The sequence below is a fragment of the Providencia xihuensis genome (genome assembly GCF_041953405.1).
In the GTDB taxonomy this organism is placed as follows: Bacteria; Pseudomonadota; Gammaproteobacteria; order Enterobacterales; family Enterobacteriaceae; genus Providencia; species Providencia vermicola.
The window spans coordinates 3,459,181-3,574,523 of sequence record NZ_CP169565.1 but is presented as its reverse complement, the minus strand read 5'-3'; the positions used below and the strand labels follow the sequence as shown (position 1 = coordinate 3,574,523).

Below are 115,343 nucleotides of genomic sequence, written 5' to 3'. Positions count from 1 at the left end.
TTTTGGTGGTGAATGAATGTGGTATTCATTGAATACTAATAAGTAAAGTGGCAGGGTGCAAACCCTAAACACCGATGTCTTGGTTCTCTAAAGGATAATGAGAACTATCCTAACTGCCTAAATTACCCTTATTTTTACCCTTTTTTCAAGATAACTCTCTAAAAGAAATCTGACAGAGAGAATTTTTGATTTCAATACAGATTCTTTTCTCAGCATCGCTTGATTGGGGTAATATGAGCACAGTGAAATTATCAAATAAGGATATGTATGAGCCACGTCGAGGTTGAACTCAAATTAGCCGCCAAAAGTGAGGCCATAGAGGCTGTTCGTCAGAGTATATCGACATTGCCCCATCAATATAGTGAGCCAACAAAGCTAACGAATATTTATTTTGACACGCCGCATAGGCAATTGAGGCAATGGGATATGGGGCTGCGTATTCGTGGCTGTGATGGTCACTATGAAATGACGATGAAAACGGCGGGGCAGGCAATTAGTGGTTTACATCAGCGGCCTGAATACAATGTTAACATTGATTCTCCCGAACTGAACCTTGCCGCTTTTCCTGAAGACATTTGGCCAGAAGGCACTGATATTACGGCATTGCAATCTGAATTGAGTGTATTGTTTAGCACCAATTTTACCCGCGAAAAATGGTTAGTGACTTTCGAAGACAGCGAAATTGAAGTGGTGCTTGACCAAGGTGAAATTTCCGCAGGTGCAAAAGATTTACCTATTCAAGAGTTTGAATTAGAACTGAAAAAAGGCTTTATTGCGGATGTTCTTAATTTAGCGAAAAAGTTTGCTGATATTGATGGACTGTACCTGTCTTCTCTAAGTAAAGCTGCTCGGGGTTATTCCTTACTTTCACCAACTAAAGCACCATTAACCCGCCCTGATTCGCTATTTGATTACGAAGAGCAACCGATTGAAAAATCGCTGACGCATATGCAGTTGCTGTGCCAACAACATGAAACCTATTGGTTAGCAGGGGCAAATGATGCGCGCCAAGGTTTTGTCGAGTTCCTGCGTTTTGTTCAAGCCTTTTTGGTGCACTATCAAAACTCTGCCCCACATTTTATCCATGATACGCCGTTAGACCAATTACAGTTAGATATTGCTAATGAAAACATGAGTGCGGATGATTTTTGCTATAGCAGTCAGTGGTTAAAATGTAAGCTGGCCTTTATTCAATGGTTAAGTGCGTTAACCTACCAAGAAGATCACTAGGATTTGAACAATATGCATCCACTGCCTGATTTACTGCAAGCCCAAAAAGAACGTGTTTTAAATCAGTTAGCTAGCCAAGCGCCTGGTTTATTGCCTTTGAGTGAAGATGAAGCACAAATACTCTCTTTTAGTGATTTTGCACTTAAACAGGTTCTTGCCCATTCACGGTTTTTATTGGATATCCGCACGAATCCACCAAAGGCCGATGAGTGGCAATATTATGCAACTTGGCTTGCGGACAGTGTTTCATCTGTTTCAAGCGAAGATCATTTAATGCAGGTGCTGCGCACGTTTCGTCACCAAATGTTAGTGCGCTGTACGTGGATGCAAGTATTGGCAGTGTGTTCGCAACAAGACACCATTTACCAACTGAGTGTGTTAGCAGAAACCTTGATTGTTGCTGCAAGGGACTGGCTGTATCAGGAATATAGTCAGCAGTGGGGAACCCCTTGTAATCACGAAGGAAAACCACAGCCGCTATTGGTGCTAGGGATGGGAAAACTGGGAGGAAGAGAGCTGAATTTTTCTTCCGATATTGACCTGATTTTTGCTTACCCTGAAAACGGTGTCACACAAGGCGGCCGTAAAGAATTGGATAACGCTCAATTCTTTACTCGTTTAGGGCAAAAACTGATTCGCATGCTCGATCAAGTCACTGTCCATGGCTTTGTTTATCGGGTGGACATGCGTTTACGGCCTTTTGGCGACAGTGGTCCGCTAGTATTTAGTTTTTCCGCGTTGGAAGATTATTACCAAGAGCAAGGGCGCGATTGGGAACGTTATGCGATGGTTAAAGCGAGGATTATGGGGCCCGATAGCCTGCATTACGCTGAAGACCTACGCAAATTACTGCGCCCGTTTGTCTATCGCCGCTATATTGATTTTAGTGTGATTCAGTCTCTGCGCAATATGAAAAATATGATTGAGCGAGAGGTTCGCCGCCGTGGTTTGGTGAATAACATCAAACTGGGGGCTGGAGGGATCCGTGAGATAGAATTTATATCCCAAGTTTTTCAGCTGATCCGTGGTGGACGAGAACCCGTTTTACAATCACAATCGCTGTTTAGCACGTTTCAGGGGATCCGCGAACTCGCTTTATTACCCGATAATCAGCTCGATATCCTACAAGATAGCTACATTTTCCTGCGTAGAATAGAAAATTTACTGCAGAGTATCGACGATCAACAAACTCAGACTCTACCTGATGATGCGCTCAACCAAACGCGTTTAGCGTGGGGGATGAATTTTGCCTGCTGGGCGGACTTTTACGCGTCTTTAAGCCAAAAAATGGCAGCTGTCCACCAAATATTTGCTGAGCAAATTGGGCAAGATGATGATGACGAAGATGCAGATAACTTTGATGAAATTTACATCACGTTATGGCAAAGCGACCTGTCCAAAGAAGAACTTGCTGCCTATTTACCCTCTCAGGATGAAGACATTGCACAGCGGATTATTCATGGTATTTTAATGTTCCGCCATGACCTGAACAAGCGAACCATCGGGCCAAGAGGGCGCGATGTGCTTGATGAACTCATGCCGAAATTATTGGCGAAAATTGGTGAGCGAGATGATGCAGGGCAAGTTATTGAGCGTATTACACCGCTATTGCTAAGCATCGTGAGTAGAACGACTTACCTTGAGTTGATGCTTGAATTTGATGAGGTACTGACCCACGTTATCCGTTTGTGTGCTGCCTCTCCAATGATTGCCGAGCAGCTATCTCGTCACCCATTACTTCTTGATGAACTTCTTGACCCGAAATCCCTTTATCAACCCCTTCCATTAACGGCTTACCGCGACGAATTACGCCAATATTTGATGCGTGTACCTGAAGAAGATGAAGAGCAACAATTGGAAGCGTTGCGTCAATTTAAACAGGCGCAGCTTTTACGTATTGCGGCAGAAGATATTTCAGGTGTACTGCCTGTCATGAAAGTGAGCGATCACCTAACCTACCTTGCAGAAGCCATTATTGATGCCGTTGTTCATCAGGCCTGGCAAAAAATGGTGAAACGCTACGGTGAACCTGCCCATTTAGCGCAGGATGATAGCAAGCAATATGGGTTTGCTGTATTAGGCTACGGCAAGTTAGGTGGCTGGGAGCTAGGCTATAGCTCTGATTTAGATTTGGTTTTTCTGTTTGATTGCCCATTAAATGTGGTCACTAATGGTGAACGCGCTATTGATGCAAGGCAGTTTTATTTGCGTGTTGCGCAGCGAATTATTCACTTATTCAGTACGCGCACGGCATCAGGGATTTTGTATGAAGTGGATGCTCGCTTAAGGCCATCGGGGGAGTCAGGGATGTTGGTCAGTACCATTCAATCTTTTGATGATTACCAAAAAAATGATGCATGGACGTGGGAACACCAAGCACTTATTCGTGCTCGGATGGTGTTTGGCGACGCTGAATTACAACAGCAATTTACCCGAATTCGCCATGAAACCTTGTGCTTGCCGAGAGATGCACACACACTGCAACAGCAAGTGCGGGATATGCGAGTGAAAATGCACCAACATTTAGGTAGCCACCAAGCTAATGAGTTTGATTTAAAGGCTGACCCTGGTGGGATCACGGATATTGAGTTTATTGCGCAATATTTAGTATTACGTTTTGCTTCGCAAAACAAGGCGTTAACACGCTGGTCAGACAACGTGCGGATTTTTGAACTGATGGCACAGTACGATTTTATGTCGGAAGAAGAAGCCAACGCATTAACCCAAGCATACGTCGCCATGCGCAATGAACTTCATCACTTAGCTTTGCAATCATTACCAAGTCGCGTGGATATGCGCCAATTTGCACCGCAACGTGAGCAAGTGTTAGCTAGCTGGAAAAAATGGCTTGGTGAATGAGTTAAAACGTATTTTATTTAGCTAATTAGTGCAATATGCTAATATTTCGCTAATTATGATCAAATTTCCTTTTTAAAACTGGAGTGCAGGATGAAAGTAACTCTTCCGGATTACAAAAAAGCCGGTGTGCTGGTGGTTGGCGACGTGATGTTAGACCGTTATTGGCATGGTCCCGCAAACCGTATTTCTCCTGAAGCCCCTGTACCAGTGGTTAAAGTAACGATGGTTGAAGAGCGTCCAGGCGGAGCAGCTAACGTTGCGATGAATATTGCATCGCTAGGTGCAAATTCCCGCCTTGTCGGCTTAACAGGGATTGATGATGCGGCGAAAGCATTGACAGAAAACTTAAATGCTGTACAAGTCCGCTGCGATTTTGTTGCTATTCCAACGCATCCAACGATTACAAAATTACGCGTTTTGTCTCGTAACCAGCAACTGATCCGTCTTGATTTTGAAGAAGGTTTCGACAATGTCGATGTGGCACCCGTTTTAGAGCGTATCGAGCAAGCGTTGCCGCACATCGGTGCATTAGTGCTATCTGACTATGCGAAAGGGGCATTAACTCACGTTGAAAAAATGATCGCGCTAGCGAATAAAGCGGGGGTACCTGTATTGATTGACCCGAAAGGGAACAATTTTGAACGCTACCGTGGTGCAACATTATTGACGCCAAACATGTCTGAATTTGAGGCCATCGTTGGGCCTTGCAAGACAAATCAAGATGTTGAAGAAAAAGGGATGGCGTTACTTAATACCTTGGAATTAAAAGCATTATTGATTACGCGCTCAGAGCAAGGCATGAGCCTTATTCGCCGTGATGAAGCGCCATTACATTTACCGACACAGGCACAAGAAGTGTTTGATGTGACAGGTGCAGGTGATACGGTGATTGGTGTATTAGCGGCATCAATTGCTTCTGGTCGTCCGCTACATGAAGCGTGCGCATTAGCGAATGCCGCCGCTGGCGTTGTTGTCGGCAAATTAGGAACATCCACTGTTTCTCCAATCGAATTGGAAAACGCGATCCGTGGCCGTGCGGATACGGGGTTTGGTGTCATGACTGAAAGCGAACTCAAACAAGCGGTTGCCAATGCAAGGCAACGTGGGGAGCGTGTAGTGATGACGAACGGATGTTTTGATATTCTGCACGCAGGCCATGTTTCCTATTTAGCCAATGCACGTAAATTGGGTGATAGACTGATTGTTGCGGTAAATAGCGATGCATCAACTCGTCGACTTAAAGGTGAAACACGCCCTGTAAACCCATTAGAGCAGCGCATGACGGTTTTAGGTGCACTAGGTGCGGTGGATTGGGTTGTCGCTTTCGAAGAGGACACACCGCAACGTTTAATTGCTGAAGTTCTCCCTGACATTCTGGTTAAAGGTGGTGATTATCGCCCAGAAGACATTGCAGGCAGTGCTGAGGTTTGGGCTGCGGGTGGTGAAGTTAAAGTGCTTAATTTCGAAGATGGCATTTCAACGACGAACATTATTAAAAATATTATGAAAACCAGCTAATCACTGATTAGTTCGTTAATTATTGATAACCCAGCTTTGGTGATATTGCTAAAGCTGGGTTTTTTATTATTCAACGTTTAAAAAACAATGACGTCACATGTTGACGTCATTGTTTTTTTATTTTAATTTGATATTAGTTAAGGGCGTCATGGAATAGACGATGATCAAAATCAGGGAATTGAGTGCTAAGCACCGGAAAACCATGGTTGATATACTGACTATCCCACCTAAATCAGCCATTAGATGGGATGAGGTGATCAGTTTAATCAATCATCTAGGCGGTAAAATTAAAAATGGCAATGGATCACGGCGCAAGTTTATTTTATTTGGTTCACTGTTTCTGACACATCAACCTCATCCGGGCAATACGATGGATAAGGGCGCTGTTAATGGGTTACGTGAATGGTTAGAAAATATAATAGGGGTAGAATATGATTAAAAGCAGTAATGTCATGACAATTAATGGGCATCCTGCTTCTGTCACCTATGAAGCGGACATTAAAGCCTTTCGCGGCCAGTTTTTGGATGTGGGCGGTTATTGCGATTTTGTTTCCGATAGTATTGAAGGGCTGAAAAAAGAAGGGCAAATCTCATTAAGTGATTATATTGAAAGCTGTCGTGAGGAAGGAATACCGCCATTTAAAGATGAAGGCACGGTGAAGTCATTTACGTTACGTTACCCTAGCCGTTTGGAAGCTTATTTAAATGCTGCGACAGCCGCGCATAATATCTCTAAAAACCAGTATATCGTACAGTTATTAGAACGCGAGTTAGTGTCTAATAAATAAAAATGTGACGCCAATTAGGGCGTCACTGTTCGGTTTACTCAGCTGTTTTTTCTTCAGTACTTAGGCTGGCTTCAAGGGCGCTAATGCGTTGTTCCATTTTGGCTAATTTTTCGCGAGTGCGTAACAACACTTGAGTTTGAATATCAAACTCTTCGCGACTGACTAAGTCTAATTTGCCAAGTTGTGACTGTAACAGTGAGCGCAGTTTTTTATCAAAATCTTCACCTAAATCACGTACGCCTTGGGGTAAAGCACCTTGAATTTGGCGAGCAACTTGTTCAAGTTTTTTCGGATCGAGCATTCGCGGGTCCTTAAATTTTTTGAGAAATGAGTTGGGGGTAGTGTAATACCTCTTGTCGCGGTAATAAACTCTTTTCCTGTTTCCTTATGATACTTGGAGCACAAGGAGGCAAGGGGGATGAGACTGAAGGAGAAATGACCACCTTGAAGGCGGAATTACCCAAGATGGTCAGTTTAACGTTATTTCAATTCAGGTAAAAAACGGATGTCCATATAGTATTTATTGGCATTACTTCTATCGAGATAGATAGTCACATTTTCCCTATCAATATAAGGGGATGGGTCAAAATAAATATTCTCACTTTTATAACGCTTAATTGTATTTGTATTTTTATCATGGACATCTGCAATAATTTGATAAGGAGAACGTCTATTCACTTGGATCATAGTATTTTCTTCAACACCTGTGATTTTTACTTGAATTGGCGTACCTTCGCGCAATAAACGGGTACTTTTTTTCTTATTGATGATACCGAACATAACAGGAATGCCACCAATTAACGTAAATACACCGCCAAAAATACCTAAAATGATACTCAGTCCATATACACCAAAGAGTGAATCAATGATGGCATCTTGCGGATTTGTTGGATTATAAAGTACATCAATGGATTGACCGATGCTGTTTCGATAACCGCTACTCCCCATTGATGAACGAAACTCAATTTGTTGATTTTCTAGGGTCGTAAACTCGATAATGGGGAAATAGGTTTTTGATTTATCTTCCGAAACACTAATGTCGAGATCGGTGACTATTCCTGTTGTTTTAATACCATTTTTTGCCATATCCATACCAGAATAAAGCGCAAAAGCAGTTCCGACCAAAAATAAGAGACCGATGACTAAAAAGATGGGAAAGATAAAACGGTACTTTTTCACCCTAGTATTCCTTTAATGATATTTTTATTGCTGGTTATTATTATACAAGTCAATAAATTATTTTAGTTAAGTGTGATGTTTAGACTGATATTTAGGACAATTTACGTCTTATTGCGATTTTTTATGCCTTGGTGGTAACAGGTGATGCCTGTATTTTAATTACCCCTGATAACTATAGGTTTTTATTCATATTTTTTGGCCAAAAGTGTGAGAGGCTCGCCAGTTTTGAAAGACACCGTTGCGTAGTTGAATTATTGGCGTTATATTAATTGCGTTTATCTCAGGGCGGGGTGAAAGTCCCCACCGGCGGTAACATGCAACGCGCATGAAGCCCGCGAGCGCTTTATCATTTTAGTGATAAAGGTCAGCAGATCCAGTGTGAATCTGGAGCCGACGGTTATAGTCCGGATGGGAGAGAATTAACTGTATCTGCATATTTGTGCCGTAATGCACAATCATGTTCTGCATACCTGAATGGGTAGATTGCCACTTATGGGCGATTTATTTATTCATCATTTCTCGTAATCCTAAGACTGCCTTGATTCTGGTAACTAGTTAATAACTATTTAAGAGGTTTTTACCATGGATCATACGCTACTTTCCGAATTCGGTAATCCAATCGAACGTGTTGAAAAAGCTATCGAAGCTTTACGCCAAGGCCAAGGTGTTCTTGTTCTGGACGATGAAGATCGTGAGAACGAAGGCGATTTAGTTTTTGCAGCAGAAACCATGACTGCAGAGCAAATGGCATTCACCATTCGCTACAGCAGCGGTATTGTGTGCCTGTGTATCACTGAAGAGTGTCGCAAAAAACTGGAACTGCCAATGATGGTAGAAAATAACACCAGCCAAAATCAAACGGGCTTTACTGTGACGATTGAAGCGGCAAACGGTGTTACTACTGGCGTTTCAGCTGCAGACCGTATTACTACCATTCGTGCAGCGATTGCGGATAACGCAGTGCCAGCAGACCTGAACCACCCAGGCCACGTTTTCCCATTACGGGGTCGTGAAGGTGGTGTATTAGCACGCCGTGGCCATACAGAAGCGTCTATCGATTTAGCCTCATTAGCAGGGTTCAAGCCAGCGGGTGTGCTATGTGAATTGACCAACGATGATGGCTCAATGGCGCGTACGCCAGAAGTGGCGGCTTTTGGTAAGCAACATGGCTTGACGGTAGTGACTATCGAGGATTTAGTACAATATCGTTTGCAGCATGAAAAGAAAGCGAGCTGATCCTCGTCATATTTCGAGCTGTGGCGTTGTTGGCTTCTCTTAGTCATCTTAGTCACATACTAATGTATGCTCCTAAGAATGACTTCGTTTGCCGCCTAGCCACAACTCGAACTATTTAGAGGAATGTCTTCGTCGTATTTTGAGGAAGAGTTCGTTTTTTAAACTTAAATATAAATGGGCTAATTTTAGCTAATTTATTGATAGTACGTTCAGCATATAGAATCTTATGAAGGCCACTGAGTTGCACACCTCGTGGCCTTTTCAATTTTTTTGATGATCATACTCATAATTAGGCCACTGTGTTTTTTGCACAAAAGCGTATGCTGTAAGCAGAAATTAATTGAGTTGGAGTTGAAATCATCATGTCGGTAAATACTTCAGTCGTGAATAGCAAGATCCCCGCGATTTTTATAGGCCACGGTAGCCCAATGAATGCGATAGAGGATAATCCTTATACCAAAGCATGGGAGCAGCTCGGCAAAACCTTACCTCGTCCAAACGCGATATTGGTGATTTCAGCGCACTGGTATACGCGCGGCACGGCAGTGACCTCGATGTTAAAGCCTAAAACTATCCATGATTTTGGCGGGTTTCCAGAGGCGTTATACCAAATTGAATACCCAGCGCCAGGTTCACCAGAACTTGCCCAGCAAGTTGCAGATTTACTCGCACCAGAACCTATTTTCCTCGATAAGGAAGAGTGGGGGCTTGACCACGGGACATGGGAAATTTTAGTACGCATGTACCCAGAGGCAGATATTCCCGTGATCCAGCTAAGCATTGATGGCACAAAACCTGCAACTTGGCACCATGAATTAGGCAAGAAGTTAGCGATACTCAGAGAGCAAGGTGTATTGATTATGGGCAGTGGCAATGTGGTGCACAATCTTCGTGCTATGAACTGGCAAAATGACCAAGCAGAGCCTTATCCATGGGCTTTGTCTTTTGAACAGTTTGTCTACGATAACTTGCAAAGTAAAGCGATCCCGCATCCACTAACTAAAGGGTTAGAAAGGGAAGATGGCAAATTATCAAACCCATCGGCGGAACACTACTTGCCTATTTTACCAATTTTAGGCACTTGGGATGGTGAAGAAGAGGTAAGCACTCCGATTGAAGGAATTGTATCGGCATCGTTGAGTATGTTGTCGGTCATCGTCGGCTCTTCCTCGTCATATTTCGAGTGATCACTACGTTGGCTTCACGCAGCTACCCTAGTCACATACTTATGTATGCTCCTAGGGATAGCTTTGTTTTGCCGCCTTGCGCTAACTCGAACTATTTAGAGGAATGCCTTCGTTGTGTTTATAGGAATATTGTCGTCATATTTCGAGTGATCACTACGTTGGCTTCACGCAGCTACCCTAGTTACATACTTATGTATGCTCCTAGGGATAGCTTTGTTTTGCCGCCTTGCGCTAACTCGAACTATTTAGAGGAATGCCTTCGTTGTGTTTATAGGAATATTGTCGTCATATTTCGAGCCAACCGTACGGATATTTTAGGTTGTCATATTTTTTAAGACATAAAAAAGCCCAAACAAAATCAATTGCTTGGGCTTTTGTGATCTAGCTATTGATCAGTCTATGATCGTATGTGGATAAAAGCGGGACAGATCTTGGGTGATCAGCTCTTTATCTTCACGAATACAAATTCCAGCAGGTTGATCATTTACCAACCAACTCCCGACTAAGGTATAGCTACCTTCAAATTTCGGTAGTGGGTGGAATTGTTGAATAATCATCCCTTCTTCACCATATGGGCCATCCGCAGCGGCAATTTCTTTGCCATTTTCAATAATACGGATATTAGCACCTTCACGGGAAAATAGTGGTTTAATCACGTACTTATCGAGCTCTGGCTGCGTTTTACCATCCGCAAAATAGGCTGGGAGTAGGTTAGGATGATCTGGGAACATTTCCCATAACATCGGCAGCAATGCTTTGTTTGAAATAATGCTCTTCCATGCAGGCTCTAACCAGCGAACACCAGCATCTTGCAGTTTGGTAGAAAAAATTTCACGCAGCATAAATTCCCATGGATACAGCTTAAACAGATTACTGATAACCTGATCTTGCGTATCAGTGAATTCGCCTCTTTCACCTAAACCGATTTCATCGATATATAAGAACTCGGTAGCAACACCCGCTTCGTTGGCACAGTCTTGTAAATATTGTACTGTGCCACGGTCTTCTTCTGTATCACGACAGCAAGACATATGCAGCAAACGGAAACCATGTTGATCTTTAAGCTGAGTAAAACGCTCGATCAACTGTTCTTGAATGCTGTTAAATTGATCCGCATTTTCAGGCAGCTTACCAGCTTCAATTTGATCTTCTAACCAGATCCATTGGAAGAATGCAGATTCATATAAAGACGTTGGCGTGTCTGCGTTATTTTCCAGTAACTTAGGAGGATTAACTCCGTCGTAGGCAAGATCAAGCCTTGAATACAGTGAAGGCTGCTCACTTTTCCAAGAACTACGAACAAATTCCCAGCAGTGCTTAGGAATTTGAAAACGTGCTAGTAATTCATCACTTTCAATAACACGCTCAACCACTTTTAGGCACATTTGATGCAGTTCAGCGGTTGCATCTTCAATCTCTTCGATCTGTGCCATAGTGAATTGATAATATGCATCTTCAGACCAGTACGGCTCGCCGTACATGGTGTGAAATTCAAAACCAAACTCGGAGGCTTTTTCGCGCCAATTTGGGCGCTCAACAATGGGAACTCGTTTCATTACTGATCAACCACCCATTGAGCGGGAAGAAGAAGTTGATTTTGCAGATGAAGACGAACGTTGTGCCATCGCTTGTTTATTAACAGTGTCACCAAAACCACCACGAGTGACGGTTGATGTGGTCGGTGGCTTTGGTGCCATTGCGGTTTTTGGTACGCTCATTGAACGACCACCTGCAACCGCAGGGCCATAGCTTTTACCTGATGCATCGACAAATTTGCCGTTTGCAGGACTTGCTGGGTTTTTCGAGCTAAACAACGGCTGAGATGCTGCGCTACCGCCCATCATACGACCCATCATATAACCCATCATTAATGGCATCCACATGCTGCCGCCGCTGCTTTGTGCTTGTGCAGTTTGCTCGCCATTGGTTGAACTTGTACCTGCAAGACCTGCTTGGGCAGGGGCTTGAGTACACATAGACTCACCAAATTCAGCAATACAGTCAGCTTGTGTTGCATATTTAGGTGCAGTTTTTGCCGCTTCTTGTAATGCATTGTTATAAGCCAATGTGCACTGTTCTGCTTGAGATGGGTTCGCTTGGCTACAATCTTGTGCATTGGTATACAGAGATACCGTTTCATCGCTTTCTTCACAGGCAGAAAGCATAAATACGGCACTGACAGCAACAGCAACAGGCGCTAAACGGTATGAACGCCAAGACTTGCGGAAGGCGTTTTGATTAATATCTTTAGTACGCTTCATGGTCATGGTAATTACCCTGAATAAAATTTAAGTAAGATGTTTTATAAGTTACCTCTAGGATAGGGGATAAACGCTGAAAATTAAAGCAGAAATATAGAGGAAATAGATTGAAATTATCATTTTTGTAACTTTCTTCTCTTTTTTGAGGAAAGGTTGATTAAAACTGAAAAAGAAATGGAGTATTTCCATTGAATATCAATGAATTAATTTAAGCTTGTTTTTTGAGCTATTTAATAATAACTAAAGTGAGAATTAACTGAATTTTATAAGTGAGGGAAGGGAAAACTGTTTTAACTGATTCAATTGAAGTAAAACGAGTGATTTAGAGGGTTTTCTTTATGCTTTGATAAAAAATAACCCGCCAAAACAGCGGGTCATTCTATTTATCTAAAACTAAACGATCAAATTATTTAATTTTAGGGGCATTGGTATTACGGATAATGCTGCTTGGCTCAGTGGAAATTTCTTTACCTAAGTTAGCATTTAAGCGTGCAATGTCATCTTCGTTTAATGTGCCGCGAGCAAATTCAATATTCAGTTGGTTAATCATATAGTCATAACGTGCGTTAGACAGATTTTGCTTCGCTTGGTACAGCGCAGTTGTTGATGTTAATACGTCAACAATTGTACGTGTACCCACTTGGTAACCTGCTTCCATCGCATCTAATGAGCTTTGTGCAGACACAACCACTTGTTTGTATGCATTGATGCTACTGATAGATGAAGAGACGTTATTAAATGATGAACGAACTAACTGAACCACGTTACGGTAAACACTTTCCAGTTGCTCACTCGCACCTTGGAAACCGTATTGTGCTTGTTCAACTTGTGAACTCGTTGCACCACCCGTGTATAAAGGAATGCTTAAGTTTAAGCCAATGCTGTTTTGCCCATTATAACTGTTGCTTGCACCTTTACCTGTTAAGCTATTGTTGTAACCACTACCATGGTTATAGGTATTGGTTACTGCGGTTGATGCATCAAGACTCACCGTTGGCATATGGCCTGTTTCTGCTAAACGGATATTTTCACGAGAAACGTCTTGAGCCAAACGTGCACTTAATAAGCTAAGGTTGCGCTCTTCTGCTTCTTTTAAGATAGCGTTGATGTCGCCCAACTCAGTGGTTTTAAAGCGCTCAATATTTAAAGATGCCAGTTGGTTATAGTATACACCGCTGACTTGACGCAGTTTTTCAATCGCATTTTCTAAGTCGTTACGACCTGCAACTTCTTGTGCGATAACGCTATCGTAGTTTGCACGGGCGTTTTGCACGTCAGTAATCGCCACAAGGCCAACGTTAAAACGTTGAGTAACTTGGTCTAATTGGCGGTAAACCGCTTCTTTATTGGCTTCAATATAAGATAGCGCGTCAATTGCTTTTAAAACGTTAAAGTAAGCAGTTGCGGTATCTAAAATTAATTGTTGCTGGCTAGTCTGGTAAGTGACATCAGAAATCCCAGCCGTTTTTTCTTGAATCGTCAGTTGACGCCATTTCGACATGTCAAAAACAGTTTGCGTTAATTTCAGTGATGCATTTAAACCAGTACTTTCGGTGTTATTCGCATCGCGGTAACCACTACCGTAACTTGCCCCTGCGCCTAAACCTAATTGAGGTAATAATGGGCTGCGAGCTTCATTAATTTTTTCAAAAGCTTGATTACGTTCAGCTAATGATTTTCTTAACTCAGGGTTACTTTCTTTCGATTTTTGGTAAACCTGCAGTAAATCGTCTGCGTAGCTATTGGTACTGAGACCCACAAAACTCATCGCAATTAAAAGGGGAAGCAGTTTCTTCATTTTGATTCCTTGATTAAACAGCAAATTAAGTTGAGCCTGTTGCCTAAAACGTACCATGCCTAATTGAGGCCTTTGATATAAAAATATGCGTTTTAGAGACAATCATAAAAAAACAGACCCTATGTTGCTCTTAGATTTGAATAATGGCGCTTATTGTAGCAGAGGTTCGTTTGAATTCACGGTAGCCTTTTGTGCCATTTTGTCTCAATTTTATTAAACATTACCTCATCTGAGGTTAAAAAACCTTAAAAACAGTTTTAATCCACAATTATTTCCTTAAGATGGAAATCAGTGTGTTTGGAGAATGCAATGACAAATAAAATAGAACAGCCAATTAAATATGGCAAAAATGATGTTGAAATTATATCCAAGCGTAAATTATTTAACGGTTTTTTTCAAATGATGGAATACCGATTTCGCCACAAATTGTTTGCTGGTGGATGGAGTAACGAAATTTGCCGTGAAGTTTTTGAACGTGGTCACGCGGGTGTTGTTTTACCCTATGATCCGCAAACCGATAATGTTGTGCTAATTGAACAAATTCGCTTTCCAGCAATAGAAACCAGCGAAACGCCGTGGTTGCTCGAAGCCGTAGCAGGGATGATTGAAGAAAATGAATCCCCAGAAGAGGTCATTCGCCGTGAAGCAATAGAAGAAGCGGGCCTTGAGATCCGCCATGCGGAAAAAGCGCTCAGCTACCTTTCAAGCCCTGGCGGGACAACAGAGCGCATGCACGTATTTGTTGGCGAAGTCGATAGCACTCAAGCTGAAGGTATCCACGGTTTAGCCTCAGAAAACGAAGATATCAAAGTTCACGTTATTAGCAGAGAAAAGGCATACCAGTGGGTAGAAAATGGCACAATTGATAATGCAGCAACAGTCATTGCCATTCAGTGGCTACAGCTCAACTATCAAAAACTTAATGAAAAATGGATGAAACTATCTTAAAGAACAATTAATCTAGTGAAGTGTGTGCTGATTAGCAGATATTTAACTAATTACTCGTCATACTTCAATTACTCGTCATACTTCAAGCTGCAAGTGTGTTGGCTACACTGCGCAACCCAAGTCACATACTTATGTATGCTCCTTGGGCTTGCTTAGCTTGCCGCCTTCTTGCAACTCGAATTATTTAGAGTAATTCAGTGCATTGATAGGGCGCGTAGTTGTTCAATACGTGTAATAAGTTAGGTTTTACAGCAAGTTGCAAGTGTGTTGGCTGCACTGCGCAACCCAAGTCACATACTTATGTATGCTCCTTGGGCTTGCTTAGCTTGCCGCCTTCTTGCAACTCGAATTATTTAGAGTAATTCAGTGCATTGCTAGGGCGCGTAGTTGTTCAATACGTGTAATAAGTTAGGTTTTACAGCAAGCTGCAAGTGTGTTGGCTACACTGCGCAACCCAAGTCACATACTTATGTATGCTCCTTGGGCTTGCTTAGCTTGCCGCCTTCTTGCAACTCGAATTATTTAGCGTAATTCAGCGTGTTGTTTTAGGGTGTTATGAAAAGAATTCATAAGTTAGATAGGTGAACTGCAAGTGTGTTGAGTTTTTGTATAGTTGTAATGAATAGAATAGATTAGGCATAAACAATATTTATGGAAAAGGAAGACTTTTGGATAGCCAGCTTGAAGTGACTGCAAAGCACTCTAATGTAGTGAGAATTTTACAGGTTACTGATACGCATCTGTTTGCTGATACAGAAAATACCCTTTTAGGTGTAAATACGTATCGAAGCTATCAGGCGGTACTTGATGCTATCGCAGCACAAAATCTCCCAATTGACTTGATCGTTGCGACAGGGGATTTGGTTCAAGACCAATCACCAAAAGCTTATCAACACTTTGCAAAAGGCATCGAACGTATTCCTGCACCTTGTGTTTGGCTCCCTGGAAATCACGATTATCCTCCTGCAATGGTCGAAAGCCTGCGAGTGGCTGGGATTTCGAGTGCGAAGCAAATCTTGATTGGTGACGAGTGGCAAATTCTTATGCTGGACAGCCAATTGCAAGACGTCCCTCACGGAGAGCTTTCTGAGCAGCAGTTGGAATGGATGAAAGTGAGTTTAGATGCGGAACCACAACGCACTACATTAGTGATGCTGCATCATCACCCTCTGCCATCGGGCTGTACATGGCTTGATCAGCACAGTTTAAGAAACTCACATATCTTAGCGGATTATTTAAAAAATTATCCGAACGTGAAAGCGATGCTTTGCGGGCACATTCATCAGGAAATGGATGAAAATTGGCATGGAATTCGTTTATTAGCGACCCCATCGACTTGCGTGCAATTTAAGCCGCACTGTACGAACTTTGCATTAGATACTGTTGCGCCTGGTTGGCGATACCTTGAATTAAGCGTGAACGAAAAAGGGCAAAGGCATATTACGACAACGGTGCATCGCTTAGAGACACGTGAGTTTAGCCCTGATCTAGACTCAGACGGTTATTAATTCACTATGGCCACGTTACTTTACATTCATGGCTTTAATAGCTCGCCTTTATCGGCAAAAGCGACTCACTTAAAACAATGGATTGAGGTCAATTATCCACACATTGATATGATTGTGCCTCAATTACCCAATTTCCCTGCGCAAGCCGAAGCGATGTTGGATGAGATTATTCAACAGCATCGTCATGAGCGCATTGGTTTAGTTGGCTCATCGCTTGGCGGTTATTTTTCGATTTGGTTTTCAGAGCGTTATCACCTTCCCGCAGTGGTAGTCAACCCTGCTGTACGCCCGTTTGACTTGCTGAAAGACTATTTGGGTGTCAATATTAATCCCTATACTCATGAACAATATGTTCTGGAACCAAAACATATTGGCGAGCTAAAATCACTGCATATTGAACAGCTTTCTGCATCTCATCGAATTTGGCTGTTACAACAAATGGGTGACGAAGTACTTGATTATCACGAAGCTGTTACCTATCTTTCAAAGTGTAAACAGACTGTGGAACCTGACGGTAATCATGCCTTTACTGGTTTTGACGCTTACTTTTCTCAAATTGTCCATTTTCTTCAATTAGTAGAGAAATAGTGCTAAAACGCATGAACACTGTTATTATCACCAGTAACTCACTGATTGAATAGTTCAATTAACCACCAATTACCGCAGAATGACAACATGACTCAATCTAGTTATAACGCAGAGGCTATTGAAGTCCTCAGTGGTTTGGAGCCTGTTCGCCGTCGTCCGGGGATGTATACCGATACCTCGCGGCCGAACCATTTGGCTCAAGAAGTAATTGATAATAGTGTCGACGAAGCGCTTGCTGGGCACGCGGGGCACATTGAAGTTATTTTATACGCAGATCAATCCCTTGAAGTGATTGATGACGGGCGCGGAATGCCAGTCGACATTCACCCAGAAATGAAAGTCTCCGCAGTTGAATTGATTTTAGGTCAGTTGCACGCAGGAGGAAAATTCTCTAATAAAAACTACCAATTTTCAGGTGGTTTGCATGGTGTGGGTATTTCCGTCGTCAATGCGTTATCAAAACGTATTGAAGTGACTGTGCGCCGTGATAGCCAAGTTTACCAAATCGCCTTTGAAAATGGTGATAAAGTCGAAGATTTGCATGTAATTGGTACTTGTGGGAAGCGTAATACAGGTACCAGCGTGCATTTTTGGCCTGATGGAAGCTATTTTGATAGCCCGAAATTTTCAGTTTCTCGTCTAACTCATAACTTAAAAGCCAAAGCGGTTTTATGCCCTGGCGTGAAAATCACGTTTAAGGATCAGCTCAATAATACAGAGCAAAGCTGGTGCTACAGTGATGGGTTAACGGATTATTTGATGGAATCCGTTGATGGCTTAGAAACCTTGCCAGAAAAACCCTTTACTGGCGAGTTTTCCAGTGAAACGGAAGCGGCGCAATGGGCACTATTATGGCTACCAGAAGGTGGTGAGCTACTCACTGAAAGCTACGTGAACTTGATTCCAACAGCACAAGGCGGTACTCACGTAAATGGGTTGCGCCAAGGCTTGCTTGATGCGATGCGTGAATTCTGTGAATTCCGTAATATCCTGCCTCGTGGTATAAAATTATCTGCGGATGATATCTGGGAGCGCTGTACTTATGTGCTTTCAGTTAAGATGCAAGACCCACAATTTGCGGGGCAAACCAAAGAGCGTTTGTCTTCACGCCAATGTGCTGCTTTTGTTTCTGGGGTGGTCAAAGACGCCTTTAGTCTGTGGTTAAACCAAAATGTGCAAATTGCCGAGCAACTTGCAGAAATGGCGATTTCAAGCGCTCAACGTCGGATGCGTGCTGCGAAAAAAGTGGTGCGTAAAAAGCTGACAAGCGGCCCTGCATTACCAGGTAAGCTGGCGGATTGTAGCTCGCAAGATTTAAGTATGACAGAGTTGTTCCTTGTTGAGGGGGATTCGGCAGGGGGCTCAGCGAAGCAAGCCCGTGATCGTGAATATCAAGCGATTATGCCACTTCGCGGTAAGATACTGAATACATGGGAAGTCTCTTCTGATGAAGTACTAGCTTCACAGGAAGTTCATGATATTTCGGTGGCGATTGGTATCGACCCTGACAGTGAAGATTTAAGCCAGCTACGCTATGGCAAAGTGTGTATCCTTGCGGATGCGGACTCGGATGGTTTGCATATCGCCACATTATTGTGTGCGTTATTTGTACGCCATTTCCCAACGTTAGTGAAAGCGGGGCATGTGTATATGGCAATGCCGCCGTTGTATCGTATCGATTTAGGCAAAGAAACCTTTTACGCATTAGACGAAAGCGAAAAAAATGCGGTTCTCGACAGGTTAAGCCGTAAACGTGGGAAACCAAACGTTCAGCGCTTTAAAGGGCTGGGGGAAATGAACCCACTGCAATTGCGTGAAACCACGTTGGATCCCAATACTCGTCGCCTTGTTCAGTTGATCATCGATGATGAAAACTACCAAGAAACCCTTGCAGTGATGGACATGCTTTTGGCGAAGAAACGTTCAGAAGATCGCCGTAATTGGCTGCAAGAAAAAGGCGATATGGCTGAAATTGATGTCTAACATCCTGCGATAAAAAGAGTAAGGAACGAATTGAATGAGTGAAATTACTCATGATGGTGTGGAGCGTTTACCGCTTCATGCTTTTACTGAAAGTGCCTACCTAAACTATTCGATGTACGTCATTATGGATAGGGCGTTGCCATTTATTGGTGATGGGTTAAAACCTGTTCAGCGTCGTATTGTGTATGCGATGTCGGAACTTGGCCTCAGTAATAGTGCAAAATACAAAAAATCGGCGAGAACCGTCGGTGATGTGTTAGGTAAATATCACCCACATGGTGATAGTGCGTGTTATGAAGCAATGGTGTTGATGGCGCAGCCGTTTTCTTATCGCTATCCATTAGTGGATGGGCAAGGAAACTGGGGGGCTCCAGATGATCCAAAATCATTCGCCGCGATGCGTTATACGGAATCACGTTTATCTAAATACGCAGAAGTATTACTTAGCGAGTTAGGTCAAGGTACTGTTGACTGGGTACCCAACTTTGACGGCACGATGAACGAGCCGAAAATGTTGCCTGCACGTTTACCCAATATTTTGTTAAATGGGACAACGGGTATTGCGGTCGGGATGGCAACGGATATTCCACCACACAATGCCCGTGAAGTGGCGGAAGCTTTGGTCGCCTTACTGGAAAAACCGACCCTGAATCTTGATGAGATCATGGGGTATATACCAGGCCCAGATTTCCCAACAGAAGCCGAAATTATCTCTTCCCGTGAAGATATTCGTAAAATCTATCAAAACGGCCGTGGCTCAGTACGTATGCGTGCAGTGTGGGAAAAAGAAGATGGCAATGCGGTCATTACAGCATTACCTCATCAGGTTTCGGGAGCCAAAGTTCTTGAGCAAATCGCTAGCCAAATGCGTGCGAAGAAATTGCCGATGGTGGAAGATTTACGTGATGAATCTGATCATGAAAATCCAACTCGTTTAGTGATTGTTCCACGCAGTAATCGGGTTGACCTTGAACAAGTGATGACCCACTTATTTGCGACAACGGATTTAGAAAGAAGCTACCGCGTTAACCTCAACATGATTGGTTTAGATAACCGCCCTGCGGTGAAAGGCTTGGTTGAGATACTAACGGAGTGGATTACTTATCGTCGTCAAACTGTACGTAACCGCTTGAACCATCGTTTAGACAAAGTCTTAAGACGCCTACATATTTTAGACGGTTTATTAATTGCTTATCTAAACATTGATGAAGTTATTGAAATCATTCGTACTGAAGATGAGCCCAAACCTGTGTTGATGTCTCGCTTTAATATTTCGGACACACAAGCAGAGGCTATCTTAGAGCTAAAATTACGTCATTTAGCCAAACTGGAAGAGATGAAAATCCGTGGTGAACAAGACGAATTAGCGAAAGAGCGTGATGAGTTACAAGCGATTTTAGGTTCAGAGCGTCGTTTGAATACGTTAATTAGAAAAGAAATTCAGGCTGATGCGAAAGCTTATGGTGATGACCGTCGCTCTCCACTCCAAGAGCGTGAAGAAGCGAAAGCGATGAGCGAACATGAAATCCTGCCATCAGAGCCGATTACAGTTGTGCTGTCTGATATGGGTTGGGTGCGCAGTGCGAAAGGCCATGATATTGAGCCAACCAACCTGAACTATAAAGCGGGTGATGGTTTTAAAGGTGCTGCCCGCGGTAAATCAAACCAAGCTGCAGTATTCCTTGATACCACTGGGCGTAGCTATTCGGTTGATCCTCTGGAATTGCCATCTGCGCGTAGCCAAGGTGAGCCTCTTACGGGTAAATTAACGTTGCCACCAGGCGCAACGATTGAGCACGTCTTAATGGCGCCAGAAGAGCAAAAATACTTGATGGCATCAGATGCGGGTTATGGATTTATTTGCACATTTAATGATTTAGTGACAAAAAATAAATCCGGTAAGGCACTGATTTCATTACCTGAAAATGCCAAAGTATTGGCACCGATTGAGCTAAATAACGAGCAAGAAGACTTGTTATTGGCAATCACGAAAGCAGGGCGTATGTTAATATTCCCTGTGGCAGATTTGCCTCAGCTTTCAAAAGGTAAAGGGAATAAAATTATCAATATTGCGGGCGCACAAGCGGCAAGTGGTGAAGATGTATTAACATGGTTGATGCTTTTACCTGTTGGTGCTTCAATGACGCTGCATTTTGGTAAACGAAAACTGAAATTTAAAGCCGAAGATCTACAGAAATACCGTTCGGAGCGTGGCCGTAAAGGAACATCCTTGCCTCGTGGAATGCACAATATCGAGCGTATCGATATCGAACCTGTAGATAAGGTATAACAATAAGTTTGATGGGTGCCCTATCAAGGCATTGTATTTGGCACCGAAGGTTAAAATTCATCGCGGGGCGCTGAGGCTCCGCTAATTTGGGGTTAGTATGTTAGCGCTTATTAGAGCGATTATTGTTATTATCTACACCATCCTCGTTTGTGTGGGCGGTGGCATTTATTGCTTATTCAGCCCACGTAACCCAAAACACGTGATGACATTCGGTCATATGTTTGGGCGCTTATCCGTTGTTTTTGGTATAAAAGTTATCAACCGCGTGCCTAAAAAGGCGAAAGGCTATGGTCCAAGTATTTATATTGGTAACCACCAAAACAACTACGATATGGTCACGATGTCGAATGGTGTGTTGCCTAGAACAGTCACAGTTGGTAAAAAGAGCTTGGTGTTCATCCCTTTCTTTGGTTTTTTATATTGGATCACGGGGAATATTTTGATTGATCGTGCGAATCGTTCGAAAGCGCATAACACAATCTCTCAAGTGGCAAACCAAATCAAAAAACGTAAGATTTCAGTGTGGATGTTCCCCGAAGGAACACGCAGCCGTGGCCGCGGTTTACTCCCATTCAAAACGGGGGCTTTCCATGCCGCTATAGCAGCGGGAGTGCCGATTGTTCCCGTGTGTGTATCTAGTACACAGGGCAAAATTAAGCTAAATCGCTGGAACAATGGCAATGTTATTATTGAGATGCTAGAGCCTATCGATACCTCAGCCTATAGCCGTGATCAAGTTAGGGAGTTATCGGAGTATTGTCATTCATTGATGGAAGCTAAAATCAAAGAGCTTGATTTAGAAGTGGAAGAAATGAATAAGCAAGCTAAAAAACCGTAATAAATTAATTGGATGCTATAAAAAGGGCGATGGAAATCATTGCCCTTAGTTTTATCTGTGTATACCAACTAACATCAAGCCAATAACCATTTCTTTGCCATATATTCATCCCTAATTAATAAACCACACAATTTATAATTCTATTAATTAAATTTTTATATATTAGAAAGATATTTTTAGAATTTAATCTTTTTTCGCGATATCATGGCTCACAAAATTAGCGAAGTAACAAATTGTTGTCTCTAAGTCGTATTATTACTAGCGCCAATCTAAAATTAGCCAATTCATAGGCTGAAAATCTCGAATATTAAAAAATAAAATGCGCTGGAATGTTTGTTTAGCGGAGAATTTATGTCATTCAATCGATGCCAAACCCTAGTAGCGGTAGGGGTGGCTCTGTGTGTGTTTTATGCGCCAATTAATGCGAGTGCCGAAGGTGAAACGGCATTGCCTGTTCCTCCACTGTTAGAATCTCGGTCTGGACAGCCGCTTTTTTTAACACTACAAAAAGTCCATTGGTCTTTTGATGGAAAATATTCTGCGGATGTATGGGGGATAAATGGTTCTTCCCCAGGCCCGACGGTGAAAGTCAAAAATGGCGATGATATCAAGTTAATATACAGCAATCGTTTACCCGAAGCGGTTTCAATGACCGTCAGTGGGCTGCAGATACCTGGCACACAAATTGGTGGTGCAGCAAGGTTAATCTCCCCTAATGCGGATTGGTCTCCAGTGATCCCAATTCGCCAAAATGCGGCGACGCTTTGGTACCATGCAAATACGCAAGGAAAAATGGGGCAGCAAATCCATAATGGGTTGTTGGGTATGTGGATTATCGAAGATGATGTTACAAAAAACCTTCGTTTACCTAACCATTATGGCGTAGATGATTTTCCAGTGATCATTCAAGACAAACGGTTGGATAACTTTGGTGTTCCTGAATATAAAGCCAATGAAAATGGTTTCCTCGGGGATACATTATTAGTCAATGGTGTACAAAACCCCTATATTGAAGTGTCTCGCGGCTGGGTACGCTTAAGGTTATTAAATGCATCAAATTCACGTAATTATGTAATGAAAATCAGTGATGGTCGCCCATTTGCGATGATTGCCTCGGATCAAGGGTTATTAACGGTTCCAGTGAATGTTCAAGAGTTACCTCTTGCACCAGGTGAAAGGCGTGAAGTATTAATTGATATGGCTAAAACGCAGGAACTGAGTATTACTGCTGGCGAATCTGCTACGTTTATGGATAGATTAAAAGGATTGTTTGAGCCTTCGAATAGCTTAATTTCGACGAATGTGTTGACCATTAAAGCGACAGGTTTGATGTCATTGGTAACCGATGGTTTGCCAACGCAATTGACGGAAGATAAGACGCAAGTTACCTCCAGTATTACACAAAGAGACATTCACCTTAATGATGGTTTTGGTATTAATAATGCAGCCATTGATACCCGTCGTGTGGATATTACCAGCCGCCAAGGAAATTGGGAGCGTTGGATTGTCACCACAAATGAACCTCAAGCATTTCATATTGAGGGTGTACGCTTTAAAATTATTAATCGGAATGGGCAACCTACGCCACCTGAAGATTACGGTTGGAAAGATACCGTTTGGGTGAATGGCCGTACTGAATTATTAGTACAAATGATGCAACCATCCTACAACCATTTTCCATTTTTATTTTATAGCCAAAACTTGGAAAAAGCGGATCTAGGCTCAGTTGGTCAGATGGTAGTTGCACCACAAGAAGCGATGCAATACTAATTATTAATAGGCAAAACAAAAAGCAGGTACTGTATTCAGAACCTGCTTTTTTATGTATTAAGCTAACTAGCTCAGTGCAACACGAATTCCGAAGGCAATTAAAATCACGCCAAGTACTCTATCGACATATTTTTGCACTTTCGCCAACCCTTTTCTGACAGGAGCACTTTGGATAAGAAACACCAGAATGGGCCAGTAAATAACGGCTAATCCCCAGATAATAAAAGCAAACCACAGTTTTTCACCAAACGTTGAATTGATATCCAACACTTGGGTAAATACGGCAAGAAAGAATAGCGTCGCTTTTGGGTTCAATACATTACATAGAAACCCCTGCATAAATGCTTTTTTAAATGAAACAATTTCGTGTTTAGTGGTACTCAAATCGGCCAAATTGCTAGACTGAGGCAATAAGCTTTTAACGCCTATCCATACCAAATAAGCAGCACCTGCATATTTTAAAATATTAAATAGCCATGGTGTGGTGGTAATTAATACCGCAAGTCCAGCAACGCAATAAGACATATGTAAAGCAATGGCTGCAATCACACCAAAGGCGGTCATGAGTGCTGCAGAGCGTTGGTAACGGGCGGCATTTTTGACAATAAGAAAGAAGTCGGGCCCTGGTGAGAGCATCCCTAATGCGGCGATTGTCGCCACCATAATGCTGGTTTCGTACATGATACATATCTCTTTGTTTAGCCCTGTTTTGGTCTTTTTTGGCGCTTAACAATTATCTACTGAATGTCTGGCTCTTCAGAGAGGAAAACAGGCTCTTTTTTGATTTTTAATGTTATTTTTAGTCTTAATTTTAGCAATTCGAGTATAAGTGATTCAAAGCTGTTTAAGGAAGTTTAAATTTAGTCGACGAAGCAAATCTCTTTACGTATAGTGTGCTCAATTTTTATATTTTGCTTCTAAGGTGAGTAAATGAATATTAGCTTAATCGCAGCAATGGCGATCGATCAGGTTATCGGCATGGAAAAAGCGATGCCTTGGAATTTGCCTGGGGATCTCGCGTGGTTCAAACGAAATACGTTAAATAAACCTGTGATTATGGGGCGTGTGACCTATGAATCTATTGGGCGTCCTTTACCGCAGCGAGTCAACATTGTACTGAGCAGCCATCCAGCAGGTGCGGACAATACGGTTATTTGGGTTACTTCTATTGAAGAGGCACTTGCCGCCGCGCAAGCGATAGAGGGTGTTGAAGAAGTAATGGTGATTGGTGGTGGTAAGGTTTACCAACAATTTCTACCATTAGCCAATAAGCTTTATTTGACGCATGTTGATGCTGAAGTGATTGGCGATACACATTTCCCTGCATATGAACCCGATGAGTGGGATTCTATCTTTACGGAATATCACGAAGCGGATGAAAATAATACTCACGGGTATTGCTTCGAAATTCTGACGAAAAGAGATTAATTTTCAATCGATTACAAATACAAAAATGGCGCTTAATGGCGCCATTTTGCATTTTATTCAATTAAGATTCTTTGCGACTCTTTTGGTAAGACTTTTGGTGATGGTATTGCTTAGTTTCCCAGTGGAGCAGCGTTAAATCCCCCCCCCAGCAACAACCTGTATCCATTGCATATACGTTATCTGGTGTGCATTTCCCTTCCAATGACGCCCAATGACCAAAAAATACCGAATAGTCTTCAGGAAGTTGGCTAGGCAAATCGAACCAAGGTTTTAAAGGCGCAGGGGCTTTTTTCGGATTTTCTTTGCAGATCATATCTAACTGGCCGTTAGGGAAACAGTAGCGTAAGCGCGTCAGTGCATTAGTGCTAAAGCGTAATCGCGCGAGCCCCATCAAGCTATCAGACCAATTATTTGGCATGTCACCATACATTGAGTCAATGAATAAAGGGTAAGCATCACTAGAGAGAACAGCTTCCACTTCCCTTGCACACATTTTGGCTGTTTCAATGTCCCATTGTGGTGTTATCCCTGCATGGGTCATCACCATTTTCCGCTCTTCATCGATTTGCAGCAATGGTTGGCGGCGTAACCAGTTGATTAGTTCATCCAAATCAGGTGCATGCAATAATTCATCAAGATGATCTTTAGGCTTATTGCGGCTAATTTTGCAATAGATCCCAAGTAAATGGAGATCGTGATTGCCTAAGACTAAACGAGCAGAATCACCTAGACTTTTGACATAACGTAAAACTTGCAGCGACTCTGCACCTCGAGCGACTAAGTCACCTGTTAACCATAGTGTGTCTCGTTGCGGGTCAAAATTGACACTGTCCATCAATTCACGTAATTCACGATAGCAGCCGTGAATATCACCTACTATATATGTCGACATAATTAATTAATCAGTGTTGGAATTGCCAGACGAAAAGCAGGGATATCCACATGAAAATTATCCCCTTGCGTGCTAATCATCACGTAATAGCCCTCCATCGTACCCATTGGCGTTTCAAGAACCGCACCACTGGTATAACGATACTCAGTTCCAGGCTGAATAATTGGCTGTTCACCAACAACCCCTTCACCTTGAACTTCTGTTTTATGGCCATCGCTGTTAGTAATGAGCCAATAGCGGCTCATTAATTGGATAGGATCACGCCCTAAATTGCGAATGCAAATCGTATAAGCAAACACATATCTGGCAATATCGGGCTGAGATTGGCTCTCTATATAGACACTCTGAACTTGGATGCTTACATTCGGTTCATTAAGCATAGTGCCTCCTTCAACATTCTATTCTGATCGGTTAGAAAGATAGTTTGCCATTTTGCAGTACTGTTCAACAGAAATATTTTCGGCACGGGTGCTTAAGTCGATGCCTAATTCAGTTAATTCTTCAGCGCTAAATAAATCACCAAGGCTGTTACGGATGGTTTTTCGGCGTTGATTAAAGGCCTGCGTGGTGATCCGGCTTAAGAACTTAATATCTTTAACAGGATATGGATTCTCACGGTGTGGGATCAAGCGGACAATGGCTGAATCTACTTTTGGAGCGGGAGTAAACGCTGTTGGTGGCACTTCAAGTACAGGTACGACGTGACAATAATATTGAGCCATTACACTCAAGCGACCAAAGGCTTTACTGCCAGGGCCTGCTACCAGACGGTTTACCACTTCTTTTTGCAGCATGAAATTCATGTCAGCTATGGAGTTGGTGAATGTGAATAGGTGAAACATTAATGGTGTTGAAATATTGTAAGGTAGGTTACCAAACACACGCAGTGGCTGACCTGCTTGTTTCGCCAATTCACCAAAATCAACGGTCATGGCATCTTGCTGAATGATCGTTAATTTATCTTTGAGTTGCGGATGGACGTGTAAACGCGCCGCGAGGTCACGGTCAAGTTCGACTACCGTCATTTTTTCAATACGGCTACCGACTGGCTCAGTGAGTGCGCCTAAACCGGGGCCGATTTCAACGATGGATTGACCTGGCAGAGGGTTCATCGCATCAACGATGCTGTCGATAATAAACTGGTCAGTTAAAAAGTTCTGCCCGAAACGTTTGCGGGCAAAGTGCCCCTGATGGACTCGATTATTCATGTATTCTTAGATGTCATTTGGATAGCTAATGTCAATGCGGTGATAAAACTTCCCGCATCTGCATGACCCGTACCTGCGAGCTCAAGGGCTGTGCCATGGTCGACGGAGGTGCGGATAAATGGTAGGCCGAGGGTAATATTTACCGCTCTACCAAAACCTTGGTATTTTAGCACAGGAAGACCTTGATCGTGATACATTGCTAAAACTGCATCAGCGTGGTCTAAATATTTGGCTTGGAAAAGTGTATCCGCTGGCAGTGGCCCAACTAAATGGATGCCTTGTGCTTGTAAACTTTCCAATGCAGGTTCAATGGTATCAATCTCTTCTGTACCCATGTGACCGCCTTCTCCTGCATGAGGATTCAGCCCACAGACATAGATAACCGGTTTTTCAATGCCAAACTTAGTTTGCAAGTCATGATGTAAAATGGTGATGACTTCATGGAGGCTTTGTTGTGTAATCGCGGCTGAAACGTCTTTTAGCGGGAGATGTGTGGTTGCAAGGGCAACGCGTAATTCTTCTGTTGCCAGCATCATAACTACACGATCACAGCCACTACGATCGGCAAAAAACTCGGTGTGCCCACTAAAAGAAACACCAGCATCGTTAATAATGCCTTTATGCACAGGCCCCGTCACAATGGCGGAAAATTCACCTGTTAAGCAACCATCACAGGCTCTAGCAAGTGTTTCAACCACATAGTTGCCATTGTTGACATTAAGCTCTCCTGCTTTCACCGAGGCATTTAATGGCACAGAAACGATGGATAGATGGCCTGCAGTGTGTGCTTTAGGTACGTCATTTGGCTCGTATTTACCCAACGTGAGCGGCAAACTTAATGTTTTAGCGCGCTCAAGTAATAAGTTGGGATCTGCGCAAGCAACAAGCTCAACAGGCCATGCCTGTTGAGCGAGCTGGATAAGCAAGTCTGGGCCAATCCCTGCAGGTTCACCAGGGGTAATCACAATCGGCTTAGTTAGATTTTTCATCTTGAGCTTGGTTATCGCGGCCATCAACAATTTTCACATAAGCGGAAGCACGTTGTTCTTGCATCCAGCTTTGCGCTTCTTCGTTAAATTTACGGTTGAACAGTAAACGGTAAGCTTGGTCTTTTTGCGCAGCGTCTGTTTTATCTACACTGCGTGTGTCTTCTAACTGAATTAAGTGCCAGCCAAAACTTGACGGAACAGGTTGGCTTAATTCGCCTTTATTCAGTTTCATCAATGCATCGCGGAATGCTGGGTCGTAAATATCAGGCATATTCCAGCCAAGTTCACCCCCTTTTAATGCACTGCCTGGGTCTTCTGAGTTTTCTTTCGCTGCATCTTCAAATGACACGGCACCAGAACGGATGTCTTGGGCAATTTTATTCAGTTTTTGTCTTGCTTGTGCATCATCCATAATTGGAGATGATTTAATCAAGATATGGCGTGCTTTTACCTCAGTGACAGAGATAGGTTGGCTACCACCACTGACATCATTCACGCGTAAAATGTGGTAACCGACACCTGAACGGATTGGTCCTGCGATATCCCCTTTTTTCGCATTCTTTAGCTGTTCAGCAAATACGACAGGAAGCTCTTGCAGACGCGACCAACCCATATTTCCGCCTTTGAGTGCTTGAGGGTCGGCAGAGTAAGCAATGGCTAATTTACCGAAGTCACCGCCTTTTTTCAGGTCAGCTAAAATTTTGTCCACTAACGCTTCCGCGGTTTTTAACTGTTCTGGTGTTGGATTCTCTGGTAGTGGAATTAAAATGTGGCTCAGATTTACGCCCATTTCATAGTTAGCTTGTGAACTCATCTGCTCAGCAAGGGAGTCAACTTCTTGTGGCAAAATGGTTACGCGACGGCGAACTTCGTTATTACGAACTTCTGCAATCAGCATTTCTTTGCGAATTTCACTGCGGTACTGGTTCATGTTGATGCCATCAGCGGTTAAACGCTGTTGCATTTGTTCCAGTGTTAATCCATTTTGACGGGCAATATCGGCGATGGTTGCGGTAACTGCTTCATCAGGGATATTGATCTGCATTTGGCTCGCCATTTGCAGCATGATGTTATCCATCACCAAACGATCAAGGATTTGATGGCGCAGAGTTTGATCATCAGGGATCTGCTGACGTGCGTTTTGTGCATTCAGCTTAACGGTGTTGATCATATTCTGGATGTCACTTTCTAGCACAACTCCGTTATTGACAACCGCAGCCACTTTATCCATTTGCTGTGGCGCAGCCAACGTAGCAGAGCTTGCGAACATCAGTCCCAGAATAAGCGTTCTCCAATTCTTCATAATGGTCCTATAATATTGACTTTGATTCCGCAAAATGCGGGCTAATACGTTGTTTTACTCGTCATACTTCGAGTTGCAGTGTTGTTGACTGCACTCACTCGCGCAAGTCACATACTAATGTATGCTCCTAGCGACTCATTCACTTGTCGCCTAACTGCACCTCGAATTATTTAGATTAAATACATCTCAAATTATTCAGAGTAAATACAGTCATACTTCGAGTTGCAGTGTTGTTGACTGCACTCACTCGCGCAAGTCACATACTAATGTATGCTCCTAGCGACTCATTCACTTGTCGCCTAACTGCACCTCGAATTATTCAGAGTAAGTCACATGTTATTCAGAATAAACGATGTTATTTGTCATCAGAAAGCACGTTGGTAAGGCATGATGCCCGCCTCTAACATTTTCTGACTACCTAAACTATGATTGTTATTTAGGCCTCTAAGTTCCACATTGACTGACCATTTATTGTCATATTCGCTGCTGAACTTCTCTTTTTGCCAACCGACAATCTTGCGTTCATAACCAAGGTTGACTGCCCAACAGCAAGTATTGTATTGCAATCCAACCAATTGGCTTGCAGATTGCTGTTGTTTTGTATCGTAATAATAGGAACCGACAAAGCCCCATTGTTCACTTAACGGCCAACTTACAACTGTACCGACTTGAGAGATACCGCGTTGATATTCTGGTAATTCCTGATTTTTACCGATTTTATCTAAATCACGGAAAGTGGCTTGAATATAATCACGGTCAACAAAACGGTAGTTCAATTGAACTAAACGGTCGGCATCTAAACGGTATTCTGCAACGGCATTACCCATTGTGACGTTACCAAGGCGGCGGTCGTATTGTAACCCACCACGAATGCCCCAGTTTTCATCAATGCGCCACATAGAATCTGTCGCCCACAGTAAAGAACCCGTGTTGCTCTTATCATCAATAGGGCGGTTTGAGTTCCCTGCACGTGGGCGTTCAAAGTAATAGATTTGCCCAACAGAGAAATTAAAACGTTCTGCGAGTGCATCATCATAGACACGCGTGGTTAAACCCGTAGTAAATTGATTTGCAGAAGCGATACGGTCAAGGCCACTGTAAATACGTTCACGGAATAAACCACTGTAATCCGATTGCAATAAAGATGAGTCAAAGTTATTGATATTGTCCTGATCTTTATACGGAATATACAGATATTGAACACGAGGCTCTAATGTTTGTACATAATCGCTGCCTTGGAAAAGGTCGCGCTCGAAAACGACTTTCGCATCACTCTTAAACATTGGGAGCACGCGGCTAACGTTTTTCTCTAAGCTAGTATCCGTATTTGATGTTGGAATATCTTGGTCATAATGGGTGGCATACAGTTTGATGCTGTTATTCATGTTTGCCCAGCCATTAGATAATGGCAGGTTCACTTCTGGCTCAATGTGTAAACGCGTTGCATCAGGGTTATTTTTGCCCACGCTGGTAAAGCGAGCGGCTTGTGCATAGGTGTGCACATCAAAAGCACCTAAATTATTTTTATAATAATTGAAGTCAACTTGAGGCTCTGCTTTATAAGCGCGTTTGTTCGGGTTATCTGCAAAGATTTGGAATTGTTTGTGAGTTACCTTTGCATTCCAGTTGGTATCTGAATAGCCTGCGCTGAATTTTTGCGTAGCGTAACCATCAGTTGTACTACCATATTGAGAGCTGAAATCGGTAAAGTATTGTGGATCGCTGACTTTGGTGTAATCAGATGCAAAATTCCAGTGCCCCGCGTAGGTGCCTGAATGACGCCAATAGAATAACCAGCGGTCATCGCTATCACGAGCAGCACGCTTTTCACGGTCTTTATCTTTGATATAAGCACGGTCGCGATTGATATAATCAAAGGCAACAGTCCCTGTACCTGGTGTAATGAGATAACGGAATTCGTTGTTTAACTTCACACCTCTATGAGTCATAAACTGAGGCGTGATGGTCGCATCGTAGTTAGGGGCAATATTCCAATAATACGGTAAAGAAAATTCTAAGCCATCATTATTCGAGTAGCTGCCTGTTGGGATCAAGAAACCAGAGCGGCGTTTATTACCAATCGGTAATTGCATGTATGGGCTGTAGAAAATCGGTACATCGCCGACTTTAAAGCGCGCATGCCAAATCTCAGCCACTTCCTCTTCGCGGTCGATAATGACTTCAGAGCCCGCAACGCTCCAGCTATTATTGCCAGGTAAACACGTGGTGAATGTCCCGTTTTCCATGATGGAATAACGGTTTTCGCCACGCATTTTCATTTTCGTCGCATCACCACGGCCTTGGCGACCGACCATCATGTAGTTACCGTCGTTTACGTCGGTATTTTTATTATCTAAATTTGACCAAGCAGAAGGGCCTTTTAAGATAATTTGAGGGTCATCATAGTGAACGTTGCCCGTGGCAGTAACTTCACGAACGGGTGGTTGCCCCGCAGTTTCAGTCTGCGTTAATTTAACTTTATCAGCCGTCAGTGTTTGGTTCCCTTGTTGGATATCGACATTGCCGTCATATTCAACAAAATTAGGGTATTCACCACGAACATCTTCAGCCGTAATATTAATAGGCAGGTTGTTAGGGTCGCCTTTTACAATCGGTTTTGTATAAACAGGGACACCCAGCATACACTGCTGCGCAAGGTCAGCATGCGCTTGCTGACTGTAAATAGCCGCCCATACAAGGGTGGCAACTAGTGTTGGATAGCTTTTTTTCATCATCAAATATGCGGTTCCGTCATCATTGGCACAGCCAGCAAACGCTCAAAGACTAACTTAGCCAACCACTTTGCGCCAGTATAATGTAAGAAACTTTACGCGCGGGTAGTTATGCATAGAGCAGAATGAATAGTATGATAATGCAAAATTGCATTTTGAGCATTGAAGAATTGAGGGATATATGCACTATTGGGGTAAAATTATTGGCGTAATACTCGCAATCGTCTCTGGATTAGGCTTTTGGGGGGCGTTAGCGGGGTTAATTATTGGCCACGGCTTTGATAAAGCATCAATACAACGTAAATTTGCCGGGTCGATGAATAAACGTGATCGCCAAATTATTTTCTTTGCGAGCACCTTCCAGATTTTAGGGCATTTAACCAAGTCCAAAGGCCGTGTAACCGAGACGGACATTCAGCTCGCATCAAATTTGATGGATAGAATGCAGCTGCACGGAGAAACTAGAAAAGCCGCTCAACAAGCCTTTCGTGAAGGGAAGTCGCCTAACTTTCCATTACGTGATGTTTTAAAACAATTACGCATGGCGTGCTATGGTCGTTTCGACCTCATTCAGATGTTTCTGGAAATTCAATTACAGGCTGCTTTTGCCGATGGTTCCCTCCATCCAAACGAAAGGAAAGTGCTGTTTATCATCGCAGAAGAGCTGGGTATATCAAAAGTTCAGTTCGAGCAATTCTTAGATATGATTCAAAGTGGTCGTCAATTTGGCCAAGGATACTCCCAGCAGCAATCAGGGGGGTATTATCAGCAATCTAATGGCCCAACCTTAGAAGATGCTTGTAAAGTCCTTGGTGTATCTCCTAACGACGAACCGACAAAAATTAAACGTGCTTACCGTAAGTTAATGAGTGAACACCATCCAGATAAACTGGTGGCGAAAGGTTTACCACCAGAAATGATGGAGATTGCGAAGCAGAAAGCGCAATCAATCCAAGCGGCTTATGACTTAGTCAAGAAGGAGCTCGGCTTCAAATAAATTTCCCCGTCATATTTCGCACTACCACTTTGTTGTCTTCATTCACGAACCCTAGTCACGTAGTTATCTACGCTCCTAGGGATTCGCTCAATCGACGCCGTGTGGTAGCACGAACTATTTAGGGGAAATCAGGGGAATAATTGAAAACAAAAAATTCACTCATCCAAATAAAATGAGAATTTGCTCTAGCAGGCAATGTGCATTTTTCTGCATGTAGCGCTCGTTGTATCACGAACCCTAGTCACATACTTTTGTATGCTCCTAGGGATTTGCTCTCTTGCCACCTAGCTGCAACACGAACTATTTAGGGTATGGTAGGGGGCGGGAAAATTAATCAAACGATCAAATAAATCTAGCGTTAAAAATCCGGTGGGCAGGTAAAATGCATTGGCGTGCCATATTCAGGATGGGTGATATATAACTCCTGAGCATGTAACTGTAAGCGTGGAGCTAAGGCTTTTGCTTCATCGTGAGCATAGAAACGGTCGCCTAATATTGGGTGGCCTAAAGCTAACATATGGACTCTCAGTTGGTGAGAACGTCCCGTAATGGGTGAAAGCTTCACGCGAGTAGCTTGTTCTTCGCGCGCCAATACTTGGTACTCCGTTTGTGCCGACTTACCTGTTTCAAAGCACACTTTTTGCTTAGGGCGGTTTGGCCAATCACAAATTAGCGGTAAATCAATCAAGCCTTCTTCTTTTTCTAAATGTCCCCAGACACGAGCAATATAGAATTTCTTGGGCTCACGTTCCCTAAATTGGCGCTTTAGCTCACGCTCAGCCTTTTTGTGTAATGCCACAACCATGACGCCACTGGTCGCCATATCTAAGCGATGTACGGATTCAGCGGCAGGAAAATCACGTTGAATACGGCTCATAATGCTATCGTGGTGCTCAGGTGCTTTTCCAGGTACAGAAAGTAGTTCGCTTGGCTTATTCACCGCAATAATATGGTCATCTTGGTATAGGACATGCAGCCAAGGTTCAAGTGGTGGATTGTAAGGTATCATTCAATTACCCGTTATACTTCAAGTTGTAGGGGTGTTGGTGTCGCTCAGCTACTCGGGGCATATGCTCCCCGAGATATCTTTGCTTGCCGCCTACCTACAACTCGAATTATTTAGGGTAATCCTATTGTTATTACGTAAAAACACGACGTAATGATTTAGCTGACTCGAGTTGTAGATTTTAAATTCACAATCGAACCATAACGTGTTCTATGGTTCGATTGTTATAGCTTACTGATGCGTCACGACAACTAAGCGGATGGCATCAAGGCGCCATGTGGCTTGGTCGATATTGGTCATCAGTTGCTGGCGTTCTTCTTCAATAATATCCAGCTCTTCATCACGGATATTTGGGTTGACCGCTTTTAGCGCTTCTAAACGAGAAAGTTCTAAGGTTAACGCTTTATCAGCGGCATCTTTTGCGCTCTCAATCAGTAATTTCGCTTCTTTTTCCACCATCGGTTCAGACAAACGCAGGACTGAGTGCACTTCGTTTTGCACTGCATTCACCAGTTTGCTCGCCATATGACGGTTAATGGCATTTAATTGGCGGTTAAAACTTTCAAATTCCACTTGAGAAGATAAGTTATTGCCTTTTAAATCAATTAACAAACGTACTGGTGTGGCGGGTAAGAAACGACTGATTTGTAGGTTTTTTGGCGCTTGTGCTTCGACCACGTAAATTAATTCAGTCAATAACGTACCGACAGGTAATGCTTTATTTTTCAGTAAAGAAACTGCGCAGCTGCCAGTATCACTCGATAACACTAAATCTAATCCATTACGGATGATTGGGTGTTCCCAGCTGATAAATTGTGTATCTTCACGGGAAAGGGCTTGTTCCCTATCAAATGTGATGGTGCAACCATCTTGTGGAAGACCTGGGAAATCAGGGACTAGCATATGGTCGGATGGTGTTAAGATGATTAAGTTATCGCTCTTATCTTCCTGATTAATACCAACAATATCAAACAAGTTTAGTGCGAAGTTAACCAGCTCAGTGTCGTTATCACCTTCACCAATCTCTTCTGCTAGCTGGTTGCCTGCGTCTCCGCCGTTTGAATGCATCTCCAGCAAGCGGTCACGGCCTTGTTCTAATTGCAGTTTTAAGCTGTCGTGTTCATCGCGGCATGTTTTGATGAACTCATCAAACCCTTCGGTGACAGTTGGTTCAGCCATAAATTGCAGCAGTGGTTGGTAGTATTTATCGTAAATGGCGCGACCTGTCGGGCAGGTGTGCTCAAAAGCATCTAAGCCTTCGTGGTACCAGCGGATTAGCACTGCTTGTGCGGTATTTTCTAAGAAAGGCACATGAATGCTGATGTCTCGACTTTGACCAATACGGTCTAAACGACCAATACGCTGCTCTAGCAAATCAGGGTTAAATGGTAGATCGAACATCACTAATTGGTTAGCAAACTGGAAGTTACGGCCTTCTGAACCAATTTCAGAGCACAGTAATACCTGCGCCCCTTCTTCTTGGGAAGCAAAGTAGGCTGCAGCACGGTCGCGCTCCAACAGTGATAGCCCTTCATGGAAGACGGCGGCACGAATTGCTTCACGTTCACGTAATACTTGTTCTAATTGCAGTGCAGTTGCCGCTTTTGCGCAGATAACCAGGACTTTCTCATTGCGATTCGCGGTTAAAAAGCCCATCAACCATTCAACGCGTGGATCGAAGTTCCACCATGTCGCATTTTCCCCTTCAAACTCTTGGTAAATTTGCTCAGGGTATAGCATCTCTTTCGCGCGGGTTTCCGTGTCTTTTTTGGTGCCCATAATACCTGCGACTTTAATTGCAGTCTGGTATTGGGTCGGTAGTGGCATTTTTAACGAATGTAGCTCACGACGAGGGAAGCCTTTAACACCATTACGGGTATTTCTGAATAACAGACGGCTCGTGCCATGCCTGTCCATTAACATGTTAATCAGTTCTTGGCGTGCTGCAGTGCCATCTTCCGTTTCAAGATTAGCGGCTTTCAGTAATGGCTCAATATCTTGCTCTTTGATCAAATCATTGAGTAAGTTTTGTTGATCATTAGTCAGTTTATCGCCAGATAACAATAATGAAACGGCATCAGCAACAGGGCGGTAGTTCTCCTGCTCTGCAACAAATTCCGCATATTCATGGAAACGACTTGGGTCGAGAAGGCGCAAACGAGCAAAGTGACTTTCTTGGCCAAGTTGTTCAGGTGTTGCGGTTAACAGAAGGACTGATGAAATATTTTCTGCTAATGTTTCAATGACTTGGTATTCACGACTTGGCGCTGCTTCACTCCATTGTAAATGGTGGGCTTCATCGACAACCATCATATCCCAGCCCGCTTCAACTAGTTGGTCGAAACGCTGCTTATTGCGACGGACAAAATCCAGTGAACACAGGACTAATTGCTCGGTTTCAAATGGGTTATCGCTATCGTGTTGTGCTTCGCTATAACGGCTATCATCAAACAGCGAGAAACGCAGGTTAAAACGGCGGAGCATTTCCACTAGCCATTGGTGCTGTAAGCTATCTGGAACAATGATAAGGACGCGCTCAGCACGGCCTGCAATGAGTTGCTGGTGGATGATCATCCCAGCTTCAATAGTTTTTCCTAAACCGACTTCATCTGCGAGTAAAACACGTGGGTGATGGCGTTTGCCAACTTCGTTGGCAATGTGTAATTGGTGTGGAATTAAACTGGCGCGTATGCCACGTAGGCCTGTGGCTTGATGTTTAACCTGTTCGCTTTGAAATTTACGCGCGCGAAAGCGCAGTGCAAAGCGATCCATTCGGTCAATCTGTCCTGCAAATAAACGGTCTTGTGGTTTATTAAAGGTCAATTTACTATCGAGAAACACTTCTCTGAGGCTTACATCAGTTTCTTGCGTGTCTAAACGCGTACCAATGTAAGTTAATAATCCTTTATCTTCTTCAATGCTTTCAACTTGAAGTTGCCAGCCATCGTGGCTGGTGATGGTATCACCTTCATTAAACATCACCCGGGTAATGGGCGCATCACTGCGTGAGTATAGGCGGTTTTCACCACTTGCAGGGAAAAGTAACGTTACCATGCGGGTATCAATAGCCACAACGGCGCCTAATCCAAGTTCGCTTTCTGTATCGCTGATCCAGCGTTGACCAAGAGTAAATGGCATAGATTTAACTTAATTCCATAAATTTGTGAGTTATTCTTAGATTTTTTAAGACAATTTTTATCAGAGTCTTCGCCCAGTGTTGGTGCAACTCATTATCTGTTGCACAAGGAAGAATTCGATTTTTGTAAAAACAGTCATTACCTGATGATTAATTATACACATTAATAAATTCAAATTGCAGTGGCTCCCATCATTGCTTGTTCTTCTTAGCGAAAATCGCGTTAAAGATAAGGTAAGAAATGCTGATTGAATTATAACGAGTATTGCTGATTATCGCGCATTATTTGTGCAGTCTAGCTGTGCGGATATCAAAGGGGCGTTATATTAATTCAACCGAGGCTTATCGTCACCTGTTAAAAAAGCATCAGTGGAATAATAAATTTTAAAACAACAGGGTGATTTGGCCTGTTAATAGGGTATCAAAGTCATCCTGTAGAAAAGGTAAAATTGCATCGGCTATTGGCTTGATTTGCTTGGAAATATAGTGTTCATAATCTGGCCTTGCTGTCACGATTTCGAGGGGTTCAGGCCCAGCCTGTGTGATGATATAGCTTATCCAGCCCCCATTTTGGTACTGTAATGGGCGTTGCAATTTTACATTATAGTCATCTGCGGCACGTGCAGCGCGGACATGAGGTGGAACATTACGTTGATAATCAGTGAGTTTTCGACGCAAGCGCTTACGATAGATTAAGCGGTCGTCAAATTTACCCTCACGAATATTTTGGATATATTCACGAATATATTCACGATACGCTTGCCGATGAAAAATTCGGGTGTAGAGCTCTTTTTGAAAAATTTGTGCTAGCGGAGTCCAATCTGAACGGATCGTTTCTAGCCCTTTGAATATCATTTTATCTTGGCTTAAACCCGCATAACGTTTTTTACTGCCCATTTCCGCACCACGCACGGTTGGCATGAGAAAACGGCGGTAATGCGTTTCGTACTCAAGTTCAAGAACGCCTTCGAGCTGCCATTCATCTTTTAAGTGTTGTTTCCACCAAGTGTTAACGTAATCACGCAGTGCATAGCCAATTTTTTGCGCTTGTTCCTCGCTGTGTTGATCGCGTAGCCAGACGAATGTGGAGTCCGTGTCCCCATAAATGACTTGGTAACCTTGGGATTCAATCAATCGCTTAGTTGTACGCATGATTTCATGGCCGCGCATCGTAATCGAAGCGGTTAATCGCGGGTCAAAAAAACGACAACCTTCTGCGCCAAGCACTCCTGCAAAGGCATTCATAATGATTTTTAGGGCTTGAGAAAGTGGTGCGTTATGTTCTTTCTTGGCTTTATCGCGCTCTTGCCAAATATGGCTAACAATATCAGGTAAACAATGGGTTGTACGCGAAAACCATGCTTGGCGAAAACCTTGAACAGAATGTTGTGGGTCAGGGTGAGCAAGCCCTTCAATCATGCCCGCAGGGTCAATTAAAAAGGTGCGAATAATTGAGGGGTATAGGCTTTTGTAGTCTAGCACTAACACGGAGTCATACAACCCTGGTTGTGAGTCCATTACAAATCCCCCTGGATTTAACTGCATTTTGTGCTCAGTCAAATTTGGCGCAACGAAGCCAAGGCGATGTAAGCGTGGAATATAAAGATGGGAGAATGCAGCAACAGAACCCCCCATTTTATCTGGCACTAAACCTGTAACGGATGAACGCTCTTGTAAGAAAGCCATTAGGTCTGTTTTTTCGAAAATGCGGTGGACTAGAATACAGTCTTGAATGTTGTAGTGCGCTAAAGAGGGTTTATCGTGAGCAAAGCGACGGTTGATTTCGTCCATCCGATCGTAGGGGGTATCAATCGCTTTACCTTCCCCTAAAAGTTCTTGTGCGACGAATTCCAAACTAAATGAAGCAAAATGCCATGTCGCATTTTTAAGTGCATCGATGCCGTCGATAATTAGCCGCCCTTGAGCTGAGGCGAAGAAAACACCTTGTTTGAAGCCATGTTCCCGCCACTCAAGTTTTGTTCCTTGCCGGCCAAATAACAACGGAATGCCGTAGCGTTCTGCGTGTTTTTGCAAAACCTGTAAGTCGAACTGGATTAAATTCCAACCGATTATGGCATCAGGGTCATATTGTTGTAGCCACTCATTGAGTTTATCAAGCAATTGAGGTCGGCTATTTACATACACAAGGCGGTGATCTGAATTTAATGCGGGGCCTTGCTCAGGGCCTAGCATAAACACCACATTATCATCACAGCCAGATAGCCCGATGGAATACAGCTCGCCATGTTGACTGGTTTCGATATCAAGAGAAACAGCTTTAATGTTCGGGCGATAACCTTCACAAGGTTTGAGCTGGTATTCACCACGGGAATTACGGGAAAACCACACAGGCGCTGTAATGAAACGCTCCATTAAATAGCGTTCACAAGGGCGAATATCCGTTTCAAATAGCTCAACACCTAATTCTTTACAGCTTTTTTCGATATTTTGTAATTGGCGATATTGATGACAATAGATGGCGTAGACTTTTTCCCTTTTAAAGTCAGAGAGTTCGAGTAATCGGTAGCTGACATTTAGTTGCTCATCTAAAAGATGCTGAACAATCGGCAGTTTTGAGGCGGATAAAAAGCCAATTGCTTTTTGATTAGGAATGGTCACTTTTTGTGGGTGTGTGTCTGTAAGAAGCCAATACGTGACCTCGACGCCGTGGCGGGTGTCTTTCCAGTGCCGGCTCAAGATAAAGCCTTGTTGTGCAGGGGTCATTGGTTGGGGCATTGGGCAACTCGGTTTGCTAGTATCCCCAATAATATACGACAATGGTGTGAATTTATACAGTATTAATTGGTATTGGTGACACGAAGAAGCGCAGAGGCTGCGCTTTGCCCTTGCAATAAAACCTGTGTATCGCCGTCATAGGCAATTTCACCCGCAGCTACCACTAAGGTTCTTGGTGCGATTTGCAGGGCATCGTCCACATTATGAGATACCATTAATAGTGTGATGGATTTTTCCATACAGACTGTTTTTAACAACGTAAGCATTTCATGGCGAAGCGCAGGGTCGAGGGCTGAAAAAGGTTCATCAAGTAATAAGATCGGTTGATTGCGAACCAAGCAGCGAGCCAGTGCAGCACGTTGGCGCTGTCCTCCTGAAAGCTGTGCGGGCAAGCGGTCTAAGTACTCAGTTAGGCTGACATGGGCTGCAATTTGCTCGACGACCTGCATTTGCTTTGTGCTTAAACACAGGCTTGGCTGCAAACCGAGGCCGATATTTTGCCGTATCGTTAAGTGTGCGAATAAATTGTTTTCTTGAAATAGCATGGAAACAGGGCGTTGTGCTGGCGGGGTAAAGGTATGATCTTGCCCATTAAGTTCTATCGTGCCTGTTTTGGGAAACTGAAAACCGCTGATTAAGCTTAGTAACGTACTTTTTCCCGCCCCACTTGGCCCCATAATCGCGACACATTCCCCTGATGTTACTGAAAAATCAAATGACATCGTTAAGTTATCATATTGGTAGTCTAAATTTGTCAGTTTAATCATGGTGTTTTCCTGAAATACGTTCGAGCAGGCTAAATAAACAAAAACACAGTAATAACAGTAGCATCGCTGTTACTGCACCATCGTTGGTGCGATACGCCCCAATTTGTTGGTACAAATAATAGGGAAGTGTGCGGAAATTTTCATTGCCAAACAGGGCGACGATGCCAAAATCCCCCACCGAAATCACACAGGCGAATGCGAGTGCTTGGGCAATAGGTTTGCGTAACGCTTTGAGTTCGATAATTTTAAAACGGTTAAACCCTGTTATTGCCAAGGATTGGCATAAAGGATTATATCGCTCCGCGGTGTCTCTCATTGGGTTTTCTAGGACTTTTAAGGCATACGGGATAGCCAACAAGGCATTGGTCATGATCACTAAGGGATAGGGTGACTCGGGTAGTCCAATGGTTTCATTGAAAAAGATAAAAAATCCCGTTGCAAGTACAATCCCAGGCATGGCTAAAATAATTAAACCACTTAATTCAATCGCTTGTCCAAGTCGCATTGCGTGGCGTAAACGCAGCTCACGGCTACTCCAAAGCAACATCAAAGTGAGAATCACACAGACTACACCTGCGCATAGTGCAATAAAAAGGGATGTTCCTGTGGCTTGCCATAATGCAGGTTGCTGTAAAACAGAGAATAACTGCCCGTTTAAACCATCAAAAAACACTGCAAGCAGCGGGGGAAGTAGCAATAGCATCGCCGTCACAATTAATAAACAGTCACGAATACGGCGAAAAAGGGTATCTGCGGGGTCTACCCACCGCGTTTGTTGGCTAAAACCAACAGAAAATAAGTTATTGATTTTTTGGCAGATAAACATCAATCCAATACAGAAAAACAATTGGATGAGCGCCAAAATTGTGGCTCTACCAAGGTCAAAATCATAATTAAGCGCTTGATAGATTGCGAGCTCAATCGTTGTTGCCGCAGGGCCACCACCTAAAGCGAGTACGGTGGCAAAACTGGCAAAGCACAACATAAAGATCAGTGCGGCAGTTGGTAGAATTTGCCTACGTAAATAAGGCCATTCTAAGATCTTAAACTGCTGCCACTCATTAAAACCTAATTGTGCGGTCAATTGCCGTTGTTCAATGGCGATGTTTTCTAAAGATTGCAGCAACATCCTTGTGGCGAGCGGCATATTAAAGAAAATATGCGCAAGTAAAATCCCCTTTAAGCCGTACGGGGAAAAGTGATATTCCACGCCTAGCCAGTGGCAAACTTTTGCCAGCCAACCTGTTTGTCCATATACCGATAAAATACCAAAAACAGCGACTAAAACGGGGAGGACAAGTGTCATCGCACAGAGGCGTATAAATAATGACCGCCCCCAAAAACGGCGGCGGTAAAGCGCTCTCGCAAGGAAAATGGCGGGAAGCACAGAAAAAACAGCTGATAAAAATGCCTGCCAAAAGGTAAAGCCAATGACATGCCATAGATAACTATCGCTGATGATGTCATCAATGGCTATTTCAGGCGCAAAAAACCAGAGCGCCCCAAAGCTGAGGAGCGCTATCGCAATTAATAAACCAGAAGCGAGAACTCCTGGCAATAAAGACAGATTAATTAACGACTGACGGCGGTTTGCCATAAACGTGTCCAATTTTGACGTTCTTTAGCCACTTCTTGTGAACTAAATTGTAAGGCTTTTTCTGGTAGAGGAAGTTGGTTGTAAACGTCTGGGAGAGGGATATCAATGACAGGGTACATCCAGTTAGTGGTCGGTAAGGTATTTTGGAAATCAGGTGTTAAAACAAATTGCAAGAATTGCTTAGCAAGTTCAGGCTGTGGGCTGTTTTTTAACCTTGCAGCAACTTCCACTTGCATGTAATGACCTTCATTAAATAATGCCGCGGCATAATTATCTTTTTTATCATTTAGCATCTGGTAGCCTGGCGATGAGGTATAACTCAGAACAAAATCCCCTTCACCTTTTAAGAATAAACCGTATGCTTCGCTCCAACCTTTGGTGACTGTTAGGGTTTTTCCTGCCATTTTTTTCCATGCATCAGCGGATTTATCACCATACAGTTTTTCAATCCATAACATCAGCCCAAGTCCTGGTGTACTGGTGCGTGGGTCTTGGTAGATGATTTTCCAGTTATTTTTGCTGTTTAATAGCGCATCCATGCTTGCGGGAGGTTGCTGGATTTTATTTTTGTCATAAATGAATGCAAAATATCCATAGTCATAAGGAATGAAAACAGAGCTATCCCATGCAATGGGTAATTTTAGTGCGGTTGTGTCAATTTCAGCAGGGGCAAAAAGGCCTGTTTTCTCAGCTGAATCTAATAGGTTGTTATCTAGGCCTAAAATAACATCAGCTTTACTTTTCTTGCCTTCCATTCTCAAACGGTTTAACAGGGCAACACCATCACCTAACGCAACAACTTTTAATTCACAGTCACACTGAGCTTCAAAATTCTTTTTAATTTGCGGGCCTGGTCCCCACTCTGCAGCAAAGGAGTCATAGGTATAGACAGTTAGGGTTGGTTTCTCTGCCCATGCGAATTGACTCAAACTGAGTGCACTGAGGGTAAAAATCGATGCTATAATTTTGTTTTTAAACATGCTTTTTCCTGCGCTAAAAAGAGAGTGACACAGGATTTGAGAGTGAACCGATGCAGGTTTGCAGGCGGTGGCTCAAATCCCTACGCCGGTATTAACCGGATCAGGTTCTACGGGTTATTTCTCAGCCAAAATAATTTTGGCACCCCGTTGAGGCACTCACTATTGTAGAGACTTCGGACATATCTGCAAACTGTATTGATATAGGTTTACCAGTTAGGGTATGTGTGAAACAATTAGGTATCTTTCAAATTTGGTTATTGGGGTAGTCGAGTGATTGATGATGATGGCTACCGCCCGAATGTAGGAATTGTAATTTGTAATCGGCAAGGGCAGGTTCTATGGGCTCGCCGCTATGGTCAGCACTCATGGCAGTTTCCTCAAGGGGGCATCAACCCAGGGGAATCACCTGAGCAAGCGATGTATCGTGAGTTATACGAAGAAGTTGGGCTACAGCGTAAGGATGTCAGGTTACTGGCATCTACCCGTAATTGGTTACGTTACAAATTACCCAAGCGTTTGGTGCGTTGGGATACAAAACCAGTTTGTATTGGGCAGAAACAGCGTTGGTTTTTACTCCAACTGCAATGTAATGATGCCGATATAAACGTGCAGCGCAGTAAATCGCCAGAATTTGATGGCTGGCGATGGGTCAGTTATTGGTATCCTGTCAGGCAGGTGGTTTCTTTTAAACGGGAAGTCTATCGCCGTGTAATGAAAGAATTCGCTCCAGTTGTTATGCCTTTACAGGAACAAAAATTACCACAACGACCCGCTTTTAATAACCGTAGGCGCGGAGCAAAGTAAGCCTATGTTGATGCGTTTACGTGAAATTGTCGAAAAAGTTGCGATGGCGACAAGTTTGACTGATGCGCTAGAAGTGTTGGTGGATGAAACCTGCAAAGCAATGCGAACCGATGTGTGTTCGATTTACTTGGCTGATCACCCTCGCCAATGCTATTACTTAATGGCAACCCGCGGGTTAAAAAAACCTAGCGGGATTGCTATTCGCCTTGGCTTTGATGAAGGTGTTGTTGGCGCTGTTGGGCGTCAATCTGAAATGCTAAACCTCGCTGATGCTCGTGAACACCCTCAATATAAATACCTTCCTCAATTAAAAGAAGAGCAGCTTAAAGCCTTTCTGGGTGTCCCTATTGTTTATCGACGTCAATTATTAGGCGTGCTTGTCGTTCAGCAAAGAGAAAAACGACTGTTTAATGAGACAGAAGAGTCTTTCATGGTGACGTTGTCGATGCAGCTTGCCGTGATTTTATCACAAGCACAAGCCAAAGGGATTTTTGGGCAGTATCGACAAAATAGAATTAAAGCTATTCCTGTTTCTCAGGGAATATCAATGGCCTATGGTTGGCAAGACAATTCACAGCCCTCTTTTGATAGCATCAGCCAAACCAGCGCCATTGATATCGATAGTGAAAAGCAACGTTTAATTGCCGCCTTAGAAAGTGCAACGGCAGAATGCCGGAGGATCAGCAAACGCTTTATGGCGAGTTCTGCAAAAGAAAGCGCAGCAATTTTTGACCTTTATAATCATTTGCTTAGTGATCCTCAGCTTAAAAAACATCTATTTACAGCCATTGATGGCGGAGCCGCTGCTGAATGGGCGGTGAAAACGGTTATTGAAAACTATGTTGAGCAATTCTCTCGTTTACGAGATCTCTATTTAAGAGAAAGGGGCGCAGATCTCAAGGCGTTAGGTCAGCGTTTATTATTTCATCTTGATGATTCGTTAACGGCGAATGAACAGTGGCCCGATCGCTTTATTTTAGTGGCTGATGAACTCAGTGCCAGTGTGCTTGCTGAGTTGCCGATGGAGCAGCTCGCGGGTGTTATTGTCCGTGATGGCGCAACGCACTCGCATTCAGCAATTTTAATCCGAGCAATGGGTATTCCCGCCATAATGGGAGCGGATATTGAACCGTCTCTACTACATAATCGCCATTTGATTTTAGATGGTTACCGTGGTGAGGTTTTCATTGAGCCCGAAAACCTAATTATTCAGGAATATCAGCAGATTATTGAAGAAGAGAATGTGATTAGTCGTTTGGCTGAGGGAACTTTAGAGCAAGATGCAACCTTAATAGGTGGTGAACAAATACAGATCCACCTAAACGCAGGGTTAAGTCCGCGCTATGAGCAGCAAATTAATACAGGGGTTGATGGTGTTGGGCTATACCGTACAGAATTACCGTTTATGCTGCACAATGGTTTTCCTTCAGAAGATGAACAAAAACAGCTATATAAAGAAGTTTTACAGTTATTTCCAACAAAGCCTGTCGTGCTACGTACCCTTGATATTGGGGCAGATAAGCAGCTTCCTTATATGCCTATTAGTGAAGAAAATCCAAGTCTAGGTTGGCGAGGGATCCGCATAATGCTTGATCAGCCTGAGATTTTTTTAATTCAATTAAGGGCGATGCTACGGGCTAATGCATTATCTGGAAATTTACGCATTCTGTTGCCTATGGTGACCAGTATTAATGAAATAGATGAAGCTATTTCATTAATAAAAAGAGCGAAAGGAGAGGTCAGCCAATTGCTTGGACAGCCAGTAAAAATGCCACAAATTGGTGTAATGCTTGAAGTACCTTCGTTGTTATTTTTGTTGCCAGAGATAAAAAAACGCGTAGATTTTATTTCTATTGGTACCAATGACTTTACACAATATTTACTTGCTGTTGACCGCAATAATACACATGTTGCTGCGCTATATGATAATCTTCATCCTGCTGTTATTCGCTTTCTGGCGAAGGTCAGTGAAGAGTGTCAGCGTTTGGCGCTTCCTGTCAGTGTGTGTGGTGAGATGGCAGGCCAGCCACTCAGTGCTATGATATTAATTGCCCTTGGTTACCGCTCTTTAAGTATGAGTGGGCGAAGTGTTCCGAGGATGAAGTACCTTATTCGTCAACTTGATCCTGAGCTAATGACTGATTTGGTAGATAAATTATTAATGGCAGAAACATGTGAAAATGTTCGAAAAGAAGCGAGCCACTTTATGGAAATTCATCGCTTAGGTGGGTTTGTTCGTGGTGGAATTTAGCTTCCTTATTTTTGCGTGTTTGCGGTTAAATTATTATATTCGAGTATAAGTTACCATACCTTTTGTTGTATGCTTTTGCGCGCATTCAAATGCGTTGACGTGTATTGGATATTTTATAGCCAGCCAACTATTGGCTTAATCATTAAAAGTGGGGAACGATGAGTAACAGCTACTTAGCATTTCCGGAAATTGATCCTGTTATGTTCTCAATTGGGCCAGTATCGTTGCACTGGTATGGTTTTATGTACCTTGTTGGTTTTGTTTTCGCATTATGGTTAGCAGGGCGCCGTGCTGCAAAACCAAATAGCGGCTGGACTAAAAACGAAGTTGAAAACCTACTATATATTGGTTTTGTGGGCGTATTTGTTGGTGGTCGTCTTGGCTACGTATTTTTCTATAACCTCCCTGTTTTCCTTGATGATCCGCTTTATCTCTTTAAGGTTTGGGATGGCGGGATGTCCTTTCATGGCGGCTTAATTGGGGTGATTTGTGCCATGATGTGGTTTGCACATCGTACTCGTCGCCGTTTTCTTCAAGTTTCTGACTTTGTTGCTCCGTTAATCCCGTTTGGTTTAGGAATGGGGCGTATCGGTAATTTTATTAATGGTGAATTATGGGGACGTGTAACCCTTGATACGCCTTGGGCTTTCCTATTCCCGCATTCACGCAGCGAAGATATTCAATTGGCTGCGCAGGACCCTTCTTTATTACCGATTTTAGAGCAATATGGTGTATTACCAAGGCACCCTTCACAGCTGTATGAAATGTTCTTAGAGGGTATTGTCTTATTCCTTATCCTGAATTTATTTGTTCGTAAACCAAGGCCAATGGGGAGCGTTTCAGGGTTATTTTTAATTGGTTATGGTGCGTTTAGGATTATTGTTGAATTCTTCAGGCAACCAGATGCCCAGCTTGGGTTATTTGGCGGTATTAGTATGGGGCAAATTTTATCTATCCCAATGATAATTATTGGAATTTTAATGATTGTATGGGCATATAAATATGGTCAAAATGTCCCTGCGCATAAACCAGAAAAAGAGCCTAAAGGTAGTTAAATCACCTTGTTGTTGAGGCTAGCTTAGTATTTTAAATACAATAATTTAATTGAAAATAAGGTATTTAGTTCTAAGCTTGCCAGTTAAGTTATTTCGAATAAGAGAGCCACTATGAAGCCGTATTTAGAGTTATGCCAACGTATTATTGATGAAGGGCAATGGGTTGAAAACAAACGCACGGGCGTTCGTTGTTTAACTGTAATTAATGCCGATCTTGAATATGATGTTGGTAATAATCAGTTCCCTTTGATTACGACTCGTAAAAGCTTTTATAAAGCGGCGATTGCTGAGCTACTGGGTTATTTGCGTGGTTATGATAACGCAGCACAATTTCGTGAAATTGGTTGCAACACATGGAATGCAAATGCGAATGAAAACCAAGCTTGGCTGAATAATCCTCATCGAAAGGGGGAGGATGATATGGGCCGTGTTTATGGTGTTCAAGGTCGCTCATGGCAACGCCCAGATGGCACCCATCTTGATCAACTTCAAAAAGTGGTTAATAACTTAAAAAATGGCATTGATGACCGTGCGGAAATTATCACTTTCTATAACCCAGGTGAATTTGAAATGGGGTGCCTACGTCCTTGTATGCACACTCATACATTTTCGCTGTTAGGCGATACGCTGCATCTAACATCATATCAGCGTAGCTGTGATGTCCCGCTCGGCTTGAATTTCAATCAAGTACAATGCTTTGTTTTACTTGCATTAATGGCACGGATTACGGGTCATAAAGCAGGTAAGGCCTATCATAAAATTGTAAATGCACATATTTATGAAAATCAGTTACCGTTGATGAGAGATATGCAATTAAAGCGTGAACCATTTCCTTCTCCTTCATTAACAATTAACCCAAAAATTAAAACGTTAGAAGATATTGAAACATGGGTAACAACAGATGACTTCACACTTGATGGGTATCAGTGTCATGAAGCTATCAAGTATCCATTTACTGTTTAATTATTCTCTTTCATAACTATGGTGGCTTGAGATGATGAGCCACCACCTGCCCTATTCTTGAATACATATTTCTCCTCCTTAAGCTGCTTACACTTTACTGGTGTGTTTTATTTTGTTTTTCCTTGAGTAAAAAAACTCCACTTTTTTGGATGCTATCTATGATTTTGCGAAGCGTTTCGCAAATTGATTTAAACTCAAGTCAAGAGCATTCATTTTTTTGGGAAGAACTATGTAAACAGAAAAACATTTACTCGTTATGTTCGCTTTTTTTAGCGAGATTCCTTCTCTATATGCATGGAGGGGGTTTATGAAAATCAAACTGGATCAAACTCAGCTAGGTTTTACATTAATAGAGATATTAGTTGTGCTATTTATTTGTTCTTTGACTGCTTTTTCGGGGCTGCATTCTTGGCAACAACACATTGAGCAACAACGGCTCATTGATACTGCGAGGCAACTGACTGAGTTTATTTATCAGCATGTAAAAGAAGGAATTTACATGAATCGACAGCAAACTCTTTTTGTAAGATCAGGAAAAGCTGACTGGTGTATGTCCATCAAAGATTCAAACACACACCAAGAGGTAGGGAATATTACATCTGATAAATTTCAGGGAATTGAACTGGCTAGCTCAACTCGTACTTCAGTCGAGTTATATGGGAAGCAAGGCACCAGCCGCGCATTTAGTTTTCAGTTAAAGAATAAAGATAAGGTTATTTCTATTTATATGTCTGCTTTAGGGAGAGTTAGAGCCTGTTCACACTTTGGTATGGCAGGGATACCTAAATGTTGACGCTGGTAAATTGCTTAAATAAGACAAGGCAAAAAGGATTCACATTAATTGAAATGTTGGTTGCAATGGTAATAAGTAGCCTTATTTGTCTCGCTGTTATGAATAGTATCCCTTCAATCTTTAAGCAAACTTACCGCGCTTATTTTCAATATCAAATAAATAGGGACGTCAGGCAGGTTTTACTGAATATGGAAAAGGACTTTAGGCGCATTGGTTATTGCCGCAATTCTAGTTGTCTGGGAGAACCAATAATGATTAGCGCTAAATCGTTAAGTGAGGGAAAAAATACGTGTATCATTTTTGCCTATGACCAAGACTTATCAGGTGAATGGGCGGCTGTTAAGTCAAAAAAAAGAGAGACAGACTATTTTGGCTATCGGCTAAATAATGGAAAGCTAGAGTCAAACCGAAATGTTAGGGATTGTAGCGGAACAAGTTGGCAGTCATTATTAGATGCAAAATTGGTTACAGTAAAAAAATTAGCTTTTAATTGGATTGAAGGTACTCAACTACTTGAAGTTATTATGAGTGTTGAAACAAGGTTATTAGCTGGACAGCTTTTTGATTACAGAATCTCAGTAAAGCTTAGGAATTTATAATGGCAAAAATGGACAGCCAAAGAGGTAATATTGCTTTAGTGATGACAGTTATTTTAATGACTATGAGTTTGTTATTAATGAGTTCTCTTCATTTTTTTCAAAGTCGAGCTTTAGATGAGTGGCACAAAGAAACTAAATATTATCATACGTTTAACCGAGCGGAATCCGCGTTAGCGTGGGGTTTAACGCTACCTTGGGAAATAAATACAAAGAAAAAATGGGTTTGTCAGCAAAACGTAACACAAAATTGGAAAAGCTGCTTAAAGCCTTATGGTCGCTCAACTTCTATTTTATCAGGTCAAAGTTCTTATAAAGATGGTTTAGATATTAAAGTGTACCAATGGGTTGAATGGGATCCTCTGAAGCAGAGAGTTACTCCCCGTAAGAATGGCTGGTTAGATTACTGTCCTGTTCAACAAAAAGGATTTTGTTTGTGAAAATACAACAACAAGGGTTTGCATTAATAGAATCAATGATAGCTATGGTGGTTTTTGCTATCCTGCTTATCGCTTTGCTAAACTATACACAATATATCGTATTGAATTTTAATCAATTATATAAGAGTTCAATGGCTGTCAGGGAATTGCATAGTGCATTAGAAAAACAACGAATACTGGTCGATGAAATTTCGAAGACGGAAAGGTCTTTCATTGATACAGATTTACGATACTCTGTTGGAAAGATTGAGCAAAGTTACCGCTACCCAGCGGAGTTTTGCACTGAGTTGATGGTTTCATTACTTATTCCTAGGCAGCGGCTTTCGCTTAGCCGTTGGTATTGCTCAATAGGAGAGCGTCATGTTTCAAGTCTATCATTCTAACCAATTAGATTTGTTAAAAGAGCTCATTGCTCATTTAATGAAAAATGAGCCTTTATCTCACCCCTTTGAACAAGAAATCATCTTAGTGCAAAGCCCTGGAATGTCTCAGTGGTTACAGATTGAACTCGCAAAGCAATTCGGGATTGCCGCAAATATTAACTACCCGTTACCAGCGACGTTTATATGGGACATGTTCAGGCGTGTGTTGCCTGAGATACCGAAAGAAAGTGCGTATACCAAACAAGCAATGACATGGAAATTGATGACAATTTTACCCAAGGTTATTGATGATGAAGAATTTGAACCATTAAGACATTATCTACAACATGATACCGATAAACGAAAACTTCATCAGCTTGCGGGAAGGGTTGCAGACCTATTTGACCAATATCTAGTCTATCGGCCACAATGGATTGAAAAATGGCAACAAAATGAGCTAATAGAAGGGCTTAGTACTAATCAGCTATGGCAGAAAAGGTTGTGGCTATGTCTTGTTGAATACTCAAATGAATTAAATCAATCACCTTGGCATCGAGCTAACTTATACGAAAATTTTATTGATAAGCTGAGAAGTACACCTTCTTTAGGGAAAATGCTTCCTAAGCGTATTTTTATTTGCGGAATTTCATCACTCCCACCTGTTTATCTTCAAGCGTTGAATGCCATTGCGGAGCATACCGACATCCATTTAATGTTTACAAACCCTTGCCGTTATTATTGGGGGGATATTCAGAGCGCTTCTTTTTTAGCAAAATTACAACAAAGAAAATTACGTCATTATCTTGATAAACATGAGATATCGCGTTTTAAAATTGAAGAGCATGTACCTCATCTATTTAATGATGAGGGGGAGCAGGATATTGCGAATCCGCTACTGGCCTCGTGGGGGAAGCTTGGTCGAGATAATTTATATTTTATTTCTCAAATTGATACAGCAAATGAAATTTCTGCTTATGTTGATACAAATAGAGCGAGCCTGCTAGAAAATATTCAGCAAGATATTTTAGATCTTGAGGATCACGCACAACTTGGTACGACAATAGAAAACTATAAAACAAGTCAAGGAAAAGGGCTAATACATAAAGGGGATAATTCTATTTCGTTCCATTTGTGTCATAGCGCCCAACGTGAAGTTGAGGTGTTGCAAGATCATCTGCTGTCTATTTTTGAAGAAGACCCATCATTAACGCCAAGAGATGTCATTGTTATGGTGGCAGATATAGACAGTTACGCACCGTATATTCAAGCTGTTTTTGGTAATACAACATCTTCACACTATATCCCTTTTTCTATTTCTGACAGGAAAGCATTACAAGCTCACCCAATTTTGCAGGCGTTTATCACATTGTTAGATTTGCCACAAAGTCGGTTTTCTACGGAACAAGTACTTAGTTTACTTGAGGTTAAGGCTTTTTCTCAGCGTTTTGGGATTGATGAAAGTGAATTAAGTTTGCTACGACGTTGGGTGAACGAGTCAGGGATCCGCTGGGGGCTTGACGACGATAATGTACGTTCATTTGCTTTACCCGTTATAGGGCAAAATACGTGGCAATTTGGTTTAAGTCGAATGCTATTGGGGTATGCCATGGATAGTCGAAATGGCCCATGGAATGGTATTTTGCCTTACGATGAGTGTAGTGGGTTAGCTGCTCAACTAGCAGGGAAATTGGCTTTATTAATTAATACATTAAGAGAATGGCGTGCCATATTAGCGTTAGAAAAAACGCTTAATGAATGGAAAGATCTTTGTCAGCAACTTATTGATAGTTGTTTTATAGTTGATAGTGAAACTGAGCTCGTCTTAGCCCTTTTAACCAGCCAATGGCATCAAATTATTGAAAATGCGATGGTGTCAGGTTATGAAGAATCAATTTCACTTCGTTTGATTAGGGACGAGCTTTCAGTACGCTTTGATGATGAAAAAATTAGTCAGCGCTTCTTAGCAGGAGCCGTTAACTTTTGTACATTGATGCCAATGCGTTCTGTTCCATTTAAAGTCGTGTGTTTGCTGGGGATGAACGATGGAGCCTATCCACGAAGTATTCCACCATTGGGTTTTGATTTAATGGCAGAGAAGCCTGCAAGAGGGGATAGAAAGCGTCGGGATGATGACCGTTACCTCTTTTTAGAAGCGCTAAATTCAGCAAGTAACCAGCTGTATATTAGCTATATCGGGCTTTCAATTCGAGATAATCAACCATGCAATCCATCTGTCTTAGTGACGGAGCTACTCGATTATATTTGTCAAAGTTTCTGCTTAGAAGGTGATGAGCTACTCAATATCGATGATAGTTCTAAGCGTCTAAGATCCCATCTGGTTATTCAACACAATCGGGTTCCTTTTGCGAAAGAAAACTATCTTCCTCAAGACCCTTATCAAAGTTTTGCTAAAGAGTGGTTACCTGCAGCGAAGATGACAGAGAGTGTAGACACCTCTTTTTGCTCAGTTCTTCAAGATCCAGAAGAAAAAATTACGCATATTTCTTTAGAGCAGCTTTTACGTTTTTATCGTCATCCTATTCGTGCATTTTTCCAGCAACGTCTGAAAGTCCATTTCTCAATTGAAGATACCGAGCTCCCAGAGGAAGAACCTTTTATCCTTGGGCGGCTACAACGCTATAAAATTAACGACCAAATTTTAGATTTGCTCGTCAAAGAGGAAAGCCCTGATCCTTTTTATCATGCACTTAAAGCATCAGGGCAGTTGCCAGCGAAACAATTTGGTCAGCTTGTTTGGGAACAACAACTTAACGAGATTATTCCATTAGCTGAAAAAATAAAAGATTATAAAGTTCAACCGTTTGATTATCCGATAGATTGTGAAATTGAAGGGATCAAATTGACAGGGCAACTTCAGAATGTGCACGAAGCAGGTATATTACGTTATCGTCCAGCTTATCTAACTGCGAATGATGGAATGCAGTTATGGATTGAGCATCTTCTTTTTAATGCTCAAGTTGGCGAGGGAGAGAGCATTGCATTGGGGCGCGATAACAGTATTTGGCAGTTTTCATCCATCGAAAAAGACGATGCGTTAGGTTACTTAAAAAGCTTAGTAAAAGGTTATTGTGAAGGGTTAAACTCCCCATTAATTCTTTTAAACCAAAGTGGTTGGAGTTGGTTAAATGCATGTTTTGATAAAAAAACGAAGCAATATGATTTCGTTTCAGAGGATAACCAACAAAAAGCACTATCAGCCTTAATTCAAAGTCTCCAAGGGAGTTCGATGAAAAAAGGCGAGATAGAAGATGATTACGTGTTGAGGGCTTGTAGAAACTTGAATAGTACAATGATTCAATCGCTGTTACAGAATACTCAGCGTTTTTTACAGCCAATGACTAAATATTTAAAATAACGGGAGTGCATTATAGGATGCAATATTTATCCAAAAAAATCGCCCAACTATTCTTATTATTCATAGTATTAGGGTGTGGTAGTGCTATTGCCGCTCAACCATTATGGCAATTGTTACCTGAGACGATTAATAAGAGTGAGAGCGACCCTCGCGAGTATAAGGCAATAAAACTGAATAACGATATGACGGTTTTATTGGTGTCTGATGCTAAAGCAACAAAATCATTAGCGGCTGTTTCTATACCTGTAGGAAGTATTGAAAATCCAGATAGCCAGCTAGGGTTAGCTCACTATTTAGAACATATGGTATTGATGGGCTCTAAAAAATACCCAGAACCAAGTAGCTTTTCTGAATTCTTACAAAAACACGGCGGTAGCCATAATGCCAGTACTGCACCACACCGAACAGCATACTATTTTGAAGTGGAGAACGGCGCATTAAAAGAAGCGACTGATAGATTAGCTGATGCATTAGCAGAGCCGTTATTAGATCCTACTAATGCAGATAGAGAGCGTAATGCAGTTAATGCAGAATTAACGATGGCGCGTTCTCGCGATGGAATGCGTATATGGCAAGTACGTTCTGAAACACTAAACCCACAACATCCTAACTCTCGTTTTTCTGGCGGAAATTTAGATACATTAAAAGATAAGCCTAACAGTAAATTACAGGATGAACTTGTTGGTTTTTATAAACATTATTATTCAGCGAATTTGATGAATGGTGTTCTTTATGGTGATCAATCAATTGAATCTCTTGCCAATATAGCGCAAGAAACGTTTGGTCGTATTCCTAATTTTAATGCCAGTGTTCCTGCCATTAATACTCAAGCGGTTACGGATAAAGAAAAAGGCATTATTATTCATTACGTGCCAGCGCAGCCACAAAAGGCGATTCAAATTGAATTTAGTATTAAAAACAATATGGCGGATTTTCGCAGTAAAAGTGATAGCTATATTAGTTACCTACTTGGGAATCGTAGCCCTGGAACATTAGCTGATTGGTTAATTTCGCAGGGTTTAGCTGAAGGAATAAGCGCATCAGCATCACCAAACGCGGATAGAAATTATGGTTCTTTCTCGATTTATGTCACTTTAACGGATAAGGGGTTACAGGAACGAGACCAGATTATTGCCGCTATTTTCTCCTATATAGAGCTAATCAAAAATGATGGTATAAGCAAAAGCTATTTTGATGAAATTGCAAAAGTGCTTAACTTATCTTTTCGCTATGGTTCGGTTGTTAGGGATATGAACTACATCGAGTGGTTGTCTGACCAAATGATCGATGTTCCTGTTAATCATGTGCTTGATTCTGATTATATTGCAGATAAATATGATCCCGCAGCCATTAAGCAACGTCTATCTGAGTTGACCGCAAAAAATGCAAGAATCTGGTTTATTAGCCCTGATGAACCAAGCAATAAAAAAGCGTATTTTGTTGAAGCGCCCTATCAAGTGGATCAGGTCACGCAAAAACAGTTTGAAAATTGGGATAGTTTAGAGTCTAAAATGCACTTTAAACTGCCAGCATTAAACCCTTACATTGCGGATAAACTACCCTTAATTAAACCTGAAAAAGCTTATAAACACCCTGAGTTTATTTATCAAAATGGAAATACTCGTGTGTTATATATGCCAAGCCAATATTTTGCTGATGAACCTAAAGCAAGTATCACATTGTCTTTACGTACAAAGCTAGGTAATCAGAGTGCGAAAGATCAAGTAACAGGGGCATTACTGCAATATATTTCGTCATTAAAAATGGATGAGCTGCAATATCAAGCATCCGTTGCGGGTATGTCTGTTTCTGTTTCACAAGATATTGGTTTACAGCTCAATGCGAGTGGTTATACGCAACATTTACCAGAACTCTTTTTATCAATGACTAAGCTGTATTTAAGCTTTGAGCCAACAGAGCAAGAGTTAGCACAGGCAAAATCTTGGTATAAGGAACAAATAGCCGTTGCAAATAATGCTAAAGCTTATGAATTGGCAATGCAGCCTCTTCAGCGCATTAATAGCGTACCTTACTTTGAACAAGAGCAACGTCTTGCTGAGTTGGGCAAAATATCGTTAGGTGATTTGACTCATTATCGTCAACTATTGGTGAAAAGCGCAGCATTACAAGCACTCGTTTTCGGTAACATGAGTGAGTCGCAAAGTATCAAAACAATTCAGGATGCTCAAAAGTTATTACACAGTGAGGGTACTGAATGGTGGCGTGGTGATGTGGTTGTTATTGATAAAAACTATTTAGCTGACTTCCATAAACAAGGGAATAGTACCGATAACGCACTTGCTGAAATCTTTGTCCCAGATGGCTATAGTCGCATAGATGGCGCAGTGCTGTCAGGTATTTTAGCGAAGGTTATTCAGCCTTGGTTTTATGATCAATTAAGGACTAATGAACAGCTAGGTTATGCGGTATTTGCATTTAAATCTGGCTTAGGTGACCAGTGGGGAATGGGCTTTTTATTACAAAGTAATGCCAAGACACCCGATTACCTTAACATGCGCTATCAAGCGTTTTATGCTCAGGCATTAGATAAACTTAAAAAGCTGCCAGTTGAGGAGTTTAGTCAGTATAAACAATCAATTATTACTGAAATGAACCAGCCACCACAGACATTTTATGAAGAGCTTGGGCGTTATTCATCAGACTTCTCACGTAATATTTTTAGTTTTGACACCCGTGAGAAAGTTTTGTTGGCTTTAGGGGTTGCAACGAAAGAGCAAGTCATTGAATTTTACGAAAATGCAGTCATTAGGCGAAAAGGGCTAGCATTAACATCTCAAGTCATTGGTCAAGGCGTGGATGCGAAGTCTGGTTTTGCTCAACTGAAAGATTGGGTGTTTTACCCAACAGCTTCAGAGTTACAAAAGATTTTGCCAATAAAGGAAGAAGCTGAGTGAATAAAGTGCAGGTAGAGTCCCAACTATTAAATGTATTTTCTTTACCATTAAGTGGACAAAGATTAATAGAAGCTTCTGCGGGAACAGGGAAGACATATACTATTGGTATACTCTATCTGCGGCTTTTATTAGGTCTAGGGGGGGGAAATGCGTTCCCTAGACCGCTTAGCGTTGAAGAAATATTAGTGGTGACATTCACTGAGGCTGCAACAAATGAATTACGTGGACGAATACGTCAGCGAATTCATGAAATGCGTTTGGTTTGCTTAAGGAATGGCGTTGGGTTTGAATCTCAACCTGAATATTTGGAGTTGCTTGGTGAGCTTTCAGGTGAAGAACAATTAAAATTTGCACAAGAGTGGTTATTGGCGGCTGAACGGCAAATGGATGAGGCTGCTATTTATACTATCCATGGGTTTTGCCAAAGGATGCTAGTGCATAATGCATTTGAATCTGGTGTACTCTTTGAGCAAACAATGATCCAAGATGAATTTCCAATTCAAAAGCAAGCCTGTGCAGACTTTTGGCGACGCCACTTTTATCCGCTTGATTACTCAATGGCTAAAGTCGTGCAGTCCGAATGGAATGGCCCTGAGTCTCTTTTAGCTGAAATAAGGCCTTTCTTACAAGGGGATATGCCGCTTATTATTAATCAGCCTAGGGTTCAAGAGTCTTTGGAGGAACGGCATCAGCGCATAATTTCCCTTATTGAATCGGTGAAACTATCTTGGCGAGAAAATGCAGGGGATTTTGAAAAACTCATTACAGGCTCTGACGTTGATAAACGAAGCTACAGTTCTCGTTTTTTACCAGGTTGGTTAACCAAAATAGGCCTGTGGGCGGAAGAAATCACCCAAGATTATGATCTTCCAAAAGATCTTGTTCGTTTTTCTCAAACGGTATTACATGAAAAATCAAAAAGTGGGCAGGGCCCTGAGCATGCGGTTTTTCAGCAAATTGAGGTGTTACTCACTCAATCACTCACGTTGAAAGATATTGTGATCCCATTAGCGATTTCAGAAGTTAGGCAAACTATTGCTGATGAAAAACATCGTCGCGGGGAAATGGGGTTCGATGATCTTTTAACGCGTTTAGACCGTGCGCTGAGTCATGATGGTGGTAAGTTCTTAGCACAGACGATTAGCCAGCGTTTTCCTGTTGCAATGATTGATGAGTTTCAAGATACAGATGCACAGCAATACCGTATTTTTCAGCGAATTTATCAAGGTGTTGATAATACAGCTCTTTTATTTATTGGTGATCCGAAACAAGCCATCTATGCCTTTCGTGGCGCAGATATTTTTACCTATATTGAAGCGAAAAAAGAAGTTAGCGCTCACTACACATTAGAAACCAACTATCGCTCATCACAAAGTATGGTTGAAGCCATAAATCGTGTGTTTAGCCATTGCCAATCGCCTTTTATTTTTGAACAAATTCCATTTCAGCCCGTTAACTTTGCACAACAAAATGTAGGGAAAAAACTGGTCAACAGAGGTAATGAGGTAAAAGCTCTCACTTTTTGGCAGTTAGATGCAGAAGCTGTCTCTGTTTCTGAATATGAATATGGAATGGCGAAACAATGTGCAGCGCAAATTGCACAATACCTGCAAGGTGGGCTCGAAGGTAAAACATACTTCGTGAATAATGAGCAACAGGTTTCAGTTTCCGCTTCAGATATTACCGTATTGGTACGCAGCCGCCGTGAAGCAGTATTAATTAGAGATGCCTTAAATCAGCTAAATATTCCTTCAGTTTTTCAATCAAATAGGGAAAGTGTATTTTCAACACCTGAAGCGAGGGATTTATTGTGGCTGCTACAGGCAGTGTTGACTCCTGAAAAAGAGCGCGTGCTACGAAGTGCATTAGCGACAGGGATTTTAGGGCTAACCGCCAAAGAGATTGATGAACTCAACCATGATGAAAAAGCATGGGAAAATCTCGTTGATGAATTCTCTCGCTATTCTACCGTCTGGCAAAAACGAGGTGTATTGCCAATGTTGAGAATGATAATGTCACAGCGCCATATTGCTGAAACATTATTATCTGCAATTGATGGTGAAAGGCGTTTGATGGATGTTATGCATATCGGTGAGCTATTGCAGGAAATGTCAGTTCAACTTGAAGGTGAGCACACACTAACGCGCTGGTTAGCACAACAAATTGCTCATCCCGACCACCAATCGGACGCGCAGCAGATGCGCTTGGAAAGCGATAAGCACCTTGTTCAAATTAGTACAATCCACAAGTCAAAAGGCCTTGAATATAAAATTGTGTGGTTACCTTTCGCTAGCAATTTCTTACCGCAATCTAAAGGCTTATATCATGATAGGAATGATTATGGTACGAGGTTAGATTTAGAAGATAGTGAAGAAACCGTTATTTTAGCAGATGAAGAACGTTTAGCTGAAGATCTCCGTTTGTTGTATGTAGCACTAACTCGTGCAATTTACCATTGTAGTGTCGGTATTGCTCCGTTAATAAAGGGAAATAGAAAGAAAAGTGGTGAAACGGATTTACATTTATCAGCCCTTGGCTACGTTATCCAAAAAGGAGAGCCAGGTGATCATCTGCTGCTAAATAGTATGTTAAATGAGATTGGCAATGAGATTATTGACGTTATTCCTATTGGTCAGTTTGAATCCGAAAGACTTGTGTTAGACAAAGAAACTCATGGCGATTTAATGGCGAGGGAACTAACTCGTTACTTTGATGATCACTGGCGGGTAACCAGCTATTCAGGGCTTAGTTATGGGGCTAGCCATTCAGAAGATGGGCAAACAGTCTCTCCGTTACAGTTTGCAAACTCATTGGCACCTAAAATGGATGTCGAAGTGAGTATTGATCTCGAACAACAAGACGATGAAATCGATAATATCTTAACTCCTCATCAGTTTCCTAAAGGAGCATCACCAGGAACTTTCCTGCATACCTTGATGGAGGAAATTGGCTTTAGCGAGCCAGTTTCACTCGAGTGGTTAACTGAAAAGCTTGAAGGTTCGGGGTTTGATGTTAAATGGGCGCCCATGTTGCAAGAATGGCTAAAAGCAATCGTAGATGCTCCCCTTTCTGACGACGGGCTTTGTTTATCCGTATTGCCGCTACAAGATCAGCTTGATGAAATGCAGTTTTATTTGCCCATTGACGCCATCATTAATGCGAAAAGCTTAGATAACGTAACGCATCGCTATGATCCGTTATCTAAGCAATGTCCGCCATTGAATTTTGAAAAAGTGCAGGGGATTTTAAAAGGCTTTATCGATTTAACTTTTTATTGGAATGGAAAATTCTATTTACTTGATTATAAATCGAATTACCTTGGTGAAGATGCTTCATTCTACACGCAAGAAGCGATGGCTGAAGCAATGATTGACCACCGCTATGATTTACAATATCAATTGTATTCCTTGGCGCTACATCGCTATTTAAAACAGCGCTTACCTGACTACGATTATGAAACGCATTTTGGTGGTGTGTATTATCTCTTTTTAAGAGGAATTGATAGCGTTAATTCACAGAATGGTATTTTCTTTTATCGCCCAGTAAAAGCGTTTATTCAAGCTATCGATCAACTGTTTAGCGATACACCTGTTAAGGAGGCATGCTAATGAAATCTCTTTTTAATCGAGGGATTGAAGAGCGAATTTTTATGCCTTTAGATGTGCAATTTGCTTACAGTATTGCTGATGAAAACAATCCCATTTTATTGGTTGTTGCTGCGCTTTTGAGTGCGGAAACCATGACAGGACATGTGTGTTTAGCATTATCTGACGTGACATTGGATAACCTATTTTCAGGGCGTCATCAAGAGCTTGCAAATGATTTTTGGCAAAGAATGGGGCAGCCTGACAAAAAAACACTTTATCAAGCTGTGCAAAATGCACATGCGGTCTCTTTAACATCAGAAAATAGCCTCTCCCCGTTATTGCTTTCGGGGGATTATTTATATTTTCAACGTATGTGGCAGTATGAGCAGTGTGTTGCTCATTTTTTCTCTAACAGGTCAGTGAAAAATAGTCAGAATCAACAAATTCAATCCGTGTTAGATACTCTCTTTCCTATTTCAGAAAGTATTGATTGGCAAAAAATTGCAGCAGCAGTTGCTGTAACCAGTCAGGTTTCCATTATTTCAGGGGGGCCAGGTACGGGAAAAACCACGACAGTTGCCTGTATACTGGCTGCTTTAATTAAGCTGGAAATGCAAAAAGAGAATCAGTTAAAGATTGAGCTGGCGGCTCCAACAGGGAAAGCCGCAGCAAGGTTAACGGAATCCCTTGGTAATGCGATGAAAGGCATGCCACTGACCGAAAAAGAGCGTGAGATTTTGCCAAGTCAAGCAAAGACGTTGCATCGATTATTAGGGGCTCAACCAGAAAGTCAACAATTTCGCTTTAATCGCAATAATTTATTGTCATTGGATGTCTTAATTATCGATGAAGCGTCGATGGTTGATTTACCGATGATGGCAAAATTGATTGAGGCGCTACCCGAACAGGCAAAATTGATATTTCTAGGGGATAAAGACCAGCTTGCATCAGTAGAAGCAGGGGCGGTACTCGGAGATATTTGCCAGTTTGCAGATATTGGCTATAGTCCTGAAAGAGCGAAGCAATTGGCAGAAATTACAGGTTATTCATTAGGTGAATACTCGTCGGTTGAAGGCCCTGTTATTCGTGATAGTTTGTGCTTATTACGCAAAAGTTATCGTTTTTCAGCGCAATCAGGTATTGGGCAACTTGCTTTTGCTGTTAACGACGGCAATTCCACTCGGGCTCAAAAGCTGTTAAACCAAGGGTTAGTGGATGTGCATAATTATGTACAAGAAACCGCAGATGATTATGTGAAAATTTTATTTGATGCTTCAGCTTGCTATGAAGATTACTTACTTGCGGTGAAAGCAAATAAAACGCCTGAAGAAATTTTATCTAAGTTTAATCAATATCGGTTGTTAACCGCGCTAAGAGAAGGGCCTTTTGGTGTCGTTGGGCTAAACGATAAACTAGAAAAGCTACTTCATCGTCAAGGGCTAATCAATCGGCCTTATAATCATTTGAATAAACATTATGCAGGTCGGCCTATAATGATCAGCCGTAATGATAGCCCATTAGGGCTTTTTAATGGCGATATTGGCATTATTTTACCTGATGAAGAAGGCGCACTTAGAGCTTATTTTCAGTTTCCTGATGGGAGTATTCGCGGAGTTCAGCCAAATCGACTTCCTTCACATGAAACCGCTTATGTGATGACGGTTCATAAATCACAAGGTTCGGAATTTACTCATACCGCATTCGTTTTACCCCAATTATATTCACCCGTTATTACTCGGGAATTGGTATACACCGCAATCACCCGAGCAAAAAAAGAACTTTCCCTTTATAGCAACCCGAAGATATTACGTCGGGCAATCGAAACACCAACAAAACGCCGTAGTGGGCTAACGAGACAGTTAGTGTAACCATGACAAGTGATAGTATAGGTAATAAAACTACTTAACTTGTTAATAATAATGATTTAAAGGTAATGATATGGATAACCAGCAAGAGATGACCGCAGTAACCATTACGTTAAATGCGAGATTAGAACCTGTTAGGCGTGCAGATTTAGAAGATGCATTTGATGAAGTCATGAAAAGTCTGGGTAAAGATATTCATGTCACAGGTGGCGGCACACTATTAGGTGATAATGGCGAAGCACAGGAATGTGATATTGAATTGGCCATCGCTGACGCAAGTGATGAAAATATTAGCATGATAATCCAGCTATTTACCTCAATGCTAGCGCCAAAAGGGTCTCGTTTATTTATTCATGGTGAAGATGTTCGTATCGACTTTGGTGAGCACGAAGGTTTAGCCGTTTATTTTAATGGTACAGAGCTTGCTGATGAAGTTTATGAAAATGGGGACATTAACGACGTTTTTGATGTATTAGATGAAGCTGTTGAAGACATCGGCAGTATTCACGGTGTGTGGGATGGCCCAACAGAAACCGCATTCTACTTCTATGGTAGCTCTTTTGCTGAAATGGAAGCGGCAATAAAGCCACATTTAGAGGCCAATCCACTTTGTGAAAAAGCAAGAATTGTACAGATTGCTTAATTAAGTCGATATTAACGAGTTAATTATATGCCCCCAAATTAGACATCCATGCATAATTTGGGGTATTAACTGCACTAACCAACACTTATTTTATTGCAAATAGGGAAGGTTACTTATCAGATTGGCTCTTTAGCTCCAAGATCAAAATTTTAGAACGGCGCTGGTAATTATATAAAGCTTGCTTTTTCAGTGGCAGCATCTCAATTTCAGCAGGGGTAAAACCACGCTCTTGAAACCAATGGATACTACGAGTCGTTAATACAAATAGTTTATCTAAGCCTAATTGTTTCGCCTGTACTGCAACGCGGTGAAGTAGCTCCTCTCCTCGAGCAGAACTACGGTAATCAGGGTGAACAGCAACGCAAGCCATTTCCCCTAGTTTTTCCTCTGGGTATGGGTAAAGAGCAGCGCAAGCTATCACTAAATTGTCTCGTTCAATAATCGTGAATTTATCGATTTCCATTTCAAGTTGTTCCCGTGAGCGACGAACAAGTATTCCTTGCTGCTCTAAAGGGCGAATTAGTTCTAAAATACCCCCAATATCATTGATATTTGCACGGCGAATTTGTTCAGCACTTTCCATTACGATTTGAGTACCAATACCGTCACGAGAGAATAATTCTTGAATAAGCGAGCCATTTTCTTGATAGCTTAATAGGTGGCTACGACGTACCCCACGGCGGCAAGCTTTTGCTGCGCCACGCAAGAAACGTACAGTTCCAGAGTAGTAATCCCCTTCAGATTCAAGTTCTTGAATTCTATTTTCTGCTTCATTTGGGAATAATTCAGATAAGATATTACCCTCTTTATCTGCGACACCTTGAGAAGAACAGAACCCGATCAGTTTTTCGGCCTTCATTTTTACAGCGAGTTGAGTCGCAATTTCTTCTGAGGTCAGATTAAAACTTTCCCCAGTAACGGAAACCGCAACAGGGCCAATTAAAACAATAGAACCATTATCTAATTGATTATTAATGGCTTCTTCATTGATGCGGCGAATTCTCCCACTGTGGCAGTAATCAACACCATCATCGATACCAAGTGGCTGTGCAATGACAAAATTACCACTGACCACATTAATATGGGCACCTTGTAATGGTGTATTACTTAGACTCATTGATAAGCGAGCGGTAATATCAAGCTGTAATGCACCAGATGCTTGCTTAACATATTCAAGTGTATTCGAATCAGTCACACGGGTATGTTTGTGGTAAACCGCATCATATTTGTGTTCTGCTAGAATATCCTCAATCTGAGGACGAGCACCATAGACCACAATAATTCGGATCCCTAAACTATGTAATAATCCTATGTCATTGACAATACTTGGGAAATTTTCATGCGCAATCGCTTCACCACCAAGCATAATGATAAAATTTTTGCCGCGGTGGGCGTTTATATAAGGTACCGAATGGCGAAACTCATCAACCAACTCGGTGCTGCGCTCTTTCATAACAACCCTCTTTAATGAATTTTTATTCGTTAATAATGTATTTTTATTCTTTTTGGCGAAAAATATCAAGTAAAAGATGGTATAAAAAATAACAAATATATTTTTAAGAGTTACATATCTTTAAATATAAATGTGTATTATTAATGACAGAGAGCACATGATTAGTTAGAGTGCTTATTTCTGGCCGATTAATTGGCATATAGTCTAATATCAATTTATTTTTCAGTTCTAGGTTCGGAATTATTGATGAGTCAGCAAGATCACAGCCCATCTAAGCGTCGTTTTATTCAAGGCGCCGCCGCAGTTATGTTACTGAGCGTTAGCCCATTCGGTTTTTCTGCTAATAGCAGCGTGATTGCTGTGCGTATTTGGCCTGCATCGAGTTACACTCGTGTAACGCTTGAATCAAGCGTTCCGCTAAAGTACCGCCAGTTTGTGCTGAATAACCCAGAGCGGATTGTTGTTGACCTTGAGGGCGTACAGTTAAATAACGTACTTAAGCAGATGGGAACTCAAATTCAAACACGTGACCCTTACCTCAAATTAGTCAGAGTGGGGCAATTTGATCCTAAAACCGTACGCCTTGTTTTTGAAGTGAAAAATAAAGTGACCCCACAATTCTTTACCATGTCGCCTGTGGGGGAGTTTAAACACCGCTTAGTCCTTGATTTCTATCCAGGCAAAGGTGTGGATACTAGCGATGATCCATTATTAGCATTACTCGAGGACTACAATAAAGGTGACCTCGAAGAAAGTATGCCTGCGCAAGCTAAAAAACCAGGTAAAGCAGGGACGGATCGCCCAATTATTATTATGATTGACCCTGGGCACGGTGGGGAAGACCCTGGTGCGATAGGGAAATATAAAACACGTGAAAAAGATGTTGTCTTGCAGATTGCACGGCGCTTAAAATCGTTGATTGATAAAGATCCTAAAATGCGTGCTTACATGACACGTAATGAGGATGTGTTTATTCCTCTTAAAGTGCGTGTTGCAAAAGCACGTAAGATGCAGGCTGATTTATTTGTTTCAATTCACGCAGATGCATTTACTAATCGTTCAGCACATGGCTCATCGGTTTTTGCATTATCGACTAAAGGAGCTACCAGTAATACGGCTCGCTACCTTGCTCAAACTCAGAATGAGGCCGATTTAATTGGTGGTGTAAGTAAGAGTGGTGATGTGTATCTTGACCACACAATGTTGGATTTAGTCCAGACAGCAACGATTAATGATAGTTTGAAATTTGGTGATGAAGTACTCAAACGTATGGGGAAAGTCAACCGATTACACAAAAATAAGGTTGATCAAGCTGGATTTGCGGTACTCAAAGCACCTGAAATTCCATCAATATTAGTTGAAACCGCGTTTATCAGTAACTTGGAAGAAGAGCGTAAGCTGAAAACGGCCAAGTTCCAACAACAAATGGCAGAGTCTATCTTTGAAGGGGTAAAAGCTTACTTCCGCAATGGTGGTGAGTTAGCGATCCGCAACTAACCATAACGAACGGTAAATAAACAGGTGATAAGCAAAAGCTAGTCGCCTTTTTTATTTGTAAAAATAAAGGTGGTGATTAATATTTTTGAGAGTGTGGTGCTAGGGGAAGAAATGGTTGCGGGGGCTGGATTTGAACCAACGACCTTCGGGTTATGAGCCCGACGAGCTACCAAGCTGCTCCACCCCGCGACTGAAGAAGTAAAAAAATTGGTTGCGGGAGCTGGATTTGAACCAACGACCTTCGGGTTATGAGCCCGACGAGCTACCAAGCTGCTCCATCCCGCGACTGAATTCTTTACAACGTTTTGATTTTTTTTACTACTTTACTGATTAAATCAGTATTGGTTGCGGGGGCTGGATTTGAACCAACGACCTTCGGGTTATGAGCCCGACGAGCTACCATGCTGCTCCACCCCGCGTCCGATAGCGGGCACTATACTCGGGATGAGATCTGATGCAAGTTTTTTCGTGTTTTTTTTTCATTTTTAGCATTCTACAGAACAAAATACGCACGTTATGTTTATTTTTTGAACTTTGCGGGGGTGGCAAAGAAAAATAATTTAACTAAATATGTTTACTCGTTTCATTCCCATTTTGGGTTTGCTATTGTGCGTTGCATATTGGATTGTGGGTTGTATTTGGATGGTGGAGCATGAACTTAGAATTAATGAAGGTAATTAATATGCTATCGGTGAAAAAATGGTCAATAGTAAATAAGTGGATAGTCACAGGTGTCTTTTTTTCATTGTTGGCAGGATGCCAAACTCACCCAACGGATAAAGGCCAACAATACAAAGATGGTCGTCTTGTTGAAGACTTACAGAAAGTTAATCAGGTAAATGTTCAAGGCAAACCAATAAATGCACCTGACTTTAATCAGCAGATCGTTGAAATTAAAAATGCATCTCCGCGTTTATTCCAAAATAACCGTGACACTTATCATGCGATTGAAAATTGGTTAATGGCAGGTGGAAACCCCGCACAGCTCGCCAGCTTCAATTTATCGGCCTTCCAAATGGAAGGGGCTGATAATTACGGGAACGTTCAATTTACGGGGTATTACACACCTGTTATTGAAGCAAGACGTTCACCACAAGGGGAATTTCGCCATCCATTATATGGAATGCCCCCAAAAGGGAAATCGCGGTTACCTAGCCGAGCAGCTATCTATAATGGCGCGTTGAGTAATAACCTCATTTTGGCTTACAGTAATTCCGCTGTAGATAATTTTATGATGGAAGTTCAAGGGAGTGGCTATGTCGATTTTGGTGATGGTAGCCCGCTGAATTTCTTTGGGTATGCAGGGAAAAATGGCCACGCGTATAAAAGTATCGGTAAAGTTCTTGTTGACCGTGGCGAAGTGCCATTAAGCCAAATGTCTTTACAAGCTATCCACGATTGGACAAATAGCCATAGTGAGCAAGAAGTTCGTCAATTATTGGAGGAAAATGCATCGTTTGTTTTCTTCAAACCGCAATCTTTTGTACCAGTAAGAGGCGCTAGCGCAGTTCCGTTGATAGCAAAAGCGTCAGTTGCGTCAGATAAAACCTTGATCCCAGCAGGAACGGCATTGCTGGCGGAAATTCCTGTTTTAGATGGTAATGGTAAATTTACGGGGCAATACGAAATGCGTATGATGGTTGCCTTGGATGTAGGGGGAGCGATTAAAGGCCACCACTTCGATATTTACCATGGAACAGGTCATGACGCAGGCAAAATGGCTGGTTTTTATAACCATTATGGACGCGTCTGGGTGCTGAAAAAGAGTCAGCCCCTTTTTGGTGCAATGTAATTACCGTTTTAACTAAGGTTGTTTGTTATTATGCAAACTAAGCTTTCAGATGCTTGGATGCAGCGTTTTGCTGGGATCGGGCGTTTATATGGGCAGAAAGCCCTTCATCTTTTTGCGCGCTCTCATGTCTGTGTTGTCGGTGTGGGTGGTGTTGGTGTATGGGCAGCTGAGGCATTAGCTCGTTCTGGAATTGGTGCAATCACCTTAATTGATATGGATGATATTTGCGTCACGAATACTAACCGTCAATTACATGCTATTAAATCAACCGTTGGCTTACCGAAGGTTGAGGTGATGAAAGCGCGGATTTTGGAGATTAACCCAGAGTGTGTGGTGAATGTCATTGATGATTTCATCACAGTCGATAATGTCGCTCAGTACTTCAGTACGGGGTTTGATTACGTTATTGATGCAATTGATAGTGTTCGGCCTAAAGCTGCACTACTGGCTTATTGTAGGCGATTTAAAATCCCTGTAGTCACAACTGGTGGGGCTGGTGGCCAAATAGATCCCACACAAATACAAGTGGTGGATCTGGCGAAAACCATTCAAGACCCATTAGCGGCAAAGCTTCGTGAGCGGTTAAAGTCGGACTTTAATGTGGTTAAAAATGGTAAAGGCAAGCTAGGAATTGATTGCGTGTTTTCCACGGAACAGCTTGTTTATCCACAAAGTGATGGCACTGTCTGCGCAGCAAAAAGTACTGCAGAAGGCTCAAAAAGAATGGATTGTGCATCAGGTTTCGGGGCCGTCACCATGGTCACAGCAAGTTTTGGCTTTATTGCTGTGGCGCATGCGTTGAAAAAAATGATGGCAAAAGCCCAAAGAAATGTAGAAAAAAACATTAAATAGTGAAGAGGCTATTGCGATACATAGCCTCTTTCGTTGATTAGGCTGGCGTCATTTCATTGGAAATATTTCGAATTGCCGTAATTAATGATTGAATACCATTTTGGCGAGATTCGCTGAGCTGACTGGGTAAGCCTGTTTGTTCCAACAATTCATTGAAGTCGAATTCCATAATTTCTTTCGCTGTTTTTTGCTCAATAGCCGCTAATAAAATCGCAAAAAGCCCTTTTACAACACGACCTTCACTGTCACCATAGAAATGGAAAGTTTCATCATCATTGAGTATTGCACCAATCCACACTCGGTTTTCACAGCCTTTCACTTCTTGAGTTTGTTGCTTCTCATCATCAGTTAGTGTCGGTAATTGTCTCGCTAATTGGATAAGCAAACGGTACTTATCTTCCCAGGCTTTATGTGCGGAAAACTGTTCAACTATTTCCTGAATTTTAATCTCTGTACCAAAAGGGTGCGGAGCAAGCTCATATTTAGTCGAAGTCATTAGGCTTCCTTTTTATCTTTAGTATTGATTTAGTCATTGAGTATTGAAAGTGAGCGAGTGACTGCATTAATAAGTTTATCAATATCTTGTAGGTTATTATATGGCATCACAGAGATGCGTATGCAGCCACTAATATTCAAGGCATCCATTAAAGGTTGAGCACAATGTTGCCCATAGCGTAATGCAATATGCTGTTCAGTCAAGAGCACACCTAAATCGCTATGGTGAATACTTTCAAAATTGAATGAAAGTAATGGTGAATTAGGCACACTATAACCAATAAAACCAGGAATGCGTGAGAGTTTTTTATTGGCTTGTTCGATAAGTGAGCAAGTATAAGCTTCTGCTTGTACTAAATCGATAGATTGAATCCACTCAAGAACGGCTGAAAAAGCAATAACCCCAGCAATATTAGGTGTGCCTGCTTCAAAACATTGAGGAATGGGGGCTGGCGTGAAACCTTCAAAAGTCACCTCAGTCAACATTTTTCCCCCGCCGTGCCAAGGCACCATGGCTTCTAATAATGCTGTTTTTCCATAACAAACACCGAGGCCTGTAGGGCCATACAGTTTATGGGCGGAAAAAACATAAAAGTCGATATCTTCAGCACTAACATCAATAGGGCAGTGTACAGCGCCTTGGGCGCCATCAACGATAACCAGGGCACCTATTTGGTGGGCGAGATGAGTGATTGCCGATAAGTCAGGCTGAAAGCCAGTGACGTTCGACATCTGTGTAATAGCAATGGCTTTGGTTTTGTTATTTAGCAGTGATTTTAGCGTTGCTAAACTGAGTGAGGCACCTTGTTCGATGGGCCATTTTATAATTTTAGCGCCAGTTTGCTTAGCAACTATCATCCAAGGTAATAAATTTGAATGATGTTCTATTTCGCTGACAATGATTTCATCACCTGCTTGTAAGATTGGCCGAAAATAACTCTGAGCAATCAAATTAATCGACTCGGTGGCACCTCGTGTCCAAATTATATTATTTTCACTGGCGGCATTAATAAATTTTGCCGTTCGAATACGGCCTAATTCATAGTCGCGAGTTAATTTTAATGACTCTGGTGATTGACCGCGGTAAACCGAGCTACCAGATAAGCGGTAGTAATTATTTGAAGCCTCAATCATTGCAATCGGTTTCAATGCAGTTGCTGCACTATCAAAAAATAATGTTGAGGAATTTATTGCAGGAAATAATTGGCGAAATGCGGTAGCGCTAAAATGATCCATGGGTTCTTTCTTTTTAGTCAATAATTATCTGTGTTATCTGATAGTTGTGGGTATTGTCTACAGAGATGTACATTTATCCGTACATTATTGATTATTTTTTGATTAATTTAAACTTGTCATTTTCAATCAAAACATTGAAATATTTTGTTACGTTTGGTATTACTTATTAGCAATATCAAAAGTAAATTTTCTTGGGTGATTCAGTGTATTGCACCGCAAAGTAATCCTTTTTGTTTGAGAGTTCTTTTTTAGAAAGCATAAACTGAATTATTTTCAGGAATTATCTTAAATATCTAACTTAAAGTTTTTTCGGTACACTAGTAATTATCTGTAGCTATTTGTATTTACTAAGTTAAATTTTTCATTTGTCCTAAGTAAATACCAGTAAAAAAATCAAAAAAAAGCACCGCGTTTTGGCGGTGCACTATAAAAAATCACTATGGACAGACAGGGTAAATGTACAGGAAGTGAAAAAAACAGTAGCAAAAGCTACAAAGTCTGGTTCAACCAGACAACTTGCAAACACAACATCACAACCACAAAGCCAAAAGTTTCAAAGTAACTAAACTCTGTAACTTTTCGTTCCGGCTTAGGAAGTGCGCATACTATAGGTATTTACTGGCAGATCCTCAAGGGACAAATTATAATGCTTCGGATGAAAAAAACTAATGCATAACGAGATGCCGAGTAGAAGTGATTATGTCTAAAAGATTACCGCCACTGAATGCGCTGAGAGTGTTTGACGCCGCAGCCCGTCATTTAAGTTTTACTAAGGCAGCAGAAGAATTATTTGTCACCCAAGCAGCCGTGAGTCACCAAATGAAAAGTTTGGAAGACTTTCTTGGGTTAAAGCTATTTCGTCGGCGTAATCGCTCGCTACTTCTTACGGAAGAAGGGCAAAGTTATTACCTTGATATTAAAGAAATATTTTCTTCTTTAAATGAAGCAACACGTAAGTTGCAAGCGAGAAGCGCCAAAGGTGCATTAACGGTGAGTTTATCACCCAGTTTTGCTATCCAATGGTTGGTACCTAGGCTTTCAGGGTTTAACCAAGCTTACCCAGGTATTGATGTCCGCATTCAAGCCGTTGATAGAGAAGAAGATAAACTCGCAGATGATGTGGATGTGGCGATTTTTTATGGTCGAGGAAATTGGTCTGGTTTAAGAACTGATAGGCTTTACGCTGAATATTTAATGCCAGTTTGTGCACCGTCATTAATGACAGGGGAAAACCAACTAAAAAATCCAGAAGATTTAGCAAAACATACACTGCTTCATGATTCTTCTCGAAGAGACTGGCAAGCGTATGTTAAACAGCTAGAGCTACAGAATATAGTGAATGTACAACAAGGGCCGATTTTCAGCCATAGCGCGATGGTGATTCAAGCGGCAGTACATGGACAAGGTGTTGCATTAACCAATAATGTAATGGCAAAGAATGAAATTGACGCAGGGCGTTTGGTTTGTCCCTTTAGCGAGGTGTTAGTTAGTAAAAATGCGTTTTATTTAGTTTGCCAAGAAAGCCAAGCAGATTTAGGCAAAATAGCTGCATTTCGTCAGTGGATCCTTGCGCAAGCAGCGAGTGAACAAGAAAAATTGGGTTTTATTACGGGTGACCAAGATGTGGCGCTTATTCAGTAATCAAGTATTTAAACAAAAGGTGTTACTGTGAATAGTCGTTTGATGTTAATTTTCGCTGGAATTAGTGGCTTTTTTACTGTTGCTTTTGGGGCTATTGGTTCTCATGCGTTATCGTCAATTATGAGTGTCCATCAAATGGACTGGATTGAAACTGGATTGCGTTATCAGATGTTGCACACTATTGCATTAATGGTATTAGGCGCAATTTTATTACGTAAAGTGATCCTATGGTTTTATTGGTCAGGTGTTTTTTTCTCTGTTGGGATACTTCTTTTTAGCGGTAGCCTTTATTGTATGGCCCTATTGCAGGTAAAATACTTTTCTTATTTTACGCCAATAGGGGGAGTTTGTTTCCTGATTGGTTGGTTGTTAGTAGTTATTGGCGCTATGCGTCTAAGGAAATCGGCGTCACGTAATGAGTAATAAAATTGCACTTTATTGTCGACCAGGCTTTGAAAAAGAGTGCGCAGCAGAGATTACGGATAAAGCAGGGCAAAAAGAAATTTATGGTTTTGCCCGTGTAAAAGAAAATAGTGGTTATGTCATTTTTGAGTGCTACCAAGCTGAAGATGCAGACACTCTCGCCCGTACATTGCCTTTTCGTGAGCTAATTTTTGCTCGCCAAATGATTGTGGTTGGTGATTTATTAAAAGACTTGCCACCTGAAGATCGTATCACCCCAATAGTCAATGCGCTAAGCCAACAAGTGGTGAGAGCAGGTGATATTCGGGTGGAGGTCGCAGATACCAACGAATCCAAAGAACTGATGAAGTTTTGCCGTAAATTTACGGTGCCTTTACGTAATGCGTTGCGTAAAGAAAAAATCTTACTTCCACTTGAGAATTTCAAAAGACCCGTGATCCACGTGTTTTTTATTGCACCAGGTTGCTGTTATACGGGATATTCATATACCAATAATAGCTCAAATTTTTATATGGGTATTCCGCGTTTAAAATTTCCATCAGATGCGCCCAGCCGTTCTACCTTGAAGTTAGAAGAAGCATTTCACGTCTTTATTCCTTATGAAGAGTGGGATGAGCGTCTTGCCAGTGGAATGAAAGCGGTCGATTTAGGCGCTTGCCCTGGGGGCTGGACTTATCAACTAGTGAAACGTAGCATGATGGTTCATGCGGTTGATAATGGCCCGATGGCAGAAAGTTTGATGGATACAGGGCAAGTTACTCATCACCGTGTAGATGGTTTTAAGTTTCAACCTTCATCACAAAACATCACATGGTTAGTGTGTGATATGGTTGAAAAGCCAGCAAAAGTGGCTGCATTGATGACGGATTGGTTAGCTCAAGGTTGGTGCCGCGAGGCCATATTTAACCTAAAACTGCCAATGAAAAAGCGCTATGAAGAAGTCTCACACATATTAGAAAAGATGCAGGTGCAGCTGAAAGAACGGGGTGTAAACGTGCTAATCCAAGCTAAGCAGCTTTATCATGATCGTGAAGAAGTGACTGTGCATGTGATGCGTGTTTGGTCAGCAAACCCAATGGCGCGTGAATATTATTAATTTATAAAACTAATAAGAAAGGCCACTAATTAACTCAGAGGCCTTTTTATTTTGATCAGTTGCTTATATAACGTAGCTGGTTTAAATTTCCTTGCAGTGCAATATCCGTTCTTAATGTGGCAATATCGCGGCAAATTAATGCGATTTCTTGTTGGTTAACTAGTTTTTTTTGCCATTTTTCTTCCAGTTTATCTAAATTCGCAAATAAGTTTTCGATAGAGTGATATTGCTGCAATAGTATTGCCGCACTTTTCGGACCAATACCTGCGACACCTGGAACCTTACTGCTACTGATCCCCGCAAGTCCCCAATAATCAGGAAGTTGTTCAGGAGAAACGCCAAATTCCTTTTCGATAAAAGGAATATCTAGCCAGCGTTTTTGGAAATAATCGCGAATGCGTAGATTAGGCGAAAGCAGTTGACAGTAGCCTTTATCGGTGGAAACGATGGTAACAGTGTGCCCAGCTCCCGCGATACGCGTTGCTAACGTGGCCGCTAAATCATCAGCCTCATCCCCTACAGATTGCCAACAGTGAATGCCTTTTTCTGTAAATAAAGCCATTAGATCAGGGAGCTCAGCGTGTAAATCTTCAGGCATCGGCGACCGACCTGCTTTGTAATCAGGGAGTTTTTCATGACGCCAGCTTTGATGGCGACCTTCTTCATCAAACACCGCGACAATGTGTGTGGCATCTGTATGAGTGAGCAACTGTGATATCGCAGATAGACAGGTTTCTCCACACGGGCTTCCTTGCACCGCATGGATACGGCGTATTAAATTTAATGCATCAATAATTAATAAATGGATCATAAATACGCCATTACAGATTTATTTCACGATTTCATAGCAAGGCTCATATGCAGTGCCACCTGGCAATTTCATTCGATGTTGTTCAACAAAGCCTTGGAGTAACACATCCATACGCCTCATGAGATCGCTATCACCGTGAATTTTGAATGGGCCATGTTTTTCAATGGCTTTCATACCAAATTCCTTCACATTACCTGCAACGATACCAGAGAACGCACGGCGTAAATCTGAAGCCAATTTTTCAGGTGCTTGCCCTGGATGAAGGTTCAGTGAGGCCATGTTTTCATGTGTTGGTTCAAACGGATGCTGCAAGTCGTGCGCAATTTTAATTGACCAGTTGAAGCTGTATGCATCGCCTGTGCTACGGCGATTCTCTTTCACTTGTGGCATGCTTCTTTTCATCACACGCGCCACTTCTTGAGCATCATCGATAATGATTTGATAGTGTTTGCTCGCTTCATCCCCTAAAGTATGTCGGATAAAATCATCGAGGACTTCAAAGTATTCAGCGCTTTCTTTCGGACCCGTTAAAATAAGCGGGAGAACTTGCTCTTTATTGGCTGGATCCATCAAGATGCCCAGCAAATACAGCAGCTCTTCAGCGGTACCAACGCCACCTGGAAAAATAATAATACCGTGACCTAAACGGACGAACGCTTCTAACCGTTTTTCAATGTCAGGCATAATAATTAACTCGTTAACTAATGGGTTAGGTGGCTCTGCTGCGATGATTGAAGGTTCGGTTAAGCCAATGAAACGGCTATCTTTATACTGTTGTTGGGCATGACCAACAGCTGCACCTTTCATTGGGGCTTCCATCGCACCAGGCCCACAGCCCGTACAGATATTCAGTTCACGTAAACCCAGTTCGTTACCAACTTTACGGCCATATTGATATTCAATTTCATTTATTGAGTGGCCGCCCCAGCAAACTATCATGCTTGGGTCATCATCAATATGTAATGCACGAGCATTGCGTAGGATAGAGAAAATCATATTGGTGATGTGCGTGCCATTTTCCGTATCAAAATGGAGTTGCTCTTTAGCTTGGTTTATTTGCGCGTGAACGAATAAAATATCGCGTAAAACTGCAAATAAGTTAGCTTGCAAAGTACGAATAATTTTCCCGTCAACAAATGCTTTTTCTGGTGGCTCGATAAGCTCAAGTTTTACACCGCGTTCACGACGTAATACGTTGATATCAAAGTCTTTGCTTTTTTCTAGTAGCTCTTTACTGCTATCAGTAAGGCTTCCAGAATGTAAAACCGCGAGTGAGCAGTTTCTAAATAACTGGTATAAATCGCTACTTGCAGTGCGTTTAAGCATGTCAACTTCAAGCTGCGAAAGTAGATCCATAGATCCTAATGGACTGATATGCGTAATCAAGTAGTACTCCTTTACCCCATGGGTTCTTGATAGGTGAATTGTACCGCAAATACACTAGTGCATTTACTTTTCAACTGTTTTTCAAGCATTTTTTAACTACATGTGTACTTATTGGCGAGCCAAACGACCAAGTTCAGGTTCAAAAATTTCATTACTACGCCATGGGTTAATGTCCAGCCCCCCGCGGCGGGTATAACGCGCGTAAACACTCAATTTTTCGGGTCTACACAGTTGCATAATGTCGTTAAAAATTCGTTCAACACACTGCTCATGAAACTCATTATGATGGCGAAACGAAACCAAATAGCGTAAGAGCGCTTCATGATTGATTTTAGGACCATGGTAGTGGATTTGTACAGAGCCCCAGTCAGGTTGATTTGTAATCAAACAATTCGATTTTAGCAAATGACTGACTAATGTTTCTTCAACAATCGGTTCTTGAGTACAACCAGCTAGATAGTCACGATTAAACTCGTACTGTTCGATAGTAATGTCTTGCTCATCAATACACAGCCCTTTAAAGGGTAAGATTGGCTGATGAGAAAAAGCCTCTAGCTTATGAAGTGTAACGTCAACTTTGCCATTAGCACAGTGGCTTAAGTCATTTTGCAAAACGCTTCGCACATTTTCCCAAGTTTCAAAGCGAGTTTGATTAAAGCTGTTGAGATAGAGCTTAAAACTTTTAGACTCAATCAGGTTGTCACTTGTTGCATCCACACTGATTGAACCAATAGCCACCTGGGGAACGCCACTTTGATTTAGCCAAGAAAGTTCATATAAGGTCCAAATATCAGCACCATGAAATGGCAGTGAATTTGCATAAATATCCAGTGGATCACGGTTTAAGCTCCTAGGGACGGGCTGCAGTAGCGAGGCATCGTATTGGTCGTGATACGCCGTTTTTTTCCCGAGGGTTAAATTGTCAAGAGCGGGATTGTTCTGGTAGTGTGACATAGTGATCCTTATACTTCATAAACAAAATGAGGCTAAAAGGCGCAATGAGTACATTTTATTCGCCTGCAAACATCTGTCATAATACCATTTATCCATCATATTGACGTCTTTCAATTTAGGCTAGCCGTAAAAATTACGTAATTATGAATACAATACTCTCTCAAGCGTTACAGCGTTTTACTCAAAACTATATTTCAGCGTGGGAACAACAAACGGGGTTACCACCTGCATCTGTTGATTTATATGGTATTCCTTCTCCTTGTGTCGTGAGAACAGGCGAGAACTGGGTCTATTGGGAACCGCAAGCATTTCCCATTAAGGATGCACATTTAAATAAAGTCGCTACGGCATTGGATATCAGTTTACAGGACGATATTCATCACTTTTATACCACTCAGCTGGCTGGGGATATGAAAGCCACATTTCGTGATATTACCTTAAGTTTGGTACAAGTATGGAATGAAGAGGATTTTATTCGCTTACAAGAAAATTTAATTGGGCATTTAGTTACTCAAAAGCGTTTAAAGTTATCGCCAACTCTGTTTATTGCCACAATAGACTCTGAAATTGAAATGATCTCGTTGTGTAATTTGACAGGGGAGGTGATCTTAGAAAAATTTGGTAGCCAAGAGCGGCGCGTACTTTCACCAAATTTAGCGAGTTTTATTGGAGAGTTACTCCCTGTTGTTGAGCTTCAGGAGTAAGTATTTTAGGATAAATGTTGTAAGTCAGGACTTACAATTGGGTTAAGTAATTTCTCAAAGTTATTTAATTTTATTTAAATGATAATTAATTAACTTTTAATATCATGACGTTACTACCAATAATGGAAACGCCGCTTTTTTAAATTAATTTTTGTTTGCTCAGCTAGGTTGTTTCATTAATAGATTTAATACATTCTTATGCCGCTGGACAGGGTAAGTTCGTTTAGCTTTTTATACATCGTAATGTATAAAAAATGAAAAAACCAAAGCGATGGACTGCTTAATAGGCAGGAACAACCTATTAAATTGTTTTATTCAACAGGATGTTGAACGACAGGATGTCGTTTTGCAGGATGCATTAAAATCTAAAATGTGATGTTAAGCCAGTCGGCCTGATTTAGGCCGGCTGGCTTTTTTTGTTATTCTAGCTTGTAATCAACGGATTGTTACTTCGTTGAGTTCGCACTGAGTGATGCAATAATTTCTTGGCTCATCGCATCACGAAGTGCTTCACGTCGACGAAATTCAGCACGACGCTGGCTTTTCACGGATTCTATATCACGAACTGGCTCTTGTAATGGAAGCTGGTACCAACCATCAGATGATAATGTTGCACTACATTCTTGCCAAAAAGTATCATAGCTCGATTTTAAATGTTGGCTCTTAATATGGCTATTGTTTGAAATTCCTTGGATTGATGTCACTTTGAAATAGGTCGCGACAGCATAAACAGCAGACATTAATAGGTTTTTGGGCCTCATACCATGCATTTGTTTGGTGATTAGGCGAACCTGCTCAACACTTTGGTCGGTTGATGGGCCTTGCAGTGAGCAAACATAGAGTTGCCCTTCAGGCCCAAAAGAAAAACTCATTAAATAGATATCATCACCCGTTTCATTACGCAGGTGTAAGGTAAGATCGCCTTCTCTTGGATATTGAGAATAAATCAAGGTGAGCTGTGCAAAATCACCAGATTTCAGCTCAATATTTGCAACAGTTAACCCTTCACGTTTTGCCGAAAACATTTTTTCGACGGCTTTAGGGGTAAAGGTTTTTTCAATTAAATCCAGTGTATAGCTTGCTGTCAGCAATTTTTGCTTTCCACTCCAAGCTTTATGCAGATATTTATTAATTGGGCGCTCAATAAAATGGGGAACTCCGTTAATTGCAGAAGCGAGCTGAGCACTTTGATATGTCTGACACATGCCTTGGTACTGTTGATATTGCACTGAAGGGAGTTTCGCTATGCGAATTTTTCTTTTGAGCTCAACATATTTACCACTGAAGGCCTTCCATGCCTTATTTTCCTTGCGCCACTGCTTTAGTAATCCCATAGATAGACCATTTTATTGTTAATTATTTTGCTAAAATTCAATTAAAAAAAAACATTTCATTATATCCGTATACACCCTAACAAAACATCAACGAAACTTATTGAATTGAATTTATTATGAATAAATAAATGCAATAGAAGTAAACCCGCTTGTATATAAGACAGAACAACCCCATTTATCCGACAGAATCATTGGTAAAATTACAGTATATTTCGCAGCATAAAGGTTAAAAGGGTTAAATATGAACAAAGAACAACGCATTGTTGAAAAGCTTCGCCATCTCGAAGAGGAAATGAAATTAAAATTATTGTGGCGTGAGCATCCACCTGAACAGGATGCGTTTAAAAGTGTCGAGCCATTTTGTATTGATACGATGGAAGCACTGGAATGGCTACAATGGATCTTAATTCCACGTTTACAAGCGATTATTGACCAAGGTGGCATGTTACCTGCAAATTTTGCTATCGCGCCGTATTTTGAAGAAGCCTATAAGCACGATGAAGAAGAGCAATATGTGGCTCTTATCCAGCACTTGCGTGAGCTAGACAGCATCTTTTCAACTAATTCAAACGGGTGATTGATGTTAGAAATCATTTATCAAGATGAATATATGATTGCGGTGAATAAACCCGCAGGTATGTTAGTTCACCGCAGTTGGTTAGATAGCAAAGAAACTGTTTTTGTGATGCAAACATTGCGTGACCAAATTGGCCAATATGTTTATCCCATTCATCGTCTCGATAGACCGACATCAGGTATTTTATTATTTGCGTTATCGAGTGACATTGCGAGGTTGCTAGCTACTCAGTTTGAAAAACATCAGTTAGAGAAAACGTATCATGCCATTGTGCGTGGCTATCTGACAGATGAGCAAACTATTGATTACCCTTTACTGGAAGAGTTAGACAAAATTGCAGACAAACATGCCACTCGGGAGCCTGTGTTACAAGAGTGCATTACCCATTGCCGTCCAATTGCGACGGTGGAATGCCCTGTGGCCATCGGTCGCTATGAAACGGCACGGTTTAGTTTAGTCGAATTAACACCACAAACAGGTCGAAAACATCAGCTCAGGCGGCATATGTCTCACTTACGTCACCCAATTATTGGGGATAGTAAACATGGTGACTTACGCCAAAATCGAGGGGTAACAGAACATTTTTCTGTGTCGCGTCTAATGTTGCACGCAAGTCAATTAAATTTAAGTCACCCTATAACAGAAGAAAATATATCTCTGGTTGCACCTTGGGATGCACAATGGATATCACTGATTGAGCAGTTTGGATGGTCAGCACAAGTCGCTAATTTAAGTATGAAAGTTATTAATCCATCAGTTTAAATAAATTTAGAGGGAGGCGTTATGTCAAAAATAGGTATCTTTGTTGGTACTGTCTATGGCAACTCTTTAGCTGTGGCTGAAATAGCACAAGAAATCTTAGAGGAACGAGGGCATGAAGTGGTTGTCTTTGACGAACCCACGCTGAATGATTGGCAATTATACAATTCAGGAAATGAAATTGCGTTAATCGTGACTTCCTCTACAGGACAAGGTGATTTACCTGACTCTATTGCACCACTTTTTAATGAAATCAATGATGTTGTTGGTTACCAACCTGATTTACGTTATGGGTTAATTGCCTTAGGTGATAGCAGTTATGAAAGTTTTTGTGGCGCTGGGTTACGTTTTGATGAAGTGCTGACCGAACAATCAGCTACGCGTATTGGTGATATTCTTTTTATTGACGCTATTGAAGTGGATGTTCCTGAAGAGTTTGCAAAACCGTGGGTTGAAGCGTGGAGTGAATTACTTTAAGTACCTGCACCGTGGAGTAACCCTTTTCGATACGAATTCAGGTGATTTCACGGCGCAGTAAATTATTTTGCAGGTCAGTTACTTACGAGTCAGTTTTTCTAAGTCAGCTTCAATTTCTGCAATTTTGTTTGAAACTACATGTTCTAAATGACGTAAGTCATCAAGGATTTTGTGTTTTAAATCAATATCAGTTTTATCTGTTTGGCAAATTTGATCAAGTTCTTCAATGGCATAGCGAAGGTTGGTGTTAATTTCGTGGATCTCTTTGAAATTATTACCACCATCCGCGATAGTTTTACGTTGGCGTGGGTATTTGAATTTTACACTTTTAGCAAAAAATTCCCCTTTGTCTTTACGGAAGTAAATTTTCAAAATATCGTTATTTGCTTCTTGGCGCAGGGTATAGCGGTCGATATCCTGAGGGTTACTAATGCCTAAACTTTTCAAATTATCGTACATGTTAGCTCGCTTAACTGTAGAGTCAGAGTCGGTGAACAGAATAATCGTGTGAACAGGCCGCAACAATACCAGTCTATTTCTCTTGTACTGTGCTATTGACCTAAAGACGTAAATAACATTAAGCCATTACGTAAATAGCATCATGATAATGAAAAATAAAATAATACAGTTTTATTGATGGTAAACGGCAAAAGTCACGAACATATTATGCGCGATTTCTCGAAATTGACCAACTTCTCTTTGCAATAAAACGGTGAAAAGAAAAAGGAGATGTGGGGGAGATAAGGGAACTTGGCCACCCGAGTTGCATACAGCGTATGCATTTCGGGATAGCTTCGTTTTACCAGATTACTGCTAAGTGATTCAAAAACAGCAGTAAAAGGTTCAGGAGGAGAAACTGTTAGAAAACTAGTTATTCATCAATAGTTCTTAATAATTCATTGATGCCAACTTTTCCGCGCGTTTTTTCATCCACTTTCTTGACGATGACTGCACAATATAAGCTGTAGTTACCCTCTTTCGACGGTAAATTGCCCGATACAACGACAGACCCCGCAGGAACGCGGCCATAAAAAATTTCGCCCGTTTCACGGTCATAAATTTTAGTGCTTTGCCCCAAATAGACGCCCATGGAAATCACCGAGCCTTCCTCGACAATGACACCTTCAACAACTTCAGAGCGTGCGCCAATAAAGCAGTTGTCTTCGATAATGGTTGGGTTCGCTTGTAATGGTTCTAACACGCCACCAATACCAACACCGCCAGATAAATGCACGTTTTTACCAATTTGCGCACAAGAGCCCACTGTTGCCCAAGTATCGACCATTGTTCCTTCATCGACATAGGCACCAATATTGACATAAGATGGCATGAGTACACTATTCTTGGCGATATAGGCACCTTTACGAACCGCGGCAGGTGGTACAACGCGAAAACCTTCTTTTTCGAAGCGTGTTTGGTCGTAATCGGCAAATTTCATTGGTACTTTGTCGAAGTAGCGACTTTCAGCACCGTCAATCACTTGATTGTCTTGGATACGAAATGACAGTAAGACGGCCTTTTTTAACCATTGGTGAGTGACCCAGACACCTGCGATTTTTTCGGCAACACGCAGTTTACCGCTATCTAATAACGCGATAGTGTCCAAAACGGCTTGTTTAACGGGGGCTGAAACCGTATTTGGCGTGATGTTAGCACGGTCTTCAAATGCGTTTTCAATGATCGCTTGTAAATGCTGCATTGATTCTATTTCCCTCTTGAATAACATAAAAGTGAGCGTTCACCATAAAAATGTGATGAACGTTATATTTTATCCTTCGATTGTAGGGCTTCTGTCAACCTTTCTGATAACACTTGTTGCATTTTTTTATCGAGTGCTTTGTGTTCTTTATCTGCTAACACAAAGAAATCCTCTACTTTTTCGCCAATTGTGGTGATCCTCGCGCCGTATAAAGAAATTTCTAGCTGTGCAAAAATATGGCCAATTCTTGCCAGCAAACCGGGCTGGTCTAACGCGAATAATTCCATGTAGGTACGGCGTTCATTGGTGGAGTGCAAGAAGTTGACCTTGGTAGGAACCGTAAAATGGCGCAATTTAGAGGGCAATGTACGTTGTTTCGGCAGGGAAATTTCAGGTTGCTGTACCGCCAGTAACAACATTTTGCGTATGTGGTCATAACGGTCTTTGGCGAGCGGCGAGCCATTTGGCTCAAGGACTACAAAGGTATCCATCGCCATATTGTCTTTATTGGTGAATATTTGAGCGCTGTGAATGCTTAAATTGCGACGGTCTAGTTCACTGGCTACGGCGGCAAACAGATGCGATTTATCGTGACACCAAATAAAAATTTCTGTTCCACCATGTTTCGGTTGAGTGCTGATTAGCACTAAAGGCTGAGTTAAATCATGATGTAACAGGTTTTTGGCATGCCAAGCGAGTTGCGACGGGGTGTGGCGTAAAAAATAGTCGGCATGGCAGCGTGACCACAGTTTTTGCAGTTTCTCTTCATCAATTGCAAGAGGGCGAAGCAGAGATAACGCTTGATTGCGGTGATGGCGAATGCGCTCCCGTAAATCTGGCGTACTTTGCATGCCTTGGTTGAGCTGATGTTCCGTTGATAGGAAGAGTTCGCGAATTAAGCTCTGCTTCCAGCTGTTCCATAAAGTGCTATTGGTGGCGCAAATATCTGCAACCGTTAGACACATCAAATAGTTAAGTCGAGAAACCGATTTCACCTCACCTGCAAATTGCTTGATAACATCAGGGTCTTGAATATCTCGGCGTTGAGCAGTAACCGACATCAATAAGTGGTTTTTAACAAGCCATGCAGCAAGCTCAGCTTCTTTTGCTGATAAATCATGCAGTAGCGCAAAGTCATACACAAAATCAGCGCCTAAATCGGAGTGATCCCCTGAACGGCCTTTGGCGATATCATGGAAGATAGCCGCAAGGCGTAAAATCTCAGGTTGCAGCAGTTTAGGGTAAACGCTGACACACAAAGGGTGCTCGCGACGGTTTTCTTCAAGTGTAAAACTGTCGATTTTTTGTAAAACACGGATGGTGTGCTCGTCAACGGTATAGGCGTGAAACAAGTCAAACTGCATTTGCCCAACAATGTTGCTCCAAAGCGGCGTATAGGCGCTAAGTACGCTGTGCAGGTGCATGGGAACAAATGCGCCTTTAATTGCTCGTGGGTGGCGCAGAATTTTTAGGAACAACTTGCGTGCCTCAGGGATTTCACACAGTGGCACGCTCAAGTTTCGTCGAGCAAAGCGCAGTAGGCGCAATGTTGTGGAATAGATACCCGTGATGTTTGGATAGCGAGCCATTTGGTAGAACATTTTTAAAATAGCGGCAGGCTGGTTGATAAATAGGTTTTCATCGATAACATCAATTAATGTGCCGCGTAATTGAAATTGTGAATCAATCGGTCGCGGTTTTTCATTTGGTTTAAGGGTTAAAATCGCTTCATCAAATAGCTGTAATAGCATTTGATTTAGCTCCCTCACGCGGCGAGTCACACGATAAAAATCTTTCATCATGCGTTCTACAGGCTGATTTTTCTCACCGACATAACCTAGTAAACGTGCAACGCTAAATTGGCGATCGAACAGTAAACGGTTATCGTGGCGCTTCACCACTAAGTGGAGCGCGAAACGAATTTTCCATAAAAAAGTGAGGCATTCTTTGAGCTCTTGGCGTTCTTCTTCAGTCAAAAAACCAAAACCAACCATCTCATCTACTGTGGTCGCACCAAAATGGCGCCTTCCAACCCAAAGTAAGGTATGAATATCCCGTAGGCCGCCAGGGCTGCTTTTGATGTCGGGTTCTAAATTGTAACTGGTACTATGGTAACGCTGGTGGCGTTCTTGTTGCTCAGCAATTTTTGCCGCAAAAAAGGTGGCTGATGGCCAAAAATCATCACTGAAAATGGTTTTTTGTAGCGATAAGAAAAGGGTGATATCACCGCAAATAAGCCGTGATTCGATTAAATTGGTTGCTGTTGTTAAATCGGCATTGCCTGCTTCGATACATTCAGCAAGAGAACGGACGCTATGCCCAATATCAAAGCGTAAGTCCCACAGTAACGTGATAAATTGGCCAATTTTTGTAGCGATATCCTCGGGAAGTGGTTGTTTACTGAGAATTAAAATATCAATATCAGAAAGTGGATGGAGCTCATGTCGCCCATAGCCCCCGACAGCCACAAGGGACATATTTGCTTGTTTGTCGAATTCGAAAGCCTGCCAAAGCCTTGTCAACAAAGCATCAAGGTAATCACTGCGAACGTGAATTAAATCAACCACATTTTTACCTTGATTAAAGCTGTCTTCAAGCCAACGATCAAAATCATCAACATGTTGCCTTAAGGTAATGAGGTCAAGGTCGTGGGCAGTGAAGTGGTTTGGTGCAAGATATGTTACAGAGGATGCCGTCATCTTTATCTTTCCGTATTGATAGCCATAAAGAAACTACGACCAGCTTACGGTTTTTTGTGAAAGATGAACAGAGGAAGAACCCTCTTAATCGAGGGTTCTTGGGGAAATTTATTCGTTAACTAAAACCGCAGAAATAAACGGTTCTTCTTCTTTACGCAGTGTGAGGATCTCACAGCCATTGTCGGTGACAACTAAGGTGTGCTCATATTGTGCAGACCAGCCGCGATCTTTGGTTTTTACCGTCCAGCCATCTTTCATCGTGCGAATACGGTGGTCGCCTGTATTAACCATCGGTTCGATGGTGAATGCCATGCCTTTTTGCAGAATGACGCCACTGTCATCTGCATCATAATGCAGCACTTGTGGCTCTTCATGGAAACCTTCGCCAATACCGTGACCGCAATATTCACGAACAACGGAGAAACTTTGTTTTTCAACGAATTCTTGAATCGCTTTACCGATGGTACGTAGGCGAATGCCAGGTTTAACCATACGAATGGCTAAATATAGGCTTTCTTGGGTGACTTGGCACAGGCGTTCGCCTTGAATAGTTGGTTTTCCAACAATAAACATCATTGAAGTATCGCCGTGGAAGCCTTCTTTAATCACGGTGACATCGATATTCACGATGTCACCGTCTTTTAGGATTTTTTCATCGCTTGGAATACCGTGGCAGATAACATCATTAACGGAAATACAAACGGATTTTGGAAAACCATGGTAGTTCAGGCATGCTGGAATTGCTTGTTGTGTATCAACAATGTGTTGATGGCAAAGTCTATCCAGCTCACCTGTGCTAACACCTGGTACCACATGCGGTGCGATCATTTCTAATACTTCGGCAGCTAAGCGGCCAGCAACACGCATTTTCTGAATATCTTCTTCAGTTTTGATAATAATAGCCATGAGTTCAGTCCATTCATGCCAGCAATGATTGATGACATGTTAAAAAATGAGAGGTTGAAAATGGGTTTTTGAGACCATTTTTTAGCATTAATAACACTTATGGTAACAGCCACCGCATTTTCTGCCAACTAGCTATCGAAAGGTTCGAGAGTTGAAGTTGCTATTAGAATAAGGTAACAGAAGCGAGCGGCTTGTTCATTTTGAGCTTTTAACCGCACAAATTGCAAAAAACACCAGTAAGTGAATGAGTATCCATTATAAAAATAGGGCTTTTTCATCACATCAAAAAAGGTCTATAATTAACCCAATACGGATCACGTATTAGATAGGCGAAATGCGAACCATAAAATCCATTTTTCACGCATTTTTATGTGTGAAAAAATCAACAAAAGTTGGCTTCTAAGTTGGTTTTATGGTATAAAGCGCGCCGGCAATCCATATTATTTCTTCTCATCTTCATTGAAATGTCAACTTATGGCAGCAAAATGAGGTTTCCTGAAAAGGAAATTGGATTTGCGAAACTTAAACTCAATTGTGTATAACACACACGAATCGACACGTGCGCCGGGGTGCTCTTATGCGTTTAGACGCAGCTTTGGAGTCGGTAGTATGGGATTCGTGGAGGCATAACCCCAATTACTTAAATACAGAGGTATTAAATGGCAACTGTTTCCATGCGCGATATGTTACAAGCGGGCGTTCACTTTGGTCACCAGACTCGTTACTGGAACCCAAAAATGAAACCTTTCATTTTCGGCGCGCGTAATAAAGTTCATATCATCAACCTGGAAAAAACTGTTCCAATGTTCAACGAAGCTCTGGCTGAGTTGACTAAAATTGCTTCTCGTAAAGGCAAAATTCTGTTTGTTGGTACTAAGCGTGCTGCAAGCGAAGCCGTTCAAGAAGCTGCTAACAGCTGTGACCAATATTTCGTTAACCACCGTTGGTTAGGCGGAATGTTGACTAACTGGAAAACTGTTCGTCAGTCAATCAAACGTCTGAAAGATTTAGAAGTTCAATCACAAGACGGTACTTTCGACAAACTGACCAAGAAAGAAGCGCTGATGCGTACTCGTGAACTTGGCAAGTTAGAAAACAGTTTAGGCGGTATCAAAGATATGGGCGGTTTACCTGACGCTCTGTTCGTTATCGATGCAGACCACGAACACATTGCTATCAAAGAAGCAAACAACCTGGGTATCCCAGTATTTGCTATCGTTGATACTAACTCTGATCCAGATGGTATTGATTTCATTATCCCTGGTAACGACGATGCAATCCGTGCAATCAAACTGTATCTGGGCGCTGTAGCAAGCACCGTTCGTGAAGGTCGTTCGCAAGATCTGGCTGTTCAAGCAGAAGAAAGCTTAGTAGAAGCTGAATAATAAGGTTTTAACCTTATTAACAGGTATTGCTATACAGGTACTGCTATATGTTAGAAGGGGCCTGATTTAGGCCCCTTTTATATATGAATCAGAACTATCCACGTGGGGAAGACTCTCACGGGGAATATCGAGGAATAAATCACATGTCTGGAATTACCGCTGCATTGGTAAAAGAACTGCGCGAACGTACTGGCGCAGGTATGATGGAATGTAAAAAAGCACTTGTTGAAGCTAATGGCGACATCGAATTAGCGATTGATAACATGCGTAAATCAGGTCAAGCAAAAGCGGCTAAAAAAGCAGGCCGTGTTGCAGCTGAAGGTGTTATCCTGACTGAAGTTTTCAACGATGGTAAAACAGGTGCTCTGGTTGAGCTGAACTGTGAAACTGACTTCGTTGCTAAAGACGCAGGTTTCTTAGCATTCGGTAAAGAAGTTTTAGCTTCTGTTGTTGCTGATAAAAATGCTGACATCGACGCGCTGAAAGCAAAATTCGAAGAAGCTCGTACAACATTAGTTGCGAAAATTGGTGAAAACATCAATATTCGTCGCGTTGCTATTCTGGAAGGCGCACAAGTAGGTAGCTACCTGCACGGTGCTCGTATTGGTGTTTTAGTCGCTGGCGAAGGCGCAGACGAAGAATTACTGAAACACATCGCTATGCACATCGCTGCAAGCAAACCTGAATATGTGACTCCAGACAACGTTCCAGCTGATGTTGTTGCTCATGAGCACCAAATTCAGTTAGACATCGCAATGCAATCAGGTAAACCACGCGAGATCGCTGAAAAAATGGTTATCGGTCGCATGAACAAATTCACTGGCGAAATCTCTTTGACTGGCCAACCTTTCGTCATGGATCCAAGCAAATCTGTTGGTGACTTACTGAAAGAGAAAGGTGCTACTGTTTCTGGTTTCCTTCGTTTCGAAGTTGGTGAAGGTATCGAGAAAGTTGAAACTGACTTTGCAGCAGAAGTTGCTGCGATGAGCAAGTAATCAACTAAGGGCCGCCAATTGGCGGCTCTGTTTTATTCACGTTTCTTTCAAGTAAACAAACATGAGTTAGCGGGTATGAGAGACCATCAACGTTATCTTTTGGCTTGAAATATTACGTGGGTAATTAAGGTTTAAAAATCTATTCAAATTTAGGTATGTAGAACCTGTGTGTTCTGCGTATGTTACCCCAATAAATAATCTGTTAGGACAGAACACCATGGCTACCAATGCAAAACCCGTTTATCAGCGTATTCTGCTTAAATTAAGTGGCGAAGCCTTACAAGGCGCAGAAGGTTTTGGTATCGATGCTAGCGTTTTAGATCGTATGGCTCAGGAAATCAAAGAACTCATAGAACTGGGTATACAGGTCGGTGTGGTTATTGGCGGTGGTAACCTGTTTCGTGGTGCTGGTTTGGCACAAGCTGGTATGAACCGTGTTGTCGGTGACCACATGGGTATGTTAGCCACGGTGATGAACGGACTCGCTATGCGCGATGCTTTGCACCGTGCTTATGTGAATGCAAGACTGATGTCTGCTATTCCATTAAACGGCGTCTGTGATAATTACAGCTGGGCGGAAGCCATCAGCTTGCTACGTCACGGCCGTGTTGTTATTTTTTCTGCGGGAACAGGTAATCCATTCTTTACAACAGACTCTGCAGCGTGTTTACGCGGTATTGAAATTGAAGCGGATGTTGTGTTAAAAGCCACAAAAGTTGATGGCGTCTATTCAGCTGATCCAGCAAAAGACCCTGATGCTGTATTATATGAAAACCTGAATTATCAAGAGGTTTTGGAACGTGAATTAAAAGTGATGGACTTAGCTGCCTTCACATTAGCTCGCGATCATAACTTACCAATTCGTGTTTTCAATATGAATAAACCAGGTGCATTACGCCGTGTTGTCATGGGCGAAAACGAAGGTACTCTGATTTCTCACAACTAATACTCAGAGACACAGCCTGAGTTTAAATGTATTATCTAAGATAAATTCAGACAATTTAAGCGAGGTCGCATTGCGGCCTTTAATAATCAGTTCTTAAGGGTTGAAAACGTGATTAACGAAATCCAAAAAGATGCTCAAGACCGTATGGAAAAGAGCCTTGAAGCATTCAAAAACCAAATCAGCAAAGTTCGTACAGGCCGTGCATCTCCAAGTTTATTAGATGGTATCACTGTTGAATATTATGGCTCAGCGACACCATTGCGCCAATTAGCTAACGTGACGGTTGAAGATTCACGTACATTAGCTATTTCTGTTTTTGACCGTAGCATGTCACCTGCGATTGAAAAAGCGATTATGGCGTCTGATTTAGGCTTGAACCCATCTTCTGCTGGCACTGTTATCCGTGTTCCGCTTCCTCCGTTAACGGAAGAACGTCGTAAAGACTTAATTAAAGTGGTTCGTGGTGAAGCGGAGCAAGGTCGTATCGCTGTTCGTAACGTGCGTCGTGACGCTAATGACAAAGTAAAAGCGCTGCTAAAAGATAAAGAAATTAGTGAAGATGATGAGCGTCGTTCACAAGATGACATTCAAAAGCTGACTGATAGCTACATCAAGAAAGTTGATGAATCATTAGCGCAAAAAGAAGCAGAATTGATGGAGTTTTAATCCATTATGATGATAAAGCCACCAATGCAAACTGTAAAAGTGTGCGTTAGCGTGGCTTTATTATTTTTCGTACCCATTAAAAAATCCTTTCTTATCACTAAGCTGATATAATCTCAGTATTGAATTAATACAGAGTATCCGATCACTATGAAACGTCTGACAGTCCTGGGTTCAACAGGTTCAATTGGTACTAATACACTTTCTGTTGTTCGTCAAAATCCTGAAAAATTCCAAGTTCTTGCCCTTGTTGCAGGTAAAAATGTTGCCGAAATGGCAAAGCAGTGTCTTGAGTTTAATCCGAAATATGCCGCCATGGCGGATGAGTTATCGGCGAAGGCATTACGGACAATTTTATCTGAGAATAATAACAAAACAGAAGTGTTGTCGGGCAAACAAGCAGCAATTGACCTTGCAGGCCTTGATGAGGCAGACCAAGTAATGTCAGCAATCACGGGTGTTGCTGGGCTATTACCCACCTTGGCGGCGATCCGCAAAGGTAAAAGAATATTATTAGCGAATAAAGAGTCTTTAATTACCAGTGGCCGCTTATTCTTTAATGAGATTCGACAACATAATGCCTCAGTCTTTCCAATTGATAGTGAGCATAATGCTATCTTCCAAAGTTTACCTGAAATTATTCAGCTCAACTTAGGTTTTGCTGATTTAACGGCTTCAGGTATTTCCAGTATTGTTTTAACAGGCTCAGGTGGCCCATTTAGAGATACACCACTATCGCACTTTGATAACGTGACGCCAGATGAAGCGTGTAATCACCCGAATTGGTCGATGGGACGTAAAATTTCAGTTGATTCAGCGACTATGATGAATAAAGGGCTAGAATATATTGAAGCCTGTTATTTCTTCAATGCAAATGCTGATCAGATGGAAGTGATTATTCACCCGCAATCGGTGATCCACTCAATGGTGAGATATCGTGATGGCAGTGTCATCGCACAGCTTGGTACCCCTGATATGCGCACCCCAATTTCGTATAGCATGGCTTACCCACAGCGTATTATGTCAGGCGCAAAACCGCTTGATTTCTCTAGCCTTTCATCGTTAACATTTGTGCAACCTGATTATCAGCGCTACCCTTGTTTGAAACTTGCTATTGATGCGTGTCATCAAGGGCAAGCAGCGACAACAGCACTGAATGGGGCAAATGAAATGACGGTAGCGGCGTTCCTTGAAGGGAAAATTCGTTTTACAGATATCGCGAAAATTAATCACAAAATCCTAGAAAACCAAGTTTTTTCTGAACCTGTTTCTATTGAAGAGGTCTTAGAAATCGATGAATGTGCACGTCGTGATGCGATAAAAATAATCGCTCAGACAGTTTAAGCTTGGTATGTGATTTATTTAGTTGCTGATAACCATAATTTATCTTTAATATGTGATGCGTTTAAAAAAAGAAAGATAACCTAGTATTTAGCAGAGAATTAAGGATGTGTCTTATCAGCAAACTTAATAATAGTGGTTATTATTGAGTGGTATTCTCAAAGCGGTACTTACAAGGATTAACATTTAATGAACTCTAGTGGTGAAAATCTCTCTGAATCGATGATGCCTAAGCATGTCGCTATCATTATGGATGGTAATGGGCGATGGGCAAAACAGAGAGGAAAACTCAGAATAACAGGCCATAAGGCAGGTGTTGAATCTGTACGTAATTCTGTGCGTTTTGCGGTAAAAAATAAAATCAGCTCGCTCACGCTTTATGCATTTAGCAGTGAAAATTGGCGAAGGCCTGAAAAAGAAGTCAGTTCGTTGATGGAATTATTCGTTTTTGCACTCGATAATGAAGTCAAAAACCTACACAAGAACAATGTTAAATTAAAAGTGATAGGGGATATTGACCGTTTTAGCGAGCGTCTTAGAAAACGCATTGATAAAGCAGAAGCACTGACGCAAAACAATACAGGCTTAATATTAAATATTGCAGCGAACTATGGTGGGCGCTGGGATATCGCCAATAGTGTGAAGCAAATCTTTGCAAAAGTGCAAAGTGGTGAGCTGTCTATTGATGATATCAGTGAAGACTCTATTAATAACTCAATCTGTATGCATGACCAAGAGAATGTCGACTTAGTCATCAGAACAGGGGGAGAACATCGAATTAGCAACTTCCTATTATGGCAAGTCGCTTATGCGGAATTTTATTTCACCAACGTTTTGTGGCCAGATTTTGATGAAATGGTGTTTCAGGATGCGGTTGATGCATTTAGTAAGCGCGAGCGTCGTTATGGTGGGGCTGAATCAGATGACGAACTCGTCAAAGAATAGGGGATAGATGTGCTGAAATATCGTTTGCTTACTGCGATAGTATTGATACCAATTGTTATTGCGGCGTTGTTTTTTCTTTCTCCAGCGAATTTTGGTTTAGTTGTGATTGCTGTTTCTGCACTAGGTGCTTGGGAATGGGCACAATTTGCAGGATGGCACTCACAGGTTAAACGAATTAGCTTAGCAGTTGTTTTTGCTGCAATATTACTTGCAATACAATTTTCAATCCCTGACATCACGGTATTATCCAATGCGCCAATGATCCTTTATGGACTATGGGCAGGGCTGGTCTGGTGGGTTGTTGCTATTATCCTTGTTGTCACTTATCCAGCATCAGCGTCATGGGGTAAATCTGTTATTATTCGCTTATTATTTGGGGTATTAACCATAATCCCTTTCTACTGCGGAATGATGGCACTACGTACCGTGGGCTACCAGAATGACACCGCTATTGGTGCATGGTGGCTACTGTATGTCATGTTATTGGTATGGGGGGCAGACTCTGGTGCTTATGCCTTTGGTCGTACGATTGGCCGTAATAAAATGGCCCCAAAAGTCTCGCCAGGCAAAACGTGGGAAGGCCTCGTTGGTGGTTTAATCACAGCTGGGATTATTTCTTGGGTATTTAGTGCATATGCGCCAATCCCTGCTATGCCAGATTATTTGCTAGTGACTTCAATTATTGTTGTTGTAGTATCTGTATTTGGCGATTTAACGGAAAGTATGTTTAAGCGCCAATCTGGTATTAAAGATAGTAGTCATTTAATCCCTGGTCACGGTGGTATCCTTGACCGTATTGATAGCTTAACTGCAGCAATTCCAGTGTTTGCTGGGCTGAATTTGTTAATTTTTAACGGCTTTGGGCTGTAGGAAGATAAATGGGATTTATTTGGAGCTTAGCGGCATTTATTATTGCAATTGGTGTGCTGATAACCGTACACGAATTTGGCCATTATTGGGTTGCACGTCGCTGTGGCGTTTATGTTGAGCGTTTCTCCATTGGCTTTGGTAAAACGTTGTGGCGTAAAGTAGATAAACACGGTACTGAGTTTGTCCTTGCGTTAATCCCGCTGGGCGGTTATGTCAAAATGTTGGATGAACGTGTTGGTGACGTTTCTCCTGAACGCCGACATGAAGCATTTAACAATAAAACGGTAGGGCAACGTGCGGCAATTATTAGTGCTGGCCCAATTGCGAACTTTTTGTTAGCTATTGTTGTCTACTGGATAGTCTTTATGATTGGTGTTCCTTCTGTTAAGCCAGTTATTGAGGATATAAAACCTGGTTCGATTGCAGCAGTTGCGAATTTTGAACCCAAAATGGAACTAAAATCCATTGATGGTATCGAAACACCTGATTGGAATTCGGCGCGCTTAGCATTAGTTGGCAAAATAGGTGATCGCGAGTTAACTGCGCAAGTGTTGCCACAAGGGTATAGTGAACCCATAACCAAAACAGTTGATTTAACTGACTGGAAATTTGATCCTGAAAAGCAAGATCCGATTTTGTCACTGGGTATTATGCCAGTTTCAGTCAGAATTGACCCTGTGATTCAAAAAGTAACAGCGGGTCAAGCTGGTGAACGCGCGGGCTTAATTCCAGGCGATAGAATTGTGAGTGTTAACGGTGAGGAACTTGGGTATTGGAATCCTGTGACTCGAATTATTCGTATGAATCCGGGAACACCGTTAAAATTAGAAATTGAACGTTCTTCACAACGTATTTCACTCACCTTAACGCCAGACAGCCAAGATGGGCAGCGTGGTGAGAAAATTGGATTTGCGGGGGTGGAACTTTCAGTGTTACCGTTGGCAGATGAATATAAAATGGTTCAGCAATACGGGCCATTTTCTGCGTTTTACCAAGCAAGTGATAAAACGTGGCAGTTGATGAAGCTAACGGTCAACATGATGGGTAAATTAGTTGTTGGGGATGTCAAACTCAATAACTTAAGCGGTCCGATATCTATCGCGAAAGGAGCGGGGGTATCAGCCGAATCAGGCTTGGTATATTATTTGATGTTTATTGCGCTTATTAGCGTGAATTTAGGTATCATCAATCTGTTTCCATTGCCTGTTTTAGATGGGGGGCATTTGCTCTTCTTATTAATTGAAAAAATTAAGGGAAGTCCAGTGTCTGAGCGAGTACAAGACTTTAGTTTTCGGATAGGTGCAATGGCATTGATTCTGTTAATGGGACTTGCACTTTTTAATGATTTCTCTCGCTTCTAATTTTGTAAGCTGGGGACCAGTAAGGAATACGCATAACAACGATGGCGATGAAAAAGTTGCTCATAGCGTCGCTGCTTCTAGGCAGCGCCACTGCATACGGTTCAGACGGATTCGTAGTTAAAGACATTCGTTTCGAAGGTCTACAACGCGTCGCCGTTGGTGCAGCATTATTGAACATGCCAGTTAGGGTTGGTGATTCGATTGATAACGACGATATCAGTCGTTCGATTCGTTCACTATTTTCAACGGGTAACTTCGAAGATGTTAGGGTCCTGCGTGATGGAAACACGCTGATCGTTCAAGTTAAAGAGCGGCCAACCATCGCAAGCATCACGTTTACAGGTAATAAATCTGTTAAAGACGATATGCTCAAGCAGAACTTGGAGGCTTCAAATATTCGCGTAGGTGAGGCACTTGACCGCACGACAATCGCGAATATTGAAAAAGGCTTAGAAGACTTTTACTACAGTGTGGGTAAATACAACGCGACAGTGAAAGCCGTTGTGACGCCATTACCGCGTAATCGTGTGGATTTAAAATTTGTATTCTCCGAAGGTGTTTCTGCGCAAATTCAGCAGATTAACATTGTGGGGAACAAAAACTACACGACTGCTGAATTGGTTAACAAGCTGCAATTACGTGATGATGTCCCATGGTGGAACCTTGCGGCTGACCAAAAATATCAGAAGCAAAAACTGGCAGGTGATTTAGAAACGCTGCGCAGTTTCTATCTTGATCGCGGTTATGCACGCTTTAATATTGACTCAACACAAGTCAGTCTGACCCCAGACAAAAAAGGTATTTACATCACGATTAACATTACTGAAGGCGACCAGTACAAAATTTCTGGCGTTGAAATTAATGGTAATACGGCTGAACATTTAAATGAAATCAAAGAGCTGATCACAATTACACCAGGTGAGTTATACAATGGTGCGCAAGTGACGCGGATGGAAAACCAGATCAAAGAATTGTTTGGTCGTTATGGTTATGCCTATCCACGAGTGATGACTCAGCCTGAAATTAACGACACCGATAAAACAGTTAAATTACATCTGAATATTGATGCAGGTAACCGTTTCTACGTTCGTGAAATTCGTTTCCAAGGTAATGACACCAGTAAAGATACTGTCCTACGTCGCGAAATGCGTCAAATGGAAGGAGCATGGCTGGGGAATGACCTTGTCGAGCTTGGTAAAGAACGTCTGAATCGTACAGGGTATTTCGAAACTGTTGATGTTGAAACTCAGCGTGTGCCAGGCAGCCCTGATCAAGTTGATGTTATCTATAAAGTTAAAGAACGTAATACAGGCTCGATGAACTTCGGTATCGGTTTTGGTACAGAAAGTGGCGTGAGCTTCCAAGTCGGTGTTACACAGGATAACTGGTTAGGTACAGGTAACGCGGTTGGTATCAACGCAAGTAAAAATGACTATTCAACTAACGTTGAGTTCTCCTTTACTGACCCTTACTTCACTGTTAATGGTGTGAGCTTGGGTGGTCGTATTTTCTATAACGACTTTAGTGCGAAAGATGCTGACCTGTCTGGCTATAACAACAAAACGTATGGCTTAGATAGTTTCTTAAGCTTCCCATTCAATGAAAATAACTCTTTCCGTGTGGGAGCGGGTTATGTTCATAACAAACTATCTGATATGCGTGCGCAAGCTGCGATGTGGGATTACCTTGATTCTATGGGTAAAAATCCACCAATCACAGAAAATGGCCGTAATAAAGAAAGTTTTGATGCGGATGACTTTACGCTTAACTTAGGCTGGACATACAACTCGTTAAACCGTGGTTTCTTCCCAACTTCAGGTAATAAAACGAATGTCTCTGGTAAAGTGACTATTCCTGGCTCCGATAACGAATACTATAAATTACGTTTTGATACTGCGCAGTACTACCCATTAGATGAAGATGAAACATGGGTTGTACTGGGTCGTGCTCAAGCAGGTTATGGTGATGGTATCGGCAGCAAGCAAATGCCATTCTATGAAAACTTCTATGCGGGTGGTTCGAGTACCATTCGTGGTTTCCGCTCGAACAATATCGGTCCAAAAGCGGTTTATTTGAAGAAGGTTAATGGTATTGATGGCCCTGAGCCAGGTAGCCCATCGAGTGATGCAGTAGGTGGTAACGCCATGTATGCAGCATCATTTGAGTTAATTACCCCTACACCGTTCCTCGATGAGAAATATTCGAACTCGGTTCGTACCTCTCTTTTCGTTGATGCAGGTACTGTATGGGACACTAACTGGAATAGTATTCCATCCGATTGGCGTGCGGGTATGCCTGACTACGGTAAGGCATCCAATGTCCGTGCTTCAGCGGGTGTGGCTTTACAATGGATGTCCCCACTTGGACCACTGGTCTTCTCTTATGCGCAGCCGATTAAGGACTACGAAGGGGATAAATCAGAACAGTTCCAATTTAATATTGGTAGAACGTGGTAATCTAGTCTAGTTTCTATCTATGAAGGCTCCCATAATTTTATGGGGGCAACCAAAATTTCCAACCATACATATGGGCTAAGGAGTTTAGTGTGAAAAAATTGTTGTGTGCAGCGGGTGTGAGTATTGCTTTAGCAATGTCTGCGGGGGCTTATGCTGAAAAAATCGCTATCGTAAACGTTGGTGAAATTTTCCAAAATATGCCTGCGCGTGAAGCCGTTGCTAAACAGCTTGAAAGCGAATTCAAAAGCCGTGCAACTGAATTGCAGAATTTGGAAAAAGACCTGCAATCGCGCGTAGAAAAACTGCGTCGCGATGGTGCTACCATGAAGCAAAGCGAGCGCGAAAAGCTTGAATCCGAACTCATGACTAAACGTGACACTTTTGCTGAAAAAGCGCAGAAATTTGAAGAAGACAACCGTCGTCGTCAAGGTGAAGAGCGTAATAAGATTTTAACTCGTATTCAGGACTCTATTAAGTCTGTTGCCGCTAAAGAAGGCTACGATGTCGTTATCGATGCAAACGCAGTTGCGTATGCAAAAGATAGCATCGACATCACGAGTCAGGTTCAAAAACAGGTTAAATAATAGATGTCTTCAATTCGATTGGCTGACCTTGCTCAGCAGTTGAATGCACAATTACATGGTGATGGCGATACCGTCATCACCAGTATTGCGCCTATGCATTCAGCGAATAATCAACAGATAACTTTTTTATCTGATAGCCGTTACAGCGATAAATTGGCCGATTGCCAAGCTGCCGCGGTGGTCCTCACAGCAAAAGATCTCGAATCCTGCAAAGTAGCAGCACTGGTTGTTGATAACCCGTACTTAGCCTATGCACGGATGGCTCAAATCATGGATACCACGCCAAGCCCGGCAGAAGATATTCATGCATCCGCAGTGATTGCAAGTGATGCAACACTCGGTAAAAATATTGCAATTGGCGCAAATGCCGTTATCGAAAGTGGTGTTGTACTGGGTGATAACGTGGTGATTGGCGCAGGTTGCTTTGTGGGTAAAAACACGCGTATTGGGGCAGGCACCCGTTTATGGGCAAATGTCAGCGTTTACCACAATATTGAAATTGGCGAACACTGCTTAGTGCAATCTGGTACTGTGATCGGGTCAGATGGCTTTGGCTATGCAAATGATCGCGGTAATTGGATCAAAATCCCGCAATTAGGCACAGTGATCATCGGCGATCGCGTTGAGATCGGCGCAAGTACAACAATTGACCGGGGCGCACTCGACAATACAGTGATAGGTAATGGGGTTATTATCGATAACCAGTGCCAAATTGCACATAATGTCATTATTGGTGATAATACCGCAGTTGCTGGTGGTGTAATTATGGCTGGCAGCTTAAAAATCGGTCGTTACTGTATGATTGGTGGCGCGAGTGTGATCAATGGCCATATGGAAATTTGCGATAAGGTCACAGTAACGGGAATGGGAATGGTCATGCGTCCTATCACTGAACCAGGTGTTTACTCTTCAGGCATCCCTTTACAACCTAATAAAGTTTGGCGTAAAACAGCTGCTTTAGTCTTAAGTATCAATGAGATGAATAAGCGCCTGAAAAATGTTGAACGTGAATTAGATAGCCAAAATCAAAAAAATCAGTAATCATTTTGTAATTCAGGCTAAAATAGTTATCTGAGTTACGTTTTCCGGCCTGCCAGTTAACCTAATTTAAGGTTAAAGCAGGCCGATTCGTTAATAATAATCGTATTAATAGACAGGAAGAGTATTTCGATGAGTGATAATCATACTCTGAATATTGAAGAAATTTTAGAGCTCCTTCCACACCGTTACCCATTCCTTTTGGTTGACCGTGTATTGGATTTTGAAGAAGGCAAATCTTTGCGTGCAGTTAAAAATGTTTCCTTCAACGAGCCATTTTTCCAAGGGCATTTTCCTGGTAAACCAATTTTCCCAGGTGTTTTAATTTTAGAAGCGATGGCGCAAGCAACGGGTATTCTTGCATTTAAAAGCGTTGGAAAATTAGAGCCAGGTGAACTGTATTATTTTGCAGCGATAGACAATGCACGTTTTAAACGTCCTGTTCTACCTGGGGACCAAATGGTCTTAGAAGTTGAATTTATTAAAGAACGTCGCGGAGTCGCACGTTTTAAAGGCGTTGCAAAAGTTGATGGAGAAGTGGCCTGCGAAGCAGAAATGATGTGCGCCCGTCGCCGTGAGGTCTGATATGATTGACAATACTGCCTATATCCATCCTTCCTCCATTGTTGAAGAGGGTGCGATTATTGGAGCCAATGTGCGTATTGGCCCTTTTTGTTATATTGGCGCGAATGTTGAAATTGGCGAAGGCACTGAGCTGAAATCTCACGTTGTTGTTAATGGCCATACTAAAATTGGCCGCGATAATGTCATTTTCCAGTTTGCTTCAATTGGTGAAATTAACCAAGACTTGAAGTACCAAGGCGAACCAACTCGTGTTGAAATTGGTGATAGAAACCGCATTAGAGAAAGCGTAACGATCCACCGTGGTACCGTCCAAGATACTGGCCTAACAAAAGTGGGTGACGATAACCTATTGATGGTTAACGTGCATATAGCTCACGATTGTATCATTGGTAATCGCTGCATTATTGCAAATAACGGAACCCTTGGTGGCCATGTCACGTTAGGCGATTACGCGATTATTGGTGGCATGACTGCGGTTCATCAATTTTGTAAAATTGGTGCTCATGTTATGGTTGGTGGTTGCTCTGGTGTGGCGCAAGATGTACCTCCTTATGTTATCGCACAAGGTAACCATGCAACACCATTTGGCTTAAACCTTGAAGGTTTAAAACGTCGTGGTTTTGAAAAAGAATCACTTCATGCTATTCGTAATGCATACAAGACGTTGTATCGTTCAGGTAAATCATTAGAAGAAGCACGTGAAGAAATCGCAGAAGCGGCAAAAGTAAACGAACATGTTAAAGTGTTTAGTGATTTCTTAGAAGATTCTGCACAATCTAAGCGTGGTATTATCCGTTAATCACAAGGTAATGTGCTTAACGTGACTAGGCCTTTATTAAGGAGCGAATTTCGGTGATTGATAACCGTCCACTTACTATTGGCCTTGTTGCCGGAGAGACATCTGGTGATATTCTCGGTGCGGGGCTTATTCGTGCACTTAAAGAACAAGTGCCTAATGCGCGCTTTGTTGGTGTGGCAGGTCCGTTGATGCAAGCTGAAGGCTGTGAAGCTTGGTACGAAATGGAAGAATTAGCCGTGATGGGGATTGTTGAAGTTCTCGGCCGGTTACCTCGCTTATTATCCATTCGTAAAGACTTGACCCAGCGTTTTACGCAGTTACAACCCGACATTTTTGTTGGAATTGATGCCCCTGATTTTAACATCACTCTAGAGGGGCGCTTAAAAGCGAAAGGCATTAAAACCATTCATTACGTTAGCCCTTCCGTTTGGGCATGGCGCCAAAAGCGCGTATTTAAAATTGGTCGCTCCACTCATTTAGTCTTAGCATTTTTACCCTTCGAAAAAGCGTTTTACGATCGTTTCGATGTACCTTGTCGCTTTATTGGCCACACGATGGCGGATGCGATCCCGTTGAACCCAGATAAACTTGCTGCGCGAGAACGCCTCGGCATTCCCGAAAATGCAAAATGCCTCGCATTATTGCCTGGAAGTCGCCATTCAGAAGTCGAAATGTTGAGTGCCGATTTTTTACAAACGGCGCAAATACTCCAACAACGCTTCCCTGATTTGCACATTGTGGTACCGTTAGTTAATGCAAAACGCCGTCAGCAATTTGATACCATAAAAGCCACTGCTGCGCCTGAATTATCTGTGCATATTTTAGATGGGCAAGCCCGTGATGCGATGATAGCGGCGGATGCTACGCTGTTAGCATCGGGAACCGCAGCCCTAGAGTGCATGCTAACTAAATGTCCTATGGTGGTTGGTTACCGAATGAAACTATTCACTTTTTGGCTTGCTAAGCGCTTAGTCAAAACCCCGTATGTTTCCTTGCCAAATCTGCTTGCTGAAAAAGAAATTGTCAAAGAACTGCTGCAAGAAGAGTGTCAGCCAGAAAAACTGGCGCAGGAACTGCTTCCATTACTGGAAGGGGGGGAGCGAGTTGATGAATTAAAAGAAACTTTTTTACATCTGCATCAACTCATTCGTTGTGATGCAGATAAACAAGCTGCACAAGCAGTACTCGATTTGGTTAGAAATTAATGGAATTTATATATCCTAAAGCCAACTTAATTGCTGGCGTTGATGAAGTCGGACGCGGGCCATTAGTGGGAGCAGTAGTCACCGCTGCGGTGATCCTTGACCCGAATAACCCGATTGCAGGGCTCGCCGACTCTAAAAAAATCAGCGAAAAGAAACGTGAGAAACTGTTCGACGAAATTAAAGAAAAAGCGTTGTGCTGGTGTATTGGTCGTGCAGAACCTGAAGAAATTGATAAAATAAATATATTACATGCGACGATGTTAGCCATGCAGCGTGCCGTTGCAGGGTTATCTATCGTTCCTGAATTTGTTTTAATTGATGGCAATCGCTGCCCTGAACTGCCAATGCCTTCACAGGCGGTGGTCAAAGGCGATAGCCTTGTGCAAGAAATAAGCGCAGCATCCATTTTAGCGAAAGTGGTACGGGATAGGGAGATGGTTGAGCTGGACAAAGCATTTCCAGAATATGGCTTTGCAAAGCATAAAGGCTACCCAACCGCATATCACTTAGAAAAATTGGCGCAGTATGGTGCAACCGAATTCCATCGTAAAAGCTTTGCTCCTGTGAGACGAGCTTTAGACAGTCAAAAATAGGTATTTAATCGATGGCATCACCTCGTTTTATTCATTTGCGTGTGCACAGTGACTACTCAATGATTGATGGGCTCGCTAAAACAGGCCCATTAGTCAAAAAAGTCGCGGCGATGGGCATGCCTGCCTTTGCAATTACTGATTTTACTAACCTTTGTGGGTTAGTCAGATTCTACGGTGCTGCTCATGGTGCAGGGATCAAGCCGATCATCGGCGCTGATTTTTATGTTGAAAGTGAGTTATTAGGCGATGAAATCTCTCACCTAACCGTTCTCGCTCGCAATAATGAAGGGTATCAAAACCTGACTCTGCTGATTTCAGAAGCTTACCAAAAAGGTTATGGTGCAATTGGGCCAACGATTAAGCGTGAGTGGCTAGCAAAGCACAAAAATGGGCTTATTTTGCTCTCTGGTGGGCGTAAAGGGGATGTCGGGCAATTTCTCTTGCGCGGCAACCAAGCTCTTGTAGACGAATGTCTTGAATTTTATGAAACGCATTTTCCAGGTTGTTATTACCTTGAGTTAGTGAGAACAGGCCGCCCCGATGAAGAAAGCTATCTTCATGCTGCCGTCGAATTGGCGACAAAAAAAGGTTTACCCGTCGTTGCGACTAATGACGTCTGCTTTATTGAAAGCAGCGATTTTGATGCCCACGAAATTCGTGTCGCCATCCATGATGGATTCACGCTTGCCGACCCAAAAAGACCAAAAAACTATAGCCCTCAGCAATACTTACGTACAGAAGAAGAAATGTGCGAGCTTTTTGCCGACATTCCTGAAGCATTAGAGAACAGTGTAGAGATTGCTAAGCGTTGTAACGTGACTATTCGTCTTGGTGAATACTTCTTACCGCAATTCCCGACAGGGGATATGAAAACCGAAGATTTCTTGGTTATGCGGTCAAAAGAAGGGCTTGAAGAACGCCTTGAATTTTTATTCCCTGACGAAAAAGTGCGTGCAGAGAAACGTCCTGAATATGATGAGCGTCTGGACATTGAACTTAATGTTATTAACCAAATGGGCTTCCCTGGTTACTTCTTGATCGTGATGGAATTTATCCAATGGTCAAAAGATAACGGTGTTCCTGTTGGGCCTGGAAGGGGGTCTGGTGCGGGGTCATTAGTGGCTTATGCCCTTAAAATAACGGATCTTGATCCATTAGAATTTGACTTACTGTTTGAGCGTTTCTTGAATCCTGAGCGGGTTTCAATGCCTGACTTTGACGTCGACTTCTGTATGGAAAAACGTGACCAAGTTATTGATCACGTGGCGCAAATGTATGGTCGTGATGCGGTATCACAAATTATTACCTTCGGTACGATGGCGGCAAAAGCGGTTATTCGTGACGTAGGGCGTGTCCTTGGGCATCCTTATGGCTTTGTGGATAGAATTTCTAAATTAGTTCCTCCTGATCCAGGAATGACATTAGAAAAAGCTTTTGAAGCTGAGCCTCAGCTTCCTGAAATTTACGAAGCAGATGAAGAAGTTAAAGCGTTGATTGATATGGCGCGAAAACTTGAAGGGGTGACTCGAAACGCAGGTAAACACGCTGGTGGTGTGGTTATCGCACCAACAAAAATTACTGATTTTGCCCCACTGTATTGTGATGCAGAAGGGAATAACCCCGTTACACAATTCGACAAAAACGACGTTGAATATGCTGGGTTAGTGAAATTCGACTTCCTTGGTTTACGGACGTTAACGATCATTAACTGGGCGTTAGAGATGATTAACGCTCGTCGAGCTAAGAAAAACTTAGAACCAATTGATATTGCAGCGATTCCATTACACGACCAAAAAAGTTTTGATATGCTGCAACGTTCTGAAACCACGGCGGTGTTCCAGTTAGAATCCCGTGGAATGAAGGACTTAATTAAGCGGTTACGTCCTGACTGCTTTGAGGACATGATCGCTCTGGTCGCGTTATTTCGCCCTGGTCCTTTGCAATCAGGCATGGTAGATAACTTTATCGACCGTAAACATGGCCGTGAAGAGATTTCATACCCTGATGTACAGTGGCAACATGAATCGTTAAAACCTGTTCTTGAGCCAACTTATGGTATTATTTTATACCAAGAGCAAGTTATGCAGATTGCGCAGGTTCTGGCGGGTTATACTCTTGGTGGCGCGGATATGCTGCGCCGAGCCATGGGTAAAAAGAAACCAGAAGAGATGGCGAAGCAGCGCTCTGTTTTTGAAGAAGGCTCAATCAAAAACGGTGTTGATGGCGAACTGTCGATGAAAATCTTTGACTTGGTAGAGAAATTTGCTGGTTATGGGTTTAACAAATCGCATTCCGCAGCATATGCATTGGTTTCTTACCAAACACTGTGGTTAAAAGCACACTATCCTGCTGAATTTATGGCCGCGGTAATGACCGCAGATATGGATAATACAGAAAAAGTCGTTGGTTTAGTTGATGAATGCTGGCGAATGGGCTTGAAGGTATTACCGCCAGATATCAATAGTGGCCTTTATCACTTCCATGTGAATGATGAAGGTGAGATAGTTTACGGAATTGGTGCCATCAAAGGGGTAGGGGAAGGCCCAATTGAAGCCATCGTCGAAGCTCGCCAACAAGGTGGGATTTTCAAAGAAATTTTTGACCTTTGCGCCCGTGTTGATATTAAAAAAATTAACCGCCGCGTGATGGAAAAGTTGATCATGGCAGGGGCGTTTGATCGATTAGGCCCTCACCGTGCGGCTTTGATGTCTTCCCTTGAGGACGCACTTAAAGCTGCTGATCAACATGCGAAAGCTGAAGCGATTGGCCAAGCAGATATGTTTGGGGTATTAGCTGAAGCGCCAGAGCAAGTGGAAAGCTCGTACGCAAGCGTGCCAAAATGGCCAGAACAAGTGGTGTTGGATGGGGAAAGGGAAACCCTAGGCTTATATTTAACAGGCCACCCAATAACGCGATACTTGAGTGAAATAGAACGCTATACTAATGGCCTTAGATTAAAAGATGTGAACCCAACCCCTCGTGGTCAAGTGACAACTGTGGTAGGTTTAGTACTTTCAGCTAAAGTGATTACGACCAAGCGTGGGAATAGAATAGGTATCTGCACGCTTGATGATCGTTCTGGTCGTCTGGATATTATGCTATTTTCAGATGCACTTGATAAATACCAACATATGTTGGAAAAAGACAATATCCTGATAGCCACTGGTCAGGTCAGCTTTGATGATTTCAATGGTGGTAATAAAATGACAGTGCGTGAGTTAATGGACATTAGTGAGGCAAGGGAGAAATATGCACGCGGACTTGCGATTTCACTGTCAGATAAACAAATTAACGATCAATTACTGAACCGGTTGCGCAGTGCGCTTGAACCTCACCGTTCGGGCACTATCCCGGTTCATCTGTATTACCAGAAGGACGATGCCAGAGCCAAGCTTAAATTTGGCGTTGTTTGGCGTGTGACACCCGTGGATCCCCTTCTGAACGATCTTCGAACTCTGCTGGGTAGTGAGCAGGTAGAATTAGAATTTGACTAAAATAGGAATATTATGAGTCTGGATTTTCTTGATTTTGAACAGCCAATTGCGGAATTAGAGGCAAAAATTGATTCTCTAAAAGCCGTAAGCCGTCAAGATAACAACTTAGAGGTCAACCTTGATGAAGAGGTTGCTCGTTTACGTGAAAAAAGTGTTGAACTGACACGTAAAATTTTCTCTGATCTGGGGGCTTGGCAAATTGCTAAACTCGCTCGTCATCCTCGTCGTCCTTATACACTGGACTACATTTCTCGCATTTTCACGGACTTCCAAGAATTAGCGGGTGACCGTGCTTATGCTGACGACAAAGCCATTGTCGGTGGTTTGGCGCGTTTAGAGGGTCGTCCAGTGATGATTATCGGGCACCAAAAAGGGCGTGAAACGAAAGAAAAAATCCGTCGTAATTTTGGTATGCCAGCCCCTGAAGGTTACCGTAAGGCGCTGCGCCTGATGGAACTGGCTGAGCGTTTTAATCTGCCGATTATCACTTTCATTGATACTCCAGGGGCCTATCCAGGTGTTGGTGCAGAAGAACGTGGTCAATCCGAAGCGATAGCACGTAACCTGCGTGAAATGTCACGTTTATCTGTACCAGTAATTTGTACTGTCATTGGCGAAGGCGGCTCTGGTGGTGCGTTAGCCATTGGTGTGGGTGATAAAGTGAACATGCTGCAATACAGCACTTATTCCGTTATTTCACCTGAAGGTTGTGCATCCATTCTGTGGAAAAGTGCAGACAAAGCCCCATTAGCGGCTGAAGCGATGGGGATTACAGCACCGCGCCTGAAAGAACTAAAACTGATTGATAACGTTATTTCTGAGCCTTTAGGTGGTGCACATCGTAACTACGATGAAATAGCCGCACATCTAAAAGCACGTATCACTGAAGACCTTAACGAACTGGAAATTTTAGATGCGGATGCATTAAAAGACCGTCGTTATCAGCGCTTGATGGAATACGGTTATTGCTAATTTCTAGCAAACCCTATATTAGATAAAACGGGAGTTCGCTTTTGCTAACTCCCGTTTTTTATTGAACATTATCAATATTCACTACAAATAATAAAAAATAGGTATGGCAGTGCGACAATATAATTATTTAATTTATGCTTTTTCTTGCGTATTGATTTGGAGCTTTATCCCAATAGTTTCACGCTTTGGGCAAAATGGGATGGATAGTTTCCAATTTCTATTTTGGTCAAACCTTATTTCGGTCATTGCCGTTATCTCGGTGGCACTGGCATCAGGCTATACACCTGCCAAATTGTTGATTTTACCTAGAGATATTTTAGGCAAAGTCTTTGTTCTTGGATTTCTTGATTGTCTTTTCTATTTGTTATTGTACTACGGTTATTCCATAGAAAATGGTATCGCTGTTTTGGTGATCCAATATAGCTGGCCACTAATAATTATTCTTTTATCGGTAATATTATTAAAAGACAGATTGTCGGGGCGGCAAATTGTGGGGGTTGTGGTTGGTTTTATTGCCGTTATTATCACGTTTACTAAAGGGCAAATTACCCAATTGCATGTGGATAACCCAATAGCATTATTGTTAGTGTTTAGTGGTGCATTTTGCTTTGCTTTAATGTCAGTATTTTCACGCCAATATTCTATTGATCCGTATATTAGCACAGTCTGGTTATTTATCTTCTCGACATTGACTTCGTTGGTTCTCCTATTGTCATTTAGTGAAATGCAGTTGCCATCGCAAAGTACATTTTGGCCGACGCTGATTAATGGGGTACTTATTAATGGTGTGTCTTATATCTTGTGGTTTAAAGCAATGAATACGGGGAACTCAACAAAAATTGCCTCAGTGGTATTTTTATCACCTGTATTATCTGTGTTGTGGTTAGTTTTACTTTTAAGTGACCCATTTGAAATCGCATATATTATTGGGGTTATGTTAGTGATTATTTCAGGCGTTTTATGTGTTGGTGCAAAACGCCGCAATCAGCAATAGCTAAAAAGGGCGAATGAATGGAACAGATATCATCCAAGGTCATTGAGCGGGTACGTGAAAAAATTGGTGATTATAAAAAAATACTGGTTGGGTTTAGTGGTGGAATTGACTCAACAGTATTGTTACATGCCCTTTGCCAGCTCAAGAAAAATAATGACTCATCACTAATTATTCGTGCTATCCATGTCCACCATGGCCTAAATACTAAGGCAAATGCGTGGGCGCAGCATTGTGCACAGCTATGCCAACAATGGGAGATTCCTTTTGTCTGCCGCCCTGTTTTCATTGATCCTAGTGAAAAAGGTATCGAGGCCGCTGCGCGGGATGCTCGTTATCAGGCTTACCGTGAAGAACTTGATGTTGATGAAGTGTTGGTGACAGCTCAGCATCTGGATGACCAAGCAGAAACATTTTTATTAGCTTTAAAACGTGGAAGTGGCCCTGCGGGGTTATCATCAATGCCTGAATCTCTGCCCTTTGTTACGCAACAAGGGCAAACACAATTGTTGCGCCCATTATTAACCGTCGGTCGTATCGATTTAGAAGCTTACATGCAAGAGCAGCAATTACCTTGGGTGGAGGATGATAGCAACCAAGATGATCGTTATGACCGCAATTTTCTTCGGTTGCATATTTTACCCCGTTTAACTGCCCGTTGGCCGCATATGTCCAATGCCATTGCTCGAAGTGCATTGCTATGTGCGGAGCAAGAATCCTTGCTGGATGAGTTATTGCAAGAAACGCTTGAAGGTATGATTGATTACCGAGGTGGTTTATTTATTGATGAATTACAGCACTGTTCTTCGGCGAAACGTAACGCATTGATCCGCCGCTGGATTGGGCTGCATCAACTCCCGATGCCACCATTTAACCAGTTAGAGCGTATTTGGCAAGAAGTGGCGCTAGCCAGACAAGATGCTGAACCTGTTTGCCGTCTAGGGCAGGTTGAAGTCCGCCGTTACCAAGGTGTATTGTGGGTAGTTCCACGTGTTGAAAACTTGGTGGGACAGCAATATGCGTGGTCATATCCCGCTTCGTTTGAATTACCTGGATCACTTGGGCGACTACAGGTTATGGAAGGGCAAGGGCAAATCCGTCCTCCAGAGCCAGATGAAAAAGTGACTGTGCGTTTTGGTTTGCAAGGCACTCTTAATATTGTGGGGCGGCACCGTTCAAGAAGCAGTAAAAAAATATGGCAGGAACTGGGCATTGCGCCATGGATGCGGGAGCGTATTCCACTGATTTATTACAATGATCAACTGATTACGGCAGTGGGTTGTTTTATCACACCTGAAGGGTTAATGAATGATGAATTATTGGGGATTGCAATAGATTGGCAGCAGAAATCGAGATTCCAGTTAGCCTTATAATAAGAAACCCCTTATGACTGTGACCATCATAAGGGGCAAGAAGAACTCAAATTGTGAGTATTAGTGAGAGTGGTCGACAACAATTGTGCCGATTTCAGGATGACTGAAGGAATTAATGCAATCCAGTCGTAGCTCCTTGGTTCCTTCATGTGTTTCAACAATCAGGTACTCGACTTTTTTTCGTAGGAGCAAATCACTAGCTTGCCCTTCAATATTCTCGCCGTCATTAAGTTTTATTTGCAACTTCAACTGACGTTGGCATGCAATTTCTAGATATTCGTAATCATCACAATTGATAGGTTGATATTCAGTATCTGTAGACATATTCCCTCACCACTGTGTTAGTGGCGGTTATTGCCGCCTTGAACATATTGTATCAAGCAAAAAAAATGCTTAGTACGATAATAGCATAGTAATTTTAATAACTATAATCGCTACTGGATGAAAAAGATAATTCTTATTCATCAAATTAATGCGTGGTATTTTTTATCAGTTATGTCTGAATTATGTTACTGTTTCCACTCTTTTATGGCTTGAGATGCTATGATGTTTAATATTGGTAAACGAGTTAAAAACGAATGATTTCAAGGGAATTATCATGAAAAAAACACTATTATTAGTCTTAATGGCGGTTGGTACAGTGGCATTAGCAGGCTGCCAAAGTAGTGCGCAAAATACCAATACAACGCCAGTTGATCAGGTCTATACTGGGGTATTACCTTGTGCAGATTGCTCAGGCATTGAAGCAACATTGTTAGTTAACCAAGATGGCAGTTATGTAGAACAATTGATTTACTTGGGAACAAAAGACGGCAATAGCGGCTTCCATGAAGCAGGCAAATGGAACCTTGAAGGTAATAAGCTCCGTACTACTAATCCGAAAGGTGAGAATACCTTTTTTGCTAAAGCCGACAATGGTGAGTCCGTCACTTTGCTGGATTTAGAAGGAAACCCAATTGAAACGGAACTGAACTATACGCTAAACCGTGTTCAGCCAAGTAAAAAAATAGGGAAATATCGCTATATGGCGGATGCCGCAGTATTTACAGAATGTGATACAGGGCGTCAATACTCAGCATCTGGTATTGAATTAGAAAAAGCCTATAGGGAAACGGGGGTTGACGGTGGAACCCCTGTATATGTTGAGGCTGAAGGTTATTATACCGTTCGTCCATCAATGGAGGATGGCCAATTTGACTCTGCATTCGTCCAAACAGGGCAAATTAAATTCGATAAAACGGCGTCTTGCAAATAATTTAGATTGCATTTTCTTCCTAAAAAGCTCAGTAGAAATATTGGGCTTTTTTATTTAACGTCTTAAAATTCCAATAAAAAATCACCGCATCTATTTTTTACTCCTTCACATACTCCTTTTTTGATATCAGTATAACTTTTTTATTGTCGCAAAATATTTGCGTATTTTGTGAAGGTTGTCATGGCGATTGGTCAATCAGGAGCAATTAGTGATAACAATGAAATATCGTAAACTAAGGGAATTCCGTATACTCCATTCAACTAGAAATAATTTTAATTTTTAGTTTGTTGATTTAAGAAAAGCCGCAAGTCTGTAAAAAAAATTTATAAATCTAAGCGGTAACTAAAAAATAGAACGAATCAAAGGATAAGGAATGAAGAAGAAAAATATCTATTTATTTTGTTCTGCTGGCATGTCGACTTCATTGTTAGTCAACAAAATGAGGCAACAGGCAGAAAAATACGATGTACCCGTCAACATAGAGGCTTTTCCTGAAAGCTTAGCAAGTGAAAAAGGTGTTGATGCAGATTTGGTTTTACTCGGTCCACAAATTGCTTGGATGTTAACGGATATTCAAAAAATACTGCCAAATAAACCTGTCGAAGTGATTGATTCATTGTTATACGGCAAAGTGGATGGACTTGGGGTATTAAAAGCAGCCGTTGCAAGCATAAAAAAACAAACAGCAAATTAACATTAGAGAGCTACCTCTACTCAATAATAACTCCATCAACCTTAGCGCTATTCATTGCAGATTAGCCTATTCAGAATGGAGCACACTCAAAAAATCGAGGGTATTTTTATGAGTCTTGTTATCACTTCGCTTGAAAAGGTACTTCTGCCCTTCGCAGTTAGATTGGGGAAGCAACCTCACGTTAATGCAATAAAGAATGGTTTTATTCGTATTATGCCACTGACATTAGTCGGGGCAATGTTTGTATTAATTAATAATGTGTTTTTAAGCTTTGATGCAGGGTCGTTCTTCTACTCATTGGGCGTGAGATTAGAACCATCGACAATTGAAACTTTAAATGGATTTAAAGTGATTGGGGGGAATGTGTATAACGGGACACTAGGTATCATGTCCCTCATGGCGCCCTTTTTTATCTCGATGGCATTAGCTGAAGAGCGAAAAGTTGACCCATTAGCCGCAGGACTACTGGCTGTTGCTGCTTTTATGACGGTGACACCTTACGAAGTGAATGGTGCTTATGCCGTTGGCGCGAATTGGTTAGGTGGTGCAAATATCATTTCGGGTATTATATTAGGGTTAGTGGTTGCCGAAATGTTTGCATTTATTGTACGCCGTAACTGGGTGATTAAATTACCTGATAGCGTGCCTCCATCTGTTTCTCGTTCATTCTCTGCACTTATTCCTGGTTTTATTATCTTATCAATAATGGGGATTGTGTCATGGGCGCTTTCTAGCGGTATTAGTACAAATTTCCACCAAATCATTATGGATACGGTGTCGACTCCTCTTGCATCAATGGGGAATGTCGTTGGTTGGGCCTATGTGGTATTTACGTCATTGCTGTGGTTCTTTGGTATTCACGGTTCACTCGCCTTGACAGCCTTAGATAGTGGGATTATGACGCCATGGGCACTGGAAAACGTCTCATTATATGCGGAGTATGGTTCGGTCGATGCGGCAATTGCTGCGGGTAAATCTTTCCATATGTGGGCAAAACCAATGCTTGATTCCTACGTCTTCTTAGGTGGAACAGGGGCAACATTAGGGCTGATCATTGCCATCTTTATTGCTTCACGTCGTGCAGATCACCGGCAAGTTGCAAAATTAGCGTTACCAGCGGGTATTTTCCAAATAAATGAGCCGATTATTTTTGGATTACCTATCATCATGAACCCAGTTATGTTTATTCCATTTATTCTGATTCAGCCTTTATTGGCGGGAATAATGGTAGCAGCGTATTCTTTAGGGATTATCCCACCAGTGACCAATATTGCACCGTGGACAATGCCAACAGGTTTAGCAGCCTTCTTTAACACCAATGGAAGTATTGCCGCTTTACTACTTGCTTTATTTAACCTTGGTGTTGCTGTTCTGGTTTATCTACCATTTGTGGTGATTTCGAATAAAGCCCAAAACACGATAGATGAAGAAGAAAGCGAAGAAGATATTGCTAATGCACTGAAGTTTTAAAAAACGGAGGAGCTTGCTCCTCCCATTTAAGTAGAGATAAAAAAATGTTTGAACTCGATGATATTCAAGAAGATGCAGCTAACGAATTAGAAGAAGTTGTCATGGGCTTAATTATTAATGCAGGGCAAGCAAGAAGTTTAGCCTATACGGCATTAAGAAAGGCCAAAGAGGGGGACTTCACAACGGCAAAAAGTTTAATGGAGCAATCTCACTCTTCTTTGAATGACGCACATAAAGTACAAACTCAGCTCATTGAAAGCGATATGGGGGAGGGCAGAATCAAAGTCAGTTTAGTCCTCGTCCATGCTCAAGATCATTTAATGAATGCTATGTTAGCTCGCGAACTGATTACAGAATTAATTGAGCTACATGAAAAATTAAACCGTTAAAAGGGGATAATGATGCAGACACTGATGAATAGAACCGACACTAATGCTGAAATTAAATTAGTTCAAGAAAGTGAACTGTTTAACAATAAAACCTTTCATGTCTTTATTTATAATAAAGTTGAGAGTGCAAGTGGACTGCATCAACACGACTATTATGAATATACGATTGTATTAACGGGTCGTTGTTACCAATTTATTAATGGAAAGAAGATATTATTAGAGCGCGGGGATTTTGTTTTTTTACCTATTGGTTCATATCACGAAAGTGCTTATGACTTTGGTCCAACTAGAATATTAAATGTTGGAATTAGCAAATCATTTTTTGATAAACATTATTTGCCATTATTGCCAAGCTGTTTTGTTGCATCACAAAGCTACCCACTAAAAAATGAATTTATGGCTTATATTGAGTCCGTCATCGCCTCTTTAAATTTCAGAGATAGCGAATTTAATGAGTTTATTGAATTAGTCACGTTTAATGTCGTCAATCGATTACGTCATTTTCGTGAAAAAAACCTGCAAGACGATGCTCCTCAATGGCTTAAAAACACACTTGAAGACATGCATGATATTGCGATGTTCAGTGAAAGTGCGCTACAAAATATGATCACTATGACGGGGAAATCACAAGAGTATCTAACGCGGGCGACAAAACGTTTTTATGGTAAAACACCAATGCAAATTATTAACGATATCAGAATTAATTTTGCTAAAAAACAATTAGAAATTACCAACTATTCGATTACCGATATTGCATTTGAGTCTGGTTACAGTAGCCCAAGTTTATTTGTGAAAAAATTTAAAGAATCAACCTCACTGACGCCGAGTGATTATCGTAAAAATTTATACAGTGTTGAGCAGAAAATGGTGGGTTAATTAGCATTAATTAAACTAAGCTTCAAAACGTTCTTAATTAAAAAATTCAAGCATAACCATCTTTTCTAATAAAGATGGTGTGTCTTTCTATGTCTATTGTATAAGGTTCTATGAGGTTAATATGACTCAGAAGTTAAAAGTTGTCACGATTGGTGGCGGTAGTAGCTATACACCTGAATTACTCGAAGGTTTTATTAAACGTTACCATGAACTTCCGATCACTGAGTTATGGTTGGTGGATGTTGAGGAAGGCAAAGAAAAATTAGAGATTATTTTTGATTTATGCGAACGCATGGTTAAACATGCAAACATTCCATTAAAAATAGTGAAGACATTGGATCGTAAAGAAGCACTTAAAGATGCTGATTTTGTGACTACGCAATTAAGGGTCGGCCAATTAAAAGCTCGTGAATTAGATGAGTCTATTCCATTAAAACATGGTTATTTAGGCCAAGAAACCAATGGTGCTGGTGGATTATTTAAAGGGCTGCGTACAATTCCAGTTATTTTTGACATTATTAAAGATGTGGAAGAAATCTGCCCTAATGCATGGGTGATTAACTTTACTAACCCAGCAGGGATGGTGACAGAAGCGGTTTACCGGCACACTAACTTTAAGCGTTTTATTGGTGTGTGTAATATACCGATTGGCATGAAAATGTTTATTACAGATGTTCTTAATCTGTCAGATAACGATGAGTTATCCATCGACTTATTCGGTTTAAACCATATGGTTTTTATCAAAGATGTGATTGTTAATGGAGTTTCTCGTTTTGATGAGCTATTAGATGGTATTGCGTCAGGTACGTTAAGTGCCAACTCAGTAAAAAACATCACTGACCTTGCGTTTGACGAAGGGCTAATTCGCAGCTTAAATCTGATCCCTTGTTCTTATTTACTGTATTACTTTAAACCAAAAGAAATGTTAGCTATCGAGCTTGGTGAATATTATAAAGGTGGGGCTCGAGCTCAAATCGTGCAAAAAGTAGAGCATCGGCTATTTGAACTTTATAAGGATCCATCACTTGATGTGAAACCTAAAGAGCTTGAGTTACGTGGCGGAGCTTATTATTCGGATGCAGCTTGTGAAGTCATTAACGCGATCTATAACGATAAAAATACGGAGCATTACGTTAATATCCCACATCAGGGGCAAATTGATAATATTCCTGAAGATTGGACGGTGGAAATGACTTGCCTACTTGGGCGTGATGGTGCGAAACCGCACCCACGAGTAACGCATTTTGATGATAAAGTACTTGGCTTAATTTATACCTTAAAAAACTTTGAAGTTGCTACTAGCCAAGCCGCAGTCAATGGTCAGTTTAATGATGTATTACTGGCGATGAATTTGAACCCGTTAATTCACTCCGATAATGATGCGCGTTTAATTTCGAAAGAACTACTTATCGCCCATAAAAAATACCTGCCGAACTTTGCGAAAGCAATACAACAAATTGAGCAGGAAGGTTAATGAGTTAAATAGCTTATAGAATTAAGGGAGAACAAATGGCTTCATTACTTATTGTGAATGCTGATGATTTTGGATTATGTGAAGCCGTTAATTACGGGATTATTGAATCTCATCGTAATGGGGTTGTTAATTCCACGAGTGCAATGATGAATATGCCTGCCATATCCCATGCGGCTAAATTAAGTCATGAAAATCCGAATTTAGCGGTGGGAATGCATTTTGTTTTAACGGCAGGTAAGCCTTTTTCATCAATGCCGACTCTCAGCCGTGATGGAATGTTGGGTAAATGGCTGTGGGATATCGATATTAATGATTTGCCTTTGTCTGAGATTGAACAAGAACTGAATCTGCAATATCACAAATTTATTGAAATTTTTGGCCAAAAGCCCAGCCATA

95 protein-coding genes, 3 tRNA genes and 2 riboswitches (1 of these 100 running past the window's edge) are annotated in these 115,343 nt (G+C 41.8%); of the genes, 65 read left to right on the top strand and 33 right to left on the bottom strand.

What is annotated here, in order from left to right; all coding sequences use genetic code 11:
* Positions 1–267: 267 nt before the first annotated feature.
* The 5 genes from ACE2AL_RS16080 (at position 268) to ACE2AL_RS16060 (ending at position 6,395) form a co-directional block, all read left to right on the top strand.
* Positions 268–1,230 (top strand): inorganic triphosphatase, encoded by a 963-nt coding sequence (locus ACE2AL_RS16080; protein ID WP_206083687.1) that lies wholly within the window; start codon positions 268–270, stop codon positions 1,228–1,230.
* A 12-nt stretch (positions 1,231–1,242) separates the two neighbouring features.
* Complete coding sequence (glnE, locus tag ACE2AL_RS16075) at positions 1,243–4,089, top strand: bifunctional [glutamate--ammonia ligase]-adenylyl-L-tyrosine phosphorylase/[glutamate--ammonia-ligase] adenylyltransferase (RefSeq protein ID WP_375083676.1); 2,847 nt, start codon at positions 1,243–1,245, stop codon at positions 4,087–4,089.
* A gap of 90 nt (positions 4,090–4,179) precedes the next feature.
* Positions 4,180–5,607 carry a bifunctional D-glycero-beta-D-manno-heptose-7-phosphate kinase/D-glycero-beta-D-manno-heptose 1-phosphate adenylyltransferase HldE gene (gene hldE, locus ACE2AL_RS16070; protein ID WP_206083689.1) on the top strand — a complete coding sequence of 476 codons (1,428 nt, stop codon included), beginning with the start codon at positions 4,180–4,182 and terminating at the stop codon, positions 5,605–5,607.
* A gap of 160 nt (positions 5,608–5,767) precedes the next feature.
* Positions 5,768–6,046 (top strand): type II toxin-antitoxin system HicA family toxin, encoded by a 279-nt coding sequence (locus tag ACE2AL_RS16065; RefSeq protein WP_272539304.1) that lies wholly within the window; start codon positions 5,768–5,770, stop codon positions 6,044–6,046.
* On the top strand, positions 6,039–6,395 hold the full coding sequence (locus ACE2AL_RS16060) for a type II toxin-antitoxin system HicB family antitoxin (RefSeq protein ID WP_206083690.1): 357 nt from the start codon (positions 6,039–6,041) through the stop codon (positions 6,393–6,395). Before ACE2AL_RS16065 ends, ACE2AL_RS16060 begins: the two co-directional genes overlap by 8 nt.
* Positions 6,396–6,429: 34 nt before the next feature.
* On the opposite strand, the gene ACE2AL_RS16055 is transcribed toward ACE2AL_RS16060, so the two are convergent.
* The gene (locus tag ACE2AL_RS16055; protein ID WP_206083691.1) at positions 6,430–6,696 is read right to left on the bottom strand and encodes an accessory factor UbiK family protein; all 267 of its coding nucleotides are present in this window, start codon (positions 6,694–6,696) and stop codon (positions 6,430–6,432) included.
* Positions 6,697–6,875: 179 nt separating this feature from the next.
* On the bottom strand, positions 6,876–7,574 hold the full coding sequence (locus tag ACE2AL_RS16050) for a DUF3592 domain-containing protein (protein ID WP_349415593.1): 699 nt from the start codon (positions 7,572–7,574) through the stop codon (positions 6,876–6,878).
* Positions 7,575–7,847: 273 nt separating this feature from the next.
* Positions 7,848–7,998, top strand: a riboswitch (FMN riboswitch).
* Positions 7,999–8,156: 158 nt separating this feature from the next.
* Here ACE2AL_RS16050 and ribB point away from each other — a divergent pair.
* Positions 8,157–8,810, top strand: a complete 654-nt coding sequence (gene ribB / locus ACE2AL_RS16045; protein ID WP_206083693.1) for a 3,4-dihydroxy-2-butanone-4-phosphate synthase — start codon at positions 8,157–8,159, stop codon at positions 8,808–8,810.
* A 362-nt stretch (positions 8,811–9,172) separates the two neighbouring features.
* On the top strand, positions 9,173–9,997 hold the full coding sequence (gene ygiD / locus ACE2AL_RS16040) for a 4,5-DOPA dioxygenase extradiol (RefSeq protein ID WP_349415595.1): 825 nt from the start codon (positions 9,173–9,175) through the stop codon (positions 9,995–9,997).
* Positions 9,998–10,389: 392 nt separating this feature from the next.
* Here ygiD and ACE2AL_RS16035 read toward each other — a convergent pair whose 3' ends face one another.
* From ACE2AL_RS16035 to tolC, 3 genes are all read right to left on the bottom strand, one after another.
* On the bottom strand, positions 10,390–11,553 hold the full coding sequence (locus tag ACE2AL_RS16035; RefSeq protein ID WP_206083695.1) for a glutathionylspermidine synthase family protein: 1,164 nt from the start codon (positions 11,551–11,553) through the stop codon (positions 10,390–10,392).
* Positions 11,554–11,559: 6 nt separating this feature from the next.
* Entirely contained in the window at positions 11,560–12,264 is a 705-nt protein-coding gene (locus ACE2AL_RS16030; protein ID WP_047755625.1) for a DUF1190 family protein, read from the bottom strand.
* Positions 12,265–12,664: 400 nt separating this feature from the next.
* Positions 12,665–14,056, bottom strand: coding sequence for an outer membrane channel protein TolC (tolC, locus tag ACE2AL_RS16025; RefSeq protein ID WP_206083696.1), 1,392 nt, complete (start codon positions 14,054–14,056; stop codon positions 12,665–12,667).
* 309 nt (positions 14,057–14,365) lie between these two features.
* On the opposite strand from tolC, the gene nudF reads away from it, so the two are divergent.
* The 7 genes from nudF to ftsP all read left to right on the top strand — a co-directional run bounded on the left by nudF (position 14,366) and on the right by ftsP (position 23,981).
* Positions 14,366–15,004: an ADP-ribose diphosphatase gene (nudF, locus tag ACE2AL_RS16020; RefSeq protein ID WP_206083697.1), complete on the top strand. Its 639-nt coding sequence runs from the start codon at positions 14,366–14,368 to the stop codon at positions 15,002–15,004.
* Positions 15,005–15,672: 668 nt separating this feature from the next.
* Positions 15,673–16,512 carry a 3',5'-cyclic-AMP phosphodiesterase gene (cpdA, locus tag ACE2AL_RS16015; protein ID WP_272539982.1) on the top strand — a complete coding sequence of 280 codons (840 nt, stop codon included), beginning with the start codon at positions 15,673–15,675 and terminating at the stop codon, positions 16,510–16,512.
* A 6-nt stretch (positions 16,513–16,518) separates the two neighbouring features.
* Positions 16,519–17,100 carry an esterase YqiA gene (gene yqiA / locus ACE2AL_RS16010; protein ID WP_206083699.1) on the top strand — a complete coding sequence of 194 codons (582 nt, stop codon included), beginning with the start codon at positions 16,519–16,521 and terminating at the stop codon, positions 17,098–17,100.
* An 87-nt stretch (positions 17,101–17,187) separates the two neighbouring features.
* Positions 17,188–19,083, top strand: coding sequence for a DNA topoisomerase IV subunit B (gene parE / locus ACE2AL_RS16005; protein WP_206083700.1), 1,896 nt, complete (start codon positions 17,188–17,190; stop codon positions 19,081–19,083).
* A 34-nt stretch (positions 19,084–19,117) separates the two neighbouring features.
* Positions 19,118–21,373 (top strand): DNA topoisomerase IV subunit A, encoded by a 2,256-nt coding sequence (gene parC / locus ACE2AL_RS16000; RefSeq protein WP_375083675.1) that lies wholly within the window; start codon positions 19,118–19,120, stop codon positions 21,371–21,373.
* A gap of 97 nt (positions 21,374–21,470) precedes the next feature.
* Positions 21,471–22,211: a 1-acylglycerol-3-phosphate O-acyltransferase gene (locus ACE2AL_RS15995; RefSeq protein ID WP_206083702.1), complete on the top strand. Its 741-nt coding sequence runs from the start codon at positions 21,471–21,473 to the stop codon at positions 22,209–22,211.
* 351 nt (positions 22,212–22,562) lie between these two features.
* A complete protein-coding gene (gene ftsP / locus ACE2AL_RS15990) occupies positions 22,563–23,981 on the top strand; it encodes a cell division protein FtsP (protein WP_272539984.1) in 1,419 nt (472 codons plus the stop codon).
* A gap of 66 nt (positions 23,982–24,047) precedes the next feature.
* Here the strand turns inward: ftsP and ACE2AL_RS15985 are convergent, their stop codons facing one another.
* Positions 24,048–24,662 (bottom strand): LysE family translocator, encoded by a 615-nt coding sequence (locus tag ACE2AL_RS15985; RefSeq protein WP_206083704.1) that lies wholly within the window; start codon positions 24,660–24,662, stop codon positions 24,048–24,050.
* Positions 24,663–24,911: 249 nt separating this feature from the next.
* On the opposite strand from ACE2AL_RS15985, the gene folA reads away from it, so the two are divergent.
* The gene (gene folA / locus ACE2AL_RS15980; protein ID WP_225818420.1) at positions 24,912–25,409 is read left to right on the top strand and encodes a type 3 dihydrofolate reductase; all 498 of its coding nucleotides are present in this window, start codon (positions 24,912–24,914) and stop codon (positions 25,407–25,409) included.
* Between the two features lie 61 nt (positions 25,410–25,470).
* Here the strand turns inward: folA and apaH are convergent, their stop codons facing one another.
* The 6 genes from apaH to lptD form a co-directional block, all read right to left on the bottom strand.
* Complete coding sequence (gene apaH, locus ACE2AL_RS15975; RefSeq protein ID WP_206083706.1) at positions 25,471–26,301, bottom strand: bis(5'-nucleosyl)-tetraphosphatase (symmetrical) ApaH; 831 nt, start codon at positions 26,299–26,301, stop codon at positions 25,471–25,473.
* A gap of 2 nt (positions 26,302–26,303) precedes the next feature.
* Positions 26,304–26,681, bottom strand: a complete 378-nt coding sequence (gene apaG / locus ACE2AL_RS15970) for a Co2+/Mg2+ efflux protein ApaG (protein WP_047755704.1) — start codon at positions 26,679–26,681, stop codon at positions 26,304–26,306.
* Positions 26,682–26,699: 18 nt separating this feature from the next.
* A complete protein-coding gene (gene rsmA / locus ACE2AL_RS15965) occupies positions 26,700–27,509 on the bottom strand; it encodes a 16S rRNA (adenine(1518)-N(6)/adenine(1519)-N(6))-dimethyltransferase RsmA (RefSeq protein ID WP_206083707.1) in 810 nt (269 codons plus the stop codon).
* Positions 27,506–28,498 (bottom strand): 4-hydroxythreonine-4-phosphate dehydrogenase PdxA, encoded by a 993-nt coding sequence (gene pdxA / locus ACE2AL_RS15960; RefSeq protein WP_375083674.1) that lies wholly within the window; start codon positions 28,496–28,498, stop codon positions 27,506–27,508. The genes rsmA and pdxA overlap by 4 nt, the downstream gene beginning before the upstream one ends.
* Positions 28,482–29,834: a peptidylprolyl isomerase SurA gene (gene surA, locus ACE2AL_RS15955; RefSeq protein ID WP_272516392.1), complete on the bottom strand. Its 1,353-nt coding sequence runs from the start codon at positions 29,832–29,834 to the stop codon at positions 28,482–28,484. Before surA ends, pdxA begins: the two co-directional genes overlap by 17 nt.
* Before the next feature lie 332 nt (positions 29,835–30,166).
* Entirely contained in the window at positions 30,167–32,533 is a 2,367-nt protein-coding gene (gene lptD, locus ACE2AL_RS15950; RefSeq protein ID WP_206083807.1) for an LPS assembly protein LptD, read from the bottom strand.
* Between the two features lie 181 nt (positions 32,534–32,714).
* Between lptD and djlA the strand changes: the two genes are divergently transcribed.
* Positions 32,715–33,530: a co-chaperone DjlA gene (gene djlA / locus ACE2AL_RS15945; protein WP_206083710.1), complete on the top strand. Its 816-nt coding sequence runs from the start codon at positions 32,715–32,717 to the stop codon at positions 33,528–33,530.
* A gap of 358 nt (positions 33,531–33,888) precedes the next feature.
* Here the strand turns inward: djlA and rluA are convergent, their stop codons facing one another.
* The 6 genes from rluA to thiB form a co-directional block, all read right to left on the bottom strand.
* Positions 33,889–34,539, bottom strand: coding sequence for a bifunctional tRNA pseudouridine(32) synthase/23S rRNA pseudouridine(746) synthase RluA (gene rluA / locus ACE2AL_RS15940; protein ID WP_206083711.1), 651 nt, complete (start codon positions 34,537–34,539; stop codon positions 33,889–33,891).
* 228 nt (positions 34,540–34,767) lie between these two features.
* Positions 34,768–37,674, bottom strand: a complete 2,907-nt coding sequence (gene rapA / locus ACE2AL_RS15935) for an RNA polymerase-associated protein RapA (RefSeq protein ID WP_272681939.1) — start codon at positions 37,672–37,674, stop codon at positions 34,768–34,770.
* A gap of 382 nt (positions 37,675–38,056) precedes the next feature.
* Positions 38,057–40,408 carry a DNA polymerase II gene (locus ACE2AL_RS15930; RefSeq protein WP_375083673.1) on the bottom strand — a complete coding sequence of 784 codons (2,352 nt, stop codon included), beginning with the start codon at positions 40,406–40,408 and terminating at the stop codon, positions 38,057–38,059.
* Positions 40,409–40,470: 62 nt separating this feature from the next.
* Positions 40,471–41,175: a thiamine ABC transporter ATP-binding protein ThiQ gene (gene thiQ / locus ACE2AL_RS15925; protein ID WP_272539803.1), complete on the bottom strand. Its 705-nt coding sequence runs from the start codon at positions 41,173–41,175 to the stop codon at positions 40,471–40,473.
* Complete coding sequence (gene thiP, locus ACE2AL_RS15920) at positions 41,168–42,772, bottom strand: thiamine/thiamine pyrophosphate ABC transporter permease ThiP (RefSeq protein WP_272539802.1); 1,605 nt, start codon at positions 42,770–42,772, stop codon at positions 41,168–41,170. The genes thiQ and thiP overlap by 8 nt, the downstream gene beginning before the upstream one ends.
* Positions 42,748–43,752: a thiamine ABC transporter substrate binding subunit gene (gene thiB, locus ACE2AL_RS15915; RefSeq protein ID WP_272574345.1), complete on the bottom strand. Its 1,005-nt coding sequence runs from the start codon at positions 43,750–43,752 to the stop codon at positions 42,748–42,750. The genes thiP and thiB overlap by 25 nt, the downstream gene beginning before the upstream one ends.
* Positions 43,753–43,811: 59 nt before the next feature.
* A riboswitch (TPP riboswitch) is annotated at positions 43,812–43,909 on the bottom strand.
* Between the two features lie 113 nt (positions 43,910–44,022).
* On the opposite strand from thiB, the gene rppH reads away from it, so the two are divergent.
* The 13 genes from rppH to ACE2AL_RS15850 all read left to right on the top strand — a co-directional run bounded on the left by rppH (position 44,023) and on the right by ACE2AL_RS15850 (position 63,402).
* On the top strand, positions 44,023–44,556 hold the full coding sequence (gene rppH / locus ACE2AL_RS15910; RefSeq protein WP_206083716.1) for an RNA pyrophosphohydrolase: 534 nt from the start codon (positions 44,023–44,025) through the stop codon (positions 44,554–44,556).
* 4 nt (positions 44,557–44,560) lie between these two features.
* Entirely contained in the window at positions 44,561–46,807 is a 2,247-nt protein-coding gene (ptsP, locus tag ACE2AL_RS15905; protein WP_272539800.1) for a phosphoenolpyruvate--protein phosphotransferase, read from the top strand.
* Positions 46,808–46,965: 158 nt separating this feature from the next.
* Positions 46,966–47,862, top strand: coding sequence for a prolipoprotein diacylglyceryl transferase (lgt, locus tag ACE2AL_RS15900; RefSeq protein ID WP_206083718.1), 897 nt, complete (start codon positions 46,966–46,968; stop codon positions 47,860–47,862).
* Positions 47,863–47,973: 111 nt separating this feature from the next.
* A complete protein-coding gene (locus ACE2AL_RS15895; RefSeq protein ID WP_375083672.1) occupies positions 47,974–48,825 on the top strand; it encodes a thymidylate synthase in 852 nt (283 codons plus the stop codon).
* A 307-nt stretch (positions 48,826–49,132) separates the two neighbouring features.
* Positions 49,133–49,618, top strand: a complete 486-nt coding sequence (locus tag ACE2AL_RS15890) for a prepilin-type N-terminal cleavage/methylation domain-containing protein (RefSeq protein WP_272539798.1) — start codon at positions 49,133–49,135, stop codon at positions 49,616–49,618.
* Entirely contained in the window at positions 49,612–50,217 is a 606-nt protein-coding gene (locus ACE2AL_RS15885; protein WP_206083721.1) for a prepilin peptidase-dependent protein, read from the top strand. Before ACE2AL_RS15890 ends, ACE2AL_RS15885 begins: the two co-directional genes overlap by 7 nt.
* Complete coding sequence (locus tag ACE2AL_RS15880; RefSeq protein WP_206083722.1) at positions 50,217–50,654, top strand: YgdB family protein; 438 nt, start codon at positions 50,217–50,219, stop codon at positions 50,652–50,654. The genes ACE2AL_RS15885 and ACE2AL_RS15880 overlap by 1 nt, the downstream gene beginning before the upstream one ends.
* Complete coding sequence (locus tag ACE2AL_RS15875; protein WP_206083723.1) at positions 50,651–51,037, top strand: prepilin-type N-terminal cleavage/methylation domain-containing protein; 387 nt, start codon at positions 50,651–50,653, stop codon at positions 51,035–51,037. Before ACE2AL_RS15880 ends, ACE2AL_RS15875 begins: the two co-directional genes overlap by 4 nt.
* Entirely contained in the window at positions 51,015–54,392 is a 3,378-nt protein-coding gene (gene recC, locus ACE2AL_RS15870; protein ID WP_375083671.1) for an exodeoxyribonuclease V subunit gamma, read from the top strand. Before ACE2AL_RS15875 ends, recC begins: the two co-directional genes overlap by 23 nt.
* Positions 54,393–54,409: 17 nt before the next feature.
* Positions 54,410–57,307, top strand: a complete 2,898-nt coding sequence (gene ptrA / locus ACE2AL_RS15865; RefSeq protein ID WP_375083670.1) for a pitrilysin — start codon at positions 54,410–54,412, stop codon at positions 57,305–57,307.
* Positions 57,304–60,915 (top strand): exodeoxyribonuclease V subunit beta, encoded by a 3,612-nt coding sequence (recB, locus tag ACE2AL_RS15860; RefSeq protein ID WP_272574349.1) that lies wholly within the window; start codon positions 57,304–57,306, stop codon positions 60,913–60,915. The genes ptrA and recB overlap by 4 nt, the downstream gene beginning before the upstream one ends.
* Positions 60,915–62,762 (top strand): exodeoxyribonuclease V subunit alpha, encoded by a 1,848-nt coding sequence (recD, locus tag ACE2AL_RS15855; protein ID WP_206083727.1) that lies wholly within the window; start codon positions 60,915–60,917, stop codon positions 62,760–62,762. Before recB ends, recD begins: the two co-directional genes overlap by 1 nt.
* A 70-nt stretch (positions 62,763–62,832) precedes the next feature.
* Entirely contained in the window at positions 62,833–63,402 is a 570-nt protein-coding gene (locus tag ACE2AL_RS15850) for a hypothetical protein (protein ID WP_206083728.1), read from the top strand.
* Positions 63,403–63,511: 109 nt separating this feature from the next.
* Here the strand turns inward: ACE2AL_RS15850 and argA are convergent, their stop codons facing one another.
* Entirely contained in the window at positions 63,512–64,855 is a 1,344-nt protein-coding gene (gene argA / locus ACE2AL_RS15845; protein ID WP_206083729.1) for an amino-acid N-acetyltransferase, read from the bottom strand.
* 246 nt (positions 64,856–65,101) lie between these two features.
* Here argA and amiC point away from each other — a divergent pair, with 246 nt between their 5' ends.
* Positions 65,102–66,352 (top strand): N-acetylmuramoyl-L-alanine amidase AmiC, encoded by a 1,251-nt coding sequence (gene amiC, locus ACE2AL_RS15840; RefSeq protein WP_375083669.1) that lies wholly within the window; start codon positions 65,102–65,104, stop codon positions 66,350–66,352.
* A gap of 112 nt (positions 66,353–66,464) precedes the next feature.
* On the opposite strand, the gene ACE2AL_RS15835 is transcribed toward amiC, so the two are convergent.
* The 3 genes from ACE2AL_RS15835 to ACE2AL_RS15825 all read right to left on the bottom strand — a co-directional run bounded on the left by ACE2AL_RS15835 (position 66,465) and on the right by ACE2AL_RS15825 (position 66,771).
* Positions 66,465–66,541 (bottom strand) — tRNA-Met (locus tag ACE2AL_RS15835).
* Positions 66,542–66,560: 19 nt separating this feature from the next.
* Positions 66,561–66,637, bottom strand: a tRNA-Met gene (locus tag ACE2AL_RS15830).
* A 57-nt stretch (positions 66,638–66,694) separates the two neighbouring features.
* Positions 66,695–66,771, bottom strand: a tRNA-Met gene (locus ACE2AL_RS15825).
* A 263-nt stretch (positions 66,772–67,034) separates the two neighbouring features.
* On the opposite strand from ACE2AL_RS15825, the gene mltA reads away from it, so the two are divergent.
* On the top strand, positions 67,035–68,144 hold the full coding sequence (gene mltA, locus ACE2AL_RS15820) for a murein transglycosylase A (RefSeq protein WP_206083809.1): 1,110 nt from the start codon (positions 67,035–67,037) through the stop codon (positions 68,142–68,144).
* Between the two features lie 30 nt (positions 68,145–68,174).
* Complete coding sequence (gene tcdA / locus ACE2AL_RS15815) at positions 68,175–68,996, top strand: tRNA cyclic N6-threonylcarbamoyladenosine(37) synthase TcdA (RefSeq protein WP_353166889.1); 822 nt, start codon at positions 68,175–68,177, stop codon at positions 68,994–68,996.
* Between the two features lie 37 nt (positions 68,997–69,033).
* Here tcdA and csdE read toward each other — a convergent pair whose 3' ends face one another.
* Positions 69,034–69,492: a cysteine desulfurase sulfur acceptor subunit CsdE gene (gene csdE / locus ACE2AL_RS15810; RefSeq protein WP_206083732.1), complete on the bottom strand. Its 459-nt coding sequence runs from the start codon at positions 69,490–69,492 to the stop codon at positions 69,034–69,036.
* Positions 69,493–69,521: 29 nt separating this feature from the next.
* The gene (csdA, locus tag ACE2AL_RS15805) at positions 69,522–70,727 is read right to left on the bottom strand and encodes a cysteine desulfurase CsdA (RefSeq protein ID WP_206083733.1); all 1,206 of its coding nucleotides are present in this window, start codon (positions 70,725–70,727) and stop codon (positions 69,522–69,524) included.
* Between the two features lie 699 nt (positions 70,728–71,426).
* Here csdA and ACE2AL_RS15800 point away from each other — a divergent pair.
* From ACE2AL_RS15800 to rlmM, 3 genes are read left to right on the top strand one after another with little or no spacing between them, the layout of a single operon-like run.
* Entirely contained in the window at positions 71,427–72,368 is a 942-nt protein-coding gene (locus ACE2AL_RS15800; RefSeq protein WP_206083734.1) for a transcriptional regulator GcvA, read from the top strand.
* 27 nt (positions 72,369–72,395) lie between these two features.
* Positions 72,396–72,791 carry a DUF423 domain-containing protein gene (locus ACE2AL_RS15795; RefSeq protein ID WP_206083735.1) on the top strand — a complete coding sequence of 132 codons (396 nt, stop codon included), beginning with the start codon at positions 72,396–72,398 and terminating at the stop codon, positions 72,789–72,791.
* Positions 72,784–73,887, top strand: coding sequence for a 23S rRNA (cytidine(2498)-2'-O)-methyltransferase RlmM (gene rlmM / locus ACE2AL_RS15790; protein WP_206083736.1), 1,104 nt, complete (start codon positions 72,784–72,786; stop codon positions 73,885–73,887). Before ACE2AL_RS15795 ends, rlmM begins: the two co-directional genes overlap by 8 nt.
* Positions 73,888–73,942: 55 nt before the next feature.
* Here rlmM and xni read toward each other — a convergent pair whose 3' ends face one another.
* The 3 genes from xni to queF form a co-directional block, all read right to left on the bottom strand.
* Complete coding sequence (gene xni / locus ACE2AL_RS15785) at positions 73,943–74,698, bottom strand: flap endonuclease Xni (RefSeq protein ID WP_206083737.1); 756 nt, start codon at positions 74,696–74,698, stop codon at positions 73,943–73,945.
* A gap of 18 nt (positions 74,699–74,716) precedes the next feature.
* Positions 74,717–76,084, bottom strand: coding sequence for a nucleotide 5'-monophosphate nucleosidase PpnN (gene ppnN / locus ACE2AL_RS15780; RefSeq protein WP_206083738.1), 1,368 nt, complete (start codon positions 76,082–76,084; stop codon positions 74,717–74,719).
* A gap of 108 nt (positions 76,085–76,192) precedes the next feature.
* Positions 76,193–77,038, bottom strand: a complete 846-nt coding sequence (queF, locus tag ACE2AL_RS15775; RefSeq protein ID WP_206083739.1) for an NADPH-dependent 7-cyano-7-deazaguanine reductase QueF — start codon at positions 77,036–77,038, stop codon at positions 76,193–76,195.
* A gap of 143 nt (positions 77,039–77,181) precedes the next feature.
* On the opposite strand from queF, the gene syd reads away from it, so the two are divergent.
* Complete coding sequence (gene syd, locus ACE2AL_RS15770; RefSeq protein ID WP_272539791.1) at positions 77,182–77,742, top strand: SecY-interacting protein; 561 nt, start codon at positions 77,182–77,184, stop codon at positions 77,740–77,742.
* Between the two features lie 446 nt (positions 77,743–78,188).
* Here the strand turns inward: syd and ACE2AL_RS15765 are convergent, their stop codons facing one another.
* Positions 78,189–79,076, bottom strand: a complete 888-nt coding sequence (locus ACE2AL_RS15765) for a DUF535 family protein (RefSeq protein ID WP_272539790.1) — start codon at positions 79,074–79,076, stop codon at positions 78,189–78,191.
* A gap of 241 nt (positions 79,077–79,317) precedes the next feature.
* Between ACE2AL_RS15765 and ACE2AL_RS15760 the strand changes: the two genes are divergently transcribed.
* Genes ACE2AL_RS15760 through ACE2AL_RS15750 form a run of 3 tightly spaced genes read left to right on the top strand, consistent with a single transcriptional unit; the run spans position 79,318 to position 80,889 of the window.
* On the top strand, positions 79,318–79,653 hold the full coding sequence (locus ACE2AL_RS15760; RefSeq protein WP_272539789.1) for a YqcC family protein: 336 nt from the start codon (positions 79,318–79,320) through the stop codon (positions 79,651–79,653).
* 3 nt (positions 79,654–79,656) lie between these two features.
* A complete protein-coding gene (truC, locus tag ACE2AL_RS15755) occupies positions 79,657–80,415 on the top strand; it encodes a tRNA pseudouridine(65) synthase TruC (protein ID WP_225818385.1) in 759 nt (252 codons plus the stop codon).
* A gap of 21 nt (positions 80,416–80,436) precedes the next feature.
* Positions 80,437–80,889, top strand: coding sequence for a flavodoxin (locus ACE2AL_RS15750; RefSeq protein WP_047755915.1), 453 nt, complete (start codon positions 80,437–80,439; stop codon positions 80,887–80,889).
* Positions 80,890–80,967: 78 nt separating this feature from the next.
* Here the strand turns inward: ACE2AL_RS15750 and ACE2AL_RS15745 are convergent, their stop codons facing one another.
* The 4 genes from ACE2AL_RS15745 to map all read right to left on the bottom strand — a co-directional run bounded on the left by ACE2AL_RS15745 (position 80,968) and on the right by map (position 86,193).
* Positions 80,968–81,348: a DUF3461 family protein gene (locus ACE2AL_RS15745; protein ID WP_047755916.1), complete on the bottom strand. Its 381-nt coding sequence runs from the start codon at positions 81,346–81,348 to the stop codon at positions 80,968–80,970.
* 412 nt (positions 81,349–81,760) lie between these two features.
* Complete coding sequence (dapD, locus tag ACE2AL_RS15740) at positions 81,761–82,588, bottom strand: 2,3,4,5-tetrahydropyridine-2,6-dicarboxylate N-succinyltransferase (RefSeq protein WP_206083744.1); 828 nt, start codon at positions 82,586–82,588, stop codon at positions 81,761–81,763.
* Between the two features lie 62 nt (positions 82,589–82,650).
* Entirely contained in the window at positions 82,651–85,287 is a 2,637-nt protein-coding gene (gene glnD, locus ACE2AL_RS15735; RefSeq protein ID WP_375083668.1) for a bifunctional uridylyltransferase/uridylyl-removing protein GlnD, read from the bottom strand.
* Between the two features lie 108 nt (positions 85,288–85,395).
* Positions 85,396–86,193, bottom strand: a complete 798-nt coding sequence (map, locus tag ACE2AL_RS15730) for a type I methionyl aminopeptidase (RefSeq protein ID WP_206083746.1) — start codon at positions 86,191–86,193, stop codon at positions 85,396–85,398.
* A gap of 659 nt (positions 86,194–86,852) precedes the next feature.
* Here map and rpsB point away from each other — a divergent pair.
* The 19 genes from rpsB to tilS all read left to right on the top strand — a co-directional run bounded on the left by rpsB (position 86,853) and on the right by tilS (position 108,789).
* Complete coding sequence (gene rpsB / locus ACE2AL_RS15725; protein ID WP_102139937.1) at positions 86,853–87,578, top strand: 30S ribosomal protein S2; 726 nt, start codon at positions 86,853–86,855, stop codon at positions 87,576–87,578.
* Positions 87,579–87,721: 143 nt separating this feature from the next.
* Positions 87,722–88,573: a translation elongation factor Ts gene (tsf, locus tag ACE2AL_RS15720; protein ID WP_206083747.1), complete on the top strand. Its 852-nt coding sequence runs from the start codon at positions 87,722–87,724 to the stop codon at positions 88,571–88,573.
* Positions 88,574–88,790: 217 nt separating this feature from the next.
* The gene (pyrH, locus tag ACE2AL_RS15715) at positions 88,791–89,519 is read left to right on the top strand and encodes a UMP kinase (RefSeq protein WP_206083748.1); all 729 of its coding nucleotides are present in this window, start codon (positions 88,791–88,793) and stop codon (positions 89,517–89,519) included.
* A gap of 108 nt (positions 89,520–89,627) precedes the next feature.
* Positions 89,628–90,185 (top strand): ribosome recycling factor, encoded by a 558-nt coding sequence (frr, locus tag ACE2AL_RS15710; protein ID WP_206083749.1) that lies wholly within the window; start codon positions 89,628–89,630, stop codon positions 90,183–90,185.
* A gap of 147 nt (positions 90,186–90,332) precedes the next feature.
* Positions 90,333–91,526, top strand: coding sequence for a 1-deoxy-D-xylulose-5-phosphate reductoisomerase (gene ispC / locus ACE2AL_RS15705; RefSeq protein WP_206083750.1), 1,194 nt, complete (start codon positions 90,333–90,335; stop codon positions 91,524–91,526).
* 186 nt (positions 91,527–91,712) lie between these two features.
* Positions 91,713–92,468, top strand: coding sequence for an isoprenyl transferase (locus tag ACE2AL_RS15700; protein WP_206083751.1), 756 nt, complete (start codon positions 91,713–91,715; stop codon positions 92,466–92,468).
* A 9-nt stretch (positions 92,469–92,477) separates the two neighbouring features.
* The gene (gene cdsA / locus ACE2AL_RS15695) at positions 92,478–93,338 is read left to right on the top strand and encodes a phosphatidate cytidylyltransferase (protein ID WP_206083752.1); all 861 of its coding nucleotides are present in this window, start codon (positions 92,478–92,480) and stop codon (positions 93,336–93,338) included.
* Positions 93,339–93,346: 8 nt separating this feature from the next.
* A complete protein-coding gene (gene rseP, locus ACE2AL_RS15690) occupies positions 93,347–94,699 on the top strand; it encodes a sigma E protease regulator RseP (protein WP_206083753.1) in 1,353 nt (450 codons plus the stop codon).
* Between the two features lie 41 nt (positions 94,700–94,740).
* Positions 94,741–97,155 carry an outer membrane protein assembly factor BamA gene (gene bamA / locus ACE2AL_RS15685; RefSeq protein WP_349415601.1) on the top strand — a complete coding sequence of 805 codons (2,415 nt, stop codon included), beginning with the start codon at positions 94,741–94,743 and terminating at the stop codon, positions 97,153–97,155.
* An 89-nt stretch (positions 97,156–97,244) separates the two neighbouring features.
* Positions 97,245–97,739, top strand: a complete 495-nt coding sequence (skp, locus tag ACE2AL_RS15680; protein WP_206083755.1) for a molecular chaperone Skp — start codon at positions 97,245–97,247, stop codon at positions 97,737–97,739.
* A gap of 3 nt (positions 97,740–97,742) precedes the next feature.
* The gene (gene lpxD, locus ACE2AL_RS15675) at positions 97,743–98,780 is read left to right on the top strand and encodes a UDP-3-O-(3-hydroxymyristoyl)glucosamine N-acyltransferase (protein WP_206083756.1); all 1,038 of its coding nucleotides are present in this window, start codon (positions 97,743–97,745) and stop codon (positions 98,778–98,780) included.
* 129 nt (positions 98,781–98,909) lie between these two features.
* A complete protein-coding gene (fabZ, locus tag ACE2AL_RS15670; protein ID WP_047756012.1) occupies positions 98,910–99,362 on the top strand; it encodes a 3-hydroxyacyl-ACP dehydratase FabZ in 453 nt (150 codons plus the stop codon).
* Between the two features lies 1 nt (position 99,363).
* A complete protein-coding gene (gene lpxA, locus ACE2AL_RS15665; protein WP_206083757.1) occupies positions 99,364–100,161 on the top strand; it encodes an acyl-ACP--UDP-N-acetylglucosamine O-acyltransferase in 798 nt (265 codons plus the stop codon).
* 56 nt (positions 100,162–100,217) lie between these two features.
* Complete coding sequence (gene lpxB / locus ACE2AL_RS15660) at positions 100,218–101,366, top strand: lipid-A-disaccharide synthase (protein ID WP_375084319.1); 1,149 nt, start codon at positions 100,218–100,220, stop codon at positions 101,364–101,366.
* The gene (gene rnhB / locus ACE2AL_RS15655) at positions 101,366–101,959 is read left to right on the top strand and encodes a ribonuclease HII (protein ID WP_206083758.1); all 594 of its coding nucleotides are present in this window, start codon (positions 101,366–101,368) and stop codon (positions 101,957–101,959) included. Before lpxB ends, rnhB begins: the two co-directional genes overlap by 1 nt.
* 11 nt (positions 101,960–101,970) lie before the next feature.
* Positions 101,971–105,453 (top strand): DNA polymerase III subunit alpha, encoded by a 3,483-nt coding sequence (dnaE, locus tag ACE2AL_RS15650; RefSeq protein ID WP_375083667.1) that lies wholly within the window; start codon positions 101,971–101,973, stop codon positions 105,451–105,453.
* 12 nt (positions 105,454–105,465) lie between these two features.
* Complete coding sequence (accA, locus tag ACE2AL_RS15645; RefSeq protein ID WP_206083760.1) at positions 105,466–106,425, top strand: acetyl-CoA carboxylase carboxyl transferase subunit alpha; 960 nt, start codon at positions 105,466–105,468, stop codon at positions 106,423–106,425.
* Between the two features lie 109 nt (positions 106,426–106,534).
* A complete protein-coding gene (locus ACE2AL_RS15640) occupies positions 106,535–107,419 on the top strand; it encodes a DMT family transporter (RefSeq protein ID WP_353166867.1) in 885 nt (294 codons plus the stop codon).
* Positions 107,420–107,436: 17 nt separating this feature from the next.
* Entirely contained in the window at positions 107,437–108,789 is a 1,353-nt protein-coding gene (tilS, locus tag ACE2AL_RS15635; RefSeq protein ID WP_353166864.1) for a tRNA lysidine(34) synthetase TilS, read from the top strand.
* 60 nt (positions 108,790–108,849) lie between these two features.
* Here tilS and rof read toward each other — a convergent pair whose 3' ends face one another.
* Positions 108,850–109,113, bottom strand: coding sequence for a Rho-binding antiterminator (gene rof, locus ACE2AL_RS15630; protein ID WP_042848970.1), 264 nt, complete (start codon positions 109,111–109,113; stop codon positions 108,850–108,852).
* 274 nt (positions 109,114–109,387) lie between these two features.
* Here rof and nlpE point away from each other — a divergent pair, with 274 nt between their 5' ends.
* The 7 genes from nlpE to chbG form a co-directional block, all read left to right on the top strand.
* Complete coding sequence (gene nlpE, locus ACE2AL_RS15625) at positions 109,388–110,044, top strand: envelope stress response activation lipoprotein NlpE (RefSeq protein WP_206083763.1); 657 nt, start codon at positions 109,388–109,390, stop codon at positions 110,042–110,044.
* A gap of 373 nt (positions 110,045–110,417) precedes the next feature.
* On the top strand, positions 110,418–110,738 hold the full coding sequence (locus tag ACE2AL_RS15620; RefSeq protein WP_206083764.1) for a PTS sugar transporter subunit IIB: 321 nt from the start codon (positions 110,418–110,420) through the stop codon (positions 110,736–110,738).
* 108 nt (positions 110,739–110,846) lie between these two features.
* Positions 110,847–112,208 carry a PTS N,N'-diacetylchitobiose transporter subunit IIC gene (gene chbC, locus ACE2AL_RS15615; RefSeq protein ID WP_272539783.1) on the top strand — a complete coding sequence of 454 codons (1,362 nt, stop codon included), beginning with the start codon at positions 110,847–110,849 and terminating at the stop codon, positions 112,206–112,208.
* A gap of 44 nt (positions 112,209–112,252) precedes the next feature.
* The gene (gene chbA, locus ACE2AL_RS15610) at positions 112,253–112,597 is read left to right on the top strand and encodes a PTS N,N'-diacetylchitobiose transporter subunit IIA (protein ID WP_206083766.1); all 345 of its coding nucleotides are present in this window, start codon (positions 112,253–112,255) and stop codon (positions 112,595–112,597) included.
* Positions 112,598–112,606: 9 nt separating this feature from the next.
* The gene (gene chbR / locus ACE2AL_RS15605) at positions 112,607–113,473 is read left to right on the top strand and encodes a transcriptional regulator ChbR (RefSeq protein ID WP_353166858.1); all 867 of its coding nucleotides are present in this window, start codon (positions 112,607–112,609) and stop codon (positions 113,471–113,473) included.
* Positions 113,474–113,594: 121 nt separating this feature from the next.
* Positions 113,595–114,947, top strand: coding sequence for a 6-phospho-beta-glucosidase (locus ACE2AL_RS15600; RefSeq protein ID WP_272539781.1), 1,353 nt, complete (start codon positions 113,595–113,597; stop codon positions 114,945–114,947).
* 35 nt (positions 114,948–114,982) lie between these two features.
* A protein-coding gene (gene chbG / locus ACE2AL_RS15595; protein WP_272539780.1) for a chitin disaccharide deacetylase crosses the window boundary here: on the top strand, positions 114,983–115,343 show its 5' end (the start). It continues 395 nt past the right edge of the window; 361 of the gene's 756 nt are visible here — the first part of the coding sequence; its start codon is at positions 114,983–114,985; the stop codon falls past the right edge of the window.

Excerpts from the sequence above, each read along its gene's own strand:
- ACE2AL_RS16080 (WP_206083687.1), top strand. The coding sequence starts at position 268 with ATGAGCCACGTCGAGGTTGAACTCAAATTAGCCGCCAAAAGTGAGGCC.
- glnE (WP_375083676.1), top strand. The coding sequence starts at position 1,243 with ATGCATCCACTGCCTGATTTACTGCAAGCCCAAAAAGAACGTGTTTTA.
- hldE (WP_206083689.1), top strand. The coding sequence starts at position 4,180 with ATGAAAGTAACTCTTCCGGATTACAAAAAAGCCGGTGTGCTGGTGGTT.
- ACE2AL_RS16065 (WP_272539304.1), top strand. The coding sequence starts at position 5,768 with ATGATCAAAATCAGGGAATTGAGTGCTAAGCACCGGAAAACCATGGTT.
- ACE2AL_RS16060 (WP_206083690.1), top strand. The coding sequence starts at position 6,039 with ATGATTAAAAGCAGTAATGTCATGACAATTAATGGGCATCCTGCTTCT.
- ACE2AL_RS16055 (WP_206083691.1), bottom strand. The coding sequence starts at position 6,696 with ATGCTCGATCCGAAAAAACTTGAACAAGTTGCTCGCCAAATTCAAGGT.
- ribB (WP_206083693.1), top strand. The coding sequence starts at position 8,157 with ATGGATCATACGCTACTTTCCGAATTCGGTAATCCAATCGAACGTGTT.
- ygiD (WP_349415595.1), top strand. The coding sequence starts at position 9,173 with ATGTCGGTAAATACTTCAGTCGTGAATAGCAAGATCCCCGCGATTTTT.
- ACE2AL_RS16035 (WP_206083695.1), bottom strand. The coding sequence starts at position 11,553 with ATGAAACGAGTTCCCATTGTTGAGCGCCCAAATTGGCGCGAAAAAGCC.
- ACE2AL_RS16030 (WP_047755625.1), bottom strand. The coding sequence starts at position 12,264 with ATGACCATGAAGCGTACTAAAGATATTAATCAAAACGCCTTCCGCAAG.
- tolC (WP_206083696.1), bottom strand. The coding sequence starts at position 14,056 with ATGAAGAAACTGCTTCCCCTTTTAATTGCGATGAGTTTTGTGGGTCTC.
- nudF (WP_206083697.1), top strand. The coding sequence starts at position 14,366 with ATGACAAATAAAATAGAACAGCCAATTAAATATGGCAAAAATGATGTT.
- yqiA (WP_206083699.1), top strand. The coding sequence starts at position 16,519 with ATGGCCACGTTACTTTACATTCATGGCTTTAATAGCTCGCCTTTATCG.
- parE (WP_206083700.1), top strand. The coding sequence starts at position 17,188 with ATGACTCAATCTAGTTATAACGCAGAGGCTATTGAAGTCCTCAGTGGT.
- parC (WP_375083675.1), top strand. The coding sequence starts at position 19,118 with ATGAGTGAAATTACTCATGATGGTGTGGAGCGTTTACCGCTTCATGCT.
- ACE2AL_RS15995 (WP_206083702.1), top strand. The coding sequence starts at position 21,471 with ATGTTAGCGCTTATTAGAGCGATTATTGTTATTATCTACACCATCCTC.
- ftsP (WP_272539984.1), top strand. The coding sequence starts at position 22,563 with ATGTCATTCAATCGATGCCAAACCCTAGTAGCGGTAGGGGTGGCTCTG.
- ACE2AL_RS15985 (WP_206083704.1), bottom strand. The coding sequence starts at position 24,662 with ATGTACGAAACCAGCATTATGGTGGCGACAATCGCCGCATTAGGGATG.
- folA (WP_225818420.1), top strand. The coding sequence starts at position 24,912 with ATGAATATTAGCTTAATCGCAGCAATGGCGATCGATCAGGTTATCGGC.
- apaH (WP_206083706.1), bottom strand. The coding sequence starts at position 26,301 with ATGTCGACATATATAGTAGGTGATATTCACGGCTGCTATCGTGAATTA.
- apaG (WP_047755704.1), bottom strand. The coding sequence starts at position 26,681 with ATGCTTAATGAACCGAATGTAAGCATCCAAGTTCAGAGTGTCTATATA.
- rsmA (WP_206083707.1), bottom strand. The coding sequence starts at position 27,509 with ATGAATAATCGAGTCCATCAGGGGCACTTTGCCCGCAAACGTTTCGGG.
- pdxA (WP_375083674.1), bottom strand. The coding sequence starts at position 28,498 with ATGAAAAATCTAACTAAGCCGATTGTGATTACCCCTGGTGAACCTGCA.
- lptD (WP_206083807.1), bottom strand. The coding sequence starts at position 32,533 with ATGAAAAAAAGCTATCCAACACTAGTTGCCACCCTTGTATGGGCGGCT.
- djlA (WP_206083710.1), top strand. The coding sequence starts at position 32,715 with ATGCACTATTGGGGTAAAATTATTGGCGTAATACTCGCAATCGTCTCT.
- rluA (WP_206083711.1), bottom strand. The coding sequence starts at position 34,539 with ATGATACCTTACAATCCACCACTTGAACCTTGGCTGCATGTCCTATAC.
- rapA (WP_272681939.1), bottom strand. The coding sequence starts at position 37,674 with ATGCCATTTACTCTTGGTCAACGCTGGATCAGCGATACAGAAAGCGAA.
- ACE2AL_RS15930 (WP_375083673.1), bottom strand. The coding sequence starts at position 40,408 with ATGCCCCAACCAATGACCCCTGCACAACAAGGCTTTATCTTGAGCCGG.
- thiQ (WP_272539803.1), bottom strand. The coding sequence starts at position 41,175 with ATGATTAAACTGACAAATTTAGACTACCAATATGATAACTTAACGATG.
- thiP (WP_272539802.1), bottom strand. The coding sequence starts at position 42,772 with ATGGCAAACCGCCGTCAGTCGTTAATTAATCTGTCTTTATTGCCAGGA.
- thiB (WP_272574345.1), bottom strand. The coding sequence starts at position 43,752 with ATGTTTAAAAACAAAATTATAGCATCGATTTTTACCCTCAGTGCACTC.
- ptsP (WP_272539800.1), top strand. The coding sequence starts at position 44,561 with ATGTTGATGCGTTTACGTGAAATTGTCGAAAAAGTTGCGATGGCGACA.
- lgt (WP_206083718.1), top strand. The coding sequence starts at position 46,966 with ATGAGTAACAGCTACTTAGCATTTCCGGAAATTGATCCTGTTATGTTC.
- ACE2AL_RS15895 (WP_375083672.1), top strand. The coding sequence starts at position 47,974 with ATGAAGCCGTATTTAGAGTTATGCCAACGTATTATTGATGAAGGGCAA.
- ACE2AL_RS15890 (WP_272539798.1), top strand. The coding sequence starts at position 49,133 with ATGAAAATCAAACTGGATCAAACTCAGCTAGGTTTTACATTAATAGAG.
- ACE2AL_RS15885 (WP_206083721.1), top strand. The coding sequence starts at position 49,612 with ATGTTGACGCTGGTAAATTGCTTAAATAAGACAAGGCAAAAAGGATTC.
- ACE2AL_RS15880 (WP_206083722.1), top strand. The coding sequence starts at position 50,217 with ATGGCAAAAATGGACAGCCAAAGAGGTAATATTGCTTTAGTGATGACA.
- recC (WP_375083671.1), top strand. The coding sequence starts at position 51,015 with ATGTTTCAAGTCTATCATTCTAACCAATTAGATTTGTTAAAAGAGCTC.
- ptrA (WP_375083670.1), top strand. The coding sequence starts at position 54,410 with ATGCAATATTTATCCAAAAAAATCGCCCAACTATTCTTATTATTCATA.
- recD (WP_206083727.1), top strand. The coding sequence starts at position 60,915 with ATGAAATCTCTTTTTAATCGAGGGATTGAAGAGCGAATTTTTATGCCT.
- ACE2AL_RS15850 (WP_206083728.1), top strand. The coding sequence starts at position 62,833 with ATGGATAACCAGCAAGAGATGACCGCAGTAACCATTACGTTAAATGCG.
- argA (WP_206083729.1), bottom strand. The coding sequence starts at position 64,855 with ATGAAAGAGCGCAGCACCGAGTTGGTTGATGAGTTTCGCCATTCGGTA.
- amiC (WP_375083669.1), top strand. The coding sequence starts at position 65,102 with ATGAGTCAGCAAGATCACAGCCCATCTAAGCGTCGTTTTATTCAAGGC.
- mltA (WP_206083809.1), top strand. The coding sequence starts at position 67,035 with ATGCTATCGGTGAAAAAATGGTCAATAGTAAATAAGTGGATAGTCACA.
- tcdA (WP_353166889.1), top strand. The coding sequence starts at position 68,175 with ATGCAAACTAAGCTTTCAGATGCTTGGATGCAGCGTTTTGCTGGGATC.
- csdE (WP_206083732.1), bottom strand. The coding sequence starts at position 69,492 with ATGACTTCGACTAAATATGAGCTTGCTCCGCACCCTTTTGGTACAGAG.
- csdA (WP_206083733.1), bottom strand. The coding sequence starts at position 70,727 with ATGGATCATTTTAGCGCTACCGCATTTCGCCAATTATTTCCTGCAATA.
- ACE2AL_RS15800 (WP_206083734.1), top strand. The coding sequence starts at position 71,427 with ATGTCTAAAAGATTACCGCCACTGAATGCGCTGAGAGTGTTTGACGCC.
- rlmM (WP_206083736.1), top strand. The coding sequence starts at position 72,784 with ATGAGTAATAAAATTGCACTTTATTGTCGACCAGGCTTTGAAAAAGAG.
- xni (WP_206083737.1), bottom strand. The coding sequence starts at position 74,698 with ATGATCCATTTATTAATTATTGATGCATTAAATTTAATACGCCGTATC.
- queF (WP_206083739.1), bottom strand. The coding sequence starts at position 77,038 with ATGTCACACTACCAGAACAATCCCGCTCTTGACAATTTAACCCTCGGG.
- syd (WP_272539791.1), top strand. The coding sequence starts at position 77,182 with ATGAATACAATACTCTCTCAAGCGTTACAGCGTTTTACTCAAAACTAT.
- ACE2AL_RS15765 (WP_272539790.1), bottom strand. The coding sequence starts at position 79,076 with ATGGGATTACTAAAGCAGTGGCGCAAGGAAAATAAGGCATGGAAGGCC.
- ACE2AL_RS15760 (WP_272539789.1), top strand. The coding sequence starts at position 79,318 with ATGAACAAAGAACAACGCATTGTTGAAAAGCTTCGCCATCTCGAAGAG.
- truC (WP_225818385.1), top strand. The coding sequence starts at position 79,657 with ATGTTAGAAATCATTTATCAAGATGAATATATGATTGCGGTGAATAAA.
- ACE2AL_RS15750 (WP_047755915.1), top strand. The coding sequence starts at position 80,437 with ATGTCAAAAATAGGTATCTTTGTTGGTACTGTCTATGGCAACTCTTTA.
- ACE2AL_RS15745 (WP_047755916.1), bottom strand. The coding sequence starts at position 81,348 with ATGTACGATAATTTGAAAAGTTTAGGCATTAGTAACCCTCAGGATATC.
- dapD (WP_206083744.1), bottom strand. The coding sequence starts at position 82,588 with ATGCAGCATTTACAAGCGATCATTGAAAACGCATTTGAAGACCGTGCT.
- glnD (WP_375083668.1), bottom strand. The coding sequence starts at position 85,287 with ATGACGGCATCCTCTGTAACATATCTTGCACCAAACCACTTCACTGCC.
- map (WP_206083746.1), bottom strand. The coding sequence starts at position 86,193 with ATGGCTATTATTATCAAAACTGAAGAAGATATTCAGAAAATGCGTGTT.
- rpsB (WP_102139937.1), top strand. The coding sequence starts at position 86,853 with ATGGCAACTGTTTCCATGCGCGATATGTTACAAGCGGGCGTTCACTTT.
- tsf (WP_206083747.1), top strand. The coding sequence starts at position 87,722 with ATGTCTGGAATTACCGCTGCATTGGTAAAAGAACTGCGCGAACGTACT.
- pyrH (WP_206083748.1), top strand. The coding sequence starts at position 88,791 with ATGGCTACCAATGCAAAACCCGTTTATCAGCGTATTCTGCTTAAATTA.
- ispC (WP_206083750.1), top strand. The coding sequence starts at position 90,333 with ATGAAACGTCTGACAGTCCTGGGTTCAACAGGTTCAATTGGTACTAAT.
- ACE2AL_RS15700 (WP_206083751.1), top strand. The coding sequence starts at position 91,713 with ATGAACTCTAGTGGTGAAAATCTCTCTGAATCGATGATGCCTAAGCAT.
- rseP (WP_206083753.1), top strand. The coding sequence starts at position 93,347 with ATGGGATTTATTTGGAGCTTAGCGGCATTTATTATTGCAATTGGTGTG.
- bamA (WP_349415601.1), top strand. The coding sequence starts at position 94,741 with ATGGCGATGAAAAAGTTGCTCATAGCGTCGCTGCTTCTAGGCAGCGCC.
- lpxD (WP_206083756.1), top strand. The coding sequence starts at position 97,743 with ATGTCTTCAATTCGATTGGCTGACCTTGCTCAGCAGTTGAATGCACAA.
- fabZ (WP_047756012.1), top strand. The coding sequence starts at position 98,910 with ATGAGTGATAATCATACTCTGAATATTGAAGAAATTTTAGAGCTCCTT.
- lpxA (WP_206083757.1), top strand. The coding sequence starts at position 99,364 with ATGATTGACAATACTGCCTATATCCATCCTTCCTCCATTGTTGAAGAG.
- rnhB (WP_206083758.1), top strand. The coding sequence starts at position 101,366 with ATGGAATTTATATATCCTAAAGCCAACTTAATTGCTGGCGTTGATGAA.
- dnaE (WP_375083667.1), top strand. The coding sequence starts at position 101,971 with ATGGCATCACCTCGTTTTATTCATTTGCGTGTGCACAGTGACTACTCA.
- accA (WP_206083760.1), top strand. The coding sequence starts at position 105,466 with ATGAGTCTGGATTTTCTTGATTTTGAACAGCCAATTGCGGAATTAGAG.
- tilS (WP_353166864.1), top strand. The coding sequence starts at position 107,437 with ATGGAACAGATATCATCCAAGGTCATTGAGCGGGTACGTGAAAAAATT.
- rof (WP_042848970.1), bottom strand. The coding sequence starts at position 109,113 with ATGTCTACAGATACTGAATATCAACCTATCAATTGTGATGATTACGAA.
- nlpE (WP_206083763.1), top strand. The coding sequence starts at position 109,388 with ATGAAAAAAACACTATTATTAGTCTTAATGGCGGTTGGTACAGTGGCA.
- ACE2AL_RS15620 (WP_206083764.1), top strand. The coding sequence starts at position 110,418 with ATGAAGAAGAAAAATATCTATTTATTTTGTTCTGCTGGCATGTCGACT.
- chbC (WP_272539783.1), top strand. The coding sequence starts at position 110,847 with ATGAGTCTTGTTATCACTTCGCTTGAAAAGGTACTTCTGCCCTTCGCA.
- chbA (WP_206083766.1), top strand. The coding sequence starts at position 112,253 with ATGTTTGAACTCGATGATATTCAAGAAGATGCAGCTAACGAATTAGAA.
- chbR (WP_353166858.1), top strand. The coding sequence starts at position 112,607 with ATGATGCAGACACTGATGAATAGAACCGACACTAATGCTGAAATTAAA.
- ACE2AL_RS15600 (WP_272539781.1), top strand. The coding sequence starts at position 113,595 with ATGACTCAGAAGTTAAAAGTTGTCACGATTGGTGGCGGTAGTAGCTAT.